This is a genomic window from Chitinophaga filiformis (assembly GCF_023100805.1).
GTDB classification, from domain to species: Bacteria; Bacteroidota; Bacteroidia; order Chitinophagales; family Chitinophagaceae; genus Chitinophaga; species Chitinophaga filiformis_B.
Window position 1 is genome coordinate 6,040,361 of record NZ_CP095855.1, and the last position, 115,343, is coordinate 6,155,703.

Sequence of the window (115,343 nt, forward strand, 5' to 3'; positions counted from 1 at the left end):
GGCCACCTATACCGTCGCATTGCGGGATGCCATGATTCCACTGTCATTGATGGTTTATACATCGATGGCTAAACGGAAAAGAACAGCTGATGACCTGATCTCTGTGAAGGCAAAAAAAATCCCCCTGGGCATCAGTAAAAGTTGCCATCTTTTCGCGGGCTTGCGTTTAATTGGTGCAGAGAGATGCAGTCATCAACGCAAAGGACTGACGTTTTTGGATCATAGGGGTAACTAACGCCAATACGGCACCGCACGGCGCCATGGGACTTGCTAATGTGACGGATTTGCCTGGTAATGCAGCCGGAAAGACAGTCACGATTTGCTAAAACCTACACCAGCCCCCAGGGCAATGGCCGGGCATTATTATTAAACATTAAAACGTATGTATCATGAAGATCTTAGCATTTTCAATATGCCTATGATAACATCGCTTACTGTTTAATAGCCACCATACTCGTCCCCGGACTCATTAAGATTAGTTTTGAATTCAACTTTTGATTACATTTGAGAAATACATGGCGTACTCAGCAGCGCCAGCTCAAATCCTTACATCTATGAGTCCTTTTTTGTCTGTGAAGAAATCTCTTCCTAAGAAGAATCTAAGTAAATTACTTTCTCTTCTTATTATGGGCTTATGCTTTAATGAATTAGCAGCTCAGCCTATTATTAGATCTTTTACACCCGTCTCAGGAGCACCAGGAACGGTAGTAAAAATTGTCGGTAGTGGATTTGATGTTACCCCCGCAAATAATATTGTTTACTTTGGGACGGTCAGGGCTTCCGTCACAAATGCGACAAACACCCTACTCACTGTAGTAACACCTTCTGGCGCAGGTTTTAATCCCATAACAGTCACACAAAACGGATTAACCGCCTATTCATCCATTTCATTTACAGCAACCTTTCGGGGCAAAGATCAACTTCAAAACGAATCTTTCACTCCTGCGGGCGACCTCACTACAGGAGAAAGTCCCTACAGTGTTGCTACCGGCGATCTCGATGGCGATGGTAAACCGGATATTGTATCCATTAATGGCGGATATCCCTATTCTGTGTCGATATACAGGAATATCAGCGCCAACGGAGCAATTTCTTTTGAAAAGAATACCAGCCTGAACACGGGTAAAGTCCCATATGATGTGGCAATGGGAGATATAAATGGAGACGGAAAGCTGGATCTTATTGTTACCAACAGCGGCGATATATACTCATATTCAATTTCTGTTTTTAGAAATACCAGTACGAACGGATCGATATCTTTTGATGAAGGGATTCGGTATGAAACTGGTGGCAGTCCCACCAGTGTATGTATAAGTGATCTAAATCTTGACGGGAAGCCAGACATCGCAGTAACAAATTATATATCTGGTACGATATCGGTTTTCCAAAATGCAGGGACAAATGGGGTTATTTCATTTGCTACAAAACAAGATTATACTGTAGGTACTTATCCTACCGGAATCGCGTCAGGAGATTTGAACGGTGATGGCAAGCCAGAACTTGCGGTAGTAAATAATCTTCACGAAACACTTTCTGTCTTAAAGAATACCAGTACCACTGGGTTAGTGTCCTTTTCAGACAGAGTAGATTATAGCACTGGGACTTCCCCAAGCAGTGTACGCATTGATGATCTCGACGGGGATGGGAAATCGGATGTAATTGTTTCCAACGCAGCAGCAAAAAGTGTTTTTCTCTTCAGGAATACGTCAACTGGAGCTGGCCCCATTTCATTCGCAGCGACGACCGAGTCGATTCTTGGATCGTTCGCCAGTTATTTTGACCTGGCAGATCTGGATGGTGATGGTCGTCCAGATCTCGCTATAACCGGTGATTCTATAGTATTAGCAAGGAATACGAGTAGCATTGGCAGAATTACTTTTGACAGGGCCTATGCCATATCTCGTGCCGACAACATATCCGTTGCAGATCTGGATATGGATGGAAAACCAGATCTTGCAACAATTAATGTAGATGATAATATCATCTCGATATATAAAAACACTATAGATGGACCATATGTGACTTCTTTCGCACCTACAAGTGCGGTTACAGGAACAGCAGTAACGATCAGGGGAACTAATTTCAAAGCTACTAACGCGGTAACATTCGGAGGAGAACCCGCCGCTGCATTTACTGTAACTGCTGATTCTATCATCACGGCAATCGTAGGAGAAGGTGCTTCGGGGCCAGTACAGGTCACAACGGCCATCCGCTCGGGAAAGCTTTCAGGGTTCATTTATCTCTCACCGCCTGCCATTACATCCATAACGCCGTCAGTTGGTACTAAAGGATCGGTTATTTCAATTAAGGGAAAAGACCTAAAGGAAATAACTGCTGTTTCTTTTGGCGGAGTCCCCGCAACATCCTTTACATCGCAATCTGATACAAGCGTAATTGCTGTAGTTGGAGCAGGAGCTTCGGGCCCAGTCAGCCTATCCACACCTTACGGTAATTCGTCTCTTCCAGGGTTTGTTTATGTTGTGGAGGGTATTGCTCCAGTCATAAACAACATTTCTCCTTTATCAGGACCTGTCGGGACGATTGTGACGATCAGAGGATCCAACTTCAGCACTAATCCGGCAGCTAATATTGTTCGTTTTGGTCCTGTTAGAGGAAAAGTAGTAACGGCAACAACTACAGAATTAACAGTAGCAGTTCCAACAGGCGCCAACTACCGGCCCATTACCGTAACAACTGGGAGACTGACTGCTAGTACGGCTCAACCATTTAATGTGACATTTTCCAGCGGGGGTGGACCGTTTACTTCCAATAGTTTCAAATCTCCTGTTAACTTTCCTGCCAGTATCAGACCGGAGGCTATCGAAATTGATGATTTGGATGAAGATGGGAAAAGCGATATCGTGATAGCACACTCTAAACAAGGTGGTACATGTGGATCAGTACTGAAAAATATCAGTACGAACGGAACATTGGCCTTTGATACGTCATTGAATCTCCAGGGCTACGATGTAGGTGGAGCTGTCCATGTAACCTCCGGAGATTTAGATGGCGATGGCAAGCTGGATCTTATATATTCTACAAATTATGGGGGCGTCTGTATATTCAAAAACGCTAGCTCCCTGGGCATGATTTCATTCCCTGAAAGAATACTTCTTCCAATAGCAAATCGTCCTGACTTCACAGTGATTGCAGACCTGGACAGCGATGGAAAACCTGACATCGCAGCCATTAGTGCAGCATCTTCGACAATGACGCTTTTCAGAAACACAAGTATAGCCGGCGTAATCTCTTTTCAAGAAGCAGGTGTTGTCAATACAGGTCGCTATCCACTTGCTATAAAGGCCGGCGATCTAGATGGTGATGGAAAACCAGAGTTGATAGTTCCAAATTCTAATGACAATAATATTTCCATATATAAAAATATGACAGCAGGCAAAGGGATCTCATTTGCCTCCCGGGTCGATTACGCGACCCTTGAATTTCCCTGTCGTGTTGCCATTGGTGATTTAGACGATGACGGAATGCCGGAAATCATCGTTGCGGGCAGAAGCTCACCAAACGATAGTTTATCTGTATTTAAGAACAGAAGTGCCGGTGGTTTAATCAAATTTGCCCCCATGATAAATTATCCAACAGACTGGGGAGCAAACAATGTTGAGCTGGAAGATCTGGACGGCGATAAGAGGTTAGATATTATTTCACCGAATGGTCCCCATTCAATATCCATGTTTAGAAACACAAATAGTAATGGAACCATTAGCTTGGAGGACAGCGTCAATTTTGATATACGTGATTTCACAACAGGACTATCTATAGGAGACATGAATGGAGATGGGAAACCTGACATTGCTGTACCTTTAATATTTAGTGACATTCTGGCAATATTACAAAACGATATTGCTACCGATCAATCACCAATAGTCCACTCCTTCACTCCTGCGGCAGCCCCCGCCGATGATATTATAACAATCCGTGGTCAACATTTCACAAACGCTACCACTGTTGCCTTCGGAGGCTTACCTGCAAAATCCTTTACGGTAATGTCTGATAGTGTTATTTATGCTATTGTAGCCAATGGTGCTTCTGGGATGATAAGCACAACAACACCATATGGTACCGGAGCAATCGACGGGTTTAACTTTATTACGAACACACCGGCACTCACGGTTGGTGCTATATTCCCAGATAGTGCTACTACTGGAACAATTGTTACGATAATCGGCACCGGATTTTACAAAATCAAAAATGTCTTATTCGGGGGATCACCTGCCTCCAGATTCATAATTGTGTCTGATACATTGATTTCAGCAGTCGTTGGCACTGGTGCCTCAGGAGATGTCGGTGTTGCCGGATTGGATACGACGGTATATATACCAGGTTTTTCATACATTACTCCCCCTCCCGTAATTACCTCGTTTAGGCCTGTATCAGCCACAATCGGCCAGCCTGTAAAGATCTATGGTCGCAACTTTACCGGTATCACACAAGTATCTTTTGGAGGTACACCTGCAACTTCATTTATAGTAGATTCCACAGGTGTTATTACAGCTGTTATTGGTTCCGGTATTTCCGGCGCAGTAAGTGTAACAGCCGAGGGAGGAACTAGTACAAGGCCAGGTTTCACATACATCACGCCTCCTCCAATCATCAATTCATTTACACCTGTAGCAGCTACAATAGGAGACACTGTAAACATTTCCGGAGAGAATTTCTCAAGTACAAAGGATGTCCTGTTTGGAGGTGTATCTGCGCTCCGGTTCGTAGTTAATTCAGACTCCAGCATCACAGCAATAGTGGGTCCAGGCACATCTGGCGAAGCCAGCGTAGTAACGGTTAACAGTATTGGTAAACTTGCTGGATTTACATATATTGTACCTACACCATTTATCAAGTCGTTTGTACCATCATCTGCTACTACTGGGACAACTGTTTATATCAATGGAAGTAACTTTACGGACGTTTCACAAGTAATGTTTGGGGGAATTCCCGCGGCATCGTTTGAACTAGACTCTACTAAAGGTATAAAAGCTATTGTTGCTAATGGCGCTTCTGGCGAAGTGAGTGTAACTACTGCAGGTGGTACAGCAGTCTTACCAGGGTTCACCTACATTAGCTCTTCCGCCACACCGGTTATCACGTCCTTTACGCCATTATCGGCAACTAAAGGAGAAACAGTAAGCATCACAGGCAGCAATTTAAGCAACGTTACACAAGTGTTGTTTGGCGGCAAACCGACTACTTCATTTGTGATACACTCTTCTACCAGTATAACTGCTATAGTTGGCGATGGTGCTACAGGCCCGATCACTGTTATAACTACTAAAGACACAGTAAACCAGGATGGCTTTACGTATATCCTTCATTCACCCGTTATTAGTTCATTTATACCAACATCGGCTGCCAAGGGTGATACAATTAGGATCAGTGGAATAAATTTTAATAATATTACACAGCTATTATTCGGAGGCGTACCAGCGGCTTCATTTGCAGTAAATTCAAATAATCAAATTATGGCAATAGTAGGAGATGGAGCATCGGGCGATATTACAGTGATTTCTGGCGAGGGCAATAGTAGTATGGCCGGCTTCATATTTATGGCACCTCCTATTATATCTTCTTTTGCACCAGTATCAGCTACATCCGGCACTCTGATTAATATCAGTGGAAATAACTTCTTGAAGGTGTCTCAAGTTCTGTTCGGCGGTGTTCGGGCTAATTCATTCATAGTAAATTCACCTACGAACATCACTGCAATTGTGGGCGAAGGAGCATCCGGGGCAGTAAGCGTTATTGCAAATAATAGTATTGATTCTCTTCCTGGTTTTACTTACAAGAAGCCCCCCTCAGTTTCTCCAAAGGCTTTAGTGGTATATCCCAACCCTGTGTTCAATGGTACAGTAAGCATTAAACATCCAATGAGCGCGAAAACTGCACATATTTTACTGGTTGATATAAATGGAACGGTCATAAAGAGCCTTACCGTTCCACCAGGCGAAACGCAAACAAGCCTAACCGGAATGGATCTTTTATCAGGTATTTACCAGATATATTGGTCTGACGACGATCGTCGGATTCTACAACGAGTCGTAATACCTTAGTGTTATTAACTTTTAGGTGAACTGGCAGTTCTGTAACTGTCATTCTCGAGATAAATCAATAAATGTTCAGGTTGGCATTAATGGAGGTACTTGTCGGAAATGAGTTTAATGATAGTGCCGCCTTCTTGGAACGGAATTCAGTTCTTCTAAGTATTATCAATAATAAAGCGACCTGCTTTAACAGGACTTAAAATCCTAATTAAAACAGGTCGCTTTTACCTATAGCCATCTTCCCTTACCTTGCAATCACAATCTTCCTCATAAACACCTCTCTCCCCCTCACCTTCAACACATACACGCCTGGTTTCAGCCCTTCGGCGGCCGCATTGAGGACGAAGTTCGGTGAAGCCTTTACTCTCCTGTTCAGGACCACTTTGCCTTCCGTATTATACAGCGACAGTACCACCTCTTCATCAGCGGTGAAATTATGCATGCTGATATTGATCACCGTACTGGCAGGATTCGGATATACTGTCACCCCACGGTTCGTTTCGGTCGCATGCACTACAGCCAGCGTGCCGGCAGCCGGACAGCTAACCGTTCCCGTAAAGGCCATCTGTGCATCGGTGAAGCGGGTATAAGCAGCATTGACATCTACATTCGAAGTATGCGTAGCGGGCCGGCCATCACATTCTGTACGGCCATTGTTGGTATGCGGTACCTGCAGATAGACACCGGCGGTACTACAGCTGCCTATTTCCGCATCACCGCCAACCGTAACGCCGGAGCCGCCGAAGGTAACACCCCACTCCATCGCATTGCCTTTTACGATAGCATTGCCGGATAGGGTACAATTGCTTAGGATCGCATTCTCACCGATATTAGCCGTTCCGGAGTAGGTACCGTTCCATACACTGGCATTGCCACCTATCACCACGCTGTTCTGCACCGTAGCATTCTCCACCCAGGCGGTACCTTCTATTCTCGCAGTACCGGAAATATTTGCGTTGCCCAATACAATGGCATTCGGGCCAACATAAGCAGTGGCTGCTACGGTTGCCGAATTGGCCACCCAGCCACCGCCATTGGAATGTGTATGCCCGTTGGTTTTGTAAGCTGCACGGAAACTGGACTGGTAGCCCTCAGGTACAGCGTTGGCCACGCGGATCTCGTAAGGGTATCTTTTGATCTTTGGCCAGCCGGGTTCCCATACATAGGAAGTATGTGTGGTGGGCGCTCCCATTACCACGAGGTATAACTGGGTTTCATTACTGTTCATCTGGAAACTGATCTCTGCCTCATTAGCGCTGTTTAAGGCCCCGTAACGGGACACAGTACCATCTGCATTGGCAGCGACGAAACCGTAACGCCAGCCGGCAGTGCTGTTCACTTCCGTATGTCCTTTGAACTTCACCGTCACATTACGGGAACTGCAGGTGGTGTATAATGGGATGATGTTATAACCATAGTCCTGCGGCGCAAAGGCATCCGGCACCACATAACGGCCGGTAGTCGCATTCACCTGGGTCAGTATGGTATACAGCCGCCAGATGTAATGAGGTTCGTTGTTTTTCAAAGCATTCCTTGCTGCCCGCATAATGCTGCCGAAATTATTCACCGGGTAGTCGTAAGTCACCTCGCGTTTCGCATAACCATACAGGAAATCGTTCAGCTGTGATTGTGTCCATCCCTTTAACCTGCGATAGGTGATCAGCGGATGTTCGTTCGCTACAGACTCTTTCCATAACCTGTTCACCATATTGATGCCTTCCGTTTCCTGGATGGTATATAACCATTTAAAGGTACCATAATGATGCCTTGTAGAACTGAGATGGAACATTTGTGTGCCCATCCAGCGGGGCAGATCATCGCCTGCAAAACGGGGATACATCTGCGTGCGCATATAGTTGGCATGCGCCTCCCAGAAGAAACCTGCGGGCTCGTAATTGACATAACCGCCTCCTGCCGTGTTCTCCTGTATGGAGATCATGCCCTGCAGAGCATGCGTCAGCTCATGACTGATCACCGCACCATCGCGTGTAGCGTTCGGATGTACCCACATGGCGCCGATGGTATTGCCATAGGTACCTCCGAAAGCCCAACCGGAGGGCCCGTTGGTGCCCCAGGTATCGTTCATCACAATGATGATCTTGTATTTACCCAGATTCTTGGTTGGCGCATCAGAGCAGAATGCAAGCTCAGTTACAAACTTCGTGTAGATCTTTTCCAGGGTGTCGCAAACGGACTGCGGATTAAAACGCAGGTTAGGATCTGAGTAGCTGGCCGGATCAGTGCCTACGATATTGCCCCAGAAGACAATGAAGTTGGCTGACTGATAGGACTTGCTGTAAGACCAGGTGTTCAGCGGCGCATTTGAAAACTCCGCGGGAATGTAAATAGTTTTCTGCGCGGAAAGACTGCCCGTCAGCAACAGGCATAGCAATAGTAGTACACGTGTTTTCATGGATCGTGTTTTTTAATGTACAGTTAACAATAAATTGCGGAGATGGGCTACAGGTACTTATGGCCGTCCAATAGGGTATCAACGCTTATAAAATTAATAGAAATGCTCTCCGGCGCGCCAACAGATATTAACGTATATGGGCAGGATTTTAACTGAAATGAGCATCCAGGCATGGTGGGTAATGATCAATATGAAAGCGGGTGTCCCCATAATATGAAGACACCCGCTTTCAGTGTTTATCGTCTATATTTTAGAACCTGTAAGATACGGTACCCACGAACTGGGTAGGCGGTATCGGGTTGATGCTGTAGTTCTCGTGTACGTAATAGTTGTAGGTGTTGGTAACGTTAGATACCTTAGCCAGCACAGAGAAACGTTTGAATGAATAACCGGCGCTCAGGTCCAGGGTAGAGAAACCCGGTGCAGAGATGAGGCGGTTATATTTCTGTGTCTGGTTGATAGTGTTGTTCCAGCCACCGAAACGCTGACCGATGTAATAGTAACCGACACCGAACTTCAGTCCTTTCAATGCGGATTGCTGAATGGTATAGAACACGTTGGCATTGGCAGTATGATTAGGATTACCTACCAGGCGTTCGCCATTGATAGAACCGCCACTCAATCCGCTGCTACCTTCTATCGTAATGTTGTTGTAGCTATACCCGGCAATCACATCCAGGCCTGGTAAAGGATGACCTGCGATGTCCACTTCCACACCACGGCTTAAGGTTTCGCCGATCAGCGCTTTCAGGTTAGTGTTGTTATTAGGTGTCACACCATCTTTCTGGAATGGAGCCGTCTGTGCGTAGTTGTTGTTCCTGATACGATATGCGGTAACATTCACTGACAGTTTGCCTTTCAGGAAATCGTTTTTAACACCGACTTCATACTGATTGATAACAGATGGATCCAGGGTGGTGCTATCTACAGCCAGGCCGGTATTAGGCGTGAAAGAGTTGGAATAACTTGCGAATATTGCCATGGTCTCTATTGGCTTGTACACGATACCTAATCTTGGAGAGAAAGCGTCATCATATTTGGCAGCAGTAAAGGTAGTCTGGCCGGATTTATAATCGTAAGTAGCCGGCGCTTCATTCTGCAGGTAAGAGAACCTCACGCCTGCCAGTACATTCAACTTGGGCGTGATTTTGATCAGGTCCTGTACATATACACCAATACGGTTGATCGGGGTGGTTACATCCTTGATCCTTACTGCATCCGGTATATCGGTACGCGGTGTATACAGTTCAGGATGCAGGATATTGATAGTGTCGTATGTAGCAGGCTGATTGTAGGTATAAGCCTTTGTATAGTAGCGATCTGCATCTACCCCAGCCAGTACGTTATGTTCGAGGTTACCGGTTTTGAACTTGCCATTCAGGTCTACCTGTGCCAGGTAATAATCTTCACTGTTATAAGTCCTGTTCAGGGGACGGGCCCACTTACCGGTGGCATCTGCCTGGATCCTTTCTACGGCGTAATAATCCCGGCTGTAACGCTGATAAGAGAACATACCGTTCAATGTCCAGACATCATTCAGCTTATGTTTGACAGAAGCGCCTGCAGAAGATTGCTGTGTATGCGCATACTGCCATGGCGTACCATAAAAGCTGTTACGTGGTACATCGGGTATCTTGTTATTGTCCAGGGAACCGATACCGAAATCGGGCGTAAAGTCATGTTTCAGATAATCGCCCTGTACCAGCAATTCTGTACGGTCACTTAATTTAAACAGCAGGGAAGGATTTACGTAATAACGTTTTGAATGTACTTTATCGCGGTAGCTGTCTGTTGTTTCGAATGTACCGTCAATCCTGTAGGCTACTTTGGAAGAGATAGGGCCATATACGTCGAATGCAGGCTTTAACAGGCCATAACTACCGGCGCGTACGTTCACCTCTCCGCCAAAGTTAAACTTAGGCTGTTTGGTCACCATATTCATTACTGCACCGGGAGCTACGTTACCATACAGGATGGCAGCGCTTCCTTTCAATATCTCCACTTTCTCCAGTGAGCTCATTTCCGGCATTACGCCAGAGTTGACGCGTGCACCGTTCTTAAACATATTGGTGCTGGAAAAAGCATATCCTCTTGCATTAAAAGCCTCCTGAGTGCTGGCACGGGAAGAAGCCATGTATACGCCATTCACATTCTTCACTACATCGCTCATGCGCTGCACCTGCTGTTCTTCCAGTACTTCATGCCCGATCACGGCAACGCCCTGTGGCAGGTCTATTGCTGCAACAGGGATCTTACCGATGTTAACAGGAGTTTTGTTGATCGTCCTGGTCCTGGTACCTGCTACCACAATTTCATTCAGCTGTGCAGCAGTAGCTTCCAGGGCCAGTGAAACATCGGTGGACTGGTCAGCAGTTACAGTAACTGACTTATGGATCGTTTTTGTACCGGTGTAAGATATGACCAGTACATAGTCACCTTGTTTTATGTTTTTGAGTATAAACTGTCCCTCTTCATTGGTCAATGCTCCCTTCTTCGTATCCTTCAGCCCCACAGTTACATATGCGGCAGGCTTGCCATCGGCTGAACTAATGGTTCCTTTAATAGTACCGGTTTGTGCGAAAGCGGCAATATTGACCAGGACGAAACTGAGAATAAAGTATAAATGTTTCAACTACAGTAAATTTTATGCAAAGAAAGCACACTAAACAGTAGAAACCGGCTCGGATCGGGAAAAAATAAGGTACTATAAAAAGGCGTAGCGGGGCGCTGATGCCGGCATCGCTTCAAACCCCAAAACGCTTTACTGTATTGATTTACACCTATCATAAGCCCCGCGAAAAACAGGCTATCAAACCCGGTATTCCCGATTCGCTGCCGGAACAGTTCCTGCATTCAGAATTAATTCAGAATTGGGAAATAATATTGTGACATGAAACTATTGATCATCGATGGCGATCTGGCACTATCGCAGGTTATGATCTCCTATTTATCTGACGGGAATTATATATGTGAATACGCTAACAACTATCAGCGGGCACTGTCTAAAATAGAGATGTACGAGTACGATTGCATCCTGATGGATCTCGTACTGCCGGATGGAGATGGCTGTACGCTGCTGGAGGCCATAAGGGCGCATAATAAACCGGCAGGTATCATTATCATTTCCGCTGAAACTGCCTATGAGGATAAGATCTCTGCCCTGGAGAAGGGAGCGGATGATTATGTAACAAAGCCATTTCACTTACCGGAACTGGCTGCCAGGATCTTTTCCGTGATCAGGAGGAGGAAATACGACAACTGCAATATCATCCGCCAGGAAGAACTGACCATCGATCTGCTGGCCAAAACTGTACAGATCAATAATACCCCGGTTACCCTTACCAGGAAAGAGTTTGATCTCCTCCTATACTTCCTCGGCAATAAAAACAAGGTGATCTCCAAACACGAACTGGCAGAACAGCTTTCAGGCGATATTGCCGGTCTCCGGGAAGACAACAATGTCATTTACGCCCATATCAAAAACCTCAAAAAGAAACTCCACGAAGCGGGTGCAGGCAGCTACCTGAAAACCATCTATGCCACAGGTTATAAATGGGAAGTTTAAAAAACAGGTATTATGCCCCATTACATTATAAATAAAATTATATAATATTATTTCAGGCAATCCTACTCATATTTCAGAATCTCCTTCTGAAATATGAACTCTTTTTGAAGACCCTGCTGTTATTTCTCCCTGTAAAACGTTAAATTGTAGCTGAGGCCGAAATCTTATTAACCCTTAAACCACTGGTATGAGCCTGCCAACATTATTGGAACAATACGATTACGCCACCGGCATCTGGGACGAGATGTGCGACCGGCAACAGATCAGGGAGCAATACAGCAAGGTCATTGCCACCCTTAAGCAGTTCAATATCAGCGACCTGCAACAGAAAGACAGGCTGGCCGGCGAGCTTTTTATGAACCAGGGCATCACCTTCACTGTCTATAGTGAGGATGCCGGTATCGAACGCATTTTCCCCTTTGACATTATTCCCCGCATTATTACCGGCCAGGAATGGGATCACATAGAAGCCGGCATCAAACAGCGCCTGAAAGCGCTCAACCTGTTCCTTAAAGATATTTACAACGAACAGCAGATCCTGAAAGACAAGATCGTACCTGCCTCACTGATCGCTTCCTGTCCCCATTATACCCGCGAGGTATTTGGCATCAAGGTACCGCACGATGTGTATGTCCACATTTCCGGGATAGACCTGATCCGGGGAGAGGATGGCCTCTTTTATGTATTGGAAGACAATCTGCGCACGCCATCTGGCGTCAGTTATATGCTGGAGAACCGGGAAGTGACCAAAAGGATCTTTCCCGAACTGCTGGCCGCCAGCCATGTGAGACGCGTCAGCAACTACCCCCTCCTGCTGCATGAAATACTCCTGCAAATGGGACCGGGACAACTGTCTAATCCACTGGTGGTATTACTTACACCCGGTATCTATAACTCCGCCTACTACGAACATACCTTCCTCGCCCGGCAGATGGGCATTCCGCTCGTGGAGGGAAGGGACCTGGTGGTGAACAATCATAAGGTGTATATGAAAACGACCAATGGCCTGGAACAAGTGCATGTCATCTATCGCCGTATCGATGATGAATTCCTGGATCCGCTGATGTTCCGTCCCGACAGTGCGTTGGGCATTCCCGGACTGATGAGCGCCTACCGGATGGGCAATGTCGCCATTGTGAATGCGGTGGGAAATGGTGTTGCGGATGATAAGGCGGTCTATGCCTATGTTCCGGCTATGATCCGGTATTACCTCAATGAGGAGCCGATCCTTCCCAATGTACCCACCTATGAAATGAGCGACCCCGATGCCCGGCAATATGTGTTTGACAACTATACACACATGGTCATCAAGAGGACCAACCAGTCAGGCGGCTATGGTATGGTAATGGGCAATAAGGTAGCCCCGGAAGAATGGGCAAAGGCGAAAGCGGCTATTGAAGCAGAGCCCCGCAGCTTTATTGCGCAACCTATCATTAAACTGTCTACCGTTCCCTGTTTCATAGACGGTACTTTCCAGGCGAGGCATGTGGACCTCCGTCCTTATGCCCTTTGCGGTCCGCAGGGTGTGCAGATAGTACCCGGCGGACTTACAAGAGTGGCGCTCCGCAAAGATTCCCTGATCGTCAATTCCTCACAGGGAGGCGGTAGTAAAGATACCTGGGTTATAGATTGATTCACTAAACGAAGTTTTTATTCATGCTAAGCAGGATCGCAGATTCACTATTCTGGCTGGCTCGTTATATGGAGCGGGCAGAAGGACTATTACGTGTTACGGCTACTCATAACCTTTTATCGCTCGATAAAGACGTGAACGGCCCCCTTACCTGGCGGCCTGTTCTTGAAACCTTTACCAGCGCCGGTGAAGAAGAGATCAAGGCCATTGAAGGCAATACAGGTGCGGCGTTGAAGAAGCTACTCACAGACACCGCCAACCATAACTCACTGAAGTCTATCATTGGCAAAGCCAGGGAGAATGCCCGCGGCATCCAGGACTATATTACGAAGGAAGTATGGGAGGAGGTCAACTCCTTCTATCACCTGATCAACCAGCCGGCACTGGACCACCGGCTGTCCAATTATGAAGCTGCCGATATCCTCGACACATTCACCAGGCATTCCGTGCTGTATACGGGCATCACTGACATCACCATGGCCCGGGGCATTGGCTGGGGATTCATGAACCTGGGAAAATATATCGAGCGCTGCCTGGAAACCATCGTGCTGACCGACAAACAGTACTCTGTGAACCGGTACAAGGTAGACGAGATCAAAGACATCATGCAGTGGCGGCATCTGCTGATGTCGCTTTCAGGTTATGAACTGCATCTGAAAACCTACCGGTCATATCAGTATACCCACGATGTGCTGCACCAGGTATTATTCAATGAAGATTTTCCTCATTCCGTTATATATTCGCTGGGCAGAATTGACAGGCACCTGCAGGATGTGACCAAAGGTCATATCTCTGAAGAGAATGCAGCCCTGATCAGGAACTTTGGAAGACTGCACAGTAAAGTGAAACACCTGGAAATAGATGATCTCAACAACCAGACCTTACAACCTTTCCTGGCAGAGCTCCGTCATGATCTCCTGCATTTTACCAACCTGTTGAGTCAAAAATTTTTCTCCTACGCATAACTTAGCATATGGCCATTTTCAGAATACATCATGTTACGAGATACGAGTACGACAGACCGGTTAAAGAAAGCGTAAATGAGATCAAGATCTTCCCGTATAAATGCCCGGAGCAGGAAATACTCCAGCATGACCTGCTGATCACGGGGCAGCCGGAAGTACAGACCTTTACCGACTACTGGGGGAATAAATCAGGTAATTTCAACCTGCTGCCGCCGCATAAAGTGCTCACTATCGAAAGCAAGCTGCTGGTGCGCACCACCGCCTCTTCACAGTTGCAGATCAACTTCCATTCTACCTTCGAACAGTTGCAGGATGAAATGGAAGGCCAGCTGCTGTTGCTGGAGCTGGCACAGCCTGATGTGATAAAGACACAGAGCGCCATCAATAACATCATCACGGTAATAAAGCAACCAGGCAAGAGCGTGGCGGCTGTTACCGAACATTGCAGCGAATATATCTTTAAGAATTTCAAGTACCTGAAAGGTATCACCAATATCGAGACAACTGTAGATGAGATACTGCAACACAGGGCCGGCGTTTGCCAGGACTTCGCGCATCTTATGCTACACATACTTCGTTCCTGCGGCATCCCCTGCCGTTATGTAAGCGGGTATATCTGTCCGAATAAAGATGGTATGCGGGGTGAAGGCGCTACCCATGCCTGGGTGGAAGCCTGGATACCCGGATACGGCTGGGCGGGTATTGACCCGACCAACAATGTCTGGGTGACCAACAAACACGTGAAGCTATCTGTAGGAAGACATTTTAATGATTGTAGTCCCGTGAAAGGTACATTCAAAGGGCCTGCGAAACAAAAGCTGTCTGTATTCGTAGCGGTAGGCTATGAAGATGGCAATGTATTCGAAGAGACCAATGATGTACACCTCCACGGGGAGGTAGCTGCAATGGAAGATAATTCCCAGGGGCAGCAATAAGTCAGGACTTATTGCGCCATACAAAATAATATACGGGTATGCCCAGCAATACAATGCCTAGCCCGGGCCATGTATACATCGGTTTATAGACCAATAGCGCCAGGCAAATGGTAGCGGCGGATACTATGTACAGCAATGGCAGTACAGGGTATCCAAAGGCTTTATATGGCCTTGGCAGCTCAGGCCTTGTGCGGCGTAACCTGAAGATGCCTGCAATGGTCAGGATATAAAAGATAAGTACCACGAAGATCACATAGTCCAGCAACTGACCGTATTTGCCGCTGAGGCACAATACTGATGCCCAGATACATTGTATCCACAAGGCTTTTCCCGGTACAGCATTCTTGTTCAGAGTGGCCAGTTGTTTAAAGAATACGCCATCTTTTGCCATCGTATAACATACGCGGGCGCCGGACAGAATGAGCCCGTTGTTGCAGCCAAAAGTGGAAACCATGAGCAGTCCTGCGATGATATAAGTACCCTTCATACCAAATATCTTCACCGCTGCCGCCACTCCTACCCTTTCATTCTCTGCAAAAGCTATTTCCTTCAGCGGTAAAACGCCCAGGTACACCATGTTCGTGGCTACGTAGATAACAGTAACGATCAGCGTACCGAGGAACAGGCTTCTGCCGATATTACGTTCAGGATTCTTGATCTCTCCTGCGATGAAGGTCACGTTATTCCAGGAGTCGCTGCTGAACAGACTGCCCACCATACTGCCGGCAATAGCGCCAAATGCAGCCAGTCCAAGGTATGGCGCCAGTGTATCTGCCTGTTCTGTCATTTTACCGAGATGAAAACCCGTTTGCCAGTTGGCGTCCCACACGCTTTTATCGGCCGCAAAACAGCCGAATAAGATCAGCGCCAGCAACGCAGCGATCTTGGCCAGGGTAAATCCTGTCTGTATCAGCTTGCCTTCCTTCACACCCAAAGTATTGATAAAGGTCAGCAATACAATGAGGAGAATGGAAGTGATCTGCGCTGCTGATATTTGAATGAATGACAGATCAAGCACTATATTCTTTTCACTGAGCACCGGGAAAAGATAAGCGGAGAATTTAGCAAAAGCTACGCCCACTGCTGCGATGGAACCTGCCTGTATGACCGTGAAAAAACTCCATCCGAAAAGGAAACCGGTGAGCCGGTTAAAAGCTTCCCTGAGATAAACGTATTGACCACCAGCCTGCGGGAACATAGCGCTCAGTTCTCCATAACTCAATGCGGCAGTCAGTGTAAGAATTCCGGTGATGATCCATATCAGTATCAGCCAGCCGGCAGAGCCGACATTGCGGGTGATGTCTGCACTTACCAGGAAAATGCCGGAACCTATCATGGAACCGGCCACAATCATTGTAGCATCCAGCAGTCCGAAAGACCGCTGGAAAGATTTTGGTTGATCTGACATATAGGGTATTAAGTTTATCTCGTAAACTGGTTGTCTATCTGCCGCCAGATACCCAGCGGGTTGGCGGCTTTCAGCGCATCGGGTAACATATCGTCAGGGAAGTTCTGGTAACATACCGGTCTTACCCAACGACGGATAGCGCCTGTGCCTACGGAGGTAAATCGCTGGTCAGTAGTAGCCGGGAATGGGCCGCCATGCACCATGGCAGCACATACTTCCACACCGGTGGGCGGGTTGTTCAGGATAACGCGGCCAGCCAGGGTAGATTGAACGGCGATCACGTCTTTCCATTGCGCCGTATCGGTGGCAGTGCCTACGATGGTGGTAGTGAGCTGTCCGTGGAGGCTTTTCAGTACTGCCAGCAGTTCCGCTTTATCCTCACACTCCACCAACAATGAAAAGGGACCGAACAATTCTTCCTTCAGGCGCGGATTGGCCAGGAAGTTTTTGGCAGCAGTACGGGCCAGTGAAGGCCATGCTTCCATATCCGCGGGAGCGACAGACTGATTAACCAATACTACATTCTCCTGGGCAAGCATATTTGTACGGCCTTTGCCATAGGCTTCGCAGATGCCTTTGTGCAGCATCTTCTGTGGCGCCACGGCAGCTATAGCAGTACCCAGTAAGCTGGCAAAATTGTCCAGGGCAGCGCTCTTCAGGCCGATCAGCAGACCGGGGTTTGTACAAAATTGCCCCATACCCAGGGTAACAGAACCTGCAAAAGTCTGTGCCAGTTGTTCTGCCTGGGTAGCCAGTGCATCCGGATAAAACACAACAGGATTAATGCTGCTCATTTCTGCGAATACCGGGATAGGTACTTCACGTTCTGCCGCATATGCCAGCAATGCTTTCCCTCCCTGGAGGGAGCCGGTAAAACCAACGCCCGTGGTTTGCGGGTGTACTACCAGCGCTTTACCAACAGCATTACCTTCGCCTGTAACATGCTGCACAGTATATTCAGGCATACCTCTTTTACTGATCGCCTTTTGAATGGCTTCAAATACCAGCAGGGAAGTGCGCGGATGGGCAGGATGACCTTTCACGACAACCGTAGCACCGGCAGCCAGCGCACTGGCAGTATCGCCACCGGCAGTAGAGAATGCAAAAGGGAAATTGCTGGCGCCAAACACCACTACTGGTCCTGCGGGAACTAACATTCTGCGGAGGTCCGGCTTTGCGGGTGTAGCGTCCGGCTTTGCCGTATCGATAACAGCTTCCACCCAGCTGCCTTCTTTTATCAGGTTGGCAAAAAGCTGTAACTGGCTGGTGGTGCGGACAATCTCACCATTGAGCCTTGCGGCAGGCAGATTGGTCTCTGCCTGCGCTGCTGCTACCAGCGTATCCTTTACTAATGTTATTTCCGAAGCGATCGTTTCCAGGAATGCTGCGCGTATGGAAGGGGCTACCTCTTTATACAGTGCAAACGCCTGTGCTGACCGCTGCATGACATCGTCTATCTGCATGGTGCTGTTTAGTATTGTAGTTGTAGTGAATGATACTCGGGTAATACAGGTCTGGCGGCAATAGCGGTGTCTATCACCTTTAGGATCCTTTCCCTTTCTTCGCCTACCAGTTTGAGACGGGGCGCTCTTACTATTTCACTACCCAGTCCTGCCTGTTGTTCTGCCAGTTTGATATACTGTACCAGTTTCGGATGCAGGTCCAGTTCCAGCAATGGCAGGAACCAGCGGTAAATAGCCAGCGCTTCTGCAATGCGGCCTGCTTTCGTCAGTTTATAGATAGCTACTGTTTCTTCCGGGAAAGCGCATACCAGTCCACCAACCCATCCCTTAGCACCCAGGATCATCTCTTCCATGGCCAGTGTATCTACACCGCACAGGATGCTGAAGCGATCGCCGAAACGGCTGATCATACGGGTTACATTAGATACGTCCCTGGTAGATTCTTTCACCGCCTGTACATTGCTGAATTCCTGCAGCTGATCAAAGATGTCCAGTGTAACTTCCACTTTGTAGTCCACCGGGTTGTTATAGATCATGATGGGTAATTCTGTGGATGCGGCTATTGCTTTAAAGTATTCCGCAGTCTCGCGTTCATCGCTTTTATAACGCATAGGCGGCAATAACATCAGCCCTTTCGCGCCCCATGATGCCGCCAGCTTCGCCTGCCTGATAGCTTCGCTGGTAGAGCCTTCCGCGATGTTCATGACAACCGGGATCTTTCCTGCCACCTGTTCCACTGCATATTTCGTCAGTGTCTCTTTTTCAGCAGTGGTAATAACGCTGGCTTCCCCGAGAGAGCCGCCTAAGATCACCCCATCAATACCAGCCTTTATCTGGGCTTGCAGGTTCTTCCCGAACAACGGCAGGTCCAGTTCATCAGCGGCTGTAAATTTCGTAGTAAATGCAGGAAATATTCCTTTCCATTCAATAGCCATAGAAGAACAAATTTTTTTCAAAAGTATCAGAAACAGGGAAAGGGAGCCTACCTGATAGTAATCAATTATTAGCCGATATTAACCTCTTTCATATCCTTAGCAGCATCATACTGACAACGTTAACCTTTTTTTCACCGGTAATTTTATTTTTTTGCTGAATCCGGGTTAAAATTTGTAATATTGGGTGATCAGGAAAATAATTGTACGATTCACACTCATTAGTGTCAGGACAATCAACCAATATAAATTGTAATTGCCGCGCAGAAGAATTTAAACACCTGTAATCACATTCCTGCAAGCGCCAACAACTTGCTATACTTTAAAAATGCTAACAGATGAAAGTGCTACAGTTTACCATACCTGTTCCGCTGGACAAATCCATCATTGTGCAGAAAGACGTGTTGCCCTATTTCTATCCTCATCTGCACAGGCACCAGGAAATTCAACTGACCTGGATACAGCAGGGAGAAGGCACCCTCGTTGCTGACAACAACATGCATGCTTTCCGTCCGAACGAGATCTATTGGCTGGGCGCCAATCAACCACATATCTTCAAAAGTGAGGCTTCTTATTTTCAGCCCAAGAGCAGGAAGAAGATCGTAGCCCTGGTTATTTTCTTCAATCCGGATGGTGAACTGGCAGGCTTCTTCAACCTGCCGGAGATCAAGGTGCTGAAAAACTTCATTCAGCAGCATCAGTCAGGATTCAAGGTACCGCAGGAGCATGCTACGGAAATATCCAGCCGTATGCTGAAGGTGACTAACAGTTCAGGTACAGAACAACTGCTGCAGTTCGTGGAACTGCTGAAGCAATTGTCCACCTACCAGGATATTGCGCCCCTGGCATCGGGTCAGAAAACGCAGCATGTCAGCGAGCATGAGGGTATCCGTATCGGCCATATTTACAATTACATCATGCATAACTACGATCAGCCGATCACGCTCGAAGATGCTGCCAAACAGGCCCATATGACGCCACAGGCATTCTGCAGGTTCTTCAAGAAACATACCCTGCATACATTTGTATCTTTCCTGAACGAGGTACGGATCAATGAGGCTTGTAAAAAACTGACAGACGGTTCTTACGATAATATTGCTACCGTGGCATATACCTGTGGGTTCAACAGTATTACCAATTTTAACAGGGTATTTAAGACGGTGACCAACAAATCGCCCAGTGAATATATGAACAGTTATTTCCAGAGCGTTTAGCCTTTCGCCTGCTCTCTAATTAAATAGTATTAGCCTGGCAGCCGGCTGAGTGGGTAATTTATTGCCAATAACTGCTATCTTGGGTGTCCAAAAAATAAATTCCATATGAGTGCTTATGTACCCGCCGGTGACCGGTATGATGCTATGCTCTATAACCGCTGTGGTAAAAGCGGGATCCGTCTTCCTGCTGTTTCACTCGGCCTCTGGCATAACTTCGGTTCCATAGATAATTTCGAGAATGGCCGCCAGATAGTACGCCGCGCCTTCGACAAGGGAATCACCCATTTCGATCTGGCCAACAACTATGGTCCGCTGCCCGGTTCTGCGGAAGAGAACTTTGGCGCTATCCTTCAGAAAGATTTTACAGGTTACCTGCGCGATGAGCTGGTAATTTCCACTAAAGCCGGCTACCTGATGTGGCCTGGCCCATACGGGGAATGGGGTTCCCGCAAATACGTGCTGTCCAGCCTCGATCAGAGCCTGCGCCGTATGAAACTGGATTATGTCGACATCTTCTACTCCCACCGTCCCGACCCGGATACGCCTATCGAAGAAACAATGGGCGCACTGGATACTGCTGTACGCCAGGGTAAAGCTTTATATGTGGGATTGTCCAATTACACCGCAGAACAAACCACCGCAGCACTGGCGGTATTAAAATCATTAGGCACCCCCTGCCTGATCCATCAGCCGAAATACTCCATGTTCGAAAGATGGGTGGAAGGCGGACTGCTGGACGTACTGGAAGCCAATGGCGTGGGATGCATCCCCTTCTCGCCCCTGGCACAGGGACTGCTTACCGACCGCTACCTGAAAGGCATTCCGGAAGGTTCCAGGGCCAGCAAACCAAGCGGGTTCCTGAAGGCTGAACAGATCACTGCCGATAAACTGGATAAGATCCAGCGCCTCAATGCTATTGCACAGAAAAGAGGGCAGTCGCTGGCGCAAATGGCGCTTGCCTGGCTGCTGAAAGACAAACGTATCACTTCCGTGCTGATAGGCGCCAGCTCTGTTGAACAACTGGATAATAACCTGGGGGCTTTGGACAGGGTACAGTTTGATGCAACGGAACTGCAGGAAATAGAAAGTATTCTGAAATAATAAGCGTTCAAAAGAAGAGAAAGCCGTTCGCCGATGGGTGAACGGCTTTTTTTATAGCGGTACCACTCCGGTAGGGATTTGCTTTGACTGTCCTACCGGTTACTACCTGGAAGCGCTATAGTCCTACATTTAGCCTACTATTCTATAGCGTTCGCTATAGAACAGTGCCTAAAATGCTATAGCAGAGCGCCTTTAGGTAGGAGCCTCCACGTAATCTATGGCGAATACCAGGCGAATACATAGGCTCGCGAAGTAAGTTGGTTTCGGCGCCTCCGCTGGAGAATTCACGCGGAGTAGCTCGGTTACAGTATGGGATGTCGGTCGGCCTCTCTGGGTTTTCACGCGAAGTAGCTCGGTTTCAGTATGGGATGTCGGTCGGCGCCTCTCTGGAATACTATTTAGCGTTTTCAAGCGGATGGGCTTTTGAATATAGATTTAGCAGCACCTTTCGTGTAACCGGAGCGCCGAAGGCCCGACATTCCCATCTGAAACCGGATGCTACTTCCGCTCTCCCTACAATAATAGCGTGGTCTTAAAAAAGCGGGACTGACCTTCGAAAAGAAAAGGTCAGCCCCGCTTATGGATATTGCAAAATTGTAGAATCGTAACCTGTACACCTACTGTAAAAACCTATTTGCCTCCGTCAAGGAAGAAATGGAAGCTGTCGCCACGCAGGCCTACACGCATGGCTTCCAGGGAGATCACCTCCTGGGGTGCGATGTTGCCCAGGTTAGCATTGCAGCCGATGAGGTCCAGGAAATACAATTGCTGGTCTTTCCTGGGCGCTTCCCAGATGATCTTTTCACCGGGTATCTGGGTCAGGATCTCCTGAACCAGTCCTTCGCGCACTTCCCCGGAATCGCGGTATAAGCCCACGGTACCGTTTTCCCTTGCTTCTGCAATGATATACTGGGAACCGGCAGAAAATTCTGCCTTCATCAGTTCTATCCATTTATAGGGAGGGGTGATATGCTCGCGGTCTTTATCTTTAGAACCAATTTCGCTCAATACTGTACCCAGTTTTGCCAGTTTCTCGATGTAACCGCATTTTTCAGCATGCGGGATGGAAAGAGAACCGTCGGATACCTCAAAGTAATTGATACCGTACTTTTTAATGACTTCTATGTAATCATCAAACTGGTTGCGGATGATGAAAGCTTCCAGTAGCAGTCCGCCGAAATAAACGGGAATGTTGAAAGACTGGTATACTTTGATCTTCTCATCCAGGTTGGGCGTAACATAAGCAGTACCAAAAGCCAGTTTCGCCATATCCACATGCGGAGCGGCCACGGAGAGGAAGTCTTTTGTATCCTGCAGGCTCAGACCTTTATCGGTCACCATTGTAATACCGAATGAACGTGGCTGCTGTGTACGATCAGGAATTTTGTCCAGATTAAAATTCATTTTACCTAAAAGTTTTGTACTGCGATTTACTTCCTTGAATTAAACTTCCGGACAAAGGTATTCAAAAAATATCAGGTGCGTTGCTGATTAAAAGATAGTTTATAAGAAGGGAAATTTGTTAACAGTACTCCCAGGAGGATCACTACCATGGCCACCAATTGCATCCAGCCCAGTTGTTCATTCACGAAAACCCAGCCCACCAGCACCGCAACTACGGGATTAACGTAGGTGTGGGTGCTGACCAATGCCGGCGGACGCACTGTTATGAGCCAGGTAAATGCCATATAGGCTATCAGGGAGCCGAAAATAACCAGGTAAAACAAGCCTGCCCAGGCTTCGGCAGGAACTTCAGCAAAACGGATCCTGCCCCATTCACCGGAAACACCGCTCAACAAACTGCTGCATATTCCGGCGGCAAATAACTGGATACAGGAACTGACAATATTGGGAATACCTTTCTCCAGGCGGCCTTCGGCATGTAAAGCGCCACCTACCCAGAAAACAGTGCCGATCAATATTGCGGCATACCCCATCCATTGTGTACCAACATCTCCTGTAGGCGCTGAAGCAGCGTCACTGCCGCCAAAGAACAGCACGATACCGGCAAACCCGATCAGCAGTCCTGTGATAATGAAGCGGTTGGAGAAATACTGCCGCCAGCGTTTCCTGTCTGCCAGTAAGAAGAGGAAAGGTTCCGCGGCAATAACAATGGCCGCCTGTCCGGACGTAACATACTGTTCCGCCCAGGCTACCATACCGCTACCTCCTACCAGCATGAACACGCCGCTGATGGCACAGGTACGGACCGTCTGCCAGCCAGGCCATTGCTCCTTCTTAATGAAACACCACACCAGCAATAGCAAAGCTGCAATCAGGTAGCGCAATGCGGAGAGCATAAAAGGAGGAAATCCACGCAGGCCATAAATGACGGCCAGGTAGGTAGTGCCCCATACAATATAAACAGCCATAAATGCCAGTACAATCAACCACTGTGGAGCTTTCCTTTCTGCCATCACCTGCTCTTTTTACTTGTTAAACTATATTTGCTGGTATAAAATTAGCAAACTTTTATTACCAGCAAAATATTTTTTGATAGTAATAAAATGAATTGCTTTACCTTTGATATGGATGAGCAAAGAGAGATCTATAGCAACCCTGCCGCTGGATGGCGGCGCACTCTGTTTTCATTTTATCAATACGGTAAATGCATGGAGAGGCATAAATCTGCATGAATACCTGGGCAGCTATGAAGAATTGATAGACTGGTGCAGGAAAGTGGATATCCTCGAAGAGGGGCAGCGAACAGCTTTGCTGCAATATGCCATATCAAATAAGTCAGCAGCAGCGACGGCATTACAGAAATTAAAACGTACCCGGGAAATCCTGTACCATTTCTTTTCAGGCATTGCAGAAAATAACGGTATCACCCTCTCACCTGCCGTATTGGAAAAGTTCAATAAAGCGCTTGCCAATGCCCTCTCCCGCCTGCAGTTCGAAAAGACGGAATCAGGGATTGCGGCTATCCTGCAAAGGGATGATACGGACCTGATGGCGCCATTGTGGGTGGTAATGAAATCAGCCTATGATGTGCTTACCAATGAGGAACATGCACGGATCAAAGAATGTGAAACCTGCGGATGGATATTCCTGGATCATACCAAGAACAATAAAAAACGCTGGTGCAGCCCGCTGACCTGCGGTACCACGGATAAGTCAAAACGTTATTACCAGAAGAAAAAAGAAAAAGCTGACGAATAAACTACAAAGAACGCCGCACCACGGAAGGACTCCGTCAGGAGTCCCAGTGTTTGTAGCCCCGGGTGACAACCCGGGGATGGATCATTATAACCCGGGTGACAACCCGGGGATAGATCATTATAACCCGGGTGGCAATCCGGGGATAGATCATTATAACCCGGGTGACAACCCGGGGAATATAACATCATTATCACCCAGGTGATTTAATAAACCGTCACCGTCCAGCTTCTCTCAAAATGTTTACCCTTTTCCAGGATGTGGATCCCTTCCTTACCGGTAATTTCTCCTGAAGCATTTACACTGTCGGCAATACCATTCCAGGGCTCTATGCACACAAAATCCGCATCTTTCGCCGCCCATATGCCCATATAGGGGAAACCGTCATATTTGAGTTTCAGTCCGCGGGGCGACTTGTCACTTTTCAGTTCTATGCTATTGGATGCAAGCGTTTTGAAAACCAGGGCATCGTTATAGAACAGCGAATGTTTCAATGGTAGTTTATGCGTCTTTACCAGGAATGGTTCCGGTGTCAGTTCGATCAGTCCATCTGCTGACAATGGCCATACGCCATCATTCTCTTCCTCGTTAAAAGACAGGTAGTAATCTTCATACCCCGTACCTTCCGTCAACGGTACTTTAAAGGCAGGATGGGCGCCTACGGAAAAGTACATGGTATCTTTCCCTGTATTCTCCACGAGATAAGTCACTTTCAGCGAGGTATCGTGAATAGAGTATATGACGTGGAAACTGAAATGGAAAGGATATACCTCGAGTGTATCTGCAGTGTCTTTCAACGCAAAGATCAACTGGTGATCTGTCTGTTCTGTCAGGGTAAATACCTTGTCACGGGCAAAACCATGTCTGCCCAGTGTGTAGCTTTTACCTTTATATGTATAAGTGTTATTTTTAAGAGTGCCCACTATCGGGAACAAAACGGGACTTTTCTTAGCCCATTCCGGTCCCGCATGCCACAGATATTCCTGACCTAAGTCCGTGCGGACGATGTTTTGTAACTCGGCTCCTTTTTCGGCAACAACTACCCGTAGTTTCTCATTCTTTAATTCAGGCATACGAAACTTTTTGCCTCAAAAATAACTATTCGGGTCTTATATGCCTTATTTTTTCCTGTTGCTCAATACCAGCACCAGTCCCACTACAGCTACAATACCACCTGCATAAGTAGGCCAGCCTATCCAGCGGTTTTCCGTTTTATTGACTTCCAGGGGGCCCAGGTCCACTACTTTCTTTTCCGTCTTTACAGAGAAGCCGCGTATCACGATCATAGCAATACCGGCAATGATGAGGATAATACCAAGTGTTTTCATGTGTTGCAGGTTTAATATGCCAAGCAACGCAATACACATGCCAGCTGATCAAAGGAGCGGAAAAGGACTGAGATAGTCTGTCAACTGAAAACGTCCGCTTTCTTTCATGGCTTTCAGGCCTCCTTTGATATCTACCAGGTTATGATATCCCCGCGTACGCATAATGGATATAAAGATCGCGGAACGATAACCACCGGCACAATGTACATAGTAGAGTTGTTTCTTATCCAGCGTCTGCATGCTGTCATTGATATATTCCAGTGGCATATTGATGGCATTCTCTACATGCTCGTTACCATATTCACTTCTTCTGCGTATATCCAGGATGTTTGCCTGCACCCACAACATGCGGTCGGCCAGTTCGTCGGGGGTGATCACAGTAATATTATCTGTTGGCCTGCCGGCTGCTTTCCAGGCATCGAAGCCGCCTTCCAGGTAACCGATCGTATTGTCATAGCCTATGCGGGCCAGGCGGGTAACCACTTCTTTTTCACGTCCGGGATCTGCAACAAAAAGGATGGGTTGTTCCACACCGGGAATCAGGGTACCGGCCCAGGGAGCGAAACTACCATCCACACCAATATTGATAGCGCCGGGAATAAATCCTTCTATGAATACTTCGGGGCCGCGGGTATCCAGGATCACAGCATCGGTTTCATTGGCGGCGGCTTCAAAAGCTGCTGGTGAAAGCGGACGTATGCCCCGTTTCACAACGTCTTCCATATGCCCGTAACCTTGTTTGTTCATGTTTACATTCATAGGGAAATAAGCAGGCGGGGGCGTTAAGCCTTCGGTTACTTCCTTTATAAATTCTGCTCTCGTCATGTCCTTCCTGAGTGCATAGTTCACCAACAGCTGATGAGCCAATGTATCTGTTGTCTGTTCACTCATATTCTTGCCGCAGGCACTACCCGCGCCATGACCGGGATATATGGTAATATGCCCGGGCAGGGGCATGACCTTGTTACGCAGGGAATCGAACAGGATACCGGCCAGTTCTTCCTTTGTTTTCCCCGAAGCCTGTTGTGCCAGATCAGGACGTCCTACATCACCAATGAAAAGTGTATCGCCCGAGAAGAGCGCAAGCTCTTCTCCCGCTTCGCTGAGCAGTAAAAAGCAGGTGCTTTCCATGGTATGCCCCGGCGTATGCAGGACTTTGAGTTTTACATCGCCCAGGGTCAGGAGCTCACCATCTGCGGCAATATGAGCAGGGAAACCCGGTTGTGCTCCCGGGCCGTAAACGATGGTAGCGCCGGTAGCTGCTGCCAGCTCCAGGTGTCCCGACACGAAATCAGCATGGAAATGGGTTTCCAGTACATACTTTATAACAGCATCATCCTGCTGTGCTTTCCTGATATAGGACGCCACATCGCGCAGCGGATCAATGATCGCGGCGGCTCCGTTACTTTCAATGTAGTAGGCGCCATGAGCCAGGCAGCCTGTGTAAAGTTGTTCGATTTTCATGTTTAACCGTACTTATACTGCAAAGGTCCGGCAAACGTAAAAGCGGGAAGATGACGATCATCACAGTAGAGGATGATACTGATGCAGTATAGCAGACACTGCTGCAGGGACCATTAGCTGCGGGGGTAATAAGCAGTTAAGATGCAGGTATCAATGTTGCTCCGCCCCTGTCAGCAGCTCGCGGATAATGTTCTTGCTGATCGGTTTAACGAGGTACCCGGAGAGGCGGGGAAATTCTCTTGCCCTTTGGAGATCGCTTTCGTGCGTGGAACTGGTAAGGATGTATATTCTGATATGTTTATCTTCCGGCAGCGACAGCTTCACAAATTCGCGCATAAACTGCCAGCCGTCCATATATGGCATGTTAACATCCAGCAGGATCAGATCCGGTAAATCATCCGGACTATTGAGATGGGTTTTAATGTAATTAAGGGCCTGTTCTCCATCCGTGAACTTATGGATGTTTTCCACTAGCTCCAGCCGCTCAAAGTGCTGTCGCATCACAAACTGGAATAGCTCATCATCATCGACAATGCAAACATGCTTAACTTTATTCATCTTGCTGAAAGGTGTATACGCGGTTATTAAAATAAACATAGAAACTGCTACCCCTGCCGGATTCACTTTTGACTTCGATATTACCTCCGAATGTCCTGATCTGGTTCCTGATCTTAAAAAGGCCGACGCCATTGCTGTCGTAACCGCGGTGAAACATCCTCTTGTACCGGAACAATTGTTCCTGATGTTTTTCAAGGTCAATCCCTATGCCATTATCCTGTACCATCAACACGATGTGATCATCCTCTTTCCATGTTTCTATCCTGATGTCAGGTATTACCCCGGGCCGCGTATAAGTTATTGCATTATTAATCAGGTTAAATAAAATATTTTCCAAATATACTTTCACATAGTTTATAACGGGTACGCTCAAATTGAGCGACAAATGTGCATTTTTTTCCTCAATCTGCGGACTTAATAATTTCCACACCTGCCTGATCATTGGCTCCAGTTCACAATGGGTAAACGGGCTCTGCTTACTCACCTGAAGATCAATCATTTCCTTCAGGTCGTTCAGGGTTCCGAGTATGGAAACTGCGGCTGTTTTCATGTGTTCCAGCAGTGTTCCCCTGTCTTCTTCGCTATGCACATCGCCCAGCAGCTCGGTAGAGTCCATCAGGGCTGTGGCAGGCCCCCGCAGATTGTGTGCAATGATGCTGTTGAATTCCTGTAGTTGCCTGATCTTCTGTTGCAGATCGACGGAGGTGGCATGCAGCACTATATTCTTCTCCTGCACCTGCGTGATCAGCTGCCTGGCGGCTGATATATCCAGCATCTGGACGATGTAGAAACGAAGGCTTCCATCTATGCCCAGCATCCGGGATGCCGCCAGGAACACCCAGATATAATCTCCGTTGCGGTGCAGGTACCTTCTTTCTGCCCGGTAGGTATTTGTTTCTCCTTCCATCAGCTTCCGGATCTGCAAACGTGCTTCCTGCCGGTCGTCAGGGTGGATAAGGTCGAATACGTCCGTGCCTTTCAGTTCTGCCGGTGAGTATCCCAGTGTGGCGGCCAGCGACTCATTCACATCCAGCCATACAATATCGGAGCTGATAAGGCCAATACCTGCCGGTGAATAATCGAACACGCTTTTGAATATCCGCTGGCTTTCATCCAGCTCATTGATCACCCGATTAAGCGATGCATTGGTGTCCATCAGGCGGGTAACGTCTGTAAATGTAAGGATATATCCTGTGGCCGTGCCTGTTACAAGCGGCTTTCCATTCAGCCGGAGCCAGGTATGACCACCGTCTGACTGTGGAAGGCATAGTTTTCTGTTCTTCACCACTTCTTTTCTCTGCGCTATCGCCGCAAATGGCTGCATGCGGACAGCCTTCCAGAAATCAGGTGAGGCTATTTGTGTTTCAGATACCTGTAGCGCCTTTAACGCGGATTTATTATACGCGATGATCCGATCCTGCTCGTCGATGGCAATATACCCTTCTTCAATAGCCTCGGCTATTGCTGGTAACCAACTGTTCGCATGATCAATCTTCATCAATTCATAGTTATTTTGACACACCGAGTCAAATAATACCGGATTAATTTGAGCTCTTACTGGGGCGTAGGATATGATTATAAATGGATTATCTCTAATTGACGGCAATATAAAAGAAAACTGCAAGTTTGCCGCCAAAAAAGCGGTATTCATCTCATTTTTTTTACATAATATGGATTTTTGAGGTTCTTTTGGGTTATTTAACTGTTACATACGGTAATGACAACTACTACTGACACGAAGCAGGCCTGGTATTCGAGAAGATGGGCGCAGGTTGCTCTGCATGTGATTGCCTGGGTGACGCTATTTTCCCTCCCCTATCTCTTACGTCCCTCGCCTGATCAGCGGCATGCGCCGGATCCGGATGAACATTTATGGCAGATCCATTATATCATCAATGCCTTTGTGCTGATCCTCTTTTTCTATCTGAACGCCGGTGTCCTGATCCCTAAGCTTGTATACCGTAAAAAATACCTTCAGTTCAGCGGCATACTACTGTTCTTTTTTGCAGCACTGGTATATTCGCGCCGCCTGTTCATAGTGGCTTTTATAGCGCATAAACAGTTTGAATTGCGCCCTACCATCCTTTTTACTTTCTTTACCCTGCTGTTTATCCTTTCCTGTAGTACAGCCTGGAAGATGATCCGCGACAAGCTGAATGCAGACAAGCTGGCCAGCGAAAAGGAAAACGAAAATCTTAAAACCGAACTGTCGCTCTTACGCTCGCAGGTCAGCCCCCACTTTATGTTCAACGTACTGAACAACATGGTGGCACTGGCCAGGAAACAGTCAGACCAGCTGGAGCCATCGCTGATCAAACTATCCTCTCTCATGCGTTATATGCTGTATGAAGCAGATGAAGATAAAGTGCCACTGGATAAGGAGACGGATTACCTGCAGAGTTACATTGACCTGCAGCAGCAACGCTTCGGCGCCAAGGTACAGGTTAATGTTGTAATGGACCTGCCTGAGCATGGATATGAAATTGAGCCTATGCTCCTGATCCCATTCGTGGAAAATGCGTTTAAACATGGAACCGGTCTGATACCTGACGCGCGCATTGACATAGAACTACGTGCCCGTCAGAGCCTGCTGCAGTTTACCGTGATGAACAGGTATAATCCGGAGTATACCGAAATAAAAGACAAGACCTCGGGTATAGGGCTTACAAATGTGAAAAGAAGGCTCAACCTCCTGTACAAGGACAACCATCAGCTATTGATCAGTAAAAAAGAAGGATGGTTTGTTGTGTCTTTGCAATTACATTTACATTAAATTGAGTTATGACCTTACGTTGTATAGCTGTCGATGATGAACCATTAGCTTTGGATTTGCTGGAAGACAACATCCGCCAGGTACCCTACCTTGAACTGGTAGCCAAATGCGCTGACGCATTTGAGGCTATCAGAGCATTGCAGGAAAAAGAAGTGGACCTGATCTTCCTTGATATACAAATGCCCGGGTTGACAGGACTGCAATTTATACAAAGCCTGGCGCATAAACCCATGATCATCCTCATTACGGCCTATGAAAAATACGCGCTGGAAGGATTTGAGCTGGACGTAACGGATTACCTGGTAAAACCCGTATCATTGCCCCGTTTTATCAAGGCCTGTAATAAGGCCCGGGAACTTTACCAGCTGAAGCATCAGCCGGCAACCGCTTCCGCTGCCGGCACACCGGAATTCTTTTTTGTCAATTCCGATTACAGCCTGTTGAAGATCAATGTGGCCGACATCATCTGGATCGAAGCTTTGAAAGATTATATCAGGATTCACCTGAGCGGAGCAACCAAACCCGTTGTAACACGTATGCCATTAAAACAGGTGGAAGAACAACTGGCACCCGCCAGGTTCATCCGCATTCACAAATCATATATTATTGCGGTGGCGCATATTACCGCCATCCGGAAAAACAGTGTGTTTATTGGCGCCATGGAACTACCCGTGGGCGACAATTACCGGGAAGCGGTGGCCGCCCTCACAGGCATCAGATAAGCCTTTACCAGCTTATCATGTAGGGCCTGACAACGTTAATTTCCGGCTATTTCGTCGCATTATTTTCAGACGTTGTCTCATTTGCTATGTATAATGGAAATACGCTATTAGTTTTGTCTCTATAAGAATGTTAATCATGCAAAGAATTCTCTGGCTTTTCGCCTTGCTAACTTTCTCCGTTCAACTATCCGCGCAGCAGAAGCCCGGAGGTTTTGCCGGAGGTAAACCACCCAGCATAGGCCGCCTCTATGGAAAAATACTCGACAACGAGGGAAAGCCCATGCCTTATACCTCGGTGATCGTATTCCAGAACCGTTTCGACTCCGCCACGAAGACCAAAAAAGATGTGTTGATAAAGGGGGTTATTACCCAGAATAATGGTGAATTCAACCTGGAGGAACTGCCTATCATGGGCCCCCTTGTCCTGAAGATCTCTGCCACGGGCTTCAAGCCTTATTCCCAGGTAGTGTCCTTCATGACAAAGAAACCGGCTCCGGGCACCATGCCGTCTTTCGATAAAGACCTCGGCAACATCAAACTGACCAGCGATATCAGTCAGCTGCAGGGCGTAACGGTGACCGGCACCAAGCCGCTCATGAAAGTGGATATGGATAAAAAGGTGTTCAATGTCGAAAAGAGTATTTCCAGCGCCGGTGGTACCGCCACGGATGTGATGAAAAACGTGCCTTCTGTTAATGTCGACATCGATGGTAACATGACCATGCGCAATGCGACCCCTCAGTTGTACATTGACGGCCGTCCTACTACGCTCACCCTCGACCAGATCCCTGCTGACGCTATTGAAAGCGTGGAGGTAATGACAGCTCCCAGCGCCAAATACGACGCTTCCGGGGGCGGCGCAGGTATTGTGAACATCGTACTGAAAAAGAACCGTAAAACGGGCTATAACGGAAATCTCCGTGCAGGCGTGGACAAACGTGGCGGCTTCAACGGCGGCGCTGATTTTAACCTGCGTCAGGGCAAGCTGAACCTGACTGCCAGTGGTATGATCAACCAGATGCGCGACCGTACGACCGGTAAAACAGACCGTTATGACATTTCCAGCGATCCGGATATCCATACCCTGCAGGAAAATACGTCTAAAAGCAATGGCGGGTTTATGTTCGGTCGCCTGGGAGCTGATTATTTCGCTACCAACCGTACCACCTTATCTGTTTCCGGTATCAGGGTACATGGTAGTTTCAAACCTTCCAGCATCCTCGATATCAATACAGACACACTATTCAGCGGCGCTCCCACAACGGCGTTCAGCCGCAGGGTAACAGCCGGCAAACGTGTGTTCAACGGAACCGGTTTAGTGTTGGGCATGAAACATCTCTTTCCTCATGAAGGAGAAGAACTGACAGTGGATGCGAACTACTTCGGTGGCAGCGCTACCAATAGTTCCGATTATAATACAGACTTCTACAATATCAAAGGCGGTGCAGTCAGCAGCAACAAACTGGAAAAGATCTCCGGCAATGGTAAGATGCGAAATATTACAGCTCAGACAGACTATGTAAAGCCAATCGGCGCCAAAGGCAAGCTGGAGGCTGGTCTGAGGGCCAACTTCCGTCATATCGAAAACGCCAACTATAACTACCTGTTCAACGAAACCAGCGATGAATACGATCTCACATCCGGTAATACGAGCAATTACAAGAACAATGAGAGCGTATATGCTGCCTATGTAACGTTCAGCAACAGCATTCATAATTTCAGCTATAAACTGGGGTTACGCGGTGAAAGTTCAAAATACACAGGGGAACTGATCCAGACGGGACAAAAATTCAGTAACAGCTATCCGACCAGCCTGTTCCCTACCATTTTCCTGAGCCAGAAATTCAAACATGACCAGGAAGTACAGCTGAGCGCTACCCGCCGTATCAACCGTCCGAACTTCTTCCAGCTGATACCTTTTGCAGACTCTACCGACAAGTTGAATATTACAAAAGGTAACCCGGGCCTGGTACCGGAGTTCACACAGTCACTGGAACTGTCTTACCTGAAAACGTTCAAGGGTAACCACACTTTCCTGGGGTCCGTATACTATAAATACACTGACAACACCATTACCAGTTATATAGACCGCCAGACAGACCCGACCACGGGCAATACCGCGCTGATCAACACCTTCATCAATGCGAAGGGCAGTTATACTACCGGTGCGGAGATCACGGTGCAGAACTACTTTACGAAGTGGTGGGACATGTCGACCAACATCAACATGTACAATTCAAAAGTAGACGCCGGCCAGACGGCGGTAGCCAATCAGAAAGCATTGTGGAGCGTATTCGGTAAGCTGAACAGTAACTTTAAGCTGCCAGCCGCTATGGAACTGCAACTGACTGCCACCTATCAGTCAAAGACCAACCTGCCGATCAATACCAACAATGGTTTCGGTGGTGGTCCTCCCGGAATGGAAGCACAGAGCTCCTCACAGGGTTATATACGTTCTTTCTATGGTATAGACCTGGCGCTGAAGAAGAGCTTCCTGAAGAGCAAGGCGCTAAGTGCTACAATTGCGGTCAGCGACATCTTCCGCAGCCGGAAAACGGATCAGTATTCATACAGTGCTTATTTCACCCAGAATTATACCCGCTTAAGGAACCCGCAAATGATCAAGCTGAACATTGCTTATCGCTTCGGGAAAATAGACGCCTCCCTCTTCAAACGTAAGAGTTCGGGCGCCGGCAACCAGGGCATGATGGATGGTATGCAATAATATCATATACAGGAACAACAAAACAAAGAACGAATGGTCAGACAGCCATTCGTTCTTTGTTTTATGACAATATTCTTCAGGGGAAAATCCCTCAGGCATTCATGAAGTCGAGATCAAAGTAATATTCCCTGCAATCGGCAGGATTCAGGTAGATAGAGATCTGCTGATGCCTTTCCAGCAGGAAGTTGACCGTCACCCGGTCTTTATAAATGTAGGGACTGAGTAATTCAATATGCGTGTTGTTGTCGGCCTGGTAGGCGCAGGATAGATAACATATCTCCCGTTCCCTTACATGGTCGGTCTGGTGGCCAATGAGGCCATCCAGCATGCGCACTTCGAGGCTGTCGGTATTATCTGCTTCCTCATAGTAATTGGATGTAAAAACAGTAAAATCGGCAGCGTTCACCGTTATTCTGTTCCCGGTCATTTTCAGACGGGCATTGGGGTCTTGTCGCGTCGGGGGAAAGAGCAGTCCAATGAGTCGTTTCAGCATAATAAATCACTTTAATGATGACGATCAGGCTGGCATTGGTTTCAGCTATTATAAAAGATCCTGGCTGGTATTAATGCCAGTCCGCCGATAGCGGACTGGCTGTTGTTCCAAATATACAAAGTATCATCAAATATCCTCGGAATCGTATACGATCACTTTTTTCCAAAGGGAAGAACATTCTTCTATAAACTTCAGGTGAGCAGGATCTGTCTGATAGATGTCCTGATCAGCTTTGTTTTTAAAGAACAGCAACCAGGACACCTGATAAGACCGGTCTATTACATCGCGATTGGTGGTAGAAGGCGTACCGATATGGTGCTGTTTGATAGTTTTAGCCCCTTTTGCCAGCTTTTGCAATCCGGCAATCAATTTGGCTTTGTCTTCCTGGCTATCCGGATTATGCAGCCAGAAATAAACGTGGTGCACGAATACTTTTTCTGCCGGTGGCATTGCCATGGCGGCTCCGCCGGTCATCGTAGCTACGCCTGCCACCGCGGCTGTTTTACCTGCTGCGGAAAGGAACTGTCGTCTGGTTTGTTTCGACATCGGGTTATTTTTTATCAAGGAAAATAGGAAAAATATCCGGATATCCCACATTAGCATCCTATCTTCACCAAGGTGTGCCAGTTCAACTGGTTCGCTTTTTGTAATTCTATGATCAGGATCATACTAAGACACATACAGCTTTGAACCCCGGCCCTATTTATTCCTCACCGGCTGATTTGGTGGACCTATTGGCAACTACTTCGTTAAAAACAATTATATGGATACATTTGATATGAAGCCAGAGATTCTCTTTGTGAGTACTTACTCCCCCCGCAAATGCGGCATAGCCACTTTTACCGCCGATCTCACCAAAGAACTAACCCATCTGCTGAAGCAAGAGTTTGAGATCAGTATATGTGCATTGGATAAAAGGGCCAATACAGAAAACTATGCAGCACCCGTCTCGATGGTGATGGATGGCTGCCGGTTGAATTCCTGTATAGCGGGTGCGGAAGCGATCAATCAGAATCCTGCTGTGAAGATGGTTTGCGTCGAACATGAATTCGGGCTTTTCGGCGGAAATATGGGAGAGTATGTACTCGCCTTCCTTTCCTTACTGAGCAAGCCTTTTATCATCCGTTTCCATACTGTATTACCTGATCCTGACAATGAAAGGCTGAAGCTGGTAAGAAGCATCTGCCTGCTGGCCGACAAAGTGATCGTAATGACCCAGCATTCACACAGACTACTCGTGGAAGACTATGATATTGAACCGGAGAAGCTGCTGATCATACCTCATGGTACGCATCCTATTCCTCCTGCCAACAGGGCAGAATTGAAAAACAGGTTCAATCTGCAGAATAAAAAGATCCTGACCACCTTCGGACTGCTTAGTCCAAACAAGGGAATTGAGCTCGGCATCAAAGCAATGGTGAAGATAGCTGCGGAATTTCCGGAAGCAGTGTACGTCATACTGGGGAATACTCACCCCAATTTAGTAGAGAGTGAGGGAGAAACTTACCGGGAAAGTCTCGAGCGACTGATCGCGGAAAATAATCTTACACAAAATGTAAAACTTGTCAATGAATTCATCCCGACAGATCAACTATTGAAGTATCTGTCTCTTACTGATATTTATCTTTTTACTTCAAAAGACCCCAACCAGGCTATGAGCGGTACGTTTATGTACGCGATGAGCGCCGGTTGTGCCATCATATCCAATGCCTTTGTGCTAGCCAATGAAATGCTGGACGAAGATACAGGCATCATTATTCAGTCGGGCGATGAAAATGCGCTTGCCGATAACGCCATCAATCTGCTGCGCAATGAACCGCTGAGACATGAAATGGGTAAAAAAGCATTCATGCGGACCAGGAACACCCTTTGGGGTACAGTTGCCCGCAAACATGCGATGCTGTTCTATGAACTGATGAGAAAACAATCTTCTACATACAATAATATTGTAGCACTGTAACCGGCATCGCCTATTGTTCACTAAAAAAAATAATATGCATCCGCATTTGCAGCCAACGAAAACCATTCAAAAAAAAGAACCCGTAACCGGCAAAATAGCCTTACCGGCATTTAACCCTGATCACGTGTTGAATATGACTGACAGCACGGGCATGATACAACATGCCCTGCGCAATATGCCCAACAGGAAAGAAGGTTATTGTACTGACGATAATTCCCGGGCACTGTTACTCACTGTGCTGGCATGGAAACAGGTCAGACACCCCGAGATGCTGAAGCTGATGTCCGTTTACCTGAGCTTTATCCATTATATGCAAATGGAAGACGGTTATTTTCACAACTTCATGCATTATAACAAACAGATCGTGATAGACGGCGGCTCGGAAGATGCTTATGGCAGGACTATTATGGCCCTGGGTTACCTGGTAGCTGACGGGCCCTCGCCGCTGACCATCAAAACGGCGGAAGATATTTTCCTGAAGGCTGCGCCTCATATGGACAAGCTGATCTCCCTCAGGGGCATTGCCAATAGCCTGATCGGGTTATGTATGTTCATAGGCTCCCATCACCCGCAGGACGAGCACCTGAACAGGGCTACGCAGCTGGCGGATAAACTGGTACATGAATATCGCAGATACTCGGATAAGGACTGGCACTGGTTTGAGGAAGTGCTGACCTACGACAATGCCATGATACCGCTGGCCCTCCTGCATGCTTACCAGATTGCACGGCAGGAAGAGTACCTGCATACGGCCCTGGAGGCTATCTGCTTCCTGGAATCCAAAGTGTTTCGTGATGGGGTACTGTATCCTGTCGGTAATAATGGCTGGTGCAGTAAGGGTGGTACTACCGCCTTGTTTGATCAGCAGCCCCTGGACGTGATGGCCATGGTATTGTTCTATCAGCAGGCATTCCATATCACGGGCGATAAAAAATTCCTGGCCAGGGGTATACGCTCGTGGCAGTGGTTCATGGGTGAGAATGCCTTAGAGCAGCCCTTATATGATAAAGATACCGGTGGTTGTTCTGATGGTTTACACCCCGACAGGGTCAACGAAAACCAGGGCGCAGAAAGCACCATCGCGTTCTGGATCGCTTATTTTGCCGTTTCTGAAATGTTAGACAGATAAATGAAAATAGCAGTTCTATCCCCTATCGTCTGGCGCACTCCTCCCCGCCAGTATGGCCCGTGGGAACAGGTGACCTCCGTACTTACTGAAGGTCTTGTAAAAAAAGGAATTGATGTAACACTTTTTGCCACGGGCGATTCTGTCACCCGTGCAAAATTGTCGTCCGTATGCGATCATCCCCTGGGAGAACAACCGGCTGACTTCAAGGTATGGGAATGCCTTCATATTTCAGCCCTGATGGAGAGAGCAGATGAATTTGATCTCATACACAATCATTATGATTTTCTGCCCCTCACCTATTCCCGGCTGATCTCCACACCGATGCTGACCACTATTCACGGCTTCTCTTCGCCGGACATTATACCGGTGTATAAAAAGTACAACAATAGCGGTCATTATGTATCTATCAGCAACAGTGACCGGAGCGGTGAATTAAGGTATATTGCTACTGTATATAATGGCATTGATGAGTCCTTATTCTCTTTCCGGGAAGTACCGGAAGAATACCTGTTGAGTTTTGGCAGGATACATCCTGAAAAAGGCACACACCTGGCAATAACGATTGCACAGCAATTGAACATGCAGCTGGTCATCTGTGGCCTGATACAGGATGCCCGTTATTTTAAGGAGCAGGTGGAACCTTTTATTGATGGCGACACTGTTATTTACAAAGGGAATGTAGGACCTGCAGAGCGTAACCAGCTGCTGGGCGGTGCAAAAGCATTACTGCATCCTGTAATGTTTGAAGAACCCTTTGGATTGAGCATTGCAGAAGCGATGATGTGTGGTACGCCTGTCATTGCATTTAACAGGGGCGCTATGAAAGAGCTGATACTGGAAGGGAAGACCGGTTTCCTCGTCAATACAGTAGAAGAAGCTGTAGCTGCCGTAGCGGGTATAGAGAACATTCAACGGTATAGCTGTCACCGGCATGCAATGGCCAATTTCAGCCAGGAGCAAATGGTAACCCGTTATATCGAGGTATATAAAAGGATAGTCAGTACAGCCTGACTATCCTCCTTTTAATAAAGCTTTCAGTAATTTATCCAGCGGTACACTGGCAAATGATGATGCATAATCGGATACTGCATAAGGAATAAAGACCATCCCTTCATGGATCATGGCACCACAGGAATAGACCACATTCGGTACATAACCATCCCGCTCATCTTCCTTAGGCATCAGCAAAGGATATTGCAGACGGCCCAGCTCCTTCGTAGGATCTTCCAGATCGAAGAGAGCGGCGCCCAGGCAATATTTACGCATAGGCCCTACGCCATGCGAAATGATCAGCCATCCCTTTTCAGTCAGCAAAGGTGAGCCGGCATTACCTATCTGCACAAACTCCCACGGATATTTAGGCTGCTGCAGCAGGATAGGATTCTCCCATTCATAGAGATCGTCTGAGAACATGATATAATTGTTCACGCCATCTATTCTTGACAGCATGGCATATTTCCCGTTGATCTTTTTGGGAAAGAGTGCGAGGTTCTTATTCACTGCCCCTTTCCCGTATAAAGGAGACACCTCGAAATGCTGGAAGTCGCAGGTCTTGATCAGCTTAGGCAGGATGAACGAACCGTCATAAGCGGTGTAAGTCGCGTAGTAAGTGCAGGATCCCTCTTCCTCTACAAATTTCACAAAACGGGCGTCTTCTATACCATTCTTTTCTGTAAAGGTTACCGGGAAGATAACACGTTCTGACAAGCCTGTATAATCAGGGAAATGCAGCTCATAACTGGCGTCTACTAATTCAAGTACATGTTGCTTCATGTTCTGCTGGTCGGAAGGATCTTTAATGCCTCTCAGCAGGGTACGCAGTACGATATCTATTTCAGAGTAGGTGAATTCCCCGGTAAGCTGGTGCAATATGCCGACGTGGATGTCTTCCGGCAGGCGTAACTGGGACAATTGCTGGGCAAAATGTTCTTTATCATTCAGCTTTTCACCGGTCAGCTTTCCTTCTGTCAGGAACCGGGCGGGAGGTTCGAGGTGGATGTTACAATCCTTGTCCAGCACTCCTTCCCGGAATTCGATAGAAGAAATATGACTTTCTCCCGTTGCTCTGAAGCTGACTATGACCCGCTTTTCCCCGGGCTTCAGGCCCGACTGGTCGGGTGCTTCCACCACAGAAGGATTAAAAAGAGCGGCGGCTTCCAGGGAGTATTCCATGGTAAAATAAGCTCCCAGTAAATGCTGCCTTTCTGTGGTCACTGTCATTCCATTGGGCACCAGGTGACTGATCCTGCTGTAGTGTCTCTCAAAGATCTCATTGATGTCTTTGTACCTGCAGGAAAATTCTTTCTTCACACTGCCTAGCACTTCACATACCGCATCCTCCGGCATTTCCACCACTTTGTTGATGATTTGAAGAGAACGTTCGTTCCCTGAATTAAAAAAGCGTGGAATCACTCTCTTAAAATCGGGGGTAATCCTGATGTTTTTTCTCGTCATGCTTAACATACGCAACAATCTACTGGGTTAAGAAATATATACCTATAAAGTTAACTCTTTTAATGTTAAGGATTTACGATCCACGTAGCGGCGTCACCGTTTGGTGCTTTTATAGCGAATGGAGGGAGGCCGCAATATGAGCCTTTGAGCAAACAATATTTGAGCCAATGGAAAGGATAGCGGGCACATCTGACTGGAAATTCTTATCTTTAAACAGCTGAGGCACGTTATGAAAGTCACTAAATTTCTCCTACGCCACTTTATTAACAGGGGTGAAATGTTTCATCTTGCCCGGGTGAAGATCTTTTCACGCGATGATATATCCCTGCATAACCATGACTTTGCAGAGATATTCTGGATTGAGCATGGCAGCGGTACCCATCTCATTAATGGGAAAAAAGTACCCCTGAACACCGGCGACCTGGTCATGATACGCGCAGAAGACCAGCATACATTTGCCTCCAACCGGCAGGGCATTACCATGATGAACCTGGCCTTTTCCCTGAAAACGGTGCAGTATTTCCGTAAAAGGTACTTTAGCGGAACGGACGATTTCTTCTGGAAAAAAGGCCCTCTTCCCTACCAGGCGGCCCTTGACGTCAATATGCTCCGTAGTGTGACCCACCAGGCGGAAAAGATCTGGAAGCACCAATACTCCGCCATCCACCTGGACAGTTTCCTGCTGTTGCTTTTCAGGCTTTTGTTGCCTGATGAACAGCAACCTGATAATCAGGACATTCCGGCCTGGCTGAATAATGCTGTTCAGCAGTTCCCGGTCCAGTCAGACCTGTTCCGTCTTGGCGCCCGTGGTTTTGCCTCCATCTGCGGCCGTAATATTGATCATGTGAACCGGACCGTCAAAAAATGCTATAATAAGACCCTATCCTCGCTTGTAGCGGAATTACGTATGCAGTTTGCCGCCAGGCAACTGGCGGTGACCAATGCCCCTATTAAGAGCATCTGCCATGACTGCGGATTTAACAACCTGGGCCACTTCTACAAACAGTTCCAGACCATTTACAAGCAGACACCTTCCCAGTACCGCGATCAGCACCAGCGACTGGCCTAGATCGTTATAACGTAAAAAATATATTTGTTAGCGCAATAGTATGAGCGCTTTATTAACTTCGCAGGTTATAATTTAGTATCCGATGAGAAAATGCATCCTGGCTGCCGCAGCCATGATCTGCTACCTACCTGTGAAAGCCCAGACAGCGGAGTTATCGAACAGTGTAAAACAGGAATTTGTAAAAGCCTGGGACACCTACAAACGATACGCATGGGGCCATGACGTGCTATTGCCGTTAACGAAGCAGTACACAGACTGGTATGAAGCACCACTACACATCTCTCCCCTCGACGCATACAGCACCATGAAAGTGATGGGCCTTCAGAAACAGGCCAGGGAGATAGAAAAATACATTACAGACAGCTGCAGTTTTAATACTGACGTATATGTGAAGACCTTTGATATGAATAAGCGTGTGCTGGGGGGCTTGCTTGCCATGTATTCCTACACACACAATCCGAAAGTGCTGGAGCTCACAAAAGATCTGGGCGACCGTTTGTTACAGGCCTTCAAATCGCCTACAGGTATTCCCTACTACTGGGTGAACCTGAAGACGGGCAAGGCAAGAGGAGAAAAGGTGAACACGGCTGAAGCGGCAGCGTATACCCTGGAAATGGGCATCCTGAGCTACTATACAAAAGATCCGAAATATTACCAGGCAGCCAAGAAAGCAACGCTGGCCGTTTATGGCAGACGTTCTGCGATCAATCTTGTAGGAAACGTGATCAATACTGAAACGGGAGATTGGCTGGAGACAGTCAGCTTTATCGGCGCCGGCGGGGATGTCTTCTATGAATACCTGCTGAAGACCTGGCTGCTGTTTAAAGACCCTGAGATCAAAACCATGTGGGAGCAGACCATCACTGCTGTTCACAGGTACGATGCGGAAGAAAGTGATACGGCATTGTGGTACAGGAAAACAGATATGTACACGGGTGAGATGAAGAACAGCACAGTAACGCTTTATGATGCATTCCTCCCTTCGTTGCTGTGCATTGATGATGACGCTGAAAGAGCTGCCAAGCTTCAATCTACCTGGAATGGCCTGTGGAGGAAGTATGGACTGGAACCGATGATCTATGATTATCGTAAACAACTGCCTGCTGCTCCCTCCTATGAACTGAATGCTGAGATCATAGCGTCTGCCTGGTATCTGTACGATTATACAAAAGATACTACCTACCTGCAGATGGGTAAACAGTATTACAGCGATATACTGAAATATTGTAAAACGGTAAATGCCTTTTCATCTATAGCCGACGTACGGACAAAGCAACAACAGAACGGACTACCGACCTATTTCTTTGCAGAAACGATGAAATATTTCTACCTGCTGTTTACACCGGATACCGGTTTGAATACGGCGGAATATGTTTTCAATACCGAAGCGCATCCTTTCAGAATAGCAGATTTTAAAGCAGCAGAAATAGAGAGACGGCTTGGTATCACATTATAAGTTAACCAGCGCTATATACAGCAGAGAGGGTGTTTCAAAGTAATTGAGGCACCTTCTCTCTTTATACTTATCTATCCCAACATGCTTGTTATTGTATACCTGCTTTGTTTTATATTGTGAAAAATATCAACCATGAAAACAGTAGTAATCGGTGAATCATCCGGAGCCTCTATGGAGACTATTATGAGCATTTACCCCAGGCACAAGGCCGTGATGGAAAAATATATCGAAAGTGGTGAGCTGATTGGTGCGGGGCCTTTTGCAGACAGGGGAAACATGGCCATTTTCAGGACGAGGGAAGCTGCGGAACAGTTTGTGCAGGAAGATCCGTTTATCCTGGAAGGAATGGTAAAGTCAGTAACGATCAGGGACTGGATGGACGAGATGCTATAAGAGGATGCTTCAATTATCTGAAGCACCCTCTCAGTTCTTTAACGGGCCAGTACCACAGTACCTCTCCTTAATACATCCCCGCAGATCGTTTTAGCTTTGATCATGTATATGTAGGAACCTGCCGGCTGCTCCATACCTTTGAAGGTCCCATCCCAGCAGTCGCCCGGGTAGCGTGTATTAAACACGAGGTTTCCTACGCGGTTATATATGCTGAACTCGAATGTATTTGTTTCACCCCAGAACTTTAATCCGAAGCAATCGTTCTTACCATCGCCATTAGGTGTAAAAGCCGTTGGAATGGGCGAGCGCGTGAAAGCCAGTGCAATGTCCACATTCACGGTCACTGTTTCCACCTGCGTGCAGCCGTGTTCATCCATCACCGTCACTTCATAGGTAGCTGTTTTTACCGGAGACACGACAGGATTTGCCACTAAGTTGTTCGCCATACCATTGGCAGGCTGCCAGTTGTAATAAACACCTCCGCTGGCCTCAAGGAGCACTTCCGGATGCGCGCAGTCAATATCGCCAGATTTTGTAACCGCAGTAACCGGCAGGTCGTATACCTTTACCGGCACCAGGAAAGTGTCTGCAACGGCACAGGTATGCTGCTCCATGTAGATCTTAAAAGTGGAATCGCAGGTAGGCGCTACAGCGATCAGCGAATTGGTAGTCAGTAATGAATCCCGGTCGGTATACCACTCATACACATCGGCGCCCCTGGCCTGGATCTCCACCGACTGCCCCAGGCACACCACCGGTGTATCCGGCATCACTCTCATATCGGGTGCAGGATTTACAGTGATATTGATAGCAGATTTGCTGGTACAACCGTATATGGTGGTTGCGGTTATAGTATAGCTGGTACTGGTGAGCGGAGTAGCAACAGGATTGGGAATAATACTGTTGTTCAATGAAGAATCCGGCCACCAGCTGTAAGTAGCCGGAATATCGGAAACCGCTGAAAGCTGCAGACTGTTGCCGGCACAGATAGCGGTATCACTTCTTTTGGTAAATATGGGAGAAGGATTGACATAGATGGTAAGCGTGGCCGTGCCGGGGCAACCGGAAGCATCTACTCCGCTTACCTTATAGGTAGTTGTTACCGTGGGTGTTGCCACCGGATCGGGAATACTGTCTGATGATAATCCTGTGGCAGGCGTCCATTTATAGCTGATGCCACCGGTAGCATTTAATTGTGCCGGTTTACCGGCGCAAAGCACCATGTTGGATAAAGTATTGATATTGGCCGAGCAGGGCGCTTTGATGCTGACGAGATAATCTTCCACTTCTCCATCAGGCGCAAGACCGTTGGGCGTTCTAACAGCCTGCAGATCGGTTGACAAACGGAACCTGAATCCATACAGGGGAACCCTTCCGGCAATAAATCCGGCAGGCAGCGAGGTCCAGGTCAGTGTAGCCACTGTTGCATTGGGCGCTACTGTTGCAGTAACAGATTCATTCACCTCGAACATACCGTTGCGGTTATAGTCGAACCAGGCACTGAGATAGGCTGTTTTTCCCGTGGTATTTGTGAGTGGAACAGTGACATCATACACACCATTGCCATTATAGTCGCGGAAGGCTGTAACAGCTTCCTCATCCTGTCCCTGCTGATTATCGTCGCTCATACCAACAGCATCTGCATCGCCGGCAATACTGCCCAGTTTCAGGTTAGTATCCCATGCAGTGGCCGGCAATGGCGCCTGGGCATTACAGGGGTTTTGTGTAGCGTATACCAATTGATGTGTAGCATAGCCATAACTGGCAGGCAGGTCGCCTTCATCCACCGCTTCAATAATGCCAAAGGCAACAGCACTGCTGCCGTGTGTAGACCTCAACAGGCTGACGTCTACCTTTACATTTCCTGTTGCCGGTACGTCGGTAGCTACGATCGGTAATTGTCCGACGTTAGGTGTTCCTGCATATGTTTCTGTAATGCTGATCGTTTGTGTACCGCAACCGGATGCAGGATTATTTACCTGCGATGAATTCCTGAAGAATTCCAGCGTGCGCCAGTTGCCGGCGGAGGTAGTCATGGTCAGCGTTTCCAGTGAATTACTTGCTTCTGCATCGCTGGCTACCAATGTAAAGGCAATTGGCTTCCCACGGCGGGTAGCCTTCACAGTAAGCGTGAAATTGCTGTTGTTGAAATTGTTCGGAGCAGCAATGGCCGGCTTGATGGCCGGATCAGAAAAGTTGTACAGGTTTTTCAGGATAGCGCCATTCCAGGTATTCATAATACCGGGTGCAAGAGGCGTTCCCGCCACACCTGAAAAGGTGGCAGTGATGGTAAGCCCATCAGCGGTAATAAATGTTTTCGTAATTCCGTCTTCAATCTTCACATCAGCCCAGTCCATCCACCACACAAGGTTTTTCAAAGATCCGGCCCCTTTATCGGCCAGTTGCGCAAATGACTGAGTATGAAACCATAACAGGAATGTGGATAGTAGTAAAAATTTTGGCATCAGATTATATAATTATAGGGATCGTTTTTCAGGTATAGATATGCGTCTATGGCTAACTATTTCATTTTCATCACCTACGGCCAAAACAAGCTACTACAGCGGCTTTCAAGTATGTTCTCCTGTAAAATACATCAAAATAGTAAAAAAAATAATAATTTAAAATAGTAACTGGCCTCTATCATATAACAAAAAATGTATATTTGCAACCAGTTTACATTAGCCTGGGACAAATCATTGACTGCGAATAGCTTATTACTGCATCATAAACCTCTTACCTGATTACACACTACAACCCTATACATATGAAAAGAAGAATTATCTGGGGCGTACTGCTCCTACTTACATTCCTGATATGGTATACCTGGATGCCGGCAGATATGTACCTGTTTATGCCGGTTTTCCTGGCCATTGTCGGGGGTATTTTATGCTTCATCTTTATGGCGCAGACATTTGCAGACTTTACAGACATAGAAGAGATCACACAATGGGACAGACATCCCAAACAGTGGTATCACAATATGGCGTTTGTATGTATACCTGTTGCAATCGTACTGATGATCGTATTCGGGATGCATTACACTAAACTGGAGAACGAGGAATTGAAACAGTTCGGTGAAAGAGTGCCTGCTACCATCGTAGATGGTTATTACAGGAAAAGCTCCAAAAGCAGCACTTACAAATTGACAATATCCTACTACACCAAACAGGGGAAACATGTACGTACCCAAAAGGACGTAGAAAGCGAACAATATGAACATGCCAGCAAAGGCCAGCATGTGGAAGTGATCTATTCCACCAAACATCCCTCTCTTGTGAAGATCTTGCTGGGAGACGAAATGGTAGAGGAATTTACAGGTATCAAAAGCAGGAATCTGACCCTTGAAGACATGTCAAAGATGCTGAACATGCCGGGCGACAGCATTCTGCCGGCCTTGAACAAGATCAGCTATCGCTGGACAACAGCTGATGATGACAGCACCACTTACATGAACGAGAGCAAAAAGGTCTTCTTCAGCGCCGAGCCACATGTACGCGTGACTTATGTTGCGATGCGCGATGGTTTCGTGAGCATGATGGACGATATCCGTAATTCGGGTTTCAAAAAGGAAGCAACAGACACTACTGCCCGTGAAAACCAGATAGGCACCTTGTCGATCTATACCAAAGGTGATCTGAAGCTGGTAGTACATAAAAAGCAGCTGGAACGTGAGGTAGATCAGAATGACAATTCTTCCATTATTGCTGCGGCAGCGGGCCTTAATACGGAGACGGCTCTGGTGGTGACTATGTTCAGGAATTAGCTATTTTCTCCCGATAAAAAAGGCGTCTGGTTTATTCAGACGCCTTTTTTATTAACAGAAAAATTTGGCTATTTTTTGAAAGCTTATTAATTTGGTTTGCTCTCTGAGAGATACTTCGGGATGTAGCGCAGCCCGGTAGCGCGCTTCGTTCGGGACGAAGAGGCCGCAAGTTCGAATCTTGTCATCCCGACGAAACACACCTTAATTCGTTTTAAAGCCCGCAAATAGTCAATATTTGCGGGCTTTTTCTTTTTCCAGCCTATCAAATTATATCAATTCATACCAATCTATCCGTGAGTAATTCCGTGAGTAATTTTTTTACCGAACATTACTCACGAAAACCGTTGTAACTCTTTGGCATTCAAAAAGTAATATCATTTTTTCTGTTGCCTTTTGGTGCCGTTTACGTGATGATTTCACTGCCCGGCGGTGAGTGGACTGTGAGAGTGATAACAAACGGCATTAAAAACCTAAAAAATGAATTGTTATGAATGCACAAAACACATTTGGCATTGACTTCATTGTGCGCAATGTCAAAGGCTCAAAGGATCTTGCAGTAGTATACGCTAGAATCACGTTAAACGGAGGCGAGCCTGTAGAAATCAGCCTCAAGGATCAAATTCAAAAGGATCAATGGAATTCAGAATCGGAAACAGTAAAGGGCAAATCTGAGGCAGCAAGACTTCTAAATAACCATATTGACAATGTCAGGTTCAACCTTAAACGGATTTATAAAGAACTTGTCGATAAATGTGAGCCTTTCGAAGCAGAAGACATAAAAACGATCTATACCGGAAAGCAGGTGGTCAAAAATAAAGATCACACTGTAATGGCGTTGATAAAATTGCATAAGATTCATGAGGGAAAAAATCTCGCGCCAGGGTCACTTAAAAACTTTGGCGCTACTGCGGCCTATGTGGAAAATTTCATAAAGTATAAGTATAACAAGGAGGATATACATGTTTCCCAATTGGATTTTCCCTTCATAAAGGAGCTTGAAACCTACATCCCTCTTCATCCTTTAAAGAAGCATGATCCCTGCCACATTAACGGAACGGCAAAACACTTGGACAGGCTAAAGCAAATAGTAGGCTGGGGCAAACTGATGAAATGGTTAAAGGAAGATCCTTTTGTAGATTTTGCGCCTTTCAGAATAAAGACGAAAACCAAGAAGCTCAAATGGCACCAGATCGTGGCATTGGAGAAATTAGATCTTGTTACACCGGAATTAGCTTACGCAAGAGACCTTTTTATTTTTAGTTGCTATACCGGCTTTGCCTTTGCTGATGTTATGGCACTGACTATGGACAATTTTGACGTCACACCATCAGGCACGTTCTGGTGCAACCATTATCGATTAAAATCCGAAGAGTTCACCGCGGTCCCTATCCTACAAACTGCTGTCGCAATTATCAAAAAGTATAAAGACGATCCACGAGCAGTGGCTAAGGAAAAGGTTTTTCCGCCAATCACCAATCAGGAAGTCAATCGTTGTCTTAAGATCCTACAGGAGCTTGCCAGGATTCCGTTCACCCTTACCTTCCACATTGCTCGCCATACCTTCGCTTCAACTGTTGCGTTAAAAATGGGTGTGGATATTAAGGTTGTGCAAATGATGATGGGCCATGCTAAAATCACAACGACCGAAGGGTATACAGAAGCGGACGAAGAATGGATTGAAGAAGAAACCAAAGGACTGGAAAATAAGATTAAAGAAAGAAAACAACTGCTGTCACCTATCGAATTGTTGGAGGTATAAATTATTGGGGAGTAGGGAGAGTATGGGATATAAGCTCTTCCATTAAAGTGAGTTTTCGGCAAAACTCATTTTATGGGAGAGCTGACTAATGATCCTAAAGGAACTGGAGGACTACTTGTGCCTTGGGTTACTTTGGAAGATCTCAAGAGGTTTAAGATAGAACTACTGGAAGAAATACTGCAGTTATTAGGGAAAAGCCATAACGAAGAACCGAAGAAGTGGCTAAAAACTTATGAGGTACGAAAACTATTAAATGTATCCGCCGGTACATTACAAACACTACGACTAAATGGAACGTTACCATATACGAAACTTGGAGGCGCTCTATATTATGACTATAAGGATATAGAAAGGCTTTTGGACAAAGAGAAAAGAAACTTGCGTAATCCCCGTAAATAAAAAAAAGGGGGCTTCCTTTTTTATTAATACTCTGAAGGCAGAAGCAACAAATTATCGCATAAATAACGTTGTACTATATACGTAATAAAATAACACGAAGGCATTTATGCAACTATTTGAAATGCAGTATACCTTCTCAATCGAAAGTATACTCTTTAACAAAGCCGGTGAGCTTAGCCCGTCAGAACGCTATTTACGGGCATTTTCCGGCTAATTGCGCCGTTGAATTTCTTAGAAGAAGCGCCTTCAGTTGTACAGGAACGCAGTAATAACGCTCACGATTATGCCTTGCAAATATATGCTCAGCAGCATTTTGTAGATAAAACTGGTGGATGCCACCATTTTTTAATGGTCTGAGGCTGCGCTATGACGCCATAACTGAAGTACAGCATCACTTAATTACATAGTTAAGTAGGAATAGATTTTTTTCTAACAAATAATAACAAAAAGGGGATGATGACACACGGTCATCAGCTCCCCTTATTATTATTTCCATGCATATTTTTGACCTTCCAGGATTTCCAACTCCTCACATACGATAGTAATTACACTATCCAGCAATATTGCCTGACCAGTTGTACATCTGCCCCAATATGTATGCATTCCATTCTGGATGATCGTCTCACCGTGCGCCTTCAACTTCTCACCTAACCAATTCTCAACAATCCACCATTCATATACCTCAGATGACCTCTCTTCCGCTTCCTCAAGCAGCTCAATTCGCTGCCTTAAACCGAATATCTTACTTTCTATCGCTGTCCTCAATTGTTCTTCCAGTGGCTCTTCCAGCTGATTTTCCAAAGCATCCAATTCACTTTCAACTTCCTCCTGAAGACATTCTTTTTCATTTTTAGAGTAGGTATTTCCCTCGGAGTCCTCGTAATAATATAAATTTTCAAGGTCGTCGTAACTGAATGGCGCTTCATCATGATCTGCCGAAGTTTTCGGAATATATTCTACAATCTGTGTGACATTTGCGATAACATTAACCTTTACGAATTCTCTTTTGATCTCTTGATTTTTAATGCTGTTAGCTTCCATAACCAATCATTTAAATTGTTAAAAAATTAGTTCGGAAGCCTCCACCGGAAATCCTGATAAAGGCAATGAAGGAACGCAATAAATGGGGGGGCTGTGCGGCAGGCTTTGTGTTTATGGCGGAATTCCATTGCCGCTCGCAAAGGATTTCCGGAACTTTGTGTAGGATTAATTGCTCAACTATCCGTCTTTTGCACTTCTTTTCAATGAAAATGTCGTCCTCTTCACAGAGAAATTATTGCAGCTAACGACATCCCAAAACATAGCACTCGCATCTTGAATGTCAATGTCTTGGTGATTGAACTAATAAAATATCGCGGTGATTTTTGCGCCAGACATAGCATTAAAAGCTCACAAACACTAATGGTACACCTGGTTTTTTTCAAGGCACTTACGTAAGAGGAGGCCCTCGAGTAGTTATCTATAGCACAAGATATTTTGTTCGAATGCCATCAAACGTGTACGGTGAAAAGTGATAGAAAAAACGTGTATTCACTTTAACCAACACTTTTCCTACAATGATATTGGTCAACTCATCGCCATCTTCTGACGGTTTCCTGCATCAGCGACCATACATCGGCCGTGTAAGTTCTAACCGCCATTCTCTCCTGCCGTTCGATAGTGAGCATAGAGTGAAACAGGCTACCTGGCTCATTAGCAAAAAACCGTACGAAAGGGGGCGCAACCGTTACTGTTGAATTATCTGCCAAATAAAACTTGATACCGGAAAATGCGTACCACCAAGCGCCGACACAACATCATCTAAGCTGTATATGAAGCATGCATTTTGAAAGTTCTTGATGATGTCAGGCCAGATAGGTAAAGGTCGAATCGGGAGGATCGATGGTGTCGGCTTCAGATCGGCTAGTGACCGCCATTTTTCAATTATCAATCATTCTTTGGTACATGCGGATATAATGATCGCATAAATTAAAACAACGAATAACTTTTTCGTTGGATTTTTTTCCCAATGATAAAAAAGCCTCGTGTTCTTTTTTACCAGTTTTGGGTACCTAGGAAATAAAATTCATTAGGGCGGTAACAGCAACGACATCTAATCCTTGTAACTAAAGATATTTAGGGCAAACTTATTGAATTCTATGACGGGAACATTAACGTCCTATTTAATCTATTAAATGATTATGTGTTTTACTATCCCTTCTCCTAAAGACTCACTGCCTTCACTAAAAGCAAAGCGTTTCCCTTCTTTAAAATCCTCTCCTAAATATTCAACGTGTAAAAATGTGATATCAACCTCACCTTCATCCCCTGGAAAAAATTTGTCTCTTCCAATAAGATCAATGCTACCAGACGTTTTCATTCCTTCAATAAACGTGAATAAAGGTCGATAACCGGTAAAAAAAGGTGTTTTTCGACCGCCTAAATAAAGTTTGATATATGCTCTTATTTTAACCATGGGCTGTAGTTTAGAGGCGTAGCCTTTAACAAATGTAATTTATCTGCAGGAATTGATATTGCGTTCATACCATCTGCCCGGAATTGATATGCATTCTGCAGTACTTTATTGGGTACTTTCACTTTCATAACCGTAATTGAAAGTTTATCAAACTGAAAATTATTTTTTCCAAACTGAGCTGCCTCCTTAAGTGTGGGCGCAAACAACTTACCTGTTTCATAAGCACCCTCTTTCGCCCTCAAACCAAATTTCATGATATCGTCTACCTCAGCCTGTGAAACAGCTCTGAATACCGTTGTAGTGCCGCGGCTACCGAAACGAGCGGCAAAATCCGTAAGCTTGTTCTTAATTAAACCTCCAGCCTTGGCTAGTTTACCTAACCCATATTTTCCAATCGTGCCTGCCAAGTATAAATCTCCAAAGGGCAACGGCCCATCCATCACAGCAGCCATTCCACCAGCCGCCATTAATGCCATATCATACTCTGATGGTTTTAAAAACTCGTATACATTTTCTCCCCACTCCTTAGCTGTCTGCTGGAATTCTTCTACACTTCTTCCTTCTGGATCAAATTTGGTGATAGGATTATTCAGGTTGAATGAATAAGGACTTGTACCGGCATAGCTTTCAGCCATCGGATCGATACCCAGCCATTGGTAGGTATGAGGATCATAGTATCTGGCTCCATAATAATACAATCCTGTTTCCGGGTCCTGTTCCTTACCATTGAAAGTGAATTGACTACTATAGTCCCTCCTCAGCTCCATAAAGGTTTCGCCAAACGGAAGGTATTCTACGTATTGTACAATATTTTGATCCTTGTCTGATATAAAGCTACTGCTACCGATGTGATTGCGGTGGTAGAAATACCGGAATTTTTCGTCTCCATCAATCTGGTCATTCACCGTTCCGGTTGCAGAGGAATTGGGATCTATCAAAACCGGATACTGTAACACTGGCCATTTCTTAGTAAGAGCGTTATGTGGAATATTTCTGTGTGGAATTTGCAGACTGTCGAAATAACTATTTACTAAAGCTTCAGCTTTTAGCATTTTCTTCAAATAAGACACAGTCAAGTACTTATTTTTAGGAACCAGGACTTCAGTCATAACCAACGTATCTTTTTCTGGATGAATGGTACTGACTTCTGTGTTCATGGTCGGCCATTTACTATAATTAGTCAATTGACTCACAATTCGTTCCCGACCGATATATATATGTTTGGTCCCAATTCCTCTAGCATTTCGAACCGAAAAATATGGGTTTACATACAAATTGTAGGTAGCTGGGATGGAATAATCGCCTGCGAATTGACCATTGATGTATACACCTTCGATTTCATTACTGATTTTGATCGTTCTTTCACCGTCGGCATCATAGGAATAACTGCTCAAATAACCATTACTACTAATTGCTCGGATGCGATCTTCCTGATCCCACAATATCTTCCGCTCATTGATATTGTTATGAAAACTATCAGCAGTAGCTGTAAAGACATCATTGCCGTCATCATCATAGGAATGATAGATAGTGTTAACTTCTTTATATACCTTAGGCTTCTTCGGATCTGCTTGTTGAACTATCCGCGAAATATGTTCCGTAACAACAGACAATTGAAATGGAGACTTATGCTCGTATTCAAACTTACTGGATACTGACCTATTAATTTTGGCCGAATTAAGCTCCAGCTTACGTGTTTTCACGTTGAACTGGTCATCATATGCCAGTTTCAGGTCGTACTTGGTTACCGTATTCCACTTCCCTTCTGCCGCCATGAGTTGATTTTGATTGTCATAAGCATACCCATGCTCCATGGTTACAGCGACGTGCCCGGAAAAATTTGACTTATTGGTATTTCCCCTGATGTTATTGAGTTCATCATATCGATAGGTACTCAACATTATTTGAGCATCTCCTTTAAGCGTCTGTACAGATTGCAGACGCCTGAGTGTGTCCTCATAGGAATAATTGGTTACAAGTCCATTACCATATTCAATCTTTTTCCGTTGTTCAAATTCATCGTAAAAAATATTATTTGCATAGCGAAAACTAGTATCTGTCGTTCCATATTTGCTGCCGTATACCCGTATCAGGTTACCTCCAATATTGTAGTTATAGTTCACCTTCTCTCCGCTGGGATATACCATATATAACAAACGTCCCCAGCTGTCATATCTAAATTTTGTAGTAAAAGTGTAAGTCGTATCAAAGGGGGCAATAATTGTACGGGTATTGTAAACCACATTGCCGTATACGTCATACATGAATGATTGTGCCCCGGTAGCATCTATCTGAAAAACGATCCGACCCGCGTTCGTAGTGGTTTGGGGACCTGATTTTACACCATAAACATACCTTACGCTATCTTCAGGATGACTGGAATAATTGGTGCGGATGAGGCGCCTATGTTCATAGTCATAGTTGATAACGTCTCTTCTTGCATTCATCTTCTTTTTTAAGTTACCTACCTTATCGTATTCATAAGTAGTTGTGCCACCATTAACATTGAAATAACTTACTTTGCGTGTGCCCCAATCATATTTGTAGGACATCACCAAGTATTGACGACCATCATGGATATTGAAGACGTTTTCCGTGAGATGAATCGGTGTGTACTGGTATTTGGTGACTTTCACAATTGAATCAACGCTAACTGTAGGGTATCGTTTTTCTGTGGTCACTAGGTTAGCACCGTTGGTATATACTTCCCTTTTATTCAGATTCGCATCTTTGCCATAAGTAGTGATAGTGAGCTGGGCGTCGTTATTAAATCCATCCTTACCTATTTTATATCTATTAGCTTCAAATAATTGCCCGTTGGGAAGGTAAGTGTTTAATTCACGGTCCAAAATGTCATAGTTGGTTACTGTTGCGGGTACTCTTCCAGTGTCCGTTACCAAGGTAGTGCCAGCGGCACCAATGGTCATGTCAGCTGAAACATCATAATTCTGAGTAGAAGGATAATAAGTCCTGGCAACACGATATAGGTCGTCATAAAATTGTCGGCCACTCACTATCCATCTGCTGGTGCCGTTGACAACGCCGGTTTTCTTAGTTTGTATGTTCTTCCCGAATCCGTCTACAAAGCTGACAGTATAAATGCCATCATTCTGATTGGACTCATCAAAATGTTTTAGGATCGAGTAGGATTTGCCAGGAAGAATGTGATAGGCAATTTTGATTGTGTGATCACTATCTTCTATGTCCGTAGAATTTTGATGCGGCCCTTGTACTTTCACGACACGACCAAATTCATCATATTTTGTTTTAATGGCGAAGCCGCTGGTCAGTACTTTTAGCTTTTCTGTGCCAAATCGATAATCATATTCGAACCTGTTTTCCAATTCATATGGATCTTTGATCCGCGATACATAAATGCCAAACCGGTCTTCAATCTCAAATGTATCCCGCAAACCATTCGCATAGATCTTTTTGATAAGATTTCCGGTCTCATCATCATATCTAAAAGTTGTCTTAGCGGAATTTTTATCACTGAAATAAACCGTTTCAGATTCCATTTTAGGACCAAAATATTTCAGTGGATATGTAGCCTCTACCTTTTTGAGGGTCTCCCCTGCTTTGTTTGTAACGACTATAGATGTTGGCAATCCATATATATACGGATTATCTTCGACTTTCTTATATATAATAGCTGTTTTATAATAGGACTTATCTTTTTGAGAAGCACTATTTCCTTCCTCATATTCAAAACTTGATATATTGAGCAAATTATCATACTTGTAACGGGTTCTGTGCAACATTGCCCGATTAGTGTCACCCTCATAGGAATAAACTGTTTTAGTTCGAAGCAAACTCTGCATTACAGCCGCTGTTAACAACGATTGCGGTGGCGGAGGTGTTTCACCTATTTTAGATGCACTGCTTCTATATTTTTCTTCGTAGTCGTATTCTTCATATTGAAATTTGTTACCGGCAGCATCTTCGGTCCATTTTTTTGCTATCTGATGACCCACAAAATAATGCTGGTTATTGTACTGTGCCACCGATCTGCGGTACAACTTGCCTTGAAAGTAATCAGCGGCAATGACCTGATGGAAACCGAGAAACTCTCGCTCATAGCGGTCGAAATGACCTTGCTTATAATCAAATTCTGTCTTAAAGTTTTCTCCATCGCTTTTGACGCCGTCATCTCTCGTAACGCTTGCCATCACCCACTTGCCACCTGGGTGTCTATAATCTCCCTCGATATGCTTATAATCCAGCTGCAAACTCCCGCCGAGGGGCCCGGATACATTCTTCAAACGGTTGACCTTTGCCAGGTTAGATAGTTTTAAAGTAACTTTTTTATTATCATAACTTACGAAGTCTACAAACCCGTCTCCATTGATATCTATCCATTGGGATTTAACGGAGTTGTTACCATCACCGGTGTTAGCAGTTACTGAAAAAACTATTTTACAAACGGGTACAAATAGTACAAAAACATGCGGGGCAAATGTATAGGCTCCGTGTATCCCCCTGCTGCTGGAAACTGATTCTCCCAGATCCACCGCGCTTCCAAGATTGATAACCTGACCTCCGGTCCTACTGATAACTTTGCCGGTGTTTATGTAAAAAATAACATCATTTCCTGCTGTTCTTACAACGTTATCAATCAATCCGTCTCCGTTGAAATCGATCAATGAGCTGTATTGTTTGGTGGTCGTTGTTGCGAGGCTAATCCCAGCCGATGCACTATAATTATCGAAATTATATCCACCACCGCCACCAAGGGACCTACTTTCATTTTTCTGAATGTTGAGTAATTGCCAGTTGATGGTCTGTCCAGAAAATCCGTTACCTTGATTAAGATAAACATTTCCGTTTTTGTTCACTTTGTCAGGTAGGCCATCCCCATTGACGTCATAGAGGTTGGCTTCAACTTCATCACTGTTTTCATTGTATCCCCCGGAAAGTCCCGAGAGCGCCGCTGCTATCTTAGAGCTGGCTGTTGATATATTATTTCCTTTACCGTTATCTGATTTTCCTCCAGCGATAAATGGATGGAAAAATACTCCACCAAGGTTGATACCCCATGAGCTAGCAATGGCATGTTGCAAACCAGTGGAGATGGCGGTCACATTCCGCTGCAAACCACCCAACGAGTTAGTAAATTGAACTGATTCTGTGCCTGCAATATCAGGAAACCTGTCTCCATTTAAATCGATATATTCAGAATAGGTAACAGAATTACCATTTATACTTTTGTTAACTGACACTCCAGCCCCGCCTCCTGCTATGGACGTGCTCGTACTCTTTGTGTATCTAACTACTGCTCTGGCGCCTGAGGCATTAATTGCACTATTGACAATGAACAGCTGTTGAGGGGTTACATCGGCCATGGCCATTCTGGAAGGGCTAAGTGTATCCTTGTGAATGTATATTCTTTTGTTCACGCCGGTATTACGTAGAGTCCGTACATCATGCGGCATTGCAAAAAACTCTGTCTCATAGAAATTCGTCCGTTTTATCTGTGATAGCTGGAATTTGTTGATATCAATAGGCTGTTTCAGGTAGTTCGTTGCATTGAAGACCGCGTGGCCCCAGCCTCTATAAAGAGCGCCATAATCACTTGTTTCCCAGTTATGAAATACCGCTGCAGCCTGGGACAGAATGGTACTGAATTGAACGGGACTGTGAGTCACGGTATCGATAAAACTAATTACATCATTCTCTTTTAATAATACATTGTCGAGTGTATCGCGGTTATGAGGCAGGGAGTCTTTACCATTAATCTGAATGACAGACCTCGCCAAAGTGCGTTTTTGTACACTATAGAAAGAATAGCGGCCGGACTGAGGTACTACCCAATTGTGAAAATCATTAGGAATGAGTAGATATGAAGGTGTTTGAGCGTTTGCACCCGTTACATCTAAATCTGCTGGGGAATTCACTTCATAGTGCACGGAATAACGCTCGCCTTTATTACGTACAAAAGAAACAGTGTCCGACATAAACGCAGACTCAGTGATTTGCTTCCTAAGTATTACTTTATCCTTATCGCTCACAACTAGGGTAGCCTGGCCTTTTTTAAGGCTGTTCAAAGTGATAATAGGGCTGATTTTTACATCGCCACTGTCTTTAACCTGAACATAAATACCCGACTTATATAGTTGACCTTTGAAATTAACTTTTGGGAAATAGACAATTGTATCCTTTTTCCAGCGTTCGTCCGGTTTCTGTTCTGTGGAATCGTAATATTGATATCTTATCTGTGGCTTCCAATCAATCCCTGTCATATCAAAGTTTGACGCCGGTGTGATTGCAAAAGACAGCGCCGAGTTGTACCCATATTTTTGTGGTACTGCAAAGTTAGTGGCGAACACCTGTGCGCTGGTATCCAGCATTTTAGCATATACGCTATCGATGGTAGTGTATTTATACTCGACAACTGAAATAGTAGTGTCGCCCCCCTCATCTTTAGGACGCTGAACCTTAAAGGAGCTAAGTACGCTATCGGTTACGATTTTTCCGGACAATCTGATTGTTAGTGTAACAGTATCTTTAGTCCGGGGTTTGACAAAACGACCAGCGATTGTATAGGTACCAGAATCTGGGAGGTTAAAAACTTCATTGCAGTAGAGGTGATCTTCCACTGCACTATATTCAACCTGGTTGGCCTTGAACGGATCAAAAAAGTGCTTGTCATTATCCTTGGAAAGGTAGGTGATAACAGGATTCCATTGCACCTGATCGTAGTATCCATTCGCGGTCGGATGATTGCCTGACTGTACCCGGAACAATATTTTATCCCCTTTGCTCACTCGTACAGAAGGTATTACTACTGCTTTTTCGCTAAAATCTGCCCGATTGATTTGCAAAGGATTAAAAATTGGGATACTGTTTCGTTGAACAGAAACATAGACACCATCCGAACCGTTGTATTCGGTGGAATCTTCACTTTTATTGCCCAATACTGGTTGCAGTAGCCTGACTGGCGCGTTGATACGTAAGGTACCGCTATCTGGAGCAATCCACACTTTGATAATATCATGCAGGGGGCTTATTTTAATGTTATTCGCTAGTTCCTGATCCATTCTTGTTTGGTCTTCAGTTACGAGCGCATTTCCGATTGTGGCCCCACTGGAAATGGGACTTGGGGTAGCGGCTGATGAAGCAGTGAATTGAATGCCTCCATTGCCTCCATCGTATGTATTAAATTTCACCTGACCGTCTTCAACCACATCTGTGAGGCCATCACCATTCGCGTCGGTGAAATAGGTTTTGGAGTAACTGTGGGTCGTATTCCTATCGGTGCCGCCGTATATCCTCGACTGGGTGGGGCCGTTTACTTCTCCACCAATACCGTGACTTGATCCGTCATCTTTTCCAAAACTGCTTATGCCGGCAATCGGGCGTTCGGGACCAAAAGTGATTTTGTCAAGACTACTGGTATTGGGCCTATAAGTGATACGACCCTTATTATTGCGGATAATATCTGGTCGGGCATCTCCATCAATGTCGATAAAACTCACCACGGATTCTGATTCATTTTCCTTATAGGAAAAGCGTGCATCAAACGACAAGCTCTTGGACGTAAACTGAAAATCCGGTGCGCCAATCCCAGTAGCGCCGCCAAATCCTAATTTCGCTTGGGTTTCAGATTTCCCAAGGAAGTCATCGGCAGGCATATTTATTTGTGCGTCGGTAAAATAGTTTCCTTCCAGTGCCTCAAGGCTGTAATAATCGAAACGTTGACCATAGAATAGCTTTTCTACATCTCCATCATATCCAAATTGTGAGATGCTGTCAAGAATCATTTTTGAATAACTGCCATTACGATAGTGAAAGGCATATTTTCGTATGTTTACCTCATCTTGAGCAGAACCGTCCCCACGGTAGTCGACGGAGGAAATGTGTATTGTTTTGAGTAAGCGGGCATTATCAGAGGTGAAAAAACCGTATCTCGCCGAAAAATTGAAATCGGATCTTTCAGTTTGGTCATCGTAGGCAATGTCAATTTTGTAAACATCTTTCAAATGTTTCTGATCCTGGTACAACGTATACAGTACACGGGAGAGATAAAGCGAATGGACAACATTGTTATCTACATTTCTATCCTTTGGTTCATAGGTGAATTCCATACTGTTTTTGAACAGATCTATCACTTTTCGCAGTTTCCACTCTGCAATTTTGTCCCCTTCCCGCAAGACGGCGTCCACCTGGTGACTTCCGTTATCTTTTATTATCCCACCGTAATAGTATTTGGTGCCATTTTTATCCGTTACTACCCATATATAGTTTTTTAGAGATCCAACGCGCTCAATTTTGCTGAAATTAGTTTCACGCCTGCAGAAAAACCGTTTTGTTGCTTCAGGTGCTCGTGCAATGCCCAACTTACGGTGAGCCATAGTCAGAATGTCCTTATCATCGGCCATCGCCAGCATTTGGCCGTCCAATAGATAGGTTTCCGACTCCGTGGCAGCACTATAGGTGGGAACGCCCCATCTTGTTTCCACTGATATGGAAGAAGTGCCAGTTAAGCTCCATCCCTCTCCCATGACACCATTGCCGCCATCGCTATTATAAGATACATCCAAATTGGGCTGGATATCCTGCCTTCCAACTGGGGTTTCTATGTGAAAACTGAGTGTCGCAGATCCCTGACTGTTGGGAATAGGGGCCTGGATGAGATTGACCATCGATGTAGGATCCCCCAATTTCAGATCATGAAGTGTGGTAGGTGCGAAGCCGGCAGTTTCTGGCGATTCGGGACTTTTAATGATCGCATTGATATAATCCCCATCTTCAGTATTGGCCGAATAAACGATATTATGGTATAGGTCTACACTATCCCTTTTGAGTTGTATCCAATCTTTGGAAGCATCACTGTAAAAATAGGTATGCACGTCAGCCACTGTATAACCATCGGGGATGGCGCTTTTATCAAACCTGATTGCTATGAGTTTTACCGCATTGTTGCCACTGCTGATCCGGTAGCCACGATGATTGTCGCTAACATTTACCATTCCAATGGATAGGGGATGAAATCCGGCGCTATCTAAAGGCCGATAAGATGTTGTCGGTAAGAACTGGGCAGCTGATTTTTTAGTGCGTCGTCGTGACATGATGCCCGGCAGTGGCATTTGCGCGAACTGATTAGAGTCATTGGTACTGCTAATTAATGCAGACTCTGTTTTAATATTATGGTTGAAGCCATTAGCACTGCCGGCTACCGGCTGTGGAGAGGAATGCCACCAAATGAGCATGCATATCAATAAAAAGACAAACAGTATTTTATAAGCAGTAGTAGTAGTGAATATAAGAGTACCCACTTTGGGAGATGCGGTGGTAATCATGATAGAAAAATCAAAGGTTGGAAATCTGTTTTGGCATTCTAATCTTAATAGGCAATGTTGTTTTCTGACCAAGGTCATCGGTCACCTCGATTAAAAACCTGCTGTTCAGATTTAATGGAACTTTTAAAGGTATATTCACCAGGAATTCGACAAATTTTTGTTGGTCAGCCCCCACCCTTCTTTTAATGTATTTTATGGGCGCTCTTTCCCCAACAACAGCACCTGAGGGATTGTCTTCATCGGGTGGCTTTATTTGGAAGTTTACATCTTCAGTAGTCACGGGTGGGAGTTCACCTGCAGTTGAATCTATGGGAGCCTGTTTATTAGTTATATAAGCTGGTGGCAAAACCTTCCGTTGACCGTCGCGCGACAGTAGATATAACTTAGCCCGTAAATTTCCCACGCCCACACTGGTCTTAAAGGAAAACCTTAAAGTAGAATCCGCCCCTTTATAATTATAGACTAGCACGGTGGTGTCAAAACGGGTCTCGGCCATTATTGCAGAATCTTTGTAGTATGGATACTCCAGTATCTTGCGGGCATTGTCATATGGGTTGTTTACCATCAAAAAGTTTAAGATGGGCACTTTTCCAAAAGTAATACAGTTATAGCCGGAAGGATGATCAAGGGTTAATTGATCCCACACTATGGCCCAGGTATTAAATTTTAGACTACTGTTATTTTGCTCTCTGCCAAAATAACTACATAGCACCGGTTTTTCAATGATTGTATTGTCTTTACTTTTTTTAATGATTACAAATCGATACAACTGGTAATCATACGGCTGATATAAGGTGGTATACAAGGTTTTTTGCTGGTAATTGCCTCCTGCTATGACTATTTTCAAGGGATAAGGCAGTTTCGCTGGATTGAAGATTAACCAGTCCCTTTGTACTGTTGATAGTGTTGGATACTGTTTGTAACGAACTTTGAATTCTGCAGCTTGTACATTTAGTGCATTATCGCCCCAAAAAATAAATTCACCGTTTTTTAACTGGCTGAAAGTGCTATCAGTAAAACCTATGGTGACAGATCTGAACAAGGAAGCTTGTTCTCCCCGGGGAATAAAGGTCCAGCTAGCGTTTACAGTGCTATCGTTGGCGTCGGTGTTATAGGATGTCTTGTCACTGAACGCTTCTTCATATGTACTGTTGGACTTGGGCTGAATAAGGCCTGCCAGTGAGTCTTTTCCAATAGCACAAACACGATTGTGAAATTTATTTAAAATGGGATCTTTCATATTCCACAGGAGTTTGCCATCACGTCCCACATAGGAGTCGTCGAGTGTGGTACCGAATTTGATCGATAAATAGCTTTCGACTTTCGATCGCTCAAGAGGCGTCAATACCCTATTGTAAATAATCAGTTCAGGCAAATACCCGTTAAATGCAGCAGAGACGGTCGTTCGTCTATCTTCTCCCCAGATGGAATAGTAGTTTTTGTTGGAGGCATAATAATAGACAGTTGTCTTCATGGCATTTTCCTGTTTGGTCTGCCCGGCTACCTCCAATGTAGTTCTGTTTTGGCTGTTACCAAAATTGTAACTAAAACTGCCTTTACCTATTACACTATTGTTCTTTAAAGTTCGCATTTTGTCCAAATACTCAAACGTAAAAAATGGAAGCCCTTTATTTTTGTCATTAGGAAAAAAGGCCGCTGCTACTGTCGCCTGATTGAACGCTAGCAAGTCAAAATTTTCTCCCGCGTCTGCCCATAGATAAGCGGGATGAAAATTGATATTGCGGGCTGCACTCCCCTTTTTAAGGGAATAGTTATTGCCGGAAACATCTACCAAAAAATATTCATTTCCTGTTTTCTCGGTCACCCACCAAAGTTTAGTACCCTCTACACCACCTGGTTGCTGCGCCATGGAAGACAAGGAAAGAGACATATTAACGAGTGACAGAAAAAATAATAGTGGCAGGTTACGCATCACCAGAAACAAGTTAAACATAAGGAACATTTCATTCGAAGTTATTGGGAACCATTGATTCATTTTACCGTGTTTTTCCCGTATTTGCCAGGGATGTGAAAACAGGCTCCAGCGGGAAAATAGGAAAGATGTTTACGTCGTTAGTCGAACCGTTTGTTTTGAGATAATGGCTGTGCAATTGCTATCATGTTGAAGCCAGAGGGATGCATTGGCCATGGATTCTTGAAGCTGGTTGAACTACTGCTCAACGTTGTTGGTAGTAAATGGGGCATATCGCAAGGTTTGAAAGGGGTAAATAATTGACCACCAATATAACCAATCTGTTATATTAGCACAATACAAACTAGTTTGTATTTTTTGTTCCAAATGTATAATCGTCTGGCTGTTGCAGGAATGCTTATTGAATTGAAACCTGTAATGGTTCATCATGGAGCAGATAAATATGAAGTGGCTGAATGTGATCTCCATTGATTATAAGAACCCTTTCTTCCCCCCTGGTCAATCCGGGACTTTCAGCCGACAGTGTATATCAACGGTCAAAGCTATTGCTGTTTGTTTAGTGCGGATACCCAGGGCTGGCATCCCAACGAAACACACCTTAATTCCTTTTAAAGCCCGCAAATAGTCAATGTTTGCGGGCTTTTTCATTCTCCAGGCCTATCAAATTATATCAATTCATACTAATCTATCCGTGAGTAATTTCTTTACCGAGCAGTACTCGCCAATACCGTTGTAACTATTTGGCAATCAAAAGTAACATCATTTTTTCTGTTGTATTATGGTGCCGTTTACGTGATCATTTCACCGCCCGGAGGTGAGTGGACTGTGGGAGTGATGACAAACGGCATTAAAGACCAAAAAAATGAATTGTTATGAATGCACAAAACTCATTTGGCATTGACTTCATTGTGCGCAATGTCAAAGGCCCAAAGGAGCTTGCAGTAGTATACGCTAGAATCACGTTGAACGGAGGCGAGCTTGTAGAAATCGAAAGCACTGCTGCCACAGCCAATAATACCGTCTGTAAAATCGACAGGAGTTATGATAGTTGCAGTAGCAGTTGGCCGATATCCAAAAGCTTCTCGACTGCAACCTTTATCTTCCTGTGTAAGATCAGCCGATAATCTGGTTTCTTTATTCCGGTTTAGCAAAACGGATTCGGATAGTTTAATTTTTCTTCCCGATTCAATGGCCAGCAAGTCCAGTATATTTGAGGCGGTGAGTTTAATTCAACATGAACAATCTAAAAGCGAACCCTCCTGCTGTATTTAACAGGACATGGCATCAAAAGTAGCTACGGATCTATGTTTTATTTCATGCCTTTTGATGGTGGGCTGACGAGTAAAAAATATTCCTCGATATCTACAATAGATTTAATTAATTTGTTGAGAACTACCACATTTAAAAACATCGTGCTGATGGTTGATGCATGTTTTTCTGCTGCTATTAAACCAGGCATAGAAAAAACTACTCAATACCTTGCTGATAATGAAAGAAAAAGTATCGCTTTGATGGTATCATCGAATGACGACGTAAAATCATATCAAAATAGCATTTCAACCGAATTCTATGAGAAATTAAAAGAAATGTTTGACAAATGTGAAAATGATGCCCAGGGTTATGTCCGAATAAGCAACCTTAAGGTATATACCAAGTCTAAATTTGAGAGTAGAACAAACAAATCAGTCATCATAGCACATTGGGGATCCGATTTCACACTTTACCGACGACCGCTGCAAAAAAAATGAAACTTCCCGGCATAAAGAGGTCTAAAACCAATTCAACGGTAATTAATTAATAGCGATACGACTCTTTTATGAAATTGACAATAATATTTTCGTTTGCTGGCAGAATCTTATCTTAAGAATTATTTTCCATAGCACTATCCACAATTCCGAAACAGATTCGCAATTTTTTAACGTGGCTGAACATTACAAAAAACAAAAACAGCAAGCCCGACAGTTTCATGCAGGGCTTGCCTTACTGTTTCTACAACTGCATTATTTATCCGCATCAGTCACTAATGGATTTGATTTTGGTTTCCTAATGCATAAACTCAGCTGATCTGTGCCTTCTTTGTTTTCATACGTTTCCCCGATGGTTCTAAATCCCAATCCCGTTAAAACGAAATACATGGGCATGTTAGTCATTCGGGTGGTTGCATAAATGGAGTGTTGCTCAAACTGGCCGATTAAAGACTGGCATAATCGCCTGGCAAGACGATGGCCGCGGTATCGTGTTTTCGTGTAGACATATCCCAGCTCAAGATCGTATTCAACCCCTTTATCAGGAACTTTTGCCTGAGTAAAGACGTAATTGCGATACCTCGTTAAAGGCTTTTTGATTGATGCGGTGGCAACAATCCTGTCATCGGCCTTGAAAACAGCGATAGCCTCAGTTGACTTTAACCTGCCCGATAGTGTACGTGCATTAACTTCTCCTCCTGCTTTGATCAGTGATTCTATTTGCCGTATTTCATCTTCTGAGAACTGATTATACTGTTTGATTTCGGGCACCAGGGCATTAAATCTTTCGTCAGAATACTTATCTCTTTGGTTCGAAAATCTTTCGTCCCAAAACTTAATATCCTTTAACTCACCATCTTCCTGATACACAAAATACTTCCGACATTTTTGAAAATGAGGGACATGCTCAATTTCTGGAACAGAGACTTCCCTGGCTTTAAATTGCTCTACAAACCAAACCATCTCCAAATTGTTCTCGTCCAAAGCATTTTGCAATGCTTGTTTGTTAACTACCACTATTTCCTGGTTCTCTCTTTGCCAAAGCGACACTTTATGCAGGAATGCTGTTATTTTTTCCTGTTTGTCGAAGAAAAAAGAACCTTGCATTTCCACCATACCAGTTATATTTCTCAATAATCGTGAAGGTATCATCAAATGTTCCTCACCCTCAGTACTATTTTTGGTCACCCCGGTTAATGCAAATCCGATCGTAAGTTTCTCTCCTTCTATAGGGATTGCTTCACCGGTTTCCCTTTCTTCAATCCAATTCATCCAAACCAAATCCGAAGGGTTCGAATAGATATCGGTATCCGGAGAGGCATGTAAATTATCAAGATGGGTTACAAAATAAGGATCACGGCGATCATTCTGTAACACCTTCAACAATCGCGATACCGCACCCTTTGGAACTAAGCAGGCAGATATTTGCATTCTACCATACACAAATCCAGTATTGTCATGTGTACTGGTGTAATTATAGAGGGCGACAAGATCTTCATCAGTTTCTGATAAGTAAAACTGTGTTTCATTGAAATGCAGCCATTTCCCAAAGTCGATAACAGGATCCTGTGTTACCTGCGCCTCAATAAGTAACGATGGTTCATCATTTAATACAGCAAATATGGGTTCCTGCTGTATCCATTCGTCAAAGACTTCAGGTTGATCTGTTTCTGCCACTAAGTCTTCAGCAGGGTTGGGTACATTGATAATGGTATTGTAATCTTTGATGAATCCCCATGTCTCATCCTTATTATACGGAACATAGTCTGCCAGATAACCATTCAGGTAGTGAACTGCCAGCCAGGTGTACTTCTCTTCATAAGTAAATATTTTGCTTTTACTCCCATGTGACGCTTCTGTGAAAGAACTACCATCTACAGCATCAAAGCCCAATCCTCTTACATAAGCTATGGCCGCTGCCATGCGCCAGCCACTGGCATATAACCGCACACCATACTTTTGCGCGTATAAATCCAATAATTGTTGTGCTTGCGGACTATCCTTACTTTGAAGTACCGGTCCGGAGCCGTCGGGGTATTTTAAAAAACCATTTGTTGATTTTTTAACCACATACCAGGCCAGGTCATGCACAATGGGATAAATTTCTTCTCTAGGCGATGTTAGTGCACCATTATCTAAAGAAAGCAGGATTAGGTCATTTTGCTGCTGCGGGCGACATAATGCTACTTCCTCGTCCGTAATCAGCTGGTATTGGTAGGCCCTTTCAACGATAGCCCTAAATCCCTGTCGTACGATGATGTTTCTGTTTGTGAGTGGATCATTAAACACATGATTTAATGCCCATTGGGCCAGCTTAAAAATGGCCTGCTGGTCTTTTAGACGTCCCGCTAATGCTAAGGTGATTGAAGCTAAATCCTCCTGTATTTGCGGATCCTTGCAATCGAAAATTAAGTCCAGGAGTAGGATAAATTCGTTAGGTTGCGAAATAGCCCATCTGGCAAGGTTTTTTCTTAATCTCTCCCGGAATTTTTGATCAAGCGTAGATAAACACCAAGCATATACCAACGGCATCTCATTATGTAAAGCATAATCGGACAAATATAAATCTTGGGAGTAAGTGTCGATTATCTCTTTTACACCATACTGACAGGATATCTCCTTTGGATATCCATAATAATCCTTGCCATTCCAGATCTTATCCCGCTGATAGGCATTGGGAATACTGATCAGTATCTGATGCAAATAAAATGCGCCAAAGTTATTTTCGGCGTTTTCACTGCCTGGAAGGATTTGCTGCAGCAGTAGCTTATACCGCTGCTCATGCGATTCCCAGAACTGCTTGTCAATACCTGCTTTATATTTGGCAGCCAGTGCAGCCGGTGCTTTGCGTAAGGCTTCCGTCCGCATCCTTTGAATCTCCAGGTCGGTAAAGCCCTTTGTAAGAAACCCTTCCTCGCCAATAAGTTTACCATGCTCATGAAACATGGTATTAACAATGATCTGTGTGATTCGCTCATTAGACAATTCCTGCTCCTGGCCCGTGCCTAAACGCAGTCTTTCAAAAATTAGAGCAGGGATTTGCTCAAGGTTTTCTGAGATAATGGTTTTGATAGTGCGATTGGCCACTACTATTTCTATAATGGAGCGATATGTGATATAATACTCGGTTTTAGAAATAGGGATGCCGTCAGCATCATTATAAGACACATTCTTAATCAGTATCCCGCTATGGGCTAAATAATCCAGCAGCTGATCGATGTCAGCAACTGTCATGTATGTAAGCTCTGGTTGCAGGCACTGTACCAGAAAATTGTGTTCAATTTCCACTTTTTCCAAAAATTGGCCAGCCAGCACTGAAATGGCAGTTGCGACCGGGGATCTTGATTCTGCGAATTGCGTACCCATCTTTACCTGAAATTCACTTTCCATTTTCCCGATTTTTCCTGCCAGCAGATCTTTACCAGCTGTAATAAGCTGATCAGACTCACTGAGGGACCTATTCCGGTAGATTTCACAAAATAACCTTAAAGCAAATAAGCTATCCAGGCCCCTGATCAGTGATGGTGAGGTGATTGTTATATTATAATTTTCCGGTGTAAAGTAATGAAGGGCCAGCTTTTGTAGTCGTACATCTCCTTCTGCCGGGAGTTCGTGAACGTTTAAAGGTAATGTATCGGGCAGCTCACTGGATTTAAAAAATTGTGGACGGGCACTATAAATAAACTTTACCCGCGGGAACTTTTTTCCAATCAACAGGCTTTCTCTAATCCTGGTATTCCATTTCCTCCAGTTCGTTAGATCCTCTTCCAATCCATCAACGTTTATTAATACCGGGGTGGGCTCACGATTTAATTCTTCACCAAAACTAACCATTGAGTCGGCTAAGCGTCGGTCGTTTCTTATGGCAATGGATTCCAGGGCATTTAGGATTTCATTGATACTCCAATTAGTTAATTCAAGTCCTGCACTAATAATTTCTCCCCAACTATTGCACGGGGTGCCAAAGGCTTGTATGATCATAGCTGGCGCCTGTCTTTGCAGATGCTGTTCGACTGCAAATGCCAAACCATGGGTTTTGCCTGTCCCTGGCCCACCCAAAATCAATAACCCTTTGGTATCCATAGCTCCTTTTAACCGGAGAATTTCTTCTTCAAAATCAGTATCTTTTAGTCGGAGCATGGCGTTAATCAGAAAATCTGCTTTAACAACGCCCTGATGGTCATAGCCAAAGTTAACACAGCTGTCTATCAACTTATCAAGTGAGTCGAATGGAATGACTGGTATTGGATCCACCAACTGCCCAGTTTTTACTTTCTTTTCCAGATCTTTTATAATGCCAATGGTCTGGATTATTTCACTACGTGCGTCAACCAGGTCAGACCTAAAGGTTTCATCGTCGAATTCTTGTTTTAAAAATTTATCAATTGCTGTAACGACTCTTTGCAAAGCGATAACATAGTATTTGGCTACCGCGGAAAAGTGATTTCGATAGGTTTCACTATAATTTAAAACGGCTATATCCTGTTGGATAAATCCCTGGGTGTGTAGTTGTGGAACATATCTTTCATTCAGCCAGCCAGCTTTCTGCCGTTCAAATTGCTGCTGTAGATAAGTTACGTTAATGACTTCATGGGAAAACCAAAATTTATGAAGACCTTCATTATCCTCCCGCATCAATTCCGCTTCAATCACTTCGTCCACCCACCAATGCACTGTCAAATCCGCAAACTTACCTTTCAGTTCTGCATCTAGCTCGTCAAGCAACTGGTCCTCTGACGACCTGGTCACTTGCTTATCGGCTCCTGCACTTCCCCTTACAAATCTCAGAGACGTCAGCTTGCGCGGTATGCAGACAAAATATTCTTTGATGTTTGGACGCAGTTTCTTTGCCGTGTTAATGGACTTTCGGATCTGATCAATTTGCGAAGCGCCAAAATCATCCCTGAACCATTTTGATTGCACTGCTCGAATCGCACCATCGGCAAACTCTGCATATGATTCGACACCACCATCTCCACCTTTACCGTTAACAGCACGGAACTTTACAATATCCTTGTAATTTCTGAAAATGTAGTTTCGGAAAAGATGATTACAGAGCGTTTCAAACGCATTATTGGGAGAATCTCCATATGTATTAAATGAACTCCAACTCATATACGAAAAGAATAAATGTTTTGTATATTAAATAAAAATCAAAATATAAGTAATTCTCCGTCAATTTGTTTCAAGAATAGTAGGCCTCCTATTACTTATTAACAAATCAATCACGAAAAGAATTTTAGATATAGTACACAAAAACTCGATTTTGTTTCAGACCACCTGCAGATCTAGGGGCTGCCGTCTATTTCCAATCACTCGCTCATAGCAAGGATATTGAAAAGCTTTTGGAAAACGAGAAAAGAAACATACGCAATCCGCGTAAAAAGTAATGGGCCTAAACACGAAGAGCTTCTACATTATGTAATTCGAAGCACTTATTTTTGAAAGGTTGGAGTGTTGTCTACTGCATGACAGTTTTTTTTCAATAAATTAACTGTGAAAAAAGGGCTTATTACTTTGCAATATTAGGTGCCCGTCACAACCTTAAATGTATTCGTTATGTGCCCAGAACAGGCATAAAAGATATCTTGATAATCCTGTAAATGCGATCTCAGTGCGTCTTAACTGTGTCAACTATACGTTTTATTGCAATATGGCGTCGATCTTTCACGCTTATTTTCCTTCTATTTTGTAAAGTAAAGAATAATGCGAGTCACAAAAAATTTTTACGGATATTTTTTTGTGTCACTTTTAAACGCTTTCTCTCTATTAATGGCCGAAGTTTGGGGAAGCCAACATCTTGTCCAAGGATCCCTGCGTATAGGAGACAATCTGTTCCAGATTGTTTTTGAGTTGTCGGTCAGAGACGCGACAACGGCAGTCGTATTAATAGGCTGAAGACTTGCGGCAGCGGGGTTAGATTGTTTGAGCAACGTTTATATGTTCAACGATATGCTTTTTTGAAAATTTATTAGACGAATAATTTTTTCCTGTTGTCAAACTAACAACAAAAAAGACCTTGTCTTTTGAAGAAAGTTGTTGTAAAATCCGGTTGTACAAGTCTCCCGTGTTATAATCAAGTTGAATTTGTTGCCCAGCCTCTAATTTCATGGGGAAAGTTCCTCTTTGCTTTGGCACAATAAATTTGTTATCGCCATTTATCTTCTTGGAGAGTTTTAGAGTTGGGTTTTGAATATAAACAGCTTTATTATCCTTGTTTAGAATAGTACAAGTCAGAAGTGGTATTCCTGCATTAACACCGAAGGCCGATTGAATTATCTGATGACTAATCCCTGCGCTTACTTTAAGTTTGGAAAATCTACTTGTAAAAAATTTGAATAGCGGTTTTAATAGAAACGTTAACAAGAAGGTTAGGGTAGTAAGAGTTGTAGCCCATGCTGCAATTTTTACTGCATCGTTTGGATTTGAAAATAAATTAACGTACCAATTCCAAGCACACTTTAGTTCGTTCATAAGCAGTAGCTGAAATAATTAATAATAATCAAAAAGCCTCTTCAAAGTAGGACGGCTCAATATTTTTTCTCACATCCTTGATGTTCGTGGGTTGCCAGTCAAAAGACACGACAACGCTGTGAATACAAGGTTCTTCTTATAGTTCACCCTTAGGACCGCTCAACCACGGCGGATTGCTACCGGTAGCCTTTTTGTATTCCTCCAAATCCATGTCTATTTTCTCAAGCAATACTGCGGTAACTTGTTTGCCAGGATTATCTTTCCTTGCTCTTTCTTGAGCCTTGCCTTTTACAATGTTCGGATCATACCCAGATCCACTAACTGTTTCAATAGAATGATCCTTTCCGTCCACAATAATCCTGAATTTGGCTATGTAATAATTTTTCATTTAGAAAATTTTAATTGAGTGTTGTTGATTCCGTCCGGCAAGGGCTCCGCTTAGAAAGGGCAAATCGCCATTAAAATCTGTCGTGCGTCTATTTTCCCATTTTTCACTATATGCTCTTTGTTGCTTTTGAAATCGTGCAATAATTCGTTTATCCATTTCTTCCTCAGTAAGAGACGTTTTTTTACGGCAACCTTCGGACGTTCCAGTTCTTCAATACTATTACAAGCCCTATACTCACAGTCTTTCTCGTTTAATTTCCGCACTCTATATATCTTCAAATCAGTATCCGTCGTAAGATCTGCCAAACTCGTAATCTGCAGTCCTGGTTGTCATCTAACAATTCTTAATCGCTGGAAGTCAGTTTGATAATAATTTTTAAAGTCTGTTGCATTCAGGTGAACCAACCTGCTCAGTTCTTCGTCCGAATATCCCAACTCCTCTTTATGAAGTTGAAGAATCTCTTTTAACAAAGTGGGCGTTTCTCGTGGTATATTAAGTTCAAGAGGCTCTTTGGTCTTATACCCAAGGGCTGATAACTGTGCAAAAAGATACTTGCCTTGATTTTCGGTAATGAGTCCTGTCTGCTTTGCTTTGTATATCAGGGAAGACATGGATACCTTCCAGTATAGTTTCAAATTAGTTAGCGCCCTGAAGTCAAGATGATCGAAGTCCTTCCTGAATTCTGCTGTAGGTACCAACAACTCGCTTGCGAACAAAAACGCTTCTTTTTCTACGTCCCGTGTTTCCGCAATCGGCTTGCCGAAGTGTAAAATAAGATGCCCAACCTCATGAGCAATGGTTAGCCGAAAGCGATCGCCTGGTAACGTACTGTTCACAAATATTACAGGATGATTTTTTTCTGTGTACAAGCTGATACCATCTACCTTCTCGCCTTCAAAATCAAAAAGTACGATGATTATACCGTTATCCTCCACCACCTTTGAAATGTTATCCACCTTTCCCCTGGGAAGTTTCCATCTTTCCCGTAGCAGCTGTGCTGCCTGTTCAATTGGACCATGATCTTCAACATCCCATCTGAAAAGGTTTGTTTCCGGAAGGTCAACGCTATTTAATAGTTTTTCCAGGCCCAGTTTGATAATGTTCCGTTTAGCTTCTGAAATAGCAAGGCTCTTTTTGGACATGCTAATCCTGCGCCTGTAGTATATATAGCTGGGAGCGTATAGGTAGTCCGGTTGGGAGAAAAAAGACACTGGATAGTCCAATACCTGCGCGAGTTTTGATAGCACTTCCTCAGAAGGTTGCATCACAGCATTTTCAATCTTCGATATCGTTCCCTGGGCCACTCCCAACAAAGTACAAAGTTCATTTTGACTATACCCACGCGATTCCCGCGCCAGCTTAATCATTTCTGGGTTAATGGCTGCCATAATATTTCCTTTTTTATCAGCTATTTATCGTCTGTACCAGTCTTTGATACGCCTTTCTTCGCTGTAACTCTCCCTGTTCTTGTTTCTTGTTCTTGCGCCGGTTGCTCCTGCGGAGTGATAAACAAATTTCCCTGACTTACTTCATGCGTCAGGTCTTTCTGCCAAATAACCCGATCACCGTTACGGCAAACGAGATAGATATTCCGAATATTGGTCCAGGACCGATCGGGCCGGTAGCCGGCTATTAATAGTGTAGGTTCGTCTTCCAACCCAGGTATTGCCCCCTGATTATTGTAATCATCATTTTGCCCTGATTGATGGTTCGAAGTAGTCATATCATCATTAAACTTCTTAAACCGGACGAAAATGCTACCCGTCTTTCCCTTAATTACAATCCCGAAAATCTGATTGAAATCGCCTATGATCACATTTTCATCCTCACCGATCTGTTCTTTTATTTTCGTCTTGATGATATCATTGATCATGGACCCACACGTCCTGGGCTCGAAATTCGTAACCCCAGCCGCTGCCTGCACCCTACGCAATTCCATGTAATCTGCGAAAGCATCCGAGATGGCTGTTGCCATCTTCGGATAGTAATTTCTCGCTATAGCTTCAACCTCGCTCTGCGATAAAATAGCCATGTTTTACTTCAGTTTAGCCATACAAACATAACTACATTTTCCAAATTAACAAATAATATTCCTTACAATATTCTTCTAAGTAGCTAAAAAATATTCCTAAGACTGATGCAAAATACAAAGATCTGTTACCAAAAGGTGGGGACAGAGGCATGAAACCTGACATATTTAGCTATGTATCAAATATATATCCTATAAACGTCATTTTAGACTGGACGGCACTGGCCATAGCCCCCTTGCTGGAGAGTCCGGAGGGCAGAAGCGATGGAACTGGATAGATAATTGTCCCCCGCAGCAGGGTGTATTTATTGAATCACTAATAGTAAACATTTCATATGGAGCAGCTGAGTATGGAGGGGCTTACAGGAGATCTCCATTAAACTCTGTGAAGATCCTCATTTCCCGAAACCGACCCAGGAATTCCGACCAGAAGGCATACGAAGACGCCTGTGACTACTGCTGTCGAATCCGATACTGCCTCGTGCCAAATTTTGAAGATCGGTTATTTCAGCATACGTAGACTCTATGGGCCAATAATTATTTTGATGTTATTAAAGAGCTTAAATCCATGTATAACTGCATGTAGCCATTAATTATTTTGAGCGAATACTCGTAACCCCGATGCTGCCATTTGCGACCTTTCCAACTGCCCTCTTCAATTTCTGACCTGCTAAATAAACCCAGGTCGTCAATATCCTTACCAAACAATTGATTAAGCTTTTGAAGTAGCATTTCAATTTCTATTAACAGAGTACGGCTATTATTAGTAGGCTTACTACGGATAACATTACAACTATATAACTTTTATCCGCCGCAACCATTATATTTATTTTATTAAAATAATCAAATATAAAATAGGGAAGGTAAAAGGTACGGTGAATTCTTCCTTCATCGACATTTTCTTAGTAGTAATCCGAAGTCAAAAGATAATGAAACAGAGAAAGATGTTTCTCCAAGCTATCAATCTGTAAGTATTGCTTATAATGTTCTACAAACTCCTCGGGTTTGAGGATAATCGTGTTGATTTTCAGTTTTTCATATACCTGCTGGGACTTTTTATAGGCTTTATTATCATTGCTAACATAGAAGTCGGCCATCGATCCAAAAGCTGCAATGCTTTACCGACCGAAGTTCCGCGATGCGCATATCAATATAATACCGGTCGCCGACCAGGTCCAATACCGGGAGTGGTCCATTCAGCCTGGAAAAGATCGTTTGATTTACTCTTCTGCCGTACGACGCTTTATAACAAGTGGTGAACCTCGCCGTTGAATAAACAAACAGATCTCAATAAAAAACAAATGCCATGATATTTGGAAGATAGCAAGCTCTGCCCTCCGCGTATCGGCAATATCCGGTAACTGAGATGTCGTCTGTAAGACTGTAGGGCTGGTTCCGACTGCATTAAATAGTCCAATGCCGGAAAGACAGCACTTTTCTTTTGCTGATAAAACTCCGCTTTGAAAGCCTCTCTGATTTCAGTTCGGGCAAAAAGCTGCTCGATTTCTTTGGGCACCTTCTGTCCAAATTTCGCTGTAACGGTAAAATATATTGACTCGAAATGTTTCTTGTCTGCGTCAAGCCGCAATGCCTTTACTACCCGGTAAAAGCGACCGGATTTTTTCTCATTGATATCCCGGATAAGTTTCATCACATTTACAACCCCGATAAACTTCAATATTGAACCAATGCTCATATTTAATATTATTGCAAGAAAATTACGGAACAGAGCCAGATAAATAAAAATCCACCGTATGGCCTTCGCTGTAATAGTTAAAACAGAAAATGTTATCTTAAAACGACCATCCTCTCGCTGCCGTCCAGCCAAAATAAAGGCAATACATCTTTCCCCGAACTCCGAAATTCTCATGTAGACGTATGGTTGCCCTCCTACCGTGCTACCAATAAAATTATCCGATAGCAAACCTTTTGCCTGCAGGACTTGTTTATAAAACAAAAACTCGTCGTCAAAAGAAGTATACCAGATTAACATGCTATTTACCATGCAGTTCATTGTTGCTCGGAGCGTATTCAACTCCGATTGATTCCACTCAGGTTGGTGATATCCGCGTAACATTTTCCGTTCGAGGTATTTCAGGGACACCTTGTCCATTAGTAAGCTACCATTCAAACAATTTTAAAATCCTGGCGGCCGCAAGCAAATCTCTGGGAATCATCAATGTGTTAACAATTACATAAGCTGGAATACTAAGAGTAGTTAACCGGGTGCTGATGTTGGAATAACCTCAGTAATCGCCTTCGATTGCAGAAAATATTAAAAAAACTGGTTATTATAATAGGAGGCACTCATTCCCAGGTTAAGCAACCGAAATGACATAGCGCCGACACTGACGTCAAATGTTTTCGCCAGCTCCCTAATTGAATCTTCGCTATTGAGATCAAATTCCTTATCGGTAACCATTTCCAACAGTAGAAATTCTGGCATCAGAAGACTGGCCGCAAAGGCATTGGCCTCCCGTTCCATCCGAATTTCACCAGGTTCTGGTGATTTGCTCCTGAACATAACTTTAAAATCTTTATCAACGAAGACTCTAGAGCCATCTCCCTGCTTAACATGGCAAATATAATGGCCGATTTCGTGGGCGAGGGTAAATCTGCGACGTACACGAGATTCAGTTATATTATAGCCAATCGTCGGTACACCATTACTGTCGATCAACAGAACGCCGGACACAGCATTATCCATAGGAAACGGCGCTACCCTGATATTAAGGGCGCGGGCAATTGCTTCCACATCAATGGGAAGTGTAGTAGCACCAGTCCGTTTAATAATGTCGGTAGCTAAATGTTCAATTCGTTCTAAAACCATTAACTCTGCTTAATAATGTGAGATATAAATTTCTCCACAGCCTCCTTTGTTGAGGCATCCGTATTGATACTTACAATATCCACACTATTCATATCAAAATTTGCGCCTACTGACGCATTATGTGCAGGTAAGGTCTGCCTGGTCGGAGGCAGCAATTTATTGATGTCTACGTTTAGAACCGAGCAAATCGTCAGAAGAGTATGAATTAATACCCGCTGACGTCCTTTTTCAATATTCGCAATTGAGGCGTTTGTTAAATCCAGATGCTGTGCTAATTGTTCCTGAGATATAAACGCGTCTACTCGTGCTTGCCGGATATTTGCTCCAAGTTCGGCATAGAAGTCCTTGGTATCCTCGGCTGTCATCATGGGAAGTGTATCATTTATCAATACAAATATAATGTACCACCATCGTATCACAAAATTTAGTTTTGTAATACTTAATAGGTTTTGTAACATTTAATATATTTTTAAAAAAAGAGGTAAAATAATTTTGGAGATTTCGAAAGTGCAATGTATTTTTGTATCGTCTATATGTACAATATAGAAAAACCAAGCAGGAAAATCCGGCTTGGCTAGTAAAATTCACACTTACCAGGCTAGCAGCCTAGTTCGAATGAGGTGTAGTTTCGTATTGAGACCACAAAGCTACTAACTCACGCTGAAAATTACAAGCCCCAGCCCCATAAATTTTCCCGCCTGGACACTTTTTAACATTTTAATATAAGTACAGCTTTAGAGCCACTTTCCCAATGCCGTGCGTTTTCGCACATTTACTACGGTCCTGTTTCAACCAGGACAATTCTTAATTTTTTAACAATTAATTTTCAAATAAGTGGAAGATTTAAAAGAAGGTACCTCTAAAGCACGTACCTATGATGTAACCATAGACAATGAAAAACACACGTTTGACAGGCCTATCATCAACAGGGCGGACATTATAACCAAGGTTGGAAAAGACCCGGATGGTTGTTACGATGTGTTTCAAAAACTTGAACACTGTGATTTTGAGTACGTTAGACCTGACCAAGAGATCGATTTACGTCAACTGGCTGTGGAGCGTTTTGAAATCAGAACTGCTATTAACGCACATTATCGCTTTGATAATGAGCCGGAGCAAACCGATCACAAACAGCTGACTCCGATTCAGATATTAAAAGCAGGTGGAAAAGACCATGAACAGTTCTACCTCGTGCAACTGCCGGCGCATGCACCGGAGATTGTATATGCTTTTACGGAAACGGAACCTATACAGATCAAATGCCGTGGTATGGAGTTTGTCTCCCGCCCATGGGTTAATGAAATTGATATAGAACAGTACGGGAAGACCTGTAGGGAAGTTCTGCCAGCTAAACATTATCGTATAAAGGTGAATAACGCTTACTATACGGTAAGTAACCCTTTCATTACCAGAGAAGAACTATTGAACCTTCCAGGTATCGCCAACCCGGCCGCCTGGGATGTATACAAATTCTATAGCACCAATCCTACACCGGAGCTTATTGTACCCGGCGAGGTTGTTGACCTGCAGGAAAGATGCCTGGTTAGATTTGTGCTACAACCTAAGGAACAAACTGACGGCCGTACAGGCCGTCAGCAGTTCACCCTGCCGGCAGAAGACGCTGAATACCTTGACAAGTTGGGTCTGCCATGGGAAACCCTGGTACAGAACAACATCACTTGGGTATTGATACATCAATATCCCTTACCGCAGGGATATACAACAGCCAGCACTACCGTGGCGCTGATGATACCTCCCAATTACCCTATCGCAGAGATAGACATGGCGTACTTCCTGCCCGCGCTGGTAAAGACCAGTGCGCGCCCCATACCTGCATCCTTTGTGCAGCAATTGGATGGTCAACAATTTCAAGGGTGGTCCAGACACCGTGCCGCTGGGCAATGGCAGCCGGGAATTGATAGTCTTGTCACTCACCTGGTGCTGGTCAATAATTGGTTAGTTAAGGAATTAAACCGCTAGTAATGAATAAAATAAGAATATCAAAACATCATTACCAGTTACTTTGTCATCACCTGTTTCCGGGTGATGACAGAGAAGCGGTAGCCCTGGCCCTTTGCAGCAGAAACATACACGGGTCCGATCATATTCTTCAGATATTGGAACTTTTTCCAGTTGCATATGAAGATTGCTATGAACGTAAGCCCGATTTGGTGAGATGGCCGACTAACCTGGTGAACCCCTTGCTGGAAAAAGCGATGGGACGTGGTTATGCCATTCTAAAGATTCACTGCCATCCTGGAGGCGGCGAACGCTTCAGTGAGTTTGATGATGAGTCTGACCAGACACTTTTCAGCAGTGTGCATGCCTGGTTGGATAGCACGCAACCCCATGCCAGTTGCATCATGCTGCCGGATAAAAGGCTTTTTGGCCGCTTTTTTACTGCTGACATGCAAATAGAAACCATTCACCAAATCAGCGTGGCTGGTGACGATCTGCTGTTTTGGAACTATTCAGAGATGCCTGAGCTGGATGAACGTCTTCAAGCGCGCAACCTGCAAACCTTTGGCAGAGGAACGGTTCAACAATTCAGCCAGATGAGAATTGGTGTTGTTGGAAATTCCGGCACCGGAAGCCCAACTATTGAGCAGTTAAAAAGACTAGGCGTAAAGGAGCTGGTGCTGGTAGATCCCGATTATATTGATCACGTCAACCTGAACAGGATACTCGGGGCAACGCTACAAGATGCCAATCAGCAGGTGCCCAAACCGGAAGTGATGAAACGCGAGATAGAGAAAGTAGGTTTTGGCACAACCGTGACCTGTTTCAATAGTACGGTAGCTGAACCCGCTGTCATTAATGCCCTGGCCCAATGTGACGTCTTGTTTAGTTGTGTGGATGGTATTGAAGGAAGGCACATCTTGAACCTGATCTCCTCTTGTTATCTCATCCCACTATTTGATATGGGTGTAAAACTACAAGCCGACGGTAAAGGTGGAATAACCGGCATCTATGGTACGGTTCACTACATCATTCCTGGAGGTTCAAGCTTGCTGAGCAGAAAGCAATACACAATGGCTGGACTGCAGGCAGAATCGATCAGGCGTGCAGATCAAGCTGGCATATTAAAGAACCAGTACCTGGCAGACGTACAGGAATCACAGCCAGCGGTAATTAGTATTAACATGCAGATCGCAGCCATCGCTGTGAACGATTTTCTGGCAAGGATTCACCCGTTTCGCAACTTCGATAATGATGAGGTCAATATAATCCGCTATTGGTATTGCGAACTGCTGACAAAGCTGGAATGTGATAATGAACCATGTCCAGTATTCTCCCATTACGTCGGACTGGGAGACTGCGAACCATTATTGAACACTCCACAATTTGGTAAACTATGATCCATCGGTGGATTCGGGCGATAAGGCGCATATTCGGACTTACGGTAAAATATCGCTTCCGAAAAGTAGATGAATTACCAGGCAAGCTTCTGCCTGAAACGGTCTACCTTGAACAACACATTGGGCAGCCATGGCGTGCAGCCATGACGTGTCCCTGTGGTTGTGGGAAGATACTGTATCTAAATCTGCTAAGAGATTATGCGCCCTATTGGGCGTATAAAACCGAAGGTAAGATCATCAGCCTCTCCCCTTCCGTTCACAGAACAGTAGGATGCAAAAGTCACTTCTTTATCACCGATGGAAAACTCATTTGGTGCAGATAACGTCTTTTTTTCAACAACTTAAAATAACAATCATGTCAAAAAAAAGCAATCAACATGTAGTGCCCAGAGGAAACAACTGGGCCGTTCAGGGCGCCGGTAATTCCAGGGCCACTGCTATTGTTTCCACTCAACAGCAAGCAATTGATATTGCCAGGCAAATTGCCATTAACCATTCCTCTGAGATGTACATCCATGGTAGAAATGGACGTATCAGAGAAGCTAATAGTTATGGCAACGATCCTAACCCTCCAAAAGGGTAATCACTTTAAAGAGGTAGTCGGCAGACTGCCTCTTTTTTAGTTTGCCATCGTCGTATTTACCTGCGTGATGGCACTTAACCTGTGAATGAGAAAATCGATATACTCGATAGCAGCGGGGTGAGTAAACAGCTTAACAAAACCTTCCCTATTACGTTGTATATGGTCCAGCAAAATAGCAGGTAACTCTTCAGGGAAACAAAGCACCTCCGTAAAGATCATTCCTTTGCGAACATGAGTGGCGTCGAAAATAAAATCCATGATCTTTTCGGTCCCGATATAGGCAGAAGCTACCCACACATACTTAGGCATGCTTTCTTTCATCAAACGAAGTTTGGTGGCGGCATCAATTTTCTCCGTACGTATTTGCTGTTTATACTCCTCACTATAATTGATACTAATATCCCATACCAGATCTGCCACCAGGCTATCTGCCAAAAGAAGTCTAAGAATTGCCGCCAGCCCAACTACAATTTCCAAAATGTCCTCGTAAGCAATCCTTACTTTCGGATAGACAGGTACAATAATATTGGTTACAGAAGTAGGCAATTGGCCGGGATGAAACTGCGTCCATGGGGTGTTTAGTTCAAATCTCCCGTTGAAACTTACCCGGGCAAAGGGGCCCCACTGATCATCATGCACATAAATCCGTTCGATGTTATCGGCAAGCCACCGAATATCCTTTCGGGGCTTTTTGTTGCTGAGTGGCGTCATGCGATAGCCCATCACTGTAATAGCATGACTGGCATCCGGGCTGTTGCCTGGTACCTTAATAATTAAAATAATTGGTATACCCAAGGGAGAATAAGCGCGTAGAATACGCCGCAGGTAGCTGTTAGAAATAACCCGATTTTTTTCTCTTAACACATAGTCCGGCTTTTTAACTTCACTTACCAGGCCGGAGTTAAAGATGGCCTGGCATATCTGAGCTAAATCCAATCCCTTGTTTGGAAACAACCGGCTGCCGTCAAACGACATTTTAGCCGCATCGCTAGTAATCTCAGCAGGTGTCTTTAAAATGGTGTGGTAGTCTGTCGCAGCCTTATTAAGCATTGTCCAGATAGCAGTAGTGGCACATGCCGCTAAAACACCGTCCTGCTCCTGAAAAGCAAGCGATTTCAACTGAACCTTTCTGCCGAAAATGTGAACGTGATAATTTCTAAGCCCCCAGAAGTGGCGCCTACCAACTGCCGATCCTTCCTCATAAGTCTTTAGCACAGTATATCCTATTACAGTAACGGGGATGGGCTTAACGACCACAAAACCGAGATAATGCCGCATCCAGAACCCTGCATTCATTTCCTCATTTTCCTCCAGAAGAAGAGCATCTAGCTCTGCTTCAGTAATTTCCTTATCGAAAAAATGGATACGCTTGCAAAACTTTGAGAAGTTCTCAAAACAAAGCGCGTAGTAGCTCGCAAAATCGTGCAGGAAATCTTTGCTGATGTAACGGTCTTCTATGACGATTGCCTTTGCCTTGATCCCATGCTCTCCGAGATAGTGCACTAAGTATTTGTAGTGATTTTTCTCTTTTATGACGGTTGGTGGCGTTGAATCGTTTGATAGTGCTACGGCCAAATTTTCAGGCGTGTAGGGAATAATCTTAACCAATGTCGGCTGGTTTGATATTAAAACTGCACCACAGTCTTCATCCCATTTGGATCTATCTGTTTGAGTGCTTGAATTTCCTGTTGCTGTTTATTTGTGGAATCTATTATTTTTTTAAATACTTTATCATGTTGCGAATAAACGTGGCTTTTAAGATTAGTGTTTGGCTTGAGCAAATGCGCAAGCTTTACGTGGGCGTTGTTGTTAGGCTGTTTGAGGCTCATAGTAGCGGAAAGGTTTAGCAAGTTAGGGGTGTCTCAAAAAATAGATACAGAGTCGCACAACTAAAGATAATTATTTGGCGCAAAATTTCCAAACCAAACGGGGCTATTTTGAATCAATAACGAACATATTAAATATTAACAAATATATCACGACTTTATGCCTATGTTTAACGTGTATGTAAACTAAAAGTCAGGGATATTATGAATTGAGCTATTGGAGATCGAGTTTCGATTAAAGAAACCTCATAAGTACCATTCCATGTTGGCATAGATGGGTTGAATGGCATCCCTGCACCGGACACGCAATCAGATGTTGTCAAGGGAATGGCCCTGACATTCCAGATCCCTCCGTAAAGAGGTCGAAATAATCGAGTTTGAACAGGACAATATCATGTTCGCTTTTCAAGAGGTTTACAGGTAGTTGATATGTATGTGCGCAACATGAATAGCAGTGGCGCCGGAAGTGAGGTCTGGACAAACAGATTTCTATTTTTCGACAAATCGATAAAAAAATAGATGGAAAGAAATTTATGGCATATTTAGTAATAAAGCTGTCTAAAAATGCAGGAAAACATTTATGGTAAAAGTCTATGAGTGTAATTGAATGATACAATTGATACCGAGTAATTATCATTCTCAGGGTGGTTCAAAACGCATTGCAGAAATGAAAGGAAAGGCCTTCACCCCGGCGCCTGGCTGTATGGCTCTTGTGTTTCACTCATTGCATCGTTACGCCTAGCTTGGCTCTGTTTCCTTTAATAGTTTTGGGTAAATAGCGGCAAGGAGACGATAACATCTGTCAGCCTCTAGGAAATCCTCTGAAGCTTTTAGTTGTATTAGGTGTTCATTTATAGTTTACCAGACGTGACCCATGCATTTTTAACGGAGTCAATCTAATATTATTCATGGTATCACTTTTAAGACTGTTGCTTGTAAAGGCTGAAGGGTTTACTAAGCTATCCCTGGTCTGTCTATGCACCATCTTTAGAAGGAACACGATTGAATCTAATTTTTTATTGGTGGCGCCTAAGTAAAAATCAACCTGAGACATCTGTTGTTGACCAATTTTTGTCCCGTCAGAAAGCCATCCTCTCACGTTAGTATAAGCACTGATCAATAGAGAGATGGTAGAAATCGCTATCGCAATAAATGTATTCCTGATCTGTCTTTGATACCGTTGTTCATCTCTCGCTATAAAGCCTTCCTTGCAAAATCTCTCGAACTCGTCATTTGTGATTAAAACCCTATCCACATAATTGATTAATGAATCTATAATCGCTTTATCATGGAGATCGCACCTTACTGGAACGCCCACTCCACGGTAACCAAAGTCGTGCTTCTTCTCTGTGGGTGCTTCCTGATGCAGAACCAGATATCCATTTTTCTCCAGTAAACCGATCAAATGGACAGCTGTGACAAGTAAACTCATCATTTCCCGATACCGTTTTTTGGCCTCATCCTGGTTTATCTCAGAAGTTTCTTGTGCGCCAGTGAATATTTCTATCCAGGCCAATTTTTCACCTTGTGGACCTAATTCGGTGTGAAAGGTTGCGCCTTGGACATGGCGAAGAATGATGTTTTGAAGAAAAATGTAATTGCCGTTTTCTTGTAGGATAGTCATACACAAATCCTGTTCTAACTTGTTCAATAGTCTCATGAATGGTATAATTTGTTTAGCTTGTTGGTGATTAATATGGCAGAACGCGAATGGAAATGTTACAATTGTCACAGCATGCATTTTACGTAGGAAAATCGCTTCTATGCCAACGTAATCTATTAGTCAGATAGAAGTATAGCCGAGTTATGCGTAACAAGGGATAAAAAATGTGCACATAATAAAGAAGATGGAATTATATCCATTCGATATTAATTATGTAACCGCTATACTGTGAAACACATTCTTTACAACTTGTACGGCCTACCCTATTCAAGCAGTAGCGACACCTTGAAATCATTGTCATTATATCCCTGGCTTCAGATATGGATACTCAACGCGCCGTGTGTCTGGACCAGTGGCAGTCATCTCCTGCACTTGCAACACCGGTTGCTGGTAATGGTCATAAATATACTCCTTCAATCTAAAAAAGCAGACGGTAGCTATTTTACCGCAATACATATAGTAAGTTGGTGTATTGATTATAAATAAGGCTTCCACAGTCAGCGTATCCGCTTCAAGGACAAGCTCGGGAAAACTATTGCGAAAATGTGCGCAGACCAAGGCTTTATTGTCATGCAGCCATTGGCGCTTATTTTCTATTTTTCGTTCATAGTCACCGCTGAATTTCGCGAAGTCTGCTGAATATGATATCATATCATAACGCGCCCTGCTATATTTGCAATCTGCAATGACAATGCGGTTGTTCGCAGCGTCGAGCCAAACAAAGTCCATTTCCCCAACATCGTGCACATCAACGCGTACGGAATGTCCTGGTCGGTCAGAGAAATATTTAACATTTCTGTGATACGGTAATTTTTCCTGAACAAGCACCTCCTCAACCTTATCTTCAAGCAATTTATCGTGCGCTGCAGCCTTGTCCAGAATGTATTGGTTCATGCACGGATTTCGCAACCACTCCATTGGCGCCCTGTTCCATTGAAAGGCATTCGTGCCCAGCACTGTTATGCTCTCGGCCCATTTGTTTACCCCGATAAAGTCTCTATCACTCCCCTGATGACGGATCCTCAAAATCGGTTTAAAAATGTGACGGTCCATTTCGTTGACTTTGTATACTGCATCCTTAATGACCATTTTGTTATGTCTCCCTATGACAAGCGCATTATAAAAATTTTCTGCATCATCGATGTTAACACTCTTGGCATGGAGATTTTGGGCAATAATACCAGGCTCTATACTTTGAAACTCCCAGCCGGCTTGATTATGATGTTTTTTTTGTAGACAATCATGGCACATGTCGCGTCGTAATTGATACCCATACAACGTTGAAGCGCAGCTTTCAAATCACCTGTTGCATTGTCATCCATAATACCACGTGTATAATCTATTTGAGCTTGCGCTTTCAGGCACCCCACTACACCTTCCACGTCCGCTGGCCGGGTAACATCAAATTGGCTTTCGCTCAGCTTACAGGTAAAAGTACCTGGCAGCATTCTGATCTCTGCCAAATACTGCCCAAACCCTACTAATTCATCACCGACGAAAAGTAAATCTTCGATAATTGTATCAAAATGTGTCAACCGTTCTTGGCTTACATTCAGCTGGCCTGTATAATCGACATCACAACATTGTTCCAATGCGAGCTTCAAAACTCTACGATTCATACTGAGCGCATCCTCATTTATGCCGAGCGTCTCGGCAATATCTTCCCCTGTCAACGTACGTTGCCATAGAAGAATACTACATTCATGATATTTGAACAGACAATAAAACAGCAACGGATCTGTCGTGGATTTTACCAGGTTTTCAAAGGTAGCGGCACGCCAATCAAAGGCTTCGGTAAGAATTGTTTTTACTTCCTGGACGTTTGAAGTTTCTACCGCGCCAAACGTGGCATATAAATGAGTGGTTAGTTGTGGCAGGAATTTCAATCTACTCCGTTCACCATAATTTATCCAAACAATGTCGTTGGAAACAAAAATTTTCATATTTAAATTTATATATAATGCATAAGGTAGCTCTGGATGAGAAGGGCTCCGTGAACAACGAGCTAATGTTGTCCGCATGTCAACCAGTATTTGCGTCAGCAAACCACAACGATTGCAGAAATTCCTTGGGCGCTGTTAGTACAGGTATCCTCAACAATTCCCATCGGTATCATAGATACAGGTCTAGAACTGCCGGTAAACTCAGTAAATTTAACTCCTAATAGGTCGAAACAAACTGTAAAAAGTACTCTTAAGCCACAAAATTATTTCCTTTTTCACATTCGACAATTCAACGGGCGAAATGGCTTTGAGGAGTCATTCCACCAGAACTGTTGCGATGGACCGGTTTTTTGATTTTGATAATACTTACCTTGCTCACAGATAGATTTTACTCAAAGCCGCACCATCGCCTCCCGTTTATGTGATGAAATACACCAGCTGGTGCCTACTGTCAGTACGCGTAGCGAAAGCAGGTCATCCCGGGGTGATAAATTATATATAGATGCCGGCCAAAATGACTATGCAGACACCCTGGCGGCACCTTACTCCATCCGCCCCTACCACCAGCCATTGGTATCCACTCCCCTGGACTGGAAAGAACTGCGCCCAACTTTAGACAGATGGGCGTTCAATATGGATACTATTGCGTCCAGACTGCGCAGGAAAGGCGATTTATTCAAAGGCGTGCTGGATGGAAAAGTAGCCGCTATCAATACCAGGGCATTACTCAAACATTATCTGTAGGACATAGGCAGGTACACTTGCGAACTGAAACCAGTATGTACGATAACCGGTAAAATTCTTTTCAGGGCGTCTATCGTGTAAAATCACCTTCGTCACCTTCTGTTCCATGGGGTTCTCTTCACCCTGGAAACAGTCCTTGGCTTTTTATACATGGCGTCGAATAATTTCGGACATACGGCTCTCATGTCACGAGGATTATCCATTTGCCAGGCAAATCCAGCAGAGGATATGTTGAGGTTTTTTGCTAATGAGGAGGGCTATTCCACGATGGGTGCCTACAAACGTCTATGTTTGGTTTTAATTTGCTTTGGCGCCATGACTCTTTCCGGCGGCAACCCCTTCTTTACTCTATTTTCTTTAATGATGGCAGCCATATAAGTCTCAGATATGTGTTGAAAAGTCGCTGTTGGATTGACGATCATTTGCACGTCGTTGATGTATTTTGCATCATTCCACTCCTTTTCGGGGCGCCACATATTATCAACTCTTGCGGTACCTATGGGATCAATTTTATACCAATCCGGAAACTGCACCCAATATACGTTAGCCGGTGTCGTTACCAGGGCTTCTTCGTCGAAACTGACAACCGTTTTATTTTTTTTATCATACCAGCCACAACTACCATTGGCTTCAATTGAAAAGTCAACGAATGGAATCGTAATCATGAAGTTTTTTATTGAGCGAAGCTCCTGCAACCGAATATCCACGTTGTATTTATCGCCCGCCAGATCCAGTACAGTGAGTGCCCCCTGAAGTCTGTTGAAAATAGTTTTACTCACCACCACAAAATTTGATCTGTCTTCAAAACTTGCTGCATTGATGGCATTTAAGCGGCGATCATCTGATATCGGTCCTCCCAAAAGCTGCTCGGGCAACCTGACCACCGTTTGAAACGATGTCGTCGGCTGATCTATTAGCAGCAATTTATTTTGCAACCGGTCAAACACCATGGCGTATGTACCATTCACTGCATTTGCCCCGTTAAGACAAACACCACCTTCAACGTTTCCCTGCGGATAAATTCTTTTGCCATGGTGTTCTAAATTGAAAGCCCGGCCATCAATAAACAACTGCCCTATCTTCGGATCACCAATGTGATTAAGCTCTATTTTCATGTCCGTCCAATTTTCAACATACACAGATAATATCTATCGTTGCTTAGACAAAAATGAGATGACATGAAACGCTAAAATGGGAGTTATACAAACATGGGAAAAATGAGAGAAGGTGGCTAACCAAACGGATTAGGTCTGCAATCAACCCAATACCACCTCATCGCAATCCACTCAGGTGAATTGGATCTGCTTGTGATTAGAACCTGTGAAGCCAAGATAGAAGTAACTGGGAGTCCAACAAGAAATTATTGCAACCCTGGGGACAAATGGAGTTTATAGGTAGCGAAGCGCGGCAGAAAAGTAAAGCAGGTCCCGAGCAAAAGCGAGCCCTTAATTTAACAGGTGATGTAAATAGGCAGCAGAAGTCTTAATAGCTTTACTCATTTTGATCAATTCCTTCTCGGTCGCTTTCTTTTCTAAGCGGATAATTTTAAGTCTTTGTGGACGTATTTTCGTATCCTTACAGAACCGGGTTGGGGAAATAAAAATAAATACAGATTCAAAATTGCGCAGATCTCCTGCCTCAATAACAGCCTTGAGCCCCTTGTATTTCCATTCAATATTACTTTCCATAACTGAATTAATTTTTGTCAGGAAAGCGCAAAATAACATATTTTGTTTTGAGCTTATGAAAGAGGATATAGACGTGGAAAACTATTAATCGTGTTGAGTAGTTTCACCTTTATTAAAAATGTGGTAATGTTCTATCAATAACTTGATAAACATCGTCAATCGGAATTCTTTGGCTAACCGCTTGCTTCCAAGAATCAGCCTTACTACTCTGCTTTACAATCTCAACAATATTACTGCTACCATAGTTACTGTAATACCTGGAAGGTTCAGAAATACGGGTAAGTTATCATACTTTTTGAGAATATTTGTAGCGGAAAGGAGCAGCGGTAGTTACATAAAAGGAGGTTGACAATTACCATTTGCCTTAATAATTTGATTTATCATAGAATTTCAGTAAGTTAGGGCAACTAAACCCCAATATATGTCTGCCCCACTTCGTATTGACAAAAAAGCTACAAAAGTAATGGGAGGCGATGAGGCCTTTAAAGATTACTTAAGTCGGCTGATAAAAATGATCCCCGCTGAAATTGTTGGTCTTTACATGATCGTCACAGGCTTTATTCCGGAAGATGAGCATACCTGGTTGTTAATCGTTACCATTATTTGCCTGATCTTTCTTATAATAGTTCGTGTGAAGGCAACCAGTGATAAAGCCAATAATTTACCTCCGCAGCAGTTTCCAATCTTCGTGGCTGCAATAGCATTTGTACTGTGGGTATATTGGTTAGGAGGCCCATTCAAACACTATGAAGGGGTTCACAAACAATTTGTTGCCTCCGTATTAATTGTTCTGTGGTCTTTCATAATTCCAGTTTTCTATAAAGGGTCTGTATCGTGAAAAATAAACATGCATTCCAGCTTATTTTATATATCGTCCTGATCTTATCGATACTGCTAATCGTAAGTGTGCTGCCTGGTATTGATCTGGAAGGACCTATAAGGATCTCTCCCCAAAATGAAGGATTAAGGTCAATACTGATTGTGCTGGGAGGAGGTGCTATGGGAAGTACATTGCGAGCGATTCTGTCTATGTCGGCAATTATTTATGGTAACATAGATACAGGCACAAGTCTGCCATTCTATTTTCAACGTGCTTTTACCGGTTTGTCCGCTTCCCTGATCGTGTATTTCATCTTCAAGGGCTTGTTGCTCAGTCCGAACACACCAGCTCAATACATCAATTTTTCGGGTATCCTGGTCCTGTCTATCATGTCAGGCTTCTTTGCAGATGAATTTCTAAGGCAACTAACCGCTTCGTTGTATCGGTTAGTTAACAAAGATGCCAGGGTAGATGAGAAAATTAACAATTTGACAATGGCCTTGGGCATCGATATCCTGGATAATTATGACGGGAAGTTCTGTTTTTTTTTAACAGATACTGATGGCAATACTTTAATTCCAGCCATGTCCACGAGAAGGTTAACGGTAACCATGAACAGGGAATATATCCTGCATTGGTACCTCAGGCCTAAAACGGAAACGGAAAACCAAGATTCCATCACCGAAGACCTGATTGTCAGCGGTGGCAAGACAAGTGAAACGGTTACTTTCACCATAGTACCCCATCTGAACGCACAACGCCTAGCACCACGCGAACAAACAGTAAGCTTTCCCGTGCACCGACGATCAGAAACCAAGACCATACCTTTTTCAATTACAACAGAAAATGAGCGTCCAGACCTTTGGCTTGAAATTTTTCAAAAGAACCGCCTCATCAGCGTTATCAACGTTAACCTGAACTTTGAGGAGGCACCTAATTCCAGTACATTGAATCCTTAAATTTTGTATGCATTCCGGAGCGCCTAAATTAACGATCGATATCGAAGGCAAAGATTGGCTGACCGTAAAGATCAAAGCCGGACGAATGGAATTGCCGGCTATAGAAGTTGATTTTTCAGACCAACGCATAGGAGAATACTATAATATCTTGTATGATGCGCTTGACAAATTCCTTGAAATCATAGGCGACGAAAAACAGATAAGTATTTCCGATGCAAACAGAGCTTTGAAGTATCTGAACTCTGCCGGCGCAGGTTTGATGTTCTACCTTTTCGGTAACAGAATCAGTGAAGTACGGGATTTCATGCGAAGAGCTGTTGAGACATGGAGAATGAGTTCAACAGATGCGTATACTGTGCCGTTTGTGGAAGTAAGATCCCTACAAAACAAATATATTCCGGTTGAATTTTTACCAGTTTTTGATAGTGCTGCCCCGGCGGCCGCTACCAACTCAAATGACCTGCTACTAATTGCCTCGCGGTTTCTTGGCTTTTCAACCTGTATCAATCGTATCTACCACAGACCCTCGCTTCGGTCCCAGGTCAAGACCGATGCAAAAATTGCACAGGACGCCAAAATGCGCGTACGCTTTTTCAAAAACAGAAAGCTTACGCGCTTGCAGGAGGAGGAAGATTTCCTGAGAAACCACGCCGGTATTGAACTGCTTAGTAAATGGCCGGTTGGCATTGCAGCGCCAGATCAATTTATTAATGAATTGGCCGCCTTGATTTGGAATGGCAAGGACATTGCTACGGGCGTGGCTGAACCGCAGGATGATATTCACCATTTCACCTGTCACTGCATTAATGACTATGCATTGTCTTCAAACAGCAAATTACATCTTACCTATCCCCACAAGGGCCTAATTTGGACATCAAATAAAGATGTGTATGTTAGCATTGATAGCCTGGCAAAAGAGTTTGGCCAGCAAAAGAGCCGCGACACCAAAACTTCATATCCCCTGGTGTTCCTGAACGCCTGTAAATCAAATAAACGCAATCCTCTCGGTTTGATGTCTTTTCCAGACCTGTTTGTGAAACATGGGAACAAAGGCGTAATTGGCACCGAGACAATGATACCAGAGATGTTTGCCGGCGAATTTTCAAGGTGCTTCTATGACAAGCTGGTCAATGGCTTTAGCATATCTCAAGCGCTTCATACAAGTCGCTGGTACCTGCTGAAAAGGTTCAACAATCCACTAGGCATATTATATACGCTCTATGCTGATCCAGATCTGCGCATGGAAAATCATTCTCATGCTTAATATTATATTGGAGTCAATGGAATCGTAAGTGAAGTCTGCTAAGATACTGAAATAAATTATTGTCAATATAATAGTTTTATTATCGCTTAGGATATGTTATGGATCACTTATAAAAGGGCCATTCATTCAGGGGCAATACCAAGTGGGCTTGTTTATGATCACAATGATGTATACTCAAATAGAGAGAGACATTTATGGCAAACTTAGATATAGGAACGTTTCGTCTTGATACAGCAAATGAACCTTCATTCAGTCAGCTAACTCAAGGATCAGAAATAGAAAAGGATGCTGCCGTCCAAAAGATCTATGACCTGGCAAAGACAAAGAACGGAATGGAGCAATGGAACGATTTTGCCATTGCATTGGGCATCTTAGGTAAAAAGGAAGTCGCCTTGGGCCTTTTTAAAGACCTAATTGAAAGATTTCCAGATCACGATGTACTTCGATATAACCTGGCCCTCTCCTATGTTTACTGTGGGATGAATGCTGTAGGTCGATATCATCTGATTCAACTATCCCAGTCAGCAAACGAAAAATCATTCCGGAAGTTCAGCCGGGAAAGCCTTGAGAAGTTTGAATCTTATTTAGGTATTACAGAAGCCGATGATCGCCTAAAGGATCTGCAAATCTCGTACTTCCGCAAAGCAATACTTGCGGCTGCACCGGATAGTAACATTTTTTTGTCTCTCGGCAGATTACTTTTCGACAGAATGAATAAGGAGATGGATGATGACTGCGTTTTAGAACTAATTGCGCTTCTGGAAAGAGGAACTAAAATGTATCCGAGAGATTCTCAGCTCATGGAGATGCTGCTGGCTACCAAACTATGGTACGAACCATATAAAAGCCACCACAGTATTGCCGATCAACTCGCTTGCATTTCCCCCTCCTCTCCCTTATTGGTCGAATATCTCAGCAGGAAAAAATGCGATACAATCATGCATTCTAGAACAAGCAAAATCTTTAGAGTTCTCGTCGAAGAATATATGAGCGGACAGGAGGAATTCAAACAATATGCACTTAAAGATCTCGCCGCCTTCGTGTTCCTGGACCCAACCAATACTGCTTACAGGATTATGTATGCGCTCGCGCTGGCCTGCAACAAGCAGTATGCTGCAGCCTTGAAACAGGTTGCTAAGGCAGAGCAGGAACCCCACAAAGATTATGTATATTTTTTTAATGTGTCCCAGATTTTTCACAAGTGTGGTGACAAACAAAAGGCCCTTGATTATGTAGAAAAAGCAGAATCGTTTGTCGAAACTGAACAGGACAGAACCGATCTTGACAAAGTGATCGCCCTTATCAAAAATGACAGTGAATGGAAAATAGCGTAACACAACAGTATGTAAAATTCGTGGAGGCACTAGTACACACAAAAACTGTTGCCACTATGAAAGACCTTATCCACTCGGCTACCCACCTGAAACCGGCCACACTGCATAATATGCTAAACCAACAGAGAAAAGAGGAGAAGGAAGCTGGAAATGAGGAGAAATATAATCTGTTGACCTTCATACATGAGATAGTAAATCGGGAACACAGGAATGACGAATTGGAAACAATTACGGATACACTTACCCTATATAAGGCAGCGATAAAACAGCGGAATATCATAAGGTTGAAAAGCCTTCTAATAGCACATAAGAACTTTGTAAACCTCGACTTGATACAGCTGACTATGGGTGGCAGTAGGGAGAACCAAATTCCCTTGCAGGAGGATATTATGATCATGTTTGTTGCGTCGTTGATTATAGCCAACATAGAGTTTAAAATGATCGCCTGCTTATTATGGGTTCGGTTTCTGTTTCATAAGGGGCTTTTCAAAAAAGGAAAAAAACGAATAGACATTGCCAAAAAACAAATGTCGGATTCGCAGAAGGATCAGTTACAACAAACCCTGCTCGCTCTTGAAATTGCCTATGCTCGGGAACGAAAAGAGTTGCGAACAGCACTTCAACTGATGGAAAATATGCGTCTTCTTTTGAAACAGGAAGATACCGGTAATGCTCTTTTTGAACTACTGTATTCCATGGCAAGAATTGCCAGAGAATTGGGGCAATACGAAAAATCAATCGGGCTGCTTGATGAACTGTTTGAATTGCTAAACATAGCCATGCAACAACCTGACATCAACGTGGATCAATTTATTTTGGGTACATGTAGGTTACGCGGGCTTGTGCTGGAGGACATTGGCCGTGGCGACCTGGCACAAACAGATTATCAACAGGCATACAACATATCCATAAAGATGGGCGATAAACACGAACAATTTGTAAACCTGACAAATATTGCTATTTCTTATGTTAAGCTGCACCGGAAACAAGAAAGCCTGTTCCGTCTTCAACAGTTATTACAGACAGTGAGAGAGTGGGGCGATCCTATCACAATTGCATCTACCCACAATAATATCGGATCCATTCTTCAAAGCATGGAACGCTATACAGAAGCTCTTTCACACTATTATGAGGCTCTTGAAATAAAGGTTGACTCCCCATACAAGTTTGGGGAAGCAGTTGCATCGTTGGGCATAGCCGATTGTTATTTGGCCATGAACAACCCCGACCTTTATCGCGTGTTTCACAGCTATGCCTTTGTGCCAATACTTCAAACTGGTGATGTAGGCCTAATGGCGACTTACGCAATTGGAAGGGCTGCGCATTACACAGACGAATCGGAACAGGATCAGAACAGGAAAGATCTTATGCTCGCCTTGAATATTGCCAAGTCGCTAGACCAAGTCGTTTCGGTCGCCAGACTGATTCCCTGGCTTTGCCAAGTGTATGAAAGAACAAACAAACTGGATGATGCTATTGCATTGTGTCATTCTTTTCTGGAAGAGCATCCCAATCTTACTACTCATTCAGTTTTTTTCTATAGCATTTTAGCCACCTATGCCAGACTTCTGCTGGTTCAAGAGGCGCCGATCAGGCATCTTTTTGACAAACTGATGCACACGGTTACACATATCAATAAAAATATAGAGGAGACTATTTTCGACAAGCATCGGGGAGAAATGGTTGGTCAATCCATTCTTCTGTACAATACAATTTTCCGGATATTATTGGAGTATAAGGGAGACGAAGTACTGATAAATGAAAAAAGCATAGCCATTTATTGTTTTAATTTGCATGAACTGGCTAAGTCGAGGACATTTCTGAGCGACCTTTCTGTTAGTCGGCTCACTTTACCGGAGAATGTGCCGGAAGCACTTGGCAACAAAGAGCAGGAACTAATAGCCCTTCAATTGAGCTATCAGCAAATGGAGAATGCTTACTCTGAAGCATACCGACTACAACGGCTTCAAGAACTGCGTATGGAACTGTTTGCCATCCGGGATGAGATCAAACTTTTTGCTCCAGATTATGTACGCGCCAGGGCGGGACTTCCCTACCAATATGAGGAAGCACAGGCATTTCTTGATCGCGAACCGCACGTGGCCTTTATATCCTTTTTTTGTGACACAGAAAACACGACTGTATTTGTGGTGCTTGCAGAAGAACCGGAACCCCGGGTATTCCGATATGCAGTTGGATCGGATGAAATTGAAAAGGTTGTGAAACAGATGCAGCGTGCATTCAACGGAGCGCCGTTCGAATTTCCCCCTTATCCTCCTATTCTTCCCGATCGCCCTTTTGAAAGAGAACTGGATTTTTTGGATCAACTCGGAGCATCCCTGCTCGGATTCACACATATCCTCACTGATGTGGAAGTGTTATGTATTGCCGCTCATGGCGTACTGCACCAGGTACCATTTCACGCCATACGGCTAATCGATGGCCGGTATTTGGCCGAACAGTTTGCCGTAGTTTATACTGCTAGTATAAGCACTACCCTGCTGCAACAGACCGGGCAAAAGAGAAGCACTAGGCCGAATACTGTGTATGTTGCCTGTGTGCCCTCAAAGGAGGACAAACGGCCTGATCTCTTTGAGCAGGACCTTGACCTTTTTGATCCGCATATCTGGCCGAAAGTTTCAACCGATATAGGAATAGCTGCTTCGCGCGAAAAGGTATACAGCGAAATATCCGGTCACAATGTCATTCATTTCTCGTGCCATGGCTATTTCGATAACACACAGGGTCATCAATCGGGATTGATTCTTTCAAATGGAATCGAACTGCCTACCCGCTACGGGCAAAACATGTCCTTTTCTGAACGAAACCAATTTGCCCTTACCGCCAAAGACCTCCTCAGTACCCATATCGATGCCGATCTGATAACGCTTAACGCTTGCTCTACAGCTTTGCAGGAAAACCGGAACCACGGCGACGAATGGGATGGATTTATCCGTTGTTTATTGCTGGCGGGCGCCTCATCGGTGTTGTCAACCATGTGGAATGTGGATCAGGCTTCTTCAGCAGGATTTTTGAAAAATTTTTACGCAGTGTGGAAGGGAGGCGCTAGCGAAGTAGAAAAATGGAAAGCACTGTCGTATGCACAAAGGTCGTATATTTATTCTGAGAACATCCATTTACGGCATCCCTACCACTGGGCTGCATTCACACTTTCCGGAACCTGGCATTAAATGATGAACGATTACAGCTTGATACAACAACAAGACACTGAAACCTGCATTCTGACTATCAGCCACCTCACCGACAGGTTGCGGCAAGGGCTTTCTGAACAAGAAAAAGGCTGCATCACTAGCCAGGAGGAGGCAATCAATTTATTGAATGCCCTCGCAGGCGCACCCATAACAATTGTTGACCATGAGATACTGGAAGATATTTTGGATGAAAAACGACTGAAACTCCTGTTGACGGCACTATGGGAAGATGAGGCAATCAGACCGGAATTGAAAATACTTCTCGATCGTCCTCCTTACTATGCGCAACGATCTTTTGAAGAGTTGAAAACAGTAGCAGTTGTCTTGGGCTGCCTAGTTGCCTGGCTGCAGACGAAAGTCCATTTCCATATTAAACGCGAAAACGGCAAAACCGAATTTGAATTTCAGATACTGAAACACAAAACCAGCGATTCTATTTTGCAAAAAATAATAACGGTCATCCAGGAGGTTGCAGGGCGTAAGAAATTGCCGAATGAAAAAGATCAATCAACCGAGCATGATTGATCCAGTGAGACGTCAATGAGACCACCTAACAATCTTCTTTACCCACTTATCGTTAACTGGTGCCTGACATCAGTACGCGTAATGAAAGCAAGAACGCCCGCCAGGATAAGGTCTATATTGACGCCGGCCAAAATGACTATGCCGATAGACTGGCGCCCCCCTACTCTATCAGACCTTACGCCTTACTTGCCAAAGCGGCAGTCAGGATTTATCAGGTGTCTATCGGTTCGTATCATTACAACCTATTAAAGATTCAGCATTCTATTTTGAGAAACCCTATAGCCAGTATGGATACATTAGTGAGCGCTACAAAGAACCGGGTCTGGTCAAATAAATTGGTAGCTGGCATTTTGAAACTACAACTGAAGAAAAAAAGCTGATGGCACAAGGCCACCAGCATCCAATTACTCCCATGCATATCGTTGACCATCCAAAATTTCCATTTCGGTGCATATTTCAGCAATTACACTATCCAGCAGTATTGCCTGTCCGGTAGTGCATCTGCCCCAATACGTATGCATGCCATCATAAATAATAACCTCACCGTTATCTTTTAACTTATTCCCAAGCCAGTGTGAAACTATCCACCATTCATATACCTCTGATGGAACTTCTTCGGCGTTATCAAGCTGGTCTATCCGTTCTCTCAGATCTTGTACTTTACTTTCCAACTCTAAAATAATGCGCTCATCCTCGCTTTCATCCTGCAATTCTTGCAAACTTTCCAGTTCCTGCTGGAGTTCCTCCAATAAGTCATCTTTTTCTGCTGCAGTGTAACAATTACCATCAGTATCTTCATAGTGGTATAAATTTTCCAGATCATCATAACTAAATGGTGCTTGATTGTTATCGACAGATGTTTGAAGGATGTATTCAACAATTTGACTAACATTAGCGATAACATTGGCATTTACAAATGCTCCCTTGATCTTTTGATTCTTAATGCTGTTAGCTTCCATAACTAAAAATTTAAATTGTTAAAAAATTAATTCGGAAGCAAGCGCCGGAAATCCCGATAAAGGCAATGAAGCAACGCAATAAATGAAGGCCAGTGCAACGGCCTTCCGTTTATGGCGGAATTTCATTGCCGCTTCAGAAGGGATTTCCGGAACTTTGTGCAGGATTAATTGAAAACCGCCCAGGTCTTTACCTAGACCATATCTGTAGGTTATGGGCAATTCTCCCGCCATTTCAAACAGGAGTGCATCATACCACGATAAGGCACATACTGTTATGTCGCGGGTGAAATCATTTTCGTTTCTTTTGAGTTTTTTTTACCGGAGCAATCAACCTTTTCTTTTTATACATAAGGTCAAATAATTGGGGACATATAGATCTCATATCATTACGATTACCTGTTTGCCAGGCGAATTCAAGCTGGGGGTATTTATTTTGACTGTATGGAAAATCCTTAGGATAACCAAAAGGAAACTCCACTCCGGTCTTTAATTTAAAAGCATATTCAGGCGCATAACGAAATTCTTCAAAACCGTACAATTCACCTTTGGTTTTGACCTCTTTTGTCAAACTGTCTGGCTTGGATAAGGCATCATAGTATACATCCTTTCCTCTGGAGATAAGCCAGGTTTTAAAGTTCATGAAGTTATCGTCCGAAACAAAACGTTTATTCATTATAGTGGCTGCGCACCATAGGTTATCAGTATGTGCCTTGAACAATAGTTCTTCGGTTCGTAAATCAAACTGGCAAATAGCATCTGTAGAATATTCCTGTAAAATGGACACAAGATTTACAAGCTGGGATTGCTGATCAGTTGCATTTACTAGTGATCTGGCAACAATATTCCAATAAGTGTGTTCATCTAGTGGGAAGGCTCTGGCAGTTCTCATTTTAATGAAGTTTGGTAATTGTGTTAGTATAAATCGCAATACAAAATTCAAGTGCTATAAATATGAAAATGGTACTTTTTGGAACCTTGGAAAAGTTAAGCCCAGTGTTGTAAGACAATCAACCTTGAAAAAGGGGAGAGTGATCGTAGGCCGGCCTTGGTGCAATAAACGGCTGGTGCCGCTTGGGACGGGCATGCTTATTGAATTCTATCTATTAAAATACTATTATGGAGCAGATGAGCATGGAAGGGCTGGAAGTGATCTCCATTAATTATGAAGACCCTACCCTTCCGAAGTTGGTTAGGGAGTTTCGTCCCGCTGTATATCTGGATGGTCAGGACTATTGTTGCCTGCTGGGTCCGGATCCCCAGGAGGGCATTTTCGGCTGCGGCCACAACCGCCAGGATGCCATTAACGACTGGATACAACATTTTAATGAACGAATCAGCAAACCGGCTGCCAATGATAAAGTGGCAACAGAAATTATTGATTCACTTTCCATTTCAAAGGGTGATGTATGGTAGTGGCCAAAAAAAGTGCTGGCAAGCGGAAAGTTGCGATGCCGAAAGGCATTGAGCCAATGCTATGTACGCTGATCGCCACACCCATTGACGATCCCGATTACATTTACGAAGTCAAATTCGACGGTTATCGTATCATTTCCTATGTACAAACAGACGACATTCGGCTAGGCAGCCGCGGTGGAAAGGACTATACCAGTAGATATCCGTTGATTGTTGAGGCCTTGCGCAAGATTGGATATCAGGTGGTGTTGGACGGTGAAGTGGTGGTCTTTAATGAGGATGGGGTACCGGATTTTGATGCCTTACAATCCTATAATGGTCACACCACTCCTATTTCGTACTGTCTATTTGATTTACTATGGCTTGATGGTAGGGATTTAATGCAGTTGCCACTTATGGAAAGGAAAGCTAAGCTGAGAGATCTTATTGCCGGCATCGAAGGCCTCGTTTACAGCGAATCTTTCGATGATGGTCCTGGCTTGTATGACCTCATGATTAAAAATGGCATCGAAGGTATCGTCGCCAAACGCAAAGGCAGTAAGTATCTACCCGGCAACCGTGGTTACGACTGGTTGAAGGTGCCAGTTAAAATAAAACAGGAATTTGTGATTGGTGCTTATGCGGAGTCAGACACCAAACGCGCCTTCAAATCCCTGTTATTCGGCGCCTACAATGATGAAAAAAAGCTCGAATGGATCGGACGCTCCGGGGGTGGCTTTAAAGAAAGGGAGATGCCAGCTATTCTCGCAAGGCTCCAACAGCTGGAACAAAAGCGAAGTCCGTTTGTCAACCCGATCCTTGACACAAAGGGGGCCAGGATTCACTATCTAAAGCCTACCCTAGTGGCAAATTTCGAATTCTCAGGATGGACAAAGTCCGGCCGTATCCGCAAGCCCGCCACTTTTCTGGCATTTCGCGAAGATAAAGGTCCCAAGGAGGTGATACGGGAAGTACCCCAACAGGTGCACCGCAACACAACCTCTTCGTCTCGCAAGTCGCCCATACCAGATATTAAACCGATACTGCAGCAGCGCCTGAAACGCGGCAAAGGTGGCGTGGGCAAATATTTAAATAAAGACAGCAATTGGAAAAAGGTAGATGCAGAACAAAAGGGCGCCACATGGATGCCGTTTGAAATGGAGCAGTGCACTATCCAGGTGCATAACATTGAACGCGAGCTATGGGAGGGTATCCCAAAAGCAAAGCTGCTGATCTATTATAATGAAATGGCACCGCTGATGTTACCCTATCTGCGAGACCGTCCTCAATCCTTGCACCTTAAGCTCAAAAACGCGGGCGCATCGCGCGACTTCATAAAGGACATGGAAGACCGGCAGCCAGACTGCGCGACCGTTTTTACCGACATTAGGCGGAACAGGAAAGAAGGAAAACGGGACCAGATTGACTACCTGGTCATTAACAATGCTGAGACACTGATTTACGCCTGCGATCTGGGTATTGTAGATGTAAATCCATGGGCATCCCACTGGCAAACGCCCGATCATCCGGATCAGCTATGGATAGACCTGGATCCCACTTCTGTGGCAGGTAAAACGAGAAGTAATCCGTATCAAAGCGAAGATGAGGGTTTTAAAAAAGCTATCGAGATTGCGCGTGCAGCAAAGGAGGTACTAGATAAAAGGAAAATAAAAGGGTTTCTAAAAACTTCGGGAAAGACAGGCATCCATATCTACCTGCCGTGCACGCAAATAGATTTTACCCAAAGCCGTATAATTGCATCACATCTATGTGATGAAATACATGAACTGGTCCCTGACATCAGCACACGTAACGAAAGTAAAAATGCGCGGGGCAATAAAGTCTATATCGATGCTGGCCAAAATGACTATGCAGATACACTGGCAGCACCCTACTCTATCAGGCCTTACCACCAGCCGTTAATATCCACCCCGCTGGACTGGAAGGAATTGCGCCCCAGTTTAGACCGATGGGCATTCAATATGGAGACAATTCACGCCAGGCTAAGCAAGAAAGGAGATTTATTCAAAGGCGTTCTGGACCGGAAATTAGCCGTCGTTAACACCAGATTGTTGCTCAAACATTATCCCTAGCATATGGCAGTACGACTAGCTTCAAATCGTTAGGCGAATAGTTAAAAGACCGATCAAAATATTTGTCGTGCCCAATACATAAACAATCGCATATAAATCTCAGATCCTTGTTGAATTCGCCTGGTTTCCTTGGTCCCCAATTCACCAACTTACAATATACGTCTCCCACGACGGCATCAGTTGGTGTAGGTTGCCTTTTATCTAATGAAGAAATCCGGAATGCGAAACGGAAAGGTGCCCCTACTAAACTTTCATATCCCTGGGCAATAGCCGATATCGCTTCATAATGTTGCCCCACCTCTAATCTCATGACGCCAAATTACTAATTTTTTTAGCATCTTAATAGAGCAGTACAAACTGGTGATATATTTTGATGCACCTTCTTCTATCACTATAGCTTTTACTTTCCATGAAACAAATGCGTATTCACCAACTGTCCCACCACTTTTGGTAACAAAATTAACTTTCTGTCATACTGGAAGGGCACAACTCCAGCAGACGGTATATCAGTCTATAAAAATCAATACTACGCTTGATGCCTATCACGATCAGGAATTGGAGAGACATTCCAAGGCTTATTGGGAGATGACCTTGTAGCCCTATGTCAATGGCAAATCTGCTATTTCGAGAAGCGTTGAGTCATAAGATACAACGTTGCCTAAACCAATCACTTTATAATCCGAATCTTCAATGCCTTGAGTTGAACCTGTAAACTCCCACATTCCATCATCTTCGTGATGAAACACGTTCAGTATTGGTTCTGCTCTTTGGAATACCCACTTGGTAATAATAACCGCAGTATTTGCTTATTCTTTAAAACGTTTCATTCATGGAATTTGACTGTTAACATCGATGTAATATAAATGTAATCTACATTTGACACGTTCCATCAATAACAAATCTATTTCACAAAATTTATTTGATTTCTATGTTCATCTGAAAGACAAGACTCCTCATAATTCCACTTTCCCTGATCCTCTCCATTCTGTAAAAAGATTTTTATCGGCCGATAATCAACATTTTTACGGATATTAACAGCCAAAAGATTCATTTCTTTTAGCATAGTGGTTTTACATCCAAATGTTTCTTCAAACTCTTTGTTGATCTCTCTACGAAATACTTCGTCTTCTATTACTAATCTGACTGTACTGTTTCCAGAATATTCAATAAACTCATCGAAGTAATACTTATCGTCTCCCTGGTCATATTCGACACTAATAATGTCACTGAGGGAGATATTTTTAGCAATACACGGTATGTTATCAAGAATATAATTCTCACTATCTTTATTACACCACATCGTTTCCGTGTGATATTCGTCACCTTCTAATGCTTGAAGGAAATGTACTTTGATCTGTTCCGTATTCATTGTTGGATTCTATTTGATTTTGCGTTATTACAATCGGGGCGGGGTTATGGAGTACGAGTACTATTCAGGCATCAGGGAATAATAAACTTCGATCCGTCGACGGTCATGGTGGCCCGCGTTTTATTAACCCAGTTGATGAAATTTTTTGTACCATAAATATCTGTTAATATACTTTTATCCTTCACTAGAAACGCCTTCTTAAAGGCTTTAAATATATTGTCTGCCCAGAATAAGAATTCTTCATCCTTTTGGAAAAGGCCATCGCCTTCATAATACCGCGGAACAAAATACAGTCTGCTCCTATGAAGTTCTTTGTCGCTATAAGGATAAAAGCCGCCAATGGAAAATTCAATAGCATTACTTTTTGTTGTGTCTATAGAATATTCCTGCCTGGTATCAAGATATGTAAATATCAGCGTTTCCAGATACTCTGGTCTGCAAAGGCAAACCTGAAATACAAAATCCAGATTTTCTTCCACGTCATAGTAAACGGGTTGCCCCGCATTACGGGTTTTCGTCTTAATAACTTCACAACCCTTATCTGTGAGAAATTTAATCACATCAGCCAGATCTTCTGGTGCTAAAAAGAAATTTACCTGTTTTGATCTCATTTGAATTTGAAAATTAAAATATCAATTATATGCTACAAACCTGGGACGCTGTATACTTGCATTTCGTACATCATCCATAACATTTACTTTCCATAAAACAGCCGTTCCATTTGTGTTTGCCTACCTTGACCTGGTCTTTTGTTTCAGTTTTTCTCTGATCGGTGATTTATTCGATTTTTCGGCTAATAAAGCAGAGATAAAACTGCACGTTACTTAAAGAGAGGGAGGACCTTTTGTGAGTCCCCCTTTTGTCAGAGCTATTTTATACTACTCTTGATGCCTGTCCCGATCAGGAATTGGAGACAATTTCCAAGGATCGCTCGGTGATGATCTTACTGCCCTATGCCCTAACGGTAAGTCTGCTACTTCATAAATTCCGGGATCAATAATAACCAATTCCAATCAGCGTCTTCTACTGCCTGGGTGCCTCCTGTAAATTCCCAAGCTCCATCTTCCTCGTGATGAAACACATTTAATATAGGTTTACCTTTGTTGGTGACAAATCGTGTCATAAACACAAGCGTAATTGGTTTATCGTTAAAAGTCTTCCTTGCTTACGCTTATATGTTTATTTTGTCATGCCAATTCTCTTTCATAAGGACAACCCTAGAATTACTGTTACTATTCGAACCGTCATCTGTCGTTTACTTGATATTGGCAGGAAAGTGATACAGAGAAAAATTCTCTTGTTTTTTTCTCCACAACACCGGCGTCTAAAACCAATGGTGCCTAAAATTTATCCGGACATTTTATCTAAAGAGAACGTGAGGAAGCCTACAATGTAACTTCTTCTCGTTCTCTTTTTTTTAATGTTCTGAATTAAATACTAGTCTCGCGCAGAGTCAAATTGTACTAATAATTCTATCTACAATTACGTCTTCCTTGCCACGATCGTCTCTATGTCAATTATAAGTTCCAAAAATCACCATGTTATCCTTTTTAAAAACCCAATATTTCCAAATGCCATCATCTTCATACGGAAGATAGTCCGTATATGCATAGTGGTCTGTCAATTTTACAGAAAAATCAGTATGTCTGTCAGTTAGGTATTCCTCTAAAAGATCTTTTAAAAAAACCTCTTTATCCTGTGGCGGATAATAAATTGAAAATTGAAGTACACCAATAGAGTTATTACCATCGAACAAAGCAATAATGCCGTCATTATTTTCGACAGTCCAATCATCAGGAAAGGAAAAGCCAAAGTTATTGGTTTTATGTTTATACAGCTGCATGCTGAAAATTATTTAAAACGGAAGGTAGAATTGTTATGGCTTCGATGGTGCCGGTGATACCAACGAAAGGGTCGGTGGATCTTTTCGTTTCATTCTTAGCAAAAAAGAAGGTGCCTCAACAACTTGAGACACGCATTTGTTTTGAGTTCACTTTTTTTATCAGTTATCTATCAGACATTTCTTTTTCACGACATCAAATAGTTCTTTGTTCTTGTAAAATTTACCTTCTTTTTTGTTGAAAAACACTCCACTTATATCAGTACAGTATTCGACGCCCTTATGTTCAAATTCAAATCTTATCACGGCCCTGACATCCATAGATCTCCGCGCAGTTGCAACAAATTTACGCCTATACAAGTTTAATTTAGGAAGCTCACTGTCTTCTAATACAATCGTGTGAAGCGTTTCTTTGAAAGTAGGTCTAAATGCCTCACAAGTAACATTTTCACCTGTCGTAGTCGTAAATTCTTCATATTCTATTACAACCTTCTTAAGTCTTTGGCTGTTTGTTTGCCCATATGAAAAGTTAACGACACAAAAACATGTAACAATCAAAGCAAATATAAAAGTTCTCATTTGTTTGTCTTTCAGCTTAATAAATCAGACAGCTTGGCCATTAACACCTTCATCTGTCCCCAAAAACAGTAGAAATGAAAGCCACCTCAATAACAAAGGAGGCGGCTTCACTTCATCTAACTTATTTTACGTATCAATATATTTTATATTGCTTCAATTATTTCATCGACGACCTTTTCCTCCAGGCCACGCTGTTCTTTATCACAATTATAGGTACCAAAAATGATTGCTTCGTCTTTCCTAATCACCCAGTACTTCATGTACGATCCGTTTTCTTCCAATAGATAATCAGTATAAACATAGTGCTTGCCTTCATGTATATCAAAGTCATTATGATTGTCACTCACAAAATCTATCAACTCATTTTTCAGAGATACAGATCCTGCATCCGGTGGGTAATAGACCGAAAATTGTAACACTCCTAGTGAGTTCACATAATTGTACATTGTTATGAGATTATTCTCGGTCTGATCCAATTCCCAGTCATTAGGAACCAGGAAATTTAAATTTGTGTTTTTATAATTGTAATACTCCATGTCAAAACTTTTAAGCGAAAAAGAATGCAAGCAAATTTCATGTTTCTGCCTTTATAAACCAAGTTAAGGTGTTGGTGGTGTTGGTGGCGTCGGCCGATTTGGTGGATTTGATGATGGAGGATCATAGTAAATTACTCGTCCAGGCTTGCCGGTAGCTCTTTCATACTTTTTTATTTGTGATGCGCCCTTTGCGCGTCCAGACGGCGTATTCGGCTTGTATTCAAGTGGATTTCCACCTGGGGTAACGACATCTGGTACAACTGTTTGCCCAGTAAGGGGATCTATTAATCGTGGTTCCGATTGCCAATTTGGTTTAGCTTTCACTTTGTTAGCGAGCTCTGCATGCTTCAGGCTTCCATATCTCGCTTTGCTTGCTGTAGCCGGATTATTCATTCCCCTCAAGGTGGGGGCTGAAGTTGGCGGAGCTTCTACAGTTGGGGCTGTTGCCGCCGGAGCTTGACCTATTCCTTTTGCAGCCCCTTTCAATGCACCGAGTCCTCTTGATGCGCCTTCCGTCACTAATGCAAGTGACGCTTGTCCTGCTGCTTTACCCACAACTTTCCCAGCACCATAGCTGCCTTCATTTACCACTGTCCGAACATTGTCGATTGCATTATAGGCAGAACTCATAACGCCTAATGGGTCTACTAATCTTATAGCTATATTCCGGACTGTATATTGGCTTTTTAAAGTTTCAATTGGGTGAGTAACCGCATTAACAATACCTGAAAAATAGCCGGTAAAGCCTGCTTTTACGCCCTCTAAAAAACCTGGTCCGCCAGGACCTGGAATATCTCCCAACACATCATTATATTTAACCGGATTGTCATAATTGGAAGCGTATGGACTCCAGTTTTCCATTTCATCTGTCTTCGGATCCATTTGCAGCCACCTTCCGATTTGGGGATCCAATGTCCGGAATTGAGCCTCGTACTCATTAATATCGAGGTCGCCATTGAATTCAATACCGTTGTATTTTTTCCGGTTGGTATAATAGTCATCACCTTTCAGCGCATGACTACTAATGCCAGCCATTGTCAAGCCATACGGATAGTAGTGCGTTTCTTCCAGTAGTGGCCCACTGTTGTGGATGACTGAAAGATTATCGAAATAAACGTCCTGGCCATTCTCGTTATTTACGTATATATAAATGAACCCCGTCCGTTTGATAACGATCTGTCCTGTTGCCAGGGTCTGCAGGATATCCGGGGAATTCTGCACCTGACGTACCGCCGAATTTTCACTAACCAGGTTGAACTGGTCGTCAAAGGCTGCGTAGGTCAGGTATGCTTTAGGCCTGTCCGATAGGTTCTGACTTGGATCATTGTTTTTGACATCGTTGTATAAACTGGATGTCATTGCAGTGATAGGGCTATTAGCACCTGATCCCTGATGTATGCCATCTATCACCCCACTACTATTAAAAGACGATAATAAGGCGTTCAGCATGTCGGTGGCCGTTGCATTGTAACTGGTTGACCCACCACTTTTATAAAATGCTTTTACACCGGCCTGAATTGTATCTCCTGCCATCACACGCAGCACAATCGATGGCCCTATTTTCTGACCATTCTGGGCGTTTAGTTTGGCCACAGAACTATTCAGGCTTGTGGTAGGATCGGCCGGATAACCACTTGGTTTAGCCGAACGAGTATTGTCGATATTACTGAACAGCAGGTTTTCAGTTTGCGTATACTGACTTTCCATTGTAGCCATGTACCTACTTGTGTCCATACTGGTGCCCAATACCATACGGGTATTGCCGATCGGATCACGTACAAAATAATCCAAAGTATACTTCACTTCGCCGTTGCTGTTATGTTCAAGCCGTACGCGGCCTTCATCATGCGTAAACTGCTGAAGGGTATCATTTTGGTAAGTAAACGCATCCATGTAGTCTGTCACCGTCTGTTTGGCCGGGGTTACGGAAACATCATTTACAGTTTTACGAAGGCGTTTACTGTCGGCAGTATACACAAAGCTGATGGTTCCTTTACCGGGGACAGAGATATATTCCGGCAGGTTCAGCTCATTATAGCGAATACTATCAATACCCTTGTTTTTGTCGCGGGTAAGGTTATTATTGGCGTCATACCAATAATCACGAGAGGTATCGTTGGTAGTTTCATTAAAATCGCCTCGCTTACTTCCGGTTTCGTTCTTATAGTCCTTAACGTAGTTTAGCCTATTAGATGATGCGAAATATCCAAACTCAAGACTATCTATGGTCTTTATTACCGGCCCATCGAGCCCTTTCTGAACCATGGAGTTTATATTTCCGTTTTCGTCGTAGCGGAAAGTGGAACTGAAATCGACAAGATTGCTTTGCCATGTAATACCTCCCTGATTCTGCTGGTTAAATGAAGAGCCTGTAAGTCTTCCGCTATTGTCATAGTAAAAGGCCATGGCACGTGCAACACCATCTCCCCTACTCTTCCATTTGGTGCCGCTCATTAGGCCACTGAAGGATTTAACATTAAAACCTTTGTCATAACTATTCACCAGTCCAAACCAGTTAGCAGTACTGCCAGGCGTATTGACAAACGCTTCGTTGATCGTGGTGATATCACCATTCAAGGTATAGCCATAGTCAAAAGTTTCTAGTTGCGTGTTGATACCTGTTACACTTACCTTTTTCTGACTGATTTGGTTTAGTTCATTATAGGTAGTGTACGCTATGGTTCTCTGTGTGGCGGCATCGTTGTTGAACCTTATTTTTACGGAATCGGGTTTGCCTGCCAGGTTCAGGTGATAAAGATATAAGACAGGCTGTGGTGCACTGGCCTGCGCATTTGTGTGCGATACATATTTACTTAATAATGTGCCTTTAAAATTATATAGGGAGCTGGTTACTGTGGTAGCACCGCTGAGATTCTGCTCCACAGTCTGGCTTAGTTTTCGGCGCGGCGTATAGTACAACGTACTGGTGAGCCATTGGTCAGTACCCAACACGCGGTTTTTTATTCCGGTGGCCAAGCTTGTGTTGATAGGATTAAACGAACTATAGGCGTCTGCATTATTATTGCTTAGCGCCAACGGCTTACCGAGATCACTGGTAAGGCCTTGTTGAGCGCCAGGGAAATTATAATCGTCATAATACAGATAGACATTCGGCTTTATGGCGGCTGTATTGATGGCGCTCATAAAGTTGTCAGGCGCGAATGCAAGCGTTTCACCTGTGGCGGCAGCGTTGATCTCCAGTGTAGTGACATCAGTGTCGGAATCAAAACCAGGAAGCAGCGTAATGCTATTTGTGGCCTGATATAAAGGCGAACCATCATGCTGGTCCAATACCAGGTTAATGTTAGGATATGTTTTTGAAATCGTTTGGCTTTGAGTAGAATAATTGTTGATACTATCCTGCAGAACAGCCCTGGTCCCCGGGGACACATAAAAACCGTTCATAATCGGGCGGTTTAAAGCATCAAAGGTGTAAATAGACCATTGCCCTTTGTTTTTCTCCAGGTTCGTGCGACTAAACACTTTCCTTTCCCGACCATCATATACATTCTCAACCGTCACGTACCCCGGTTTGCGGCTTATGATGGGGTTACCATTGTTATCGTAATAATGACTAAAACAAAGTTCATTATAGACAGTGGCATTCAACACCCAATTGCTCTTAATGGCTTCTACGGCTTTTGGCGTGATAATGCACCGCAGTTTATCCATTTCATCATATACATAGTAGGTACAGAGCCAATCTGTATGGTCCTCGCTTATCTGTCCACTATTTTGTCGCTTGCTTAATACAACCCGGCCATCCTTATTGGTATATTTGATAACCTTATTATTATCCTCGTCAGTTGTTTCCGTCACCAGAAGGCTACCAGCTGCATAGGCGGTAGTACTGGTGGGGATATCTGTTTCATTGTACCCTATATCCCATATACGTACAGCTTCGCTTGATCTGTTTGCCCGTATTAAAGTGCGGCTGCCCCGGGCGTTTCCTTCGAAGGATTTACCCGCCTGGCGGCTTTCCAGCACATCACCATCTGGAGAATTATCATAGATCAACCTCTTATAAAAGAAGTTCTCCTTACCGCCAAACATTGCATTATAAAATGCAGGTTGTGCAATAGCCGGGTCTGTTTTGAAGTTACCATCGTTGGTGCTGGCGCCATAGCCTTTATATTCAAGCGACTCACGTCCATAGGGATCATAAAAGTGCAGGGTGATCAAATCCTTGCTGGCTGTGGTTGCCTGTTTGCTTACTATTTGGAGCGATCGTCCAAGTCCATCAAAATATTCCGTTTCCTGCTCAACATCCGCGAAACTTGTTAAAGCAGTAGCTGCCGCTTCGGTAGTTACACCCGCTTTGTTGATGATACGTGTACGGATGTAGTTCATGTTGGTCGTATTGGCGCCGCTGCCATACGCTGGCATAGCAGCTACCGGCTGGGTGGTGCTTACCATCGTTACCGTATCAGGAGCACTGGCCACACCGCTGTTGACCCTTACGATCACGGTATTGGAATAGGTTACTTCCGTTCCGCAAGTCACTTTTCTGCGATACCAGGTGCTTGCCATAATGTTGGAGACAGTAGCGGAGGCGAAATCTGTCCAGTCAAGCTCATTGGCCGATTTCTGCCAGATATAAGTATAACTGCCACCACAGCTACCATTGGTGGCCGGCGCAGCGCTGGCTAAAGTAATAGTGCCGCCGGGCGCCACCGATGATACCGAGGCGGAGATTAACCCACCGGTCAACTGCACCTGCACCAAAGCCGATGCGGAATAAACTGTTACCCCGTTGCTGGTAACCTTCAGCCGATAATAGGTATTAGCGCTTAACTCCCCCGGATCGACAGTCAGCGCATTGCTGTTGGTAATATCCGTCCAGGTAGTGCCATTCGTTGATTTTTGCCAAACATAACTGTAACTGCTACTGCCACCTGCAGGCGCTCCACAACTGACAGGTGTGGCGGCGGTACCCGGCAACACTGTTTGAGCCAGGGGCATAATGGCGCCCACTGTCAATGGCGGGTATACATTGACAAGTGTACTCTGGCTGATAGAGGTTACTCCACCGCTGGTTACCAGGCAGCGGTAATAGGTGTCTTCCGTCAGATTGCCCGCGGCATAGGTACTGGAAGAACTACCCACATTCAGCCAATAACTATTGTCACCGGAAACCTGCCATTGATAGGTATATGTTCCATTTCCCCCTGTCGGTGAAACACTAAGGTTCCCAGGGGCAGTATTATAGTTGATGGAAGGATTATTGGGCGTGATGGCTCCAGCTTTGAGCTGAGGCAGCACATTCACTACCACACTGCCGGATGTAGCAGATACGCCATTGCTGGTAACAATAACGCGGAACCAGGTGTTTGCGGTTAATCCACCGTCATAATCGAGATCCTTATCGGCGAAGCCATCATAATTCGTCCATGTTGAATTGTTCGGTGACGTTTGCCACACATAGCTATACGTCCCGTTGCCGCCCGTTGGATTAGCTGTGAGTGTTGGTACGATAGTATTATAGCTGATCGTTGAACTGGCTGGGGTAATACTGCCTGCCTGCAGGGCTGGATACACATTAATCGTGGCTGTATTACTGTAATTGGTAACACCATTGCTGGTAACCTTTCTGCGGTAATATTTCTTTGCTGTCAGATTGCCCGGCGTGTAATGCTGACCCGTCGCTGTGGGAATATCAGTCCATGTCGCATTATCATCGGAGGATTGCCATACGTAATCATAAACGGGCCCTCCTCCTGAAGGAACGGTACCAGTAAGCTGGCCAGGACTGGTATTGTAATTAATCGTTTTGGAGGCAGGCGAAATAGTGCCTCCTGATGTAAGTAGTGGTGTTACTGTAATGGTCAATACATTACTATATGCGGTAGCCCCATTGCTTTGCGCCGCTCTACGATAATAGGTCGTTGCGGTAAGCGCAGGCGGGCTGTAGTTGATAGCTGTAGCCCCAAAGACACCGGTAAATGTGATATTATCGGGGGAAGACTGCCACTGGTAGCCAACCGTTCCATTGCCTCCGGAAGCGACACTTCCGGTCAGTTGGGCAGGAACATCATTATAATCTATGGTTTGATTACCGGAGATAGTTCCAGGCGATATGGCCGGATACACCTGAATATAAATGGCATTTGTGCCTTTGTTTTCTATGCCACAGGTAACGATCAGCCGGATATACCTGGACACGGTCATGGTGCCAGGATTATAATTCAGGGCATTTGCACCATTAATATTTGTATAATTAACGCCGTCCGCCGATGCCTGCCAGCGATAGGTATAAGAGCTGCTGCAGCCGCCTCCGGAAACTGTAGGACCATTGATGGTGCCTGGCGCCGTACTGTAATTGATAGGCCCAGACACCGGGTTGGTAATGCTACCAACGACAAACTGCGGATATACGGTGATGGTCACTACGTTACTGTACTGTGTTTCCGACCCAATGGATACTTTTCTGCGGAAGTATGTTGTGGCAGTGAGGTTACCAGGTGCATAGCTGGTGGAAGAAGCACCCTGAATATCATTGTAGGTACTTCCATTAGTGCTTTTTTGCCACACGTACACATACGAACCTACTGCACCACCCGTAGCCGTAGTCGATGAGGTGATGGTACCCGGGTTGCCATTATAGACAATTGGGCCTGATACGGGGCTACTGATGGTTCCTGCATCAAGAGGGGCAGTAACCGTAATGGTAATCTCATTGGAGTACATAGAATTGCCATTGGCCGACACCTGTCTTCGGAAGTCGGTCGTAGTGGTCAGTGCCGGCACACTGTACGTCGCATTGGTTGCGGTGGTAATGTTGGTCCAGCTACCCCCGGATACCCTTTGTTGCCAGAGATAGGTGAAGCCACTGCATTCCGGCGCAGTTTCAACAGAAGTTAGCGGCGTAGGTGTATTGCCGGATACCACTTGCTGATTGCCGGTAATATTGATCTGATTAGTTGTTAGGACCACTGGCGCCAGCGTAGTAAAAGAGCCCCCATTTACCGTGAGTGATACCTGGGTAGAAGGTGCATCCGCCGTAAAGGTGACCGTGATGCTGGGCACAGGTGTTCCGCTCTTGCAACTCGAGGTGGTGCCCTGGATACTACCTCCATTTACACACCACTGCGAGTTATCACCCAGGTTGGTTCCGGTAGAGTAATAACCAATCGGAAAACCGGGCAATACGCAACCAGGGCCCTCTATAGTGACAACGCGCTGGCCAATCATTCCCGACAACGGAAAGGGAAAGCTAACGGTTGAAGGAGACGTTTTGGGAACCGCCGCCCAACTCGTGTGTGACAAGGCCACTACTGCGACGAGCAGTAAGAGTAGCCTCCATTTAATATCTTTCATATGGTTTGGCGTTAACGTTATTTCTTGTATTGGTATTCAATCGTCTTTATAATGTTATTGAACTCACGTGCCAGTTTAAACCGGTTGAAGCTGTCATATTCGTACAACTTAAGGTTGCCTGCATCATCGGCAGTGGCAGTAACGCCTACCAGTGGATTGACCGACCGTGTGCCCATCCTGGATCCGAAGGGGCAAAGACGGAGTTCATCAATCATGCCCGTACCCGAAAACGTCAGGCTCGTGATACCGGTGATCTTGTGCTCATAATAGGTCCAGCCCTGGTAGCTCAGGCCCTTTATCGGATAACCGGTCTGTGTTCCTGAAAGCGTATAAGGGGTGCTGTTCTTTGTCCAGTATGATATGCGATAGGACTGCGAGGAGCTCAGTGTGGGGAAGGTGATGCTGCCACTGGTTTGCCCCAGGTTATAGACCATTTGACCGGTAGGCGCTGTAGCATCAGCCGTAGCAGTGCCGGTATAAATAAAATTACCTTTAGTGGCAGTTTCAAATGAGGTATAGGCTACCTCGGATATATTTGCGTTGACGGCGACAGCCACGACTTCCTCATTATTATAATCCCAGAGCTGGGCTGTAGGCCCGGCCATCTTTTCTGTGAACTGAGACAATGCTCCTCCAGTATTATAATTATTAAATACCGTGCGATTCTGGTAACGCGAGTCAAACTGCAAGGCGCCGCCAGAAATGGAGGATGCTACAAAATTGGTAACAGGCCCGTCTATAGCCAGATCCTTTTCGGTATCCTTTACAATATCCCTGCTGCTGTTTACCAGTTTATACGTGGTCAAATCCGCACCAGTGATTTTTTTTGTGCTTGTTCCTTTATCAACTTTATAATTTACTGCTTCAATAACCGGGGTTTGTACGTTACGGGCCAGCATGCTGTCCAGCACCGCGCTCCCGGTAGTATTTCCTGATAGATAATCGGCCGCATATTTTTTGGTCTGAAACAAGGTATCTCCTTCGCTGTTTATCTGGTAAATCCTGCTCACCTGCATGTGCTTAAGATTATTATAATCATTGACCACTACGGTTTTATGATACCTGTTTGGATCACCGTCATCATAGGTCATATTGACCTTACTTGTCAGCAGGTTATCCCCGGAAATAATGTTGTAATAGTTATAACGAAACGAACTGGCGTCATTTGGACTCAAACTACTGGAAGGCAGAACAACGCCATCATCTATTGTACCTTCATTCACCACCGTTTTAATGGCCACCATTCCCACATTCTGGAAAGTGCTATCAATAAAGGCCTGGTAATAGGATTGTTCAGCTTCCTTTAAGAGATACTGGCTACCCACGCGTTTATAGATCGTTTTGCTCAGCGGCTGTCCACGCCGGAAAAAGTAACTATTCTTCACCGGTTTGGTCCACGAAGCAGAGACCAGTGGATCGGTAATATCATTAAATGTTACCACTGTTTTACCGGAGGCACCTAAGCTGTCAATATATTCGGTTACCTGAGGGTACACCACTGCGGCTCCGTCCCATGGGACAATGTCAATAGCCGGACTGGCAGCAATGGTACGGGAGGTTTTGGTAGCAATTATGTTAATCCCATAGGAAGACGGATACCAGTAGCGGTGCGTACGGGTAGCTATATAATAAGAATTATTTAAAGTAAAGTTTTTAGTACCTGCACTGTTTTCATTTAAACCATATTTATAAAAACGGGTCAACCGGGTGTTGCCAATCGGATCGTAGGCCTTAATAGACTTAATACGCAAGCCACCTGCCAGTTGTACAGCACCATTCTCCAGGTACCGGTTCGACTCATATTCGTAATCGTTATATCCCCCTGTTGGCAAATACAATCGCTTCAGGATAGATGCCTGCGCTTTTACCGAATCCACCTCCCGGCCGTCTGCAATGTTACTCCCCACAGTGATCTGTGTTCCGGTACCCACTACGCCGGTAGTATAGACTACCTGCATTTGGGGGATCAGCGTATTATTGTTTTTCCCATTGTAATACCCCCAGAGATCTTTTGCTTTGGAGCTACGCACGGGGAGCATCTGGTTATCATACTGCATACGGTAAGAAAATACCCGCACATTGTTTTTATCCAGCACCTGTACAGAGTCCAGCCGTAGCCTGCGACTCAGCGAGTCAGTTCCGTTCATGAAATAACTTTGGTACAGCGTAAACGTCTGCAGCAACTCATAGGTGGTGGTGCCCGGCTTCAGGTTATAGATTTGTATACTTTGAAGGGCTTTTGATGTATTAAAACCAAAAGTAAAATCCTGTCTGCCTAATGGCGCCTGGTTAAATACGATCTTGCCGTTTTTAAACAAGATCTGGGTTGGCATATACTCACCGGTGATCGAAGAATGGCCGCTGGATGACTTAGAAGCCATTGAATTGGGGGAATATGGCGGGGTCGGTTGTTGTTCCAGGCTGCCTGGCGGTAAAGTAACGCCATAATTTTGCACATTGTCTTCTATCACCCATGTATCGGCAGCATCTTCTTGTGGAATAGAACTTTGCATGACATAGCTAAACGCTATCGTGTCACGCGTGTCTGCAGACACCATTTTCTCAAGCATCCAGGCAGTGGTGTAATCGAAGCTGACACCACCATTACTGCCGCTACTGACCTCACGATAGTTATCTCCGAAAATACATTTTATACCTTCGGGATTGGCTATATCAAACCATAGCTTGCCGGTGGAAGCATTAAAATATTTGTTTACTCTTACCGGCGCAAAAGGGATCAGTGATGGTGCAAAATTGTTATTCCGGTTAAAGAAGAAACGCCCTGAGTAGCCAGGGACATCATAGGAGAAGATATCCGGCTCGGCGTCATAATCTCCTTTTGCAATATCATTGATGTATAGCAGGTCAGCATCTACGTTGGTGTTCAAATCCGTTCGTA

80 protein-coding genes and 1 tRNA gene (2 of these 81 running past the window's edge) are annotated in these 115,343 nt (G+C 44.3%); 36 read left to right on the forward strand and 45 right to left on the reverse strand.

Annotation, left to right across the window (positions count from 1 at the left end; genetic code table 11):
• Both MYF79_RS23380 and MYF79_RS23385 read left to right on the forward strand, forming a co-directional pair.
• On the forward strand, positions 1-235 hold the 3' portion of the coding sequence (locus tag MYF79_RS23380) for a hypothetical protein (protein ID WP_247810240.1). The gene continues 53 nt to the left of window position 1, outside the view; 235 of the gene's 288 nt are visible here — the last part of the coding sequence; its start codon lies beyond the left edge, outside the window; its stop codon occupies positions 233-235.
• A 319-nt stretch (positions 236-554) separates the two neighbouring features.
• Entirely contained in the window at positions 555-6,059 is a 5,505-nt protein-coding gene (locus MYF79_RS23385) for an IPT/TIG domain-containing protein (protein WP_247810241.1), read from the forward strand.
• A 235-nt stretch (positions 6,060-6,294) separates the two neighbouring features.
• Here MYF79_RS23385 and MYF79_RS23390 read toward each other — a convergent pair whose 3' ends face one another.
• Complete coding sequence (locus tag MYF79_RS23390) at positions 6,295-8,463, reverse strand: DUF6055 domain-containing protein (protein WP_247810242.1); 2,169 nt, start codon at positions 8,461-8,463, stop codon at positions 6,295-6,297.
• A gap of 250 nt (positions 8,464-8,713) precedes the next feature.
• A complete protein-coding gene (locus MYF79_RS23395; protein ID WP_247810243.1) occupies positions 8,714-11,095 on the reverse strand; it encodes a TonB-dependent receptor in 2,382 nt (793 codons plus the stop codon).
• 258 nt (positions 11,096-11,353) lie between these two features.
• Between MYF79_RS23395 and MYF79_RS23400 the strand changes: the two genes are divergently transcribed.
• From MYF79_RS23400 to MYF79_RS23415, 4 genes are all read left to right on the forward strand, one after another.
• Positions 11,354-12,028 carry a response regulator transcription factor gene (locus tag MYF79_RS23400; protein WP_247810244.1) on the forward strand — a complete coding sequence of 225 codons (675 nt, stop codon included), beginning with the start codon at positions 11,354-11,356 and terminating at the stop codon, positions 12,026-12,028.
• Between the two features lie 187 nt (positions 12,029-12,215).
• Positions 12,216-13,661, forward strand: a complete 1,446-nt coding sequence (locus MYF79_RS23405; RefSeq protein WP_247810245.1) for a circularly permuted type 2 ATP-grasp protein — start codon at positions 12,216-12,218, stop codon at positions 13,659-13,661.
• 23 nt (positions 13,662-13,684) lie between these two features.
• A complete protein-coding gene (locus tag MYF79_RS23410; RefSeq protein WP_247810246.1) occupies positions 13,685-14,626 on the forward strand; it encodes an alpha-E domain-containing protein in 942 nt (313 codons plus the stop codon).
• An 8-nt stretch (positions 14,627-14,634) separates the two neighbouring features.
• Positions 14,635-15,561: a transglutaminase family protein gene (locus MYF79_RS23415; RefSeq protein WP_247810247.1), complete on the forward strand. Its 927-nt coding sequence runs from the start codon at positions 14,635-14,637 to the stop codon at positions 15,559-15,561.
• A gap of 1 nt (position 15,562) precedes the next feature.
• Here MYF79_RS23415 and MYF79_RS23420 read toward each other — a convergent pair whose 3' ends face one another.
• The 3 genes from MYF79_RS23420 to MYF79_RS23430 are packed head-to-tail and all read right to left on the reverse strand — an operon-like array spanning position 15,563 to position 19,367.
• A complete protein-coding gene (locus MYF79_RS23420) occupies positions 15,563-16,969 on the reverse strand; it encodes an APC family permease (protein WP_247810248.1) in 1,407 nt (468 codons plus the stop codon).
• Positions 16,970-16,983: 14 nt separating this feature from the next.
• The gene (locus tag MYF79_RS23425) at positions 16,984-18,432 is read right to left on the reverse strand and encodes an aldehyde dehydrogenase (NADP(+)) (protein WP_247810249.1); all 1,449 of its coding nucleotides are present in this window, start codon (positions 18,430-18,432) and stop codon (positions 16,984-16,986) included.
• Positions 18,433-18,440: 8 nt separating this feature from the next.
• On the reverse strand, positions 18,441-19,367 hold the full coding sequence (locus tag MYF79_RS23430) for a dihydrodipicolinate synthase family protein (RefSeq protein ID WP_247810250.1): 927 nt from the start codon (positions 19,365-19,367) through the stop codon (positions 18,441-18,443).
• 335 nt (positions 19,368-19,702) lie between these two features.
• Between MYF79_RS23430 and MYF79_RS23435 the strand changes: the two genes are divergently transcribed.
• Both MYF79_RS23435 and mgrA read left to right on the forward strand, forming a co-directional pair.
• Positions 19,703-20,578: an AraC family transcriptional regulator gene (locus MYF79_RS23435; RefSeq protein WP_247810251.1), complete on the forward strand. Its 876-nt coding sequence runs from the start codon at positions 19,703-19,705 to the stop codon at positions 20,576-20,578.
• A gap of 105 nt (positions 20,579-20,683) precedes the next feature.
• The gene (gene mgrA / locus MYF79_RS23440; protein ID WP_247810252.1) at positions 20,684-21,679 is read left to right on the forward strand and encodes an L-glyceraldehyde 3-phosphate reductase; all 996 of its coding nucleotides are present in this window, start codon (positions 20,684-20,686) and stop codon (positions 21,677-21,679) included.
• Positions 21,680-22,309: 630 nt separating this feature from the next.
• Here the strand turns inward: mgrA and MYF79_RS23445 are convergent.
• On the reverse strand, positions 22,310-23,083 hold the full coding sequence (locus MYF79_RS23445; protein ID WP_247810253.1) for a phosphosulfolactate synthase: 774 nt from the start codon (positions 23,081-23,083) through the stop codon (positions 22,310-22,312).
• Positions 23,084-23,154: 71 nt separating this feature from the next.
• Positions 23,155-24,096 carry an EamA family transporter gene (locus MYF79_RS23450; RefSeq protein ID WP_247810254.1) on the reverse strand — a complete coding sequence of 314 codons (942 nt, stop codon included), beginning with the start codon at positions 24,094-24,096 and terminating at the stop codon, positions 23,155-23,157.
• 115 nt (positions 24,097-24,211) lie between these two features.
• Between MYF79_RS23450 and MYF79_RS23455 the strand changes: the two genes are divergently transcribed.
• Entirely contained in the window at positions 24,212-24,841 is a 630-nt protein-coding gene (locus tag MYF79_RS23455; RefSeq protein WP_247810255.1) for a CGNR zinc finger domain-containing protein, read from the forward strand.
• Positions 24,842-25,044: 203 nt separating this feature from the next.
• Here MYF79_RS23455 and MYF79_RS23460 read toward each other — a convergent pair whose 3' ends face one another.
• The 5 genes from MYF79_RS23460 to MYF79_RS23480 form a co-directional block, all read right to left on the reverse strand.
• Complete coding sequence (locus MYF79_RS23460) at positions 25,045-25,911, reverse strand: aldose 1-epimerase family protein (RefSeq protein ID WP_247810256.1); 867 nt, start codon at positions 25,909-25,911, stop codon at positions 25,045-25,047.
• Between the two features lie 45 nt (positions 25,912-25,956).
• Positions 25,957-26,166, reverse strand: coding sequence for a hypothetical protein (locus tag MYF79_RS23465; protein WP_247810257.1), 210 nt, complete (start codon positions 26,164-26,166; stop codon positions 25,957-25,959).
• Positions 26,167-26,214: 48 nt separating this feature from the next.
• Complete coding sequence (locus MYF79_RS23470; protein WP_247810258.1) at positions 26,215-27,630, reverse strand: MBL fold metallo-hydrolase; 1,416 nt, start codon at positions 27,628-27,630, stop codon at positions 26,215-26,217.
• 150 nt (positions 27,631-27,780) lie between these two features.
• Positions 27,781-28,188, reverse strand: coding sequence for a response regulator (locus tag MYF79_RS23475; RefSeq protein WP_247810259.1), 408 nt, complete (start codon positions 28,186-28,188; stop codon positions 27,781-27,783).
• Positions 28,181-29,686, reverse strand: coding sequence for a PAS domain-containing sensor histidine kinase (locus MYF79_RS23480; protein ID WP_247810260.1), 1,506 nt, complete (start codon positions 29,684-29,686; stop codon positions 28,181-28,183). The genes MYF79_RS23475 and MYF79_RS23480 overlap by 8 nt, the downstream gene beginning before the upstream one ends.
• A 219-nt stretch (positions 29,687-29,905) precedes the next feature.
• Here MYF79_RS23480 and MYF79_RS23485 point away from each other — a divergent pair, with 219 nt between their 5' ends.
• The 3 genes from MYF79_RS23485 (at position 29,906) to MYF79_RS23495 (ending at position 34,408) form a co-directional block, all read left to right on the forward strand.
• Positions 29,906-30,961 carry a sensor histidine kinase gene (locus MYF79_RS23485; RefSeq protein ID WP_247810261.1) on the forward strand — a complete coding sequence of 352 codons (1,056 nt, stop codon included), beginning with the start codon at positions 29,906-29,908 and terminating at the stop codon, positions 30,959-30,961.
• Positions 30,962-30,969: 8 nt separating this feature from the next.
• On the forward strand, positions 30,970-31,683 hold the full coding sequence (locus MYF79_RS23490) for a LytR/AlgR family response regulator transcription factor (RefSeq protein ID WP_247810262.1): 714 nt from the start codon (positions 30,970-30,972) through the stop codon (positions 31,681-31,683).
• A gap of 136 nt (positions 31,684-31,819) precedes the next feature.
• On the forward strand, positions 31,820-34,408 hold the full coding sequence (locus MYF79_RS23495; RefSeq protein ID WP_247810263.1) for an outer membrane beta-barrel family protein: 2,589 nt from the start codon (positions 31,820-31,822) through the stop codon (positions 34,406-34,408).
• Positions 34,409-34,499: 91 nt separating this feature from the next.
• Here MYF79_RS23495 and MYF79_RS23500 read toward each other — a convergent pair whose 3' ends face one another.
• Both MYF79_RS23500 and MYF79_RS23505 read right to left on the reverse strand, forming a co-directional pair.
• Positions 34,500-34,901, reverse strand: coding sequence for a hypothetical protein (locus MYF79_RS23500; protein ID WP_247810264.1), 402 nt, complete (start codon positions 34,899-34,901; stop codon positions 34,500-34,502).
• Positions 34,902-35,027: 126 nt separating this feature from the next.
• Positions 35,028-35,447, reverse strand: coding sequence for a Dabb family protein (locus tag MYF79_RS23505; RefSeq protein WP_247810265.1), 420 nt, complete (start codon positions 35,445-35,447; stop codon positions 35,028-35,030).
• Between the two features lie 217 nt (positions 35,448-35,664).
• Here MYF79_RS23505 and MYF79_RS23510 point away from each other — a divergent pair, with 217 nt between their 5' ends.
• From MYF79_RS23510 to MYF79_RS23520, 3 genes are read left to right on the forward strand one after another with little or no spacing between them, the layout of a single operon-like run.
• Entirely contained in the window at positions 35,665-36,861 is a 1,197-nt protein-coding gene (locus MYF79_RS23510; protein ID WP_247810266.1) for a glycosyltransferase, read from the forward strand.
• Between the two features lie 34 nt (positions 36,862-36,895).
• Positions 36,896-37,990, forward strand: coding sequence for a glycosyltransferase (locus MYF79_RS23515; protein WP_247810267.1), 1,095 nt, complete (start codon positions 36,896-36,898; stop codon positions 37,988-37,990).
• A complete protein-coding gene (locus MYF79_RS23520; protein WP_247810268.1) occupies positions 37,991-39,001 on the forward strand; it encodes a glycosyltransferase family 4 protein in 1,011 nt (336 codons plus the stop codon). It begins immediately after the preceding gene.
• On the opposite strand, the gene MYF79_RS23525 is transcribed toward MYF79_RS23520, so the two are convergent.
• Entirely contained in the window at positions 39,002-40,444 is a 1,443-nt protein-coding gene (locus MYF79_RS23525) for a glycoside hydrolase family 130 protein (protein ID WP_247810269.1), read from the reverse strand.
• A 229-nt stretch (positions 40,445-40,673) separates the two neighbouring features.
• On the opposite strand from MYF79_RS23525, the gene MYF79_RS23530 reads away from it, so the two are divergent.
• The 3 genes from MYF79_RS23530 to MYF79_RS23540 all read left to right on the forward strand — a co-directional run bounded on the left by MYF79_RS23530 (position 40,674) and on the right by MYF79_RS23540 (position 43,362).
• Positions 40,674-41,513, forward strand: a complete 840-nt coding sequence (locus MYF79_RS23530; protein ID WP_247810270.1) for an AraC family transcriptional regulator — start codon at positions 40,674-40,676, stop codon at positions 41,511-41,513.
• 82 nt (positions 41,514-41,595) lie between these two features.
• The gene (locus MYF79_RS23535) at positions 41,596-42,969 is read left to right on the forward strand and encodes a glycoside hydrolase family 47 protein (RefSeq protein WP_247810271.1); all 1,374 of its coding nucleotides are present in this window, start codon (positions 41,596-41,598) and stop codon (positions 42,967-42,969) included.
• Between the two features lie 132 nt (positions 42,970-43,101).
• A complete protein-coding gene (locus MYF79_RS23540) occupies positions 43,102-43,362 on the forward strand; it encodes a YciI family protein (RefSeq protein WP_247810272.1) in 261 nt (86 codons plus the stop codon).
• Between the two features lie 38 nt (positions 43,363-43,400).
• Here MYF79_RS23540 and MYF79_RS23545 read toward each other — a convergent pair whose 3' ends face one another.
• Positions 43,401-45,827 (reverse strand): CshA/CshB family fibrillar adhesin-related protein, encoded by a 2,427-nt coding sequence (locus MYF79_RS23545; protein ID WP_247810273.1) that lies wholly within the window; start codon positions 45,825-45,827, stop codon positions 43,401-43,403.
• A gap of 302 nt (positions 45,828-46,129) precedes the next feature.
• Here MYF79_RS23545 and MYF79_RS23550 point away from each other — a divergent pair, with 302 nt between their 5' ends.
• From MYF79_RS23550 to MYF79_RS23565, 4 genes are all read left to right on the forward strand, one after another.
• Positions 46,130-47,128: a DUF3592 domain-containing protein gene (locus tag MYF79_RS23550; protein ID WP_247810274.1), complete on the forward strand. Its 999-nt coding sequence runs from the start codon at positions 46,130-46,132 to the stop codon at positions 47,126-47,128.
• A gap of 116 nt (positions 47,129-47,244) precedes the next feature.
• A tRNA-Pro gene (locus MYF79_RS23555) sits at positions 47,245-47,318 on the forward strand.
• A gap of 297 nt (positions 47,319-47,615) precedes the next feature.
• A complete protein-coding gene (locus MYF79_RS23560) occupies positions 47,616-48,887 on the forward strand; it encodes a site-specific integrase (RefSeq protein ID WP_247810275.1) in 1,272 nt (423 codons plus the stop codon).
• A gap of 72 nt (positions 48,888-48,959) precedes the next feature.
• Complete coding sequence (locus MYF79_RS23565) at positions 48,960-49,286, forward strand: helix-turn-helix domain-containing protein (RefSeq protein ID WP_247810276.1); 327 nt, start codon at positions 48,960-48,962, stop codon at positions 49,284-49,286.
• Positions 49,287-49,772: 486 nt separating this feature from the next.
• On the opposite strand, the gene MYF79_RS23570 is transcribed toward MYF79_RS23565, so the two are convergent.
• From MYF79_RS23570 to MYF79_RS23585, 4 genes are all read right to left on the reverse strand, one after another.
• Complete coding sequence (locus MYF79_RS23570) at positions 49,773-50,327, reverse strand: hypothetical protein (protein WP_247810277.1); 555 nt, start codon at positions 50,325-50,327, stop codon at positions 49,773-49,775.
• A gap of 1,129 nt (positions 50,328-51,456) precedes the next feature.
• Entirely contained in the window at positions 51,457-51,741 is a 285-nt protein-coding gene (locus tag MYF79_RS23575; RefSeq protein ID WP_247810278.1) for a hypothetical protein, read from the reverse strand.
• The gene (locus tag MYF79_RS23580; RefSeq protein ID WP_247810279.1) at positions 51,729-61,118 is read right to left on the reverse strand and encodes a SpvB/TcaC N-terminal domain-containing protein; all 9,390 of its coding nucleotides are present in this window, start codon (positions 61,116-61,118) and stop codon (positions 51,729-51,731) included. The genes MYF79_RS23575 and MYF79_RS23580 overlap by 13 nt, the downstream gene beginning before the upstream one ends.
• A complete protein-coding gene (locus MYF79_RS23585; RefSeq protein ID WP_247810280.1) occupies positions 61,051-63,036 on the reverse strand; it encodes a hypothetical protein in 1,986 nt (661 codons plus the stop codon). Before MYF79_RS23585 ends, MYF79_RS23580 begins: the two co-directional genes overlap by 68 nt.
• A 1,241-nt stretch (positions 63,037-64,277) precedes the next feature.
• Here MYF79_RS23585 and MYF79_RS23590 point away from each other — a divergent pair.
• Complete coding sequence (locus tag MYF79_RS23590) at positions 64,278-64,721, forward strand: hypothetical protein (RefSeq protein ID WP_247810281.1); 444 nt, start codon at positions 64,278-64,280, stop codon at positions 64,719-64,721.
• Positions 64,722-64,973: 252 nt separating this feature from the next.
• Here the strand turns inward: MYF79_RS23590 and MYF79_RS23595 are convergent, their stop codons facing one another.
• The 8 genes from MYF79_RS23595 to MYF79_RS23630 form a co-directional block, all read right to left on the reverse strand.
• Positions 64,974-69,833: a GNAT family N-acetyltransferase gene (locus tag MYF79_RS23595; protein ID WP_247810282.1), complete on the reverse strand. Its 4,860-nt coding sequence runs from the start codon at positions 69,831-69,833 to the stop codon at positions 64,974-64,976.
• Between the two features lie 801 nt (positions 69,834-70,634).
• Entirely contained in the window at positions 70,635-71,192 is a 558-nt protein-coding gene (locus MYF79_RS23600; protein WP_247810283.1) for a hypothetical protein, read from the reverse strand.
• Between the two features lie 136 nt (positions 71,193-71,328).
• Complete coding sequence (locus MYF79_RS23605) at positions 71,329-71,580, reverse strand: hypothetical protein (RefSeq protein WP_247810284.1); 252 nt, start codon at positions 71,578-71,580, stop codon at positions 71,329-71,331.
• A gap of 329 nt (positions 71,581-71,909) precedes the next feature.
• Entirely contained in the window at positions 71,910-72,968 is a 1,059-nt protein-coding gene (locus tag MYF79_RS23610) for a helix-turn-helix domain-containing protein (protein WP_247810285.1), read from the reverse strand.
• A gap of 20 nt (positions 72,969-72,988) precedes the next feature.
• On the reverse strand, positions 72,989-73,612 hold the full coding sequence (locus tag MYF79_RS23615; RefSeq protein ID WP_247810286.1) for a hypothetical protein: 624 nt from the start codon (positions 73,610-73,612) through the stop codon (positions 72,989-72,991).
• A gap of 1,240 nt (positions 73,613-74,852) precedes the next feature.
• On the reverse strand, positions 74,853-75,614 hold the full coding sequence (locus MYF79_RS23620; protein WP_247810287.1) for a hypothetical protein: 762 nt from the start codon (positions 75,612-75,614) through the stop codon (positions 74,853-74,855).
• A gap of 270 nt (positions 75,615-75,884) precedes the next feature.
• Complete coding sequence (locus MYF79_RS23625; protein ID WP_247810288.1) at positions 75,885-76,439, reverse strand: ImmA/IrrE family metallo-endopeptidase; 555 nt, start codon at positions 76,437-76,439, stop codon at positions 75,885-75,887.
• The gene (locus tag MYF79_RS23630; RefSeq protein WP_247810289.1) at positions 76,439-76,897 is read right to left on the reverse strand and encodes a helix-turn-helix domain-containing protein; all 459 of its coding nucleotides are present in this window, start codon (positions 76,895-76,897) and stop codon (positions 76,439-76,441) included. Before MYF79_RS23630 ends, MYF79_RS23625 begins: the two co-directional genes overlap by 1 nt.
• 376 nt (positions 76,898-77,273) lie before the next feature.
• Between MYF79_RS23630 and MYF79_RS23635 the strand changes: the two genes are divergently transcribed.
• The 4 genes from MYF79_RS23635 (at position 77,274) to MYF79_RS23645 (ending at position 80,381) form a co-directional block, all read left to right on the forward strand.
• On the forward strand, positions 77,274-78,419 hold the full coding sequence (locus MYF79_RS23635; protein WP_247810290.1) for a multiubiquitin domain-containing protein: 1,146 nt from the start codon (positions 77,274-77,276) through the stop codon (positions 78,417-78,419).
• Positions 78,420-78,421: 2 nt separating this feature from the next.
• Positions 78,422-79,798 carry a HesA/MoeB/ThiF family protein gene (locus MYF79_RS23640; protein WP_247810291.1) on the forward strand — a complete coding sequence of 459 codons (1,377 nt, stop codon included), beginning with the start codon at positions 78,422-78,424 and terminating at the stop codon, positions 79,796-79,798.
• A 143-nt stretch (positions 79,799-79,941) separates the two neighbouring features.
• Positions 79,942-80,121 carry a DUF6527 family protein gene (locus MYF79_RS32535; protein ID WP_410688422.1) on the forward strand — a complete coding sequence of 60 codons (180 nt, stop codon included), beginning with the start codon at positions 79,942-79,944 and terminating at the stop codon, positions 80,119-80,121.
• A gap of 32 nt (positions 80,122-80,153) precedes the next feature.
• Positions 80,154-80,381 (forward strand): DUF2188 domain-containing protein, encoded by a 228-nt coding sequence (locus MYF79_RS23645; RefSeq protein ID WP_247810292.1) that lies wholly within the window; start codon positions 80,154-80,156, stop codon positions 80,379-80,381.
• Between the two features lie 36 nt (positions 80,382-80,417).
• On the opposite strand, the gene MYF79_RS23650 is transcribed toward MYF79_RS23645, so the two are convergent.
• From MYF79_RS23650 to MYF79_RS23670, 5 genes are all read right to left on the reverse strand, one after another.
• Entirely contained in the window at positions 80,418-81,989 is a 1,572-nt protein-coding gene (locus tag MYF79_RS23650; RefSeq protein ID WP_247810293.1) for a hypothetical protein, read from the reverse strand.
• A 17-nt stretch (positions 81,990-82,006) separates the two neighbouring features.
• Entirely contained in the window at positions 82,007-82,210 is a 204-nt protein-coding gene (locus MYF79_RS23655) for a hypothetical protein (protein WP_247810294.1), read from the reverse strand.
• Positions 82,211-83,054: 844 nt separating this feature from the next.
• Positions 83,055-83,867 (reverse strand): hypothetical protein, encoded by an 813-nt coding sequence (locus tag MYF79_RS23660; RefSeq protein WP_247810295.1) that lies wholly within the window; start codon positions 83,865-83,867, stop codon positions 83,055-83,057.
• 303 nt (positions 83,868-84,170) lie between these two features.
• Entirely contained in the window at positions 84,171-85,121 is a 951-nt protein-coding gene (locus tag MYF79_RS23665; protein ID WP_247810296.1) for a hypothetical protein, read from the reverse strand.
• A complete protein-coding gene (locus MYF79_RS23670) occupies positions 85,058-85,813 on the reverse strand; it encodes a hypothetical protein (protein WP_247810297.1) in 756 nt (251 codons plus the stop codon). The genes MYF79_RS23665 and MYF79_RS23670 overlap by 64 nt, the downstream gene beginning before the upstream one ends.
• 405 nt (positions 85,814-86,218) lie before the next feature.
• Here MYF79_RS23670 and MYF79_RS23675 point away from each other — a divergent pair, with 405 nt between their 5' ends.
• Positions 86,219-86,557 (forward strand): hypothetical protein, encoded by a 339-nt coding sequence (locus tag MYF79_RS23675; RefSeq protein WP_410688423.1) that lies wholly within the window; start codon positions 86,219-86,221, stop codon positions 86,555-86,557.
• Positions 86,558-86,832: 275 nt separating this feature from the next.
• On the opposite strand, the gene MYF79_RS23680 is transcribed toward MYF79_RS23675, so the two are convergent.
• Positions 86,833-87,672 carry a hypothetical protein gene (locus tag MYF79_RS23680; RefSeq protein ID WP_247810299.1) on the reverse strand — a complete coding sequence of 280 codons (840 nt, stop codon included), beginning with the start codon at positions 87,670-87,672 and terminating at the stop codon, positions 86,833-86,835.
• A 330-nt stretch (positions 87,673-88,002) separates the two neighbouring features.
• The gene (locus MYF79_RS23685; protein ID WP_247810300.1) at positions 88,003-88,245 is read right to left on the reverse strand and encodes a hypothetical protein; all 243 of its coding nucleotides are present in this window, start codon (positions 88,243-88,245) and stop codon (positions 88,003-88,005) included.
• Positions 88,246-88,666: 421 nt separating this feature from the next.
• On the opposite strand from MYF79_RS23685, the gene MYF79_RS23690 reads away from it, so the two are divergent.
• From MYF79_RS23690 to MYF79_RS23715, 6 genes are all read left to right on the forward strand, one after another.
• On the forward strand, positions 88,667-89,083 hold the full coding sequence (locus MYF79_RS23690; RefSeq protein WP_247810301.1) for a hypothetical protein: 417 nt from the start codon (positions 88,667-88,669) through the stop codon (positions 89,081-89,083).
• The gene (locus MYF79_RS23695) at positions 89,080-90,024 is read left to right on the forward strand and encodes a hypothetical protein (RefSeq protein ID WP_247810302.1); all 945 of its coding nucleotides are present in this window, start codon (positions 89,080-89,082) and stop codon (positions 90,022-90,024) included. Before MYF79_RS23690 ends, MYF79_RS23695 begins: the two co-directional genes overlap by 4 nt.
• A gap of 7 nt (positions 90,025-90,031) precedes the next feature.
• Positions 90,032-91,288 carry a CHAT domain-containing protein gene (locus tag MYF79_RS23700; RefSeq protein ID WP_247810303.1) on the forward strand — a complete coding sequence of 419 codons (1,257 nt, stop codon included), beginning with the start codon at positions 90,032-90,034 and terminating at the stop codon, positions 91,286-91,288.
• Between the two features lie 194 nt (positions 91,289-91,482).
• Complete coding sequence (locus MYF79_RS23705) at positions 91,483-92,622, forward strand: tetratricopeptide repeat protein (protein ID WP_247810304.1); 1,140 nt, start codon at positions 91,483-91,485, stop codon at positions 92,620-92,622.
• Between the two features lie 56 nt (positions 92,623-92,678).
• Positions 92,679-95,813 carry a CHAT domain-containing protein gene (locus MYF79_RS23710; RefSeq protein WP_247810305.1) on the forward strand — a complete coding sequence of 1,045 codons (3,135 nt, stop codon included), beginning with the start codon at positions 92,679-92,681 and terminating at the stop codon, positions 95,811-95,813.
• Positions 95,814-96,359, forward strand: a complete 546-nt coding sequence (locus tag MYF79_RS23715) for a hypothetical protein (protein WP_247810306.1) — start codon at positions 95,814-95,816, stop codon at positions 96,357-96,359.
• 404 nt (positions 96,360-96,763) lie between these two features.
• Here the strand turns inward: MYF79_RS23715 and MYF79_RS23720 are convergent, their stop codons facing one another.
• Genes MYF79_RS23720 through MYF79_RS23730 form a run of 3 tightly spaced genes read right to left on the reverse strand, consistent with a single transcriptional unit; the run spans position 96,764 to position 98,207 of the window.
• Positions 96,764-97,318 carry a hypothetical protein gene (locus MYF79_RS23720; protein ID WP_247810307.1) on the reverse strand — a complete coding sequence of 185 codons (555 nt, stop codon included), beginning with the start codon at positions 97,316-97,318 and terminating at the stop codon, positions 96,764-96,766.
• Positions 97,319-97,336: 18 nt separating this feature from the next.
• On the reverse strand, positions 97,337-97,549 hold the full coding sequence (locus MYF79_RS23725; protein WP_247810308.1) for a hypothetical protein: 213 nt from the start codon (positions 97,547-97,549) through the stop codon (positions 97,337-97,339).
• 58 nt (positions 97,550-97,607) lie between these two features.
• Positions 97,608-98,207: a DUF4240 domain-containing protein gene (locus MYF79_RS23730; RefSeq protein WP_247810309.1), complete on the reverse strand. Its 600-nt coding sequence runs from the start codon at positions 98,205-98,207 to the stop codon at positions 97,608-97,610.
• 227 nt (positions 98,208-98,434) lie between these two features.
• On the opposite strand from MYF79_RS23730, the gene MYF79_RS23735 reads away from it, so the two are divergent.
• Both MYF79_RS23735 and ligD read left to right on the forward strand, forming a co-directional pair.
• On the forward strand, positions 98,435-98,731 hold the full coding sequence (locus tag MYF79_RS23735; RefSeq protein WP_247810310.1) for a hypothetical protein: 297 nt from the start codon (positions 98,435-98,437) through the stop codon (positions 98,729-98,731).
• A complete protein-coding gene (ligD, locus tag MYF79_RS23740; protein ID WP_247810311.1) occupies positions 98,725-100,803 on the forward strand; it encodes a DNA ligase D in 2,079 nt (692 codons plus the stop codon). The genes MYF79_RS23735 and ligD overlap by 7 nt, the downstream gene beginning before the upstream one ends.
• A gap of 901 nt (positions 100,804-101,704) precedes the next feature.
• Here the strand turns inward: ligD and MYF79_RS23745 are convergent.
• The 7 genes from MYF79_RS23745 to MYF79_RS23775 form a co-directional block, all read right to left on the reverse strand.
• Positions 101,705-102,172 carry a DUF4265 domain-containing protein gene (locus tag MYF79_RS23745; protein WP_247810312.1) on the reverse strand — a complete coding sequence of 156 codons (468 nt, stop codon included), beginning with the start codon at positions 102,170-102,172 and terminating at the stop codon, positions 101,705-101,707.
• 71 nt (positions 102,173-102,243) lie between these two features.
• The gene (locus tag MYF79_RS23750; RefSeq protein ID WP_247810313.1) at positions 102,244-102,783 is read right to left on the reverse strand and encodes a hypothetical protein; all 540 of its coding nucleotides are present in this window, start codon (positions 102,781-102,783) and stop codon (positions 102,244-102,246) included.
• Between the two features lie 902 nt (positions 102,784-103,685).
• Positions 103,686-104,015, reverse strand: coding sequence for a hypothetical protein (locus MYF79_RS23755; RefSeq protein WP_247810314.1), 330 nt, complete (start codon positions 104,013-104,015; stop codon positions 103,686-103,688).
• A 159-nt stretch (positions 104,016-104,174) separates the two neighbouring features.
• Positions 104,175-104,591, reverse strand: coding sequence for a hypothetical protein (locus MYF79_RS23760; protein WP_247810315.1), 417 nt, complete (start codon positions 104,589-104,591; stop codon positions 104,175-104,177).
• A gap of 143 nt (positions 104,592-104,734) precedes the next feature.
• Complete coding sequence (locus MYF79_RS23765) at positions 104,735-105,127, reverse strand: hypothetical protein (RefSeq protein WP_247810316.1); 393 nt, start codon at positions 105,125-105,127, stop codon at positions 104,735-104,737.
• A gap of 63 nt (positions 105,128-105,190) precedes the next feature.
• Positions 105,191-112,444 (reverse strand): DUF6443 domain-containing protein, encoded by a 7,254-nt coding sequence (locus MYF79_RS23770; RefSeq protein ID WP_247810317.1) that lies wholly within the window; start codon positions 112,442-112,444, stop codon positions 105,191-105,193.
• Positions 112,445-112,461: 17 nt separating this feature from the next.
• Positions 112,462-115,343, reverse strand: partial view of a hypothetical protein gene (locus MYF79_RS23775; protein WP_247810318.1) — the 3' portion only. 379 nt of this gene lie beyond the right edge of the window; the window shows 2,882 of its 3,261 coding nt (coding positions 380-3,261); its start codon lies beyond the right edge, outside the window — the gene reads right to left on this strand; its stop codon occupies positions 112,462-112,464.

Excerpts from the sequence above, each read along its gene's own strand:
- MYF79_RS23385 (WP_247810241.1), top strand. The coding sequence starts at position 555 with ATGAGTCCTTTTTTGTCTGTGAAGAAATCTCTTCCTAAGAAGAATCTA.
- MYF79_RS23390 (WP_247810242.1), bottom strand. The coding sequence starts at position 8,463 with ATGAAAACACGTGTACTACTATTGCTATGCCTGTTGCTGACGGGCAGT.
- MYF79_RS23400 (WP_247810244.1), top strand. The coding sequence starts at position 11,354 with ATGAAACTATTGATCATCGATGGCGATCTGGCACTATCGCAGGTTATG.
- MYF79_RS23405 (WP_247810245.1), top strand. The coding sequence starts at position 12,216 with ATGAGCCTGCCAACATTATTGGAACAATACGATTACGCCACCGGCATC.
- MYF79_RS23410 (WP_247810246.1), top strand. The coding sequence starts at position 13,685 with ATGCTAAGCAGGATCGCAGATTCACTATTCTGGCTGGCTCGTTATATG.
- MYF79_RS23415 (WP_247810247.1), top strand. The coding sequence starts at position 14,635 with ATGGCCATTTTCAGAATACATCATGTTACGAGATACGAGTACGACAGA.
- MYF79_RS23420 (WP_247810248.1), bottom strand. The coding sequence starts at position 16,969 with ATGTCAGATCAACCAAAATCTTTCCAGCGGTCTTTCGGACTGCTGGAT.
- MYF79_RS23425 (WP_247810249.1), bottom strand. The coding sequence starts at position 18,432 with ATGCAGATAGACGATGTCATGCAGCGGTCAGCACAGGCGTTTGCACTG.
- MYF79_RS23430 (WP_247810250.1), bottom strand. The coding sequence starts at position 19,367 with ATGGCTATTGAATGGAAAGGAATATTTCCTGCATTTACTACGAAATTT.
- MYF79_RS23435 (WP_247810251.1), top strand. The coding sequence starts at position 19,703 with ATGAAAGTGCTACAGTTTACCATACCTGTTCCGCTGGACAAATCCATC.
- mgrA (WP_247810252.1), top strand. The coding sequence starts at position 20,684 with ATGAGTGCTTATGTACCCGCCGGTGACCGGTATGATGCTATGCTCTAT.
- MYF79_RS23445 (WP_247810253.1), bottom strand. The coding sequence starts at position 23,083 with ATGAATTTTAATCTGGACAAAATTCCTGATCGTACACAGCAGCCACGT.
- MYF79_RS23450 (WP_247810254.1), bottom strand. The coding sequence starts at position 24,096 with ATGGCAGAAAGGAAAGCTCCACAGTGGTTGATTGTACTGGCATTTATG.
- MYF79_RS23455 (WP_247810255.1), top strand. The coding sequence starts at position 24,212 with ATGAGCAAAGAGAGATCTATAGCAACCCTGCCGCTGGATGGCGGCGCA.
- MYF79_RS23460 (WP_247810256.1), bottom strand. The coding sequence starts at position 25,911 with ATGCCTGAATTAAAGAATGAGAAACTACGGGTAGTTGTTGCCGAAAAA.
- MYF79_RS23465 (WP_247810257.1), bottom strand. The coding sequence starts at position 26,166 with ATGAAAACACTTGGTATTATCCTCATCATTGCCGGTATTGCTATGATC.
- MYF79_RS23470 (WP_247810258.1), bottom strand. The coding sequence starts at position 27,630 with ATGAAAATCGAACAACTTTACACAGGCTGCCTGGCTCATGGCGCCTAC.
- MYF79_RS23475 (WP_247810259.1), bottom strand. The coding sequence starts at position 28,188 with ATGAATAAAGTTAAGCATGTTTGCATTGTCGATGATGATGAGCTATTC.
- MYF79_RS23480 (WP_247810260.1), bottom strand. The coding sequence starts at position 29,686 with ATGAAGATTGATCATGCGAACAGTTGGTTACCAGCAATAGCCGAGGCT.
- MYF79_RS23485 (WP_247810261.1), top strand. The coding sequence starts at position 29,906 with ATGACAACTACTACTGACACGAAGCAGGCCTGGTATTCGAGAAGATGG.
- MYF79_RS23490 (WP_247810262.1), top strand. The coding sequence starts at position 30,970 with ATGACCTTACGTTGTATAGCTGTCGATGATGAACCATTAGCTTTGGAT.
- MYF79_RS23495 (WP_247810263.1), top strand. The coding sequence starts at position 31,820 with ATGCAAAGAATTCTCTGGCTTTTCGCCTTGCTAACTTTCTCCGTTCAA.
- MYF79_RS23500 (WP_247810264.1), bottom strand. The coding sequence starts at position 34,901 with ATGCTGAAACGACTCATTGGACTGCTCTTTCCCCCGACGCGACAAGAC.
- MYF79_RS23505 (WP_247810265.1), bottom strand. The coding sequence starts at position 35,447 with ATGTCGAAACAAACCAGACGACAGTTCCTTTCCGCAGCAGGTAAAACA.
- MYF79_RS23510 (WP_247810266.1), top strand. The coding sequence starts at position 35,665 with ATGGATACATTTGATATGAAGCCAGAGATTCTCTTTGTGAGTACTTAC.
- MYF79_RS23515 (WP_247810267.1), top strand. The coding sequence starts at position 36,896 with ATGCATCCGCATTTGCAGCCAACGAAAACCATTCAAAAAAAAGAACCC.
- MYF79_RS23520 (WP_247810268.1), top strand. The coding sequence starts at position 37,991 with ATGAAAATAGCAGTTCTATCCCCTATCGTCTGGCGCACTCCTCCCCGC.
- MYF79_RS23525 (WP_247810269.1), bottom strand. The coding sequence starts at position 40,444 with ATGACGAGAAAAAACATCAGGATTACCCCCGATTTTAAGAGAGTGATT.
- MYF79_RS23530 (WP_247810270.1), top strand. The coding sequence starts at position 40,674 with ATGAAAGTCACTAAATTTCTCCTACGCCACTTTATTAACAGGGGTGAA.
- MYF79_RS23535 (WP_247810271.1), top strand. The coding sequence starts at position 41,596 with ATGAGAAAATGCATCCTGGCTGCCGCAGCCATGATCTGCTACCTACCT.
- MYF79_RS23540 (WP_247810272.1), top strand. The coding sequence starts at position 43,102 with ATGAAAACAGTAGTAATCGGTGAATCATCCGGAGCCTCTATGGAGACT.
- MYF79_RS23545 (WP_247810273.1), bottom strand. The coding sequence starts at position 45,827 with ATGCCAAAATTTTTACTACTATCCACATTCCTGTTATGGTTTCATACT.
- MYF79_RS23550 (WP_247810274.1), top strand. The coding sequence starts at position 46,130 with ATGAAAAGAAGAATTATCTGGGGCGTACTGCTCCTACTTACATTCCTG.
- MYF79_RS23560 (WP_247810275.1), top strand. The coding sequence starts at position 47,616 with ATGAATGCACAAAACACATTTGGCATTGACTTCATTGTGCGCAATGTC.
- MYF79_RS23565 (WP_247810276.1), top strand. The coding sequence starts at position 48,960 with ATGGGAGAGCTGACTAATGATCCTAAAGGAACTGGAGGACTACTTGTG.
- MYF79_RS23570 (WP_247810277.1), bottom strand. The coding sequence starts at position 50,327 with ATGGAAGCTAACAGCATTAAAAATCAAGAGATCAAAAGAGAATTCGTA.
- MYF79_RS23575 (WP_247810278.1), bottom strand. The coding sequence starts at position 51,741 with ATGGTTAAAATAAGAGCATATATCAAACTTTATTTAGGCGGTCGAAAA.
- MYF79_RS23580 (WP_247810279.1), bottom strand. The coding sequence starts at position 61,118 with ATGACCTTGGTCAGAAAACAACATTGCCTATTAAGATTAGAATGCCAA.
- MYF79_RS23585 (WP_247810280.1), bottom strand. The coding sequence starts at position 63,036 with ATGAATCAATGGTTCCCAATAACTTCGAATGAAATGTTCCTTATGTTT.
- MYF79_RS23590 (WP_247810281.1), top strand. The coding sequence starts at position 64,278 with ATGTTTTATTTCATGCCTTTTGATGGTGGGCTGACGAGTAAAAAATAT.
- MYF79_RS23595 (WP_247810282.1), bottom strand. The coding sequence starts at position 69,833 with ATGAGTTGGAGTTCATTTAATACATATGGAGATTCTCCCAATAATGCG.
- MYF79_RS23600 (WP_247810283.1), bottom strand. The coding sequence starts at position 71,192 with ATGAACGAACTAAAGTGTGCTTGGAATTGGTACGTTAATTTATTTTCA.
- MYF79_RS23605 (WP_247810284.1), bottom strand. The coding sequence starts at position 71,580 with ATGAAAAATTATTACATAGCCAAATTCAGGATTATTGTGGACGGAAAG.
- MYF79_RS23610 (WP_247810285.1), bottom strand. The coding sequence starts at position 72,968 with ATGGCAGCCATTAACCCAGAAATGATTAAGCTGGCGCGGGAATCGCGT.
- MYF79_RS23615 (WP_247810286.1), bottom strand. The coding sequence starts at position 73,612 with ATGGCTATTTTATCGCAGAGCGAGGTTGAAGCTATAGCGAGAAATTAC.
- MYF79_RS23620 (WP_247810287.1), bottom strand. The coding sequence starts at position 75,614 with ATGGTAAATAGCATGTTAATCTGGTATACTTCTTTTGACGACGAGTTT.
- MYF79_RS23625 (WP_247810288.1), bottom strand. The coding sequence starts at position 76,439 with ATGGTTTTAGAACGAATTGAACATTTAGCTACCGACATTATTAAACGG.
- MYF79_RS23630 (WP_247810289.1), bottom strand. The coding sequence starts at position 76,897 with ATGTTACAAAACCTATTAAGTATTACAAAACTAAATTTTGTGATACGA.
- MYF79_RS23640 (WP_247810291.1), top strand. The coding sequence starts at position 78,422 with ATGAATAAAATAAGAATATCAAAACATCATTACCAGTTACTTTGTCAT.
- MYF79_RS32535 (WP_410688422.1), top strand. The coding sequence starts at position 79,942 with ATGACGTGTCCCTGTGGTTGTGGGAAGATACTGTATCTAAATCTGCTA.
- MYF79_RS23645 (WP_247810292.1), top strand. The coding sequence starts at position 80,154 with ATGTCAAAAAAAAGCAATCAACATGTAGTGCCCAGAGGAAACAACTGG.
- MYF79_RS23655 (WP_247810294.1), bottom strand. The coding sequence starts at position 82,210 with ATGAGCCTCAAACAGCCTAACAACAACGCCCACGTAAAGCTTGCGCAT.
- MYF79_RS23660 (WP_247810295.1), bottom strand. The coding sequence starts at position 83,867 with ATGAGACTATTGAACAAGTTAGAACAGGATTTGTGTATGACTATCCTA.
- MYF79_RS23665 (WP_247810296.1), bottom strand. The coding sequence starts at position 85,121 with ATGTGCCATGATTGTCTACAAAAAAAACATCATAATCAAGCCGGCTGG.
- MYF79_RS23670 (WP_247810297.1), bottom strand. The coding sequence starts at position 85,813 with ATGAAAATTTTTGTTTCCAACGACATTGTTTGGATAAATTATGGTGAA.
- MYF79_RS23680 (WP_247810299.1), bottom strand. The coding sequence starts at position 87,672 with ATGAAAATAGAGCTTAATCACATTGGTGATCCGAAGATAGGGCAGTTG.
- MYF79_RS23685 (WP_247810300.1), bottom strand. The coding sequence starts at position 88,245 with ATGGAAAGTAATATTGAATGGAAATACAAGGGGCTCAAGGCTGTTATT.
- MYF79_RS23690 (WP_247810301.1), top strand. The coding sequence starts at position 88,667 with ATGTCTGCCCCACTTCGTATTGACAAAAAAGCTACAAAAGTAATGGGA.
- MYF79_RS23700 (WP_247810303.1), top strand. The coding sequence starts at position 90,032 with ATGCATTCCGGAGCGCCTAAATTAACGATCGATATCGAAGGCAAAGAT.
- MYF79_RS23705 (WP_247810304.1), top strand. The coding sequence starts at position 91,483 with ATGGCAAACTTAGATATAGGAACGTTTCGTCTTGATACAGCAAATGAA.
- MYF79_RS23710 (WP_247810305.1), top strand. The coding sequence starts at position 92,679 with ATGAAAGACCTTATCCACTCGGCTACCCACCTGAAACCGGCCACACTG.
- MYF79_RS23715 (WP_247810306.1), top strand. The coding sequence starts at position 95,814 with ATGATGAACGATTACAGCTTGATACAACAACAAGACACTGAAACCTGC.
- MYF79_RS23720 (WP_247810307.1), bottom strand. The coding sequence starts at position 97,318 with ATGGAAGCTAACAGCATTAAGAATCAAAAGATCAAGGGAGCATTTGTA.
- MYF79_RS23725 (WP_247810308.1), bottom strand. The coding sequence starts at position 97,549 with ATGGCGGGAGAATTGCCCATAACCTACAGATATGGTCTAGGTAAAGAC.
- MYF79_RS23730 (WP_247810309.1), bottom strand. The coding sequence starts at position 98,207 with ATGAGAACTGCCAGAGCCTTCCCACTAGATGAACACACTTATTGGAAT.
- MYF79_RS23735 (WP_247810310.1), top strand. The coding sequence starts at position 98,435 with ATGGAGCAGATGAGCATGGAAGGGCTGGAAGTGATCTCCATTAATTAT.
- ligD (WP_247810311.1), top strand. The coding sequence starts at position 98,725 with ATGGTAGTGGCCAAAAAAAGTGCTGGCAAGCGGAAAGTTGCGATGCCG.
- MYF79_RS23745 (WP_247810312.1), bottom strand. The coding sequence starts at position 102,172 with ATGAATACGGAACAGATCAAAGTACATTTCCTTCAAGCATTAGAAGGT.
- MYF79_RS23750 (WP_247810313.1), bottom strand. The coding sequence starts at position 102,783 with ATGAGATCAAAACAGGTAAATTTCTTTTTAGCACCAGAAGATCTGGCT.
- MYF79_RS23755 (WP_247810314.1), bottom strand. The coding sequence starts at position 104,015 with ATGCAGCTGTATAAACATAAAACCAATAACTTTGGCTTTTCCTTTCCT.
- MYF79_RS23760 (WP_247810315.1), bottom strand. The coding sequence starts at position 104,591 with ATGAGAACTTTTATATTTGCTTTGATTGTTACATGTTTTTGTGTCGTT.
- MYF79_RS23765 (WP_247810316.1), bottom strand. The coding sequence starts at position 105,127 with ATGGAGTATTACAATTATAAAAACACAAATTTAAATTTCCTGGTTCCT.
- MYF79_RS23770 (WP_247810317.1), bottom strand. The coding sequence starts at position 112,444 with ATGAAAGATATTAAATGGAGGCTACTCTTACTGCTCGTCGCAGTAGTG.